Here is an 81,148-nt window from a genome sequence, read left to right on the forward strand (position 1 = left end):
AGCGGCACTTCCCGCAGACCGAGCACCACTGCGCCGACATTTTCGACGTGGACCCGCGCAGCGTCCTGCCGGGCGAGCCCATCGCCTTCGCCTGGTTCTCGCCGGACTGCACCGACTTCTCCAAGGCGAAGGGCGCGGCGCCGAAGTCGGAGCGGATCCGCGGCCTGCTCTGGTCGATCCTGCCGTGGGTGGCGACGCGCCGGCCCGACGTGATCATGATCGAGAACGTCGAGGAGTTCGAACAGGCCGGGCCGGTCTACCGCCGCCCGGACGACTGGCGCGCCGTCGGCGCGGACGGCGTGCTGGTTCCCGGCGAGGCCGGCCAGCCGATCCAGGCGCGGCGCGGCGAGACGTTCCGGAGCTTCGTCGCCAAGCTGCGCCGCGTCGGCGGCGTGGTGGAATGGCGGGTGATCAACGCCGCCGACTACGGCGCGCCCACGACGCGCAAGCGGCTCTACGTGATCGTCCGCTTCGACGGGCGGCCCATCGTGTGGCCCGAGCGGACGCACGCGCCGCGCAAGGACTGCGCGCGGCTGGGCCTGAAGCCGTGGGTCGGCGCGCACACCATCATCGACTGGGGGCAGGACTGCCCGTCCATCTTCCTCGACGAGGGCGAGGTCGACGATCTGGCGAAGCGGACGGGCAAGCGGGTGAAGCGCCCGCTCGTCGCCGCCACGCAGAAGCGCATCGCCCGCGGGATGGAGCGCTACGTCATCGGCTCGGCCGATCCGTTCCTCGTGAACATCTCGCAGCGGAATTGGGGCGGCGACCGCGCGCACGGCGTGCGCGACACGCCGGTTCCGACGCTGACGTCGAGCAAGGGCGGCGAATACGCCTTGGTCGATCCGGCCGTCGCGAACGTGGTGAAGTTCCAGGAAAACTCGACCTTCACCGACCCGCGCGATCCGATCCACACGATCATGGCGGGGGCGACCCGGCACGGGCTCGTCACGTCGCATCTCGCCAGCGTCGCCCACGGCGCCGAAGAGCGCGCGTGGCCGGTCGATGACCCGGCGCGGACCCAGACCGGGCATCACGACAAGGCGCTGGTCACAGCCAACCTGGTCGGCCTCGCCCACGGCGAGCACGGGGAGCGCCCGGGCTCGCGGACGCGGGACCTCCACGATCCCGCCGGCCATGTCCACGCGGGCGGCGGCGACGGCGCGCTGGTCGCGGGCTCGCTGGTGCGGACGAACTTCCACTCGGCCGCGGCGCGCAACGGCGTGCGCGATCCCGAGGAGCCGATGGCGACGAACACCGGCGACGGTGGCGTGGCGCTGACGGCGGCCACGCTGGTCCCGCGCTATGGCGAGCGGGAGCGGCAGGCGCCTCGGGCGCAGGACGTCGGCGATCCGCTGCCGACCATCGTGCCCGACGCCAACGGCGGACAGGTCGCGGCGGCCACGCTGTTGCGGCAGTTCGGCACGTCCAGCGCTCGCGACCTCAACGACCCGCACCCTACGGTCATGACTGAGGGCGACGGCGGCAAGTCGGGCCTGATCGCGGCCAGTCTCTCGCGCCAGTTCGGCGGAAGCCACGGGGCCGACGTCGGCGATCCAGCGCCGACGGTCATGCCGGGCGGTTCGGGGAAGACGCAGGTCGTCGCGGCGCACCTCGACGCCTACTACGGCTGCGAGGCTGAGCGCGGGAACGACATCGGCGAGCCTGCGCGGACCTCGACCGGCAAGGATCGGCTCAGCCTCGTCGCGACCTGGCTGGAGCAGGCGAACACCGGGGCGGTCGGGCACGACCAGCGCGAGCCGGTGTCGACCATCGTGGCCGGCGGCGGCGAGGGGAGCGGCTGGGGGCCGACGCAGCGGCTGATCGAGGCGCGGCTGGAGCTGGACGGCGGGCCGGTCGGGCGTCGCGGCGCCGTGCTGGACTTCCTCTGGCGCCACTTCGGCGTGCCGACCCAGGCGGAGTGGGACGACCCGGCGGCGACGCTGCAGGGCCGGCTGAAGTTCGGGCTGGTGCTGCTGCCCCGGCGGCCTTCGGCCGGGACCACGGAAGACACGGAAGGCGCGCATGGCGCGCGCCACACGGAAGGGCGCGGCGTTTCCGGGGATGGCCCGGCGGCGTCGGAGACCTCTGTCCGTGGAGCCGGCGAAGCCGGCGTTCCGTGTAGCCCGCAGAGCGGGCGTTCCGTGGTTGCCGATTTCGACGTCTGGATGATCGTCGACATCGGCCTGCGCATGCTGACGCCGCGCGAGCTGGCGGCGGCCATGGGCCTGCCCGCCGACTACGACCTGTCGCTCGACCATCTGGGCCGGCCGATCAGCAAGACCCACCAGACGCAGATGATCGGCAACATGGTGAGCCCGCCCCCGGCGGCGGCGCTCATCGCCGCCAACTGCCCCGACCTCATCCAGCCGGGCTGGAGGATGGCGGCGTGAGCGTGGCGTCCCAGGATCTCTTCGAACTGGCGAGCCGCGGGCCGGGCGGCGCGCAGGCCATCTGGCGCATCAGGTGCGCCAAATGCGCGGCGACGGTCGAGGTCGTGAACGGCGCCCGAGGCCTGCTGCCGCCTGACATGCTGGTGAAGAAGTTCGCTGGGGCGGGCTTCAAGGTCAGCCGGCGGAACCCGTCGCATCACCTGTGTGCCGCCTGCCAGGCCCGGCCGCCTCGGCTGCGCCTCGTCGCCTCGTCCGCCGAGGCCGCGCGCCCCGAACCCGTGAACCCCGAAGCCGCAGCCGTCGAGGACCCCATGCCGCAGACCGCGGACGCCCCGCGCCAGCCGACGCGCGAGGAGCGCCAGACCATCCACGCCGCCATCGACAAGCACTGGAGTGTCTCCGGGGGGGGTACGCCGGGAACCTGACGGACGCCAAGCTGGCGGCGACGCTGGATGTCCCCCGCGCCTGGGTCGCCGAGGTGCGCGACCTGTTCTTCGGGCCGGACACCAACGAGGCGCGCGAGGCCGGGCTGGCGGCGCTGGACGCGTTCGAGGCGCGGGCGGCGGAGATCGAGGGGCGGGCCATGCAACTCGCCGCTGACGCCGAGACGCTGAAGGCGGACATCGCGGCCTTCCGGAAGGCGGCCCGGTCGTGACCCGGCATCTTCCCGGCCTGGCCGAGCTGGAGGCGTCGGTCGCGCGCGTCATCCCGTGCCTGTCGCTCTGGGAGCCGTGGGCCAGCCTGATCGTCTGCGGCGCGAAGTGGCACGAGACGCGCCATTGGCCGACGAAGGTCCGCGGCCTCGTCGCCATCCATGCGGCGAAGAAGTGCGACCGCCCGGGCGCGCCGGACGAGGTGTGCGAGGTGTTCCTCGGTCCCGGCTGGGCGCGCACGAGGCCTGCGGGCTGTGTCGTGGCCGTGGCGCAGCTCACCGGCTGCTACCACGCGGCGCACCTGGTCGAGGGCCGCCCGCCGCTGCTGGCGGCGACCGACAACCTGGACCAGCGGTGCGGCAACTTCGATCCCGGCCGCTACGGCTTCCGGCTCGACCACGTGCGGCCGCTGCGCGAGCCGCTGCCGCTGATCGGCCGCCAGGGCTGGTTCGACTGGAGGCCGCCGGCGGACCTCGCCGAACGGCTGCTGCCCGAGGTCGACCGGGTCCAGGCGCTCGGCGGCTGGGAGGCGCGACATGCGTAGCTTCGGCCTCGGGCTGTTCGCGGGCCTCATCGGCGCGGCGTGCCTCGCCGGTCTGGCGGGGCTGATCTGGACGCTCGGCGCGGCCGTGCGGGGGGCGGTGCTGCCTTGAGTGGCTCGGCCCAATGCCCGCACACCGACGTGCATTTCGACCTGAACGTAGCGCGCTTCGGCGACACGAACGTCGGCTATCTGGAGATCGTGGGGCGCTGCAAGATCTGCGACGCGCCGATGCGTTTCCGCGGCGCGCCCCTGGGTGTGACGCCCGCCCATCCGACGATGGCGCTGGACGGCTCCGAGATCAGGCTGCCGTTCCTGTTCGGCGACGAGGAGTACGACGGCAAGTGTGTCGGGTTCGTCGTCGGGGTGGCGTCGTGACCCGGCGCGGCCTCACGCCCGACGAGGCGGACTACGACGACATGCACCACGCGCTCGGCCGCCCGCCCGGGCGCTGGGTCGAGCCGTTCCGCAACCACTTCTGCTGCCCGGCCGAGGGGCCGGAGGCCGAGCGCTTCGAGACGCTGGGGAGCTACTGGCGCAAGGTCGGGCTCATCAACGGCGGCGCGGACGCGATCTATCGGGTGACGCCGCACGGCGTGCGCCAGGTCATGGCGTGGCTGGCGCTGCGGGACCGCGCGGCCGGGAGGCGGGCGTGGCGCGTCTTCGGCGGCGGCGTCAGCGAGCGGGTCGTCGTCGCGAAGTCAGCGTCGCAGGCGAAATACTTCGTCTACCTGGACCTGAACGACGTCTGGAACTGCGGCTTCCGCGCGTTCTGCGGCCGGGGCGTGAAGGCGCGGCTCGCGCATGGCTGACGGCGAAGCCTTTGCCTGCGCCGCGGTCGCCGCCCCTTCGGGCTCGGCCGACCCGACGCGGCGCGTTGCGCCCGACGCCTATCGGGCCTTCCTCGAGGACAAGGTGGAGATCGCGCCGGCGGGCGGGATCGACGTGCCGATCGGCGACCTGAACCCGTGGCTGAAGCCGCATGCGAAGGTCGCGGTGCGGTGGATGCTGCTGGGCGGGCGGCGGGCGTGCTTCGCCTCGTTCGGGCTGGCGAAGACGTCGATCCAGCTCGAAGCGGTGTGGCAGGTGCTTCTGCACCTGGGGCGCCAGCCTTTGGGTGTCGTGGAGCTCGACCACGCTTCCCCCTCCGTCCCTTCGCCTGCGGCTCGGGCCACCTCCCCCATGAAGGGGGAGGAGGGGGTCGGGGCGGCGCGGGTCGGCGGACGGGGGCTGATCGTCATCCCGCTGGGGGTGAAGCATGATTTCGCGCGCGATGCCGCGGCGATGGGCGTGCCGGTGCGGTTCGTGCGCTCGACGTTCGAGTGCTGGGGGCCGGGGCTCTACATCACGCACTACGAGGCGTTCCGGGACGGGAAGGTCGACCTCTCGGGCTTCGACGTCGTGTCGCTGGACGAGGCGGCGTGCCTGCGCGGAATGGGTGGCACGAAGACCTTCCGGACGGCGGCCAACGAGCTGACGGGTGTGCCGTTCCGGTTCGTGGCCACGGCGACGCCCTCGCCGAACGACTTCATCGAGATGCTGGCCTACGCCGAGGTGCTGGGCATCATGGATATCGGGCAGGCCAAAACCCGGTTCTTCAAGCGCAACTCGGAGAAGGCCGACGAGCTGACCCTGCACCCGCACCGGGAGCGGGCGTTCTGGATGTGGGTGGCGTCGTGGGCGCTGTTCATCACGAGGCCGTCGGATGTCGGCTGCGACGACACCGGCTACGACCTGCCCGAGCTGGACGTGCGCTGGCATTGCGTGCCCACGCCGCCGCCCTTCGACGAGGACGACGCGCACGCCGTGCGCAGCGGACAACAGCTTGAGATGTTCCGGTCGGACAGGATCGGCGTGGTCGATCATGCCCGTGAGAAGCGGCGCAGCCTGTTCGCCCGGGTGGCGAAGATGGCGGAGATCGTGGCTTGCGATCCCGACGATCACTACGTGCTCTGGCACGACCTGAACGCCGAGCGCGACCTGATCGCCCATCCTCGGCGGCGGGCCGCAGCGTAGTGCAGATGACACTCCGATCTTGGCGGCGAAGAACCGACCGCATCAGCCGCTCCTCGTACTCCCGCCCGTACTTTTCGCCCCAGACGAAGGTCGCGACGATGTTGCGGCGACCGCTCACGGCGGGCTGTCCTGCGCGTCGGCCGGGCCGCCGCCGTCGCGCCAGAGCACGCCGATGCCGTTGTTCTTAAGGCTCGGGTCGTAGCGGAACTCCCGGTGCGGATACTGCGGGCGCAGGTTGTTCCAGAGCTGCGGCACGTCGATGCGCACGCCCTGCCAGGTCGCCGCGCGGAACCACGCCACGTCATGGAAGGCGACGATCCGCCCCATCTCGCGGTAGTTGTCCCAGTCCTTCACCAGACCGTCGAGCCGATGGTCGCCATCCAGCAGGATCGCGTCGTACGGCCCCCAAGCCTCGACCTGGTCGATCACCGCCTTCAGCGTCGAGTCTCCCCAGATCACGCGGGCGTCGTAGCCGCCTTCGGTCAGCGCCTGCAGGCAGGCCTTCAGGCTGACCTGGCTCTCGCTCCAAGCTCGTGTGCCGCCCGGCAGGTCTACCGACACGATCCGGGAGCCCTTCGGCAGCGCGGTCGCCACGCGCCACAGCGACCCTCCGAACTTCGACCCGATCTCCAGGTAGGACCGCACGCCCTCGGCGGCGAGCAACTCGCAGAAGGCCGAGATCTCGCGCTCGTCCTGCGCGGCGTCGGTGAGATACTGTTTGCTCATGCCGCGCCCCGGATGGGGAGCACCAGGCGAGGCTCCGCCACCACGGCGACAACGCGGCCTCGCGAAGAAAGGATGTCAGCCCAGACCCTCAGGGTCGGGTTCTCACGCCTGTGGCGCTCAACGCGAGCGCTAAGGTTTCGCATCGTGACGATGTTCCCAGTGAAGTAGACGCGGTCGAGCACCACTATCAGCGCCCCCAGATGGCGGCCGCGCCCAACTCGGCCGAGATGTAGCTCGTGTGGATGCGCGCCAGACCGGCGCGGCCCAGGTCGGCGTCCAGCGCCGCGATCTCCGCGTCGTTCTCCGCCGCCTTGTCCGACGTGCCGCGCCAGGCGAACCACCCGCGCGTCTGGCGGCCGAAGTGCGCCATCAGCTCCGAGAGCGCCGCCTCCGGCATCGCCCGCTTCAGCTTGTGGTAGGTCGCCAGGCACAGCGTGATGTCGTACTGCCGCCCGGCGAAGGGCTTCAGGGCCGCCGGGCCGCCGGTCAGGTCCACGACCTCGAACAGGCTTTTCACGTCGCGCAGGTCGGCGAAGAGTTCGCGCGCGGTCCGCACGCCCTCCTCATAGATGTCGCACCCGTCCACCTTCGCCGCGCCCGCCAGCGCCATGTCGTAGCTCACGGCGCCGCGGTTGCAGCCGATGTCGAAGACGCTCGCGCCTCGGGCCCGCCAGTAGAGGTCGGCCATCCCGTCCAGGCGGAACATGCCCGTGCCCCGGACGCGCACCTGTACCTCATAACCGCTGCCGTTCGGCCGCCGCATCTCCACCATCTAGACCGCCATTCCCAATTGGCGGCGCGCGGCCGCGTAGACTTCCTCGACGCTGATCGCGTCCAACGCCACGCGGCAGTGCGCGCAGGGCGTGTACGAGCCGCAGGCCTCGGCCCCACCGGTCAGGTTCGTGTGCGCCGCGTAGCCGGTGACCGAGGGCGGGATGAACCCGCCGAACAGCACCACGCCCTTCGTCCCCATCGCCGCGGCGCCGTGGTGCAGGCCGCCCTCCGGCCCGATGAACAGCGCCGCCTGCCCCAGGATCGCCAGCGCATCTCGGAAGCCCGCCGTGCGCACGCCGTGCGCGCCGCGCAGCGCCGGTCCGCCCTTGTCGTAGAGGAACTGCAACACGGTCAGCCCGTCCGCCGCCAGCCGGTCCACGACGGCCTGATACCGCTGCGCGCCCCAGTCCTTGTTCGGCGCCACCGACTTCCAGCTCGGCACGTAGGGCTCGATCACCACGAACCGCCGGCCGAACCGCCGGCCGGCGCGGATCTCGCCAGCGCTCAGGAACACCTCGCCGGGCTCGGCGCGGAAGTCGAGGTTCCAGACCCAGCGGCGGCGCGCCGCGTCGTTCGTGTTGTAGATCCGCTGGCCCTTGAAGTAGCCGATCCACTCCAGGTCGGGCCGGCGTTCCTCCCCCGGCCGCGCCAGGTTCGGGTTGTCCCTGAAGATCAGGTCCGAGTTCTGGTCCCAGCGGATGCGCCGCCCGTCCCCGAACGCCACCTTCCGTCGCCGCTGCGCCCAAGCCCCCCGCGCCATGCCGGTGGCCATGAGCTGGTCGCCGAGCCCCAAGGCGCTAGGCCGCCTGCCGCCGCCGTTCCGCCCGCCACTCTTCGGCGAAGGCGCAGTCCTCGTACCCGGGCATGTCGGGCAGGCCCTCGGTGAAGTGTACGACGAGTGGGTCAAGCGCCCCGTCGTTGTGGCCGACAAGGTGATTGTAGGCCGGCGACAACTCTCCGATCAGCTCGTCGGGCAGCCAGCAGAGCCGGTGCAGGTCGCGGCCCGGCGCAGTGTTGATCAGGTCGAGGCTCAGCGCCCGGTTGGCCGGGTGATCGCAGTTGATCGCCATGACGCTCGACCAGTTCTTCCGCGCATAGCGAGTCTGGACCTGGCCATCCATCTTGCCGACGGCCGGCGGGTCGTAACGGTGCTTCACGCAGTAGAGCGCCATCGCCGGGTCGAACTGGTCGAACAACGGCGCGAGATCGCCTCTCACCAGCACGTCGCCATCCATGAAAAGCACCCACCCGCCTTTGGCGAGATGCTTCACGAGGAACCGGGCGCAGGCGTGCTCGGTCGACATCGGCGCGTCGGAGATCACGTCCCAGAGACGCCCATCGCGCCGCTCGGTCGGGCGGCGGTAGAGCCCTCTGGCCTGCACGTCGTCCAGCACCAGTGCGTGGCTTGGGATGAACTCGGACAGGTGGCGCGACAGGCTCGACACGGCGACCGAATAGGCCGCCGCCTCCCGCGGGTCATACCCGATGTAGATCGTCCGCTTCACGTGATCAGAGGCCCCAGGCCTGGAGGGTTTCGGCGACGCCCGCCTTGCGGAAGCCGCGGATGTCGCTGTGCGGGGAGGCGTTCACGACCTCGTTCGGCTTGCGCAGGACCGGCGAGAACGCCGGGCTCTCGACCTCGCTCCAGATCGTCCCGTCCGGTGACTGCTGCATCAGCCGGCAGCGGAGCTTGGCGATGTCGCCCGAGATGAGCGAGATGCAGCGGAAGAGCACCGGGTTGGAGGCGGCCGTCGTGAGAGACACCGGCTCGACGTTGCGCTGCCACGCGCCGGCGAACGCCTCGCGGACCAAAGGCCACCATCCCCGGATAGGCCCGCTGGCCAAGCGCGTTCTCCATCATCGAGATCGCCAGGGCCTGCTGCTGGGTCATGATCCATGCGGCGTCGCCGAGCGACAGGTTCGAGTCGACGAAGCTGGCGAACAGCGTGAACACGTCGTCCTTCAGCGCCGCCAGGTCCGTCCCCGTCGGGTTGACCGGCGTGATGCCGTTGATGATCGAGGCCGGCGAGACGTCGTCGGCCGCCTTCGACGGATCGACGAACTGGCTGTCCATGAACTGCACGATGGCCGCCGCCAGGTCGTCGCGCGTCAGCAGTTCGGCCGCGGGCGTCGAGAAGCGGATGTTCCGCTGCTCACCGGACGAGATGAAATCCTGCAGCAGGCTGTCGGTCTGGCTGCCGGGGATCCAGTTCATCGGGCACGAGCCCTCGGTCCCGCGGATCAGGCCGGCGATCAGTTCCTCGCGACGTCCGCTCTGCATGTGGGTGGCGTCGACCTGGTCGACCTGGTCCGAAGCGAGGTCCTGGTCGCCGACCTCGCCGAGGGGGATGAAGGCGTTGGGCGAGCTGCCGTCCGCGAGTTCGACGAGCGTTCCGCTGCCGATCAGGGCTTGGGTGGTCATGGTAGGGCTCCATCAAGGGAATGGCGCGCCTCCCCCTTCTTGGTTTGGAGGGGCGGGCCGGTCCGCTTGCCCAAGGCGGGGTCAGGGCCACCGGCCTGCGAGGCCGGAATTGTTCCTCCCGCCGGGGGAGGTGTCGGCGCAGCCGACGGAGGGGGCTTCCGCCGCGCCTACCCCGCCAGGGTCTTCAACGCCGCGACGACGGCCTCGGCCGAGCCTTTCGTGCTGGCCCAGCTCTCGCCCCAGAGGTCGATCTGCACCAGCGTGTCGTTCAGGCCCGTGGCGCCCTGCATCGCGTAGTCGGGGCGCTCGCTGATCGTCGTCAGCACGCCCCGCGGGAAGGCCTGCGCCTGCGGCGCCGCGTCCCAGGACAGCCGGTCCGCCAGCATGCCGGCGACGCCCGCATCGGCGGCCAGGAAGGCCAGCAGGCTCTCCTCCAGAGCCTCCTCGTCGCCGTTCCAGACCCGGACCTCGATCAGCCGCCGGAAGTAGAGCGTCCCGGTCGCCTCATCGACGTCCCGCCCGCCCCGCGTCGTCTCGACGAAGGCCTTCACCGGATCACGCCCAGGCGACGCGCCTCTGCGAGGCACTCACTCAGTTCGGCCGGCAACGCGTAGGTGAAGATCCCCTCGCCCAGGTGATGGACCCCTGGTGGCGACACCGCGATCTCGCCGTCGATGATCCGGTGCAGCTTTCGCTCCAGGACCCGGAACGCATCGCCATGACGACCGCGAAGCGCCTCGAGGACGCGTCCGAGATCGGCGATGGCGTCATGGGCGTCTGCAGTCTCCAGCGTAAGGGTGATGGAGAGGCGGGCCATCAGCGCTTCGCCCGCGCCGCCGCCCGGCGCGCCGAGGCCGCGATCTCGCCGCCCAGCGTGTCGACCACGATCTGCAGCACCTGGTCCTTCGTCGCTTCCCAGGCCGGCCGGAAGTAGGGCTGCGGCGGATGGTTGATGTTGCCGAACTCCTGCTGGATCGCCTGCGGCAGCGGCCCCGGCCCGGCGAACACCTCCACGAAGCTCTCGCGCTCGTGGCTGCGCCGCTGCTCCCGCGTCAGGTTCGAGCCGACGCCGCCGCTCCGCTCCAGCGCGTGGGTATGCTCCGGCGCCCGCGCGCGCCACGCCTCGTCGAACGGCGCCAGCGCCTTGCGGCCGGTTCGCCGCAGCACGTTCTTCGCCGTGCTCAGCTTGAGCTGCCCCAGCGCCTCGTCGAGCTGCTTCAGCCCCAGCACCTCGACCTTGACGATGTCGGCCATGCCGGGCGCCCTGAAGGATTGGACCACGGAACGCCCGCTGGCGCGGGCTCCACGGAAGGACCGGCTTCGCCGGTCACACGGACGTCAGGAAGCCCAACCACAACACGCCGGATACGCCGCAGCCTTCCGTGTCAGCGCGCGCCGGCGCGCGTTCCGTGTTTTCCGTGGTTCCCTGTTCCTCTCAGGCGGCTTTGCCGCACGTGATTTCACGCCACTCAGGACCCAGCCGCTTCACGCCCACGATCTCGAACGTCTCGTCGAAGTCGTCGTCGCGGATCCTGTCCCGCTCATTGACGTCGCCGGCGTCCTCGGTCCGCAAGATGAACCGCGTGGTCAGCGTGGCGGCCACGCCGTCGCGGCCCAGCTTTTCACCGTCCCGGACGTCGGTCCGCTTCGCGAACAGCGACGGCGCCTGCGGCGGATAGGTCACCGTCGGGTGGCCGCCGGCGTCCTTCGCCCCCGGCGTGTGCTTCAGGATCGTCACCGCCCTGGTCAGGTCCCCGGCCGAGATCACGAGACGATCTCGTAGCAGGTGAAGGCGCCACCGACGTTCGGCGAACCGCCCGACCCGGCGCAGTAGAGGGTCACGTCCCCGTCTGGGCAGAGGTCCCCGTCCAGCGCGACCGGCCGGCCCGGCTCGAGCGGGATGCCCAGCACCGCCGTCGCGGGCTCGTCCCCGACCCGGTACATCATCGGCAGGTCGCCGGAGTTGTTGGCCAGCACGACCGCGCGCCGCGACACGTTCGCCGGCAGGGTGAACACCTGGTTCGCCAGCGAGCCCGCATACTCGATCCACCTCCGCTGCGGCATGAACCGTCCCCCCTCGCCTACCGCAGCAGCTTCCAGAGCGTCCCGTCGACCAGCTCGCGCTCGTTGAACTGCGCGTAGGCCAGCGCCCGCGCCCAGGCCTCGCGGTCCGGGTACGCGGGCGTCTCGATCTCGCGCAGGTCGGTCTTTCCGACCAGCGCCGCAGCACTGCCCGCGGCCGCGAACACCGGGCAACCGTAGATCGCCGCCTCGACCGCGGCGTTCGAGCCGTGGGTCACGAGGCAGTGGGCGCCGGCGAGGTCCTGCCGAAGGGTCCGCGTCCGCGACGCCTGCATCTCCTTGTCGCGCCGCACGATGGGGCGGTCGGTCAGCGCCGCCAGCGCGGCGACGGTCCGCTCGGTCCAGCCTTCGATCCCGTGGAACCGCGCGTACGTCGCCGACGGCTCCGCCACCACGATGTGGCGCCCCCCCTTCGACCACGGCCGCAGCGGCGTCGCGCAGGCCTTCCAGCGGTCCGCAGGCGCGTCGGCGACGGCCCGCATCTGGAACCCGTCCACATGCCAGCGGTAATATCCGCCGTCGCTCCCGACCGGCAGGTCGGTGGCGAACACACGCCGGAAGTAGCCCCGATCCCAGTAGACCCAGCGCCGCGCCGCGCCGCGCCAGCGCTCGATGTAGGGCCGCAGTTCCGGCGTGCAGCCCACGACCGGCACGCGCCCGCGCACGGCGTGCGCGTCCAGCGCCTCGAAATCCCCCCGCACCACCACGCCGCCGGCCCGCGCGATCGTCGCCCCGATCCGGTTGAACAGCTCCAGCTTGAACTTCTTCAGGTGCCCCGGAACGAAGAAGGCGACGTCGGCGGGAGAGACCATCACTTCGGGATCGGGGGCAGAAGCGCTGCGACCTCTCCATGCCGCTTCCGCGCCATGCGCAAGGTCTCGGCGATCACGCTGAGCACCACCAATACCACGCTACGCTCTGACGCTATGACTCTAGCCCTTTCCTCTTCGTACTTCTCCATGGTTTCAACGAGCGCCGCCGCCCGCTCAATAAGGCTCTCGTCGTACGCGATTAGCGCCTGGGTGCGATCTGGGGAGAGCACGGGGGTCATGATGGTCATGGTTTCGGTCTCATCAAGAAGGGCTTTCCAAGGCCCTGTCGCGCAGCAGCCGCGACAGCCGGGGGTTGGAAAACTCGCTGATGAACGAGCAGACGCTTTTTAGGGGATTGCTCCCCCTGGACAGCGGCGCCTCCCCCGGCCATAGAGGTCGGGTTGCGGCACGCTGCCAAGCGCGCACGCTGTGAGCGAAAGCTCACATTCGGTCGACACTAACCGCGCCAACGGGCGTCGACCTATCATCAGCCGGGCTTTCCAAGGCCCATTCCGGACTCTGCCCTCGTTCCGTCGCCGCATCAAGCGGCGGCGACGAACGGCGTTCGCGTCCCTATCGCCAGTGCGCCTTAATCCACTCCAAGTCGCCGAGCTCATCCAACTTCGGCCGACCATGCATGTAGACCACCCGCGCGTCGCCCAGGCCGTTCGGCCGCACGTCGCACTTGTAGGAGACGACCGCGGTCGCCGAGATCTTCTCGATCAGCATGTACGGCTGGCGCCGCAGCCACTCCATGTCGTTGGTGACGCCGTCCCAATCCTCGTAGACCGACCGGAACCCGGCTGGGACCAGCGCGATCCCGTTGCAGGGGTAGTCCTTGCCCGGCGACCTCGGCAGGGCGATGCGGTCGCCGACCGCGCACCACGCCGCCAGGTGGTCGATGTTGCCGCACACGACCGTGTCGAGCCCCGCCACGATCAGCGGCCCGTCGATCCGGAAAGGCTCGATCATCGACGCCCAGTCCGGCGTATCGGTCGAAAGCCGCTCCTGTGTCACCTCCGCGTCGAAGCCGTCATAGTGGCGATCCGTCAGGACCACGAAGCGGTGCGGGATCGTCAGGTTCCGCGCGAAGCCCCGCGCCAGCCGGTTCACCCACTCCGGCGTGTAGCACCGGGACGCGGCGGCCGAGTAACGGTTCGGCGCCCAGAAACACGTCGCGACGGTCAGCATCAGGCGACGACACGCATCCGCGGCGCGCGCGGCGCGTCGAAGTGCGGTCTGAACAGCCCGTCCCGCTGAAACAGGACACCCGCCGGAACATCGCGATCGACGACGGCGCCCGCCGCCACCGCGCAGCCCTCGCCCAGCCGCACACCCGGCAGGATGATCGCGCCCGCGCCGATCGCAACGCGATCGCGGCAGATCACCGAGAGCGCCCCGCCCGAGATCAGCGCCTCGAGGTCGAAGTCCTGCTCTCCCAGCCACGGCCACAGGTCGTTGCAGAGGATGGCGCCCGGCCCCACGAACAGGTCCGAGCCCGCCACGACACCGGGATGCACCTGGGCCCCGTGCCCGATCCGCGCCCGCGGGCCCAGGCGCGAGCCGTCGACCACGGCGCAGGCCGCGACGCTCGACATGACGCCCAGCCGCGCCCGGCGGATCACCGAGGCGAACGGCCAGACCTTCGACCCCGCGCCGACCTCGCAGTCGGCGTGTACGAGCGCCAGCGGGTGGATCACGCCGCGCCTCCCTTTAGGAGCTCCGGGTCAAACCGGTTTTTCTTCGACGCGTTGGCCCTCGGCAGGAGGTACTGCAGGTTGTTCAGGACATGCAGACCACAGACGTCGGCGCCCTGCAGCGGGATTATGTGATCCACTTCCCAGCCCGTGGGACATGCCTCATAGAAACGTCGGATCGCGGCAATGTCTGCCCAGCATGGAGTAGCCCGAAGCTTGCGCGCACGCCGCGCGGCCTCCCAGGCCCTTCGCTTCTTAGGCTCCTCGGCTCGCTGCCTGCGGGCCCTGACGCGTCCCTTCTCCAACTCGAGTTCCGCGTTTCGCGCCCTCCAGGCCTTCCGGTAGCCCGCGGACCGCTCCCTATTCTCGCTCTTCCATTGCTTCTCGTACACGCGACGATAACTCGCGTTTCGGGCGGCGCTCTTAGAAGCGCTTCGAAGGCACTGGGCCCGGCGCTCTGGCCGCTGGTGATCTTGAGCTACGCAGACTACGCACGTTCCGCTCGCCGTGTACCTCCGCGCGAGGTGACCTCGCTTACAGGTCCGACCGGTGAAGTAGTGCTTGTCGCCTGCGCGCTTCGCCTCTGAGCGACTGTCCTTCATGCCGCCACCTGCTCACCCAACCAATGAATTCTCACCCACGGCAGGTGCGTGAACCCGCTCGGGTCACGCCAGCCCGGGAACGCCACGATCCGCCCGCCCTTCGGCAGCGCCTCACCGCGCGGCCAGCCGGGCTTTTGGAAGGCGTAGACCCCGTCCGCCGGACCGAACGCGGCGGCGCCCGGCAGCTTGTGGGCGAACCACGCCTGGTCGTCGGGGAACTTGTCGTGCGCGACGGCCGCGGCGGCCTCCAGGCTGAAGTCGCTCCACACATCCGGCCGGTAGCCGATGTCCAGCCGCCACACCGAGCCGTTGTACGGGCAAGGGTTCGAGGCGTTGACGCCGGTCAGGATGCGGAACGGCTCGTCGCCCTCGAAGAGAGGCGTCAGGTCGTCGGTGACGATGAGGTCCAGGTCGAGCACCAGCACGCGATCGCCGGGCTCTAGACCTTGACGCTCGCACCAAGTCGGATCGAAGAGACGAAGGCGCGCGAAGCAGCCCTGAACGCTTGTGAGAGGGACAGACGCACGCCGTGCGCGTCGACGTCATCTACAGCGAGGGCGCGGCGCTTCCGGGGATCGCTCGGCGACGCTGGAGGACCCTGTCCGCGTGACCGGCGAAGCCGGTCTTCCGTGTAGCCCGCGCAGCGGGCGTTCCGTGGTTCAATCCCTTCCGGGCGACCAGGATCACCCCTGGTCGTGGAAGTTGGTGCTGAACGACTGCGTGCTGGAATGCCGGCGGATGGCGGCGAACAGCGTCGACCTGGTCGTCACCTCGATCCCGTTCGGGAACCAGTACGAGTACAGCCCCAGCATCAACGACTTCGGCCACACGCGCTCGGCCGCGCACTTCTTCGAGCAGATGGACTACCTGCTCCCCGAGCTGTTCCGGGTGGTGAAGCCGGGGCGCAACGTCTGCATCCACGTGAAGGACCGGGTGGTGCCCGGCGGCATCAACGGCCTGGGGTTCCAGACCGTCTACGCGTTCGGCGACGACGTGCGCGCGGCCATGAAGAAGCACGGCTTCGCCTATCTCGGCCGCCACGAGAACACGACCGACGTCGTGCGGGAGAACAACCAGACCTACCGGCTGGCCTATTCGGAGCAGCTCCGCGACGGCACGCGGATGGGCTGCGGCATCGGCGAGGAGGTGCTGGTCTTCCGCAAGCCCACGTCGGACCCGACGAATGGGTTCGCCGACGAGCCGGTCGTGAAGAAACGCAGCGCCTACGTCTGGGTGACCGAGGACCGCAAGGGCGAGCCCGCCGAGTATGACAAGCACCTCTACCGCGCGGGCAAGATCAAGCCCGTGCCCGGCGGCGCCGGCGACTTCAGCCGGGCGAAGTGGCAGATCGTGGCGTCGGGCTACTGGAAGGTCTCGGGCGACAGGCTGCTGACGCCCGAGGAGTGGATGGACTGGTCGAAGGAGAAGTTCTCGGCCGCCTACCACCTCTGGAAGAAGTTCGACCTCGACCACGTCTACGATTTCGAGCAGCACGTCCTGATCTGCGAGAAGTTCGACTACGCAGGCTTCCTGCCGGCGATCTACCAGCTTCTCCAGCCGCACTCGGCGCACGCCAACGTGTGGACCGACGTGGCGCAGATGCGCAGCCTGAACACGCTGGCGGCCCAGGCCGGGACCGAGAAGCATCTCTGCCCGCTGCCCTTCGACATCCCCATCCTCTTCGCGGATCGCTCCGTTGTCGCGCGGCGCGAGGGCGCGGCGCACCTCGACGTGGAGTTCTGCGAGGTCGAGAGTTGCAGGCGCACGACGTGGGCGGACCGGTACTGGCGGACGGGCGAAATCCCCGCGTCGGCCATGGTCGAACACGGCTGGCATTTCGAGTGTCAAGGCTGCGGCGTCCGGATCGATGACGACTGGCTGAGCGAGCAAGGCCGCACCTGCGCCAGCGTGGTCGGAACCCAGCATTCGGGCGTCTTCTGCGGCCCGGACTGCAAGGCGCGCGAGACGCGCCGCCGCGCCCTGCGGACGGCGTTCGAGCAGCGCTGGTTGCTCCGGCTCCAGCGCGTGGTGACGGCGCGCTTCCGCGACCACGTCAAGACGATCGTCGACCGGAACAACGGCGCGGAGCTGAAGATCAAGACCTTCGACATGAAGGTCACCACGGGCGCGAAGCCCGTGTTCGTGCTGCTGGACGAACTGCACCTGATGAGCGGGTTCAGCTACGCCAGCCGGGTGTTCGGTCAAATCCAGGGGAACATGCTGGCGAACCCGGAAAGCCTGTTCGTCATCATCACCACACAGTCGGACCAGCCGCCGGCCGGGATCTTCCGCTCCGAACTCCAGTACGCGCGCGGCGTGCGCGACGGCCGGATCACTGAGCGCGTGCGGACCCTGCCGGTGCTCTACGAGTTTCCAGAGGCGGTGCAGACGTCCAAGGCCAAGGCCGGCCAGCCGCGCAAGTGGGAAGACCCGGCGATCTGGCCGATGGTGCTGCCCAACTTGGGCCGTTCCCTCTCGCTCGATCGCCTGATCGACGAATTCCACGAGGCGAAGGACAAGGGCGAGGAAGAGCTGCGCCGCTGGGCGTCGCAGCATCTGAACATCGAGATCGGGCTGGGGCTGCATGCGGATCGGTGGCGCGGCGCCGATCACTGGGAGCAGGCGGTTCACGCGAAGGTCCGCCGCCTCGAGGACCTGCTGGCGGCCTGCGAGGTCGCCGTGGTCGGCATCGACGGCGGGGGCCTGGACGACCTTCTGGGCGTGACCGTCATCGGCCGGATCAAGGGCTCGCAGCGCTGGGTGAGCTGGTCGCGCGCCTGGGCCGAGGCCGACCTGCTGAAAAACCGGCCGGAGATCGCCGAGCGCCTTCGCGACTTCGAGGCTGACAAGGACCTGGTCATCTTCGAGCTGGAGGTGCGCGACCTCACTGAAGGCGACGATGACGTGCTGCCGCCCGATCTGGCCGAAGTCGCCGACGTCGTGCTCCAGGTCGAGGCCGCCGGTCTCTTGCCCGAAGAGAATGCGGTGGGGCTGGATACTGCCGGCGTCGCGATCCGGCTGCTCGTCGAGTACCTGAAGAAGCGCAAGATCGCCGAGAAGCAGATGACCGGCGTCGCGCAGGGCTTCCGGCTGATGGGCGCCATCCAGTGCGCCGAGCGGAAGCTCAAGGAACGCATGCTGGTCCATGCCGACCAGCGCCTGATGGATTGGTGCGTCGGCAACGCCAAGGCCGAGCAGAAGGGCAACAACGTCCTCATCACCAAGGAGACGGCGGGCAAGGCCAAGATCGACCCGCTGGCGGCGCTCTTCAACGCGGTCGAGCTGATGGCGCGGAACCCGCAGCCGAAACGCAAGGCCGACTTCTCGATGATGTTCGTCGGTGGTCGGTCCGCCGCGTGATCCGACCGCGCACGCCGTGCGCGCTCAACCTCCGGAGCTTTCACCCATGGACCTCGCGATCCGCGGCTACTCGCTGCAGCTCAACGTCGAGAAGGTCGCCGAGGAAGGCGGCAAGCGAATCGTCCGAGGCATGGCGACGACGCCGGCCGAGGATCGGATGGGCGACACCATCAACCCGCTCGGGGCCAAGTTCACCAACCCGGTCGCGTGGCTGTGGCAGCACAAGCACGACAAGCCGTGGGGCTGGGTCAAGTTCGGCAAGCCGACGAAGGCGGGGATCCCGTTCGAGGCCGAGGCGGCGCAGACCGACGAGCCGGGCGAGTTGAAGGACTTCCTCGACAACTGCTGGCAGCAGGTGAAGCTCGGCCTCGTCCGCTTCGTGTCGATCGGCTTCCGCGCGCTGAAGTGGGCCTGGATCGGCGACTACGACGGGATCGAGTTCCAGGAGATCGAGATCTACGAGCTGTCGGCCGTCACCATCCCGGCCAACCCGGAGGCGGTGATCACCGAGGTCTCCAACGCCAAGGCCGCCCAGGAGGCGGCGATGTTCTTCAAGCACTTCCAGGCGATCTCGGCCGACCGGCCGGCGCCGCCTGAAGACACGACGGACGAACCGGCCGCCCCGGAGGGCAAGCAGGCCGTCGAACCCGTCGACCCGGCGAAGCCGCTGGCCCACGTGGCCAAGCTGAACCGGCCCGCCCCCGCCGGGGCCCCCTTCGTCATCCGGAAAATCCATCACCGCGCAGCCTGACAGCGCGCGGCCAAGGGGTACAGACATGCAGACCTACGCCGAACAGCGTGCGGCCTACGAGGCCACGCGCGGTGTCAACGCGGCCGCCATGAAGAAGCTCATGGACGACGCCGCCGCCAAGGGCGAAACCCTCGACGCCGAGGGGCAGACCCAATTCGACGACTTCGCCAAGGACAACGAGGCGATCGACGGCCATATCGCCCGGCTGAAGAAGCTGGAGGCGCTCAACATCGAAGGCGCCCAGCCCGTGAAGGGCCTGAGCGAAGAAGACGGTTCGGCCTCGCGCCGCGGCCTCGCGCCGGTCACGGTGAAGGCGGCGCCCGGGAAGGTCATGCCCGGCATGGGCTTCACCCGCTACGTCAAGGCTCTGGCCATGGCGAAGGGCGACTGCGCCCAGGCGTTCGCCATCGCTCAGGGCAACGACCGCTGGGTGAAGGAGACGCCGGACGTGATCAGCGTCCTCGACCCGGCGGTGCAGCATCTGATCAAGGCGGCCGTCGCCGCGGGCACGACGACGGACACCACGAATGCGGCGCCGCTGGTGCAGTATGCGAACCTTGCGTCCGAGTTCATCGAGTTCCTTCGCCCGATGACGATCGTCGGCAAGCTCAACACCCGCGCCGTGCCGTTCAAGATCAAGATCCCGCGTCAGACCGGCGGAGCGTCGGTCAACTGGGTCGGTGAAAGCAAGGTGAAGCCTGTCAGCGCGCTGGCCTTCGACTCGATCACCCTCGATCACAACAAGATCGCCGGCATCATCGTGCTCACGGAAGAGCTCGTGCGGCTCACCTACCCGAACCTGGTCACCGAGACCTTCCTGTGCATCGGCACCGGCTACACCCGCCGCGCGCCGGTCGGCGACAAGATGTCGGGGACGCTGAGCTACAAGAAGACCGGCGACACGACCTTCGGCATCACCAGCTAGTCGAGCGGCCTCCGAGACGGGTGACAGCCTGCGCAACGCCAGCGTAGGTTGTCCCGATCACATTGGGGGTGATGGCGATGCTGCGCTGGGTCTCAGGGATTGCCGTCGCAGTCGCGGCGTGCGGCTTGGTCGCGGGAGGTGTGGCGCTCTGGCCGCTGCACCAGGCGAAGCGTGTGGTGGCAGCGCAACTGCGAGACCCTGATGCTGCGAAGTTCCGGAGCGTCCGGCGCGTCGGTGACCACGTGTGCGGGGAGTTCAACGGCAAAAACGCCTTCGGCGCCTACGCTGGGTTTAAGCGGTTCATTGTGGACGAGCGTGAGGGCGTCGTTTCTGAGCCGGAACTCTCACCAGTCGCGCGAGGCTTCAGAGAAGCAGTAAGGGGTGTCTCGCCGGGAGAGGTGAGAACGCTTGAAGATGCGCAGAAGGCAGCGCGCTCGACGAGCCTTCCGGCAGAGGTTGAGCAGGCTTCTATCGCGGATATCAGGGCGGCAGGCGAAGAGCTTAGCCGGCACTGGGACTTTGAGAACCTCTGGATCAGCAGGTGCTCTCAGTAAGGTCTCTGGAGGCGGCCCGCGAGCGGGCTGAGCCAGTTCGCCGCCTTCGGCGGCCCACTCATTTCGACAACTTCTTGAAAGCAACTGCGAATGAACCCTCGCTTGGGCGATGTGCCGTTCAAGGTCGGCAAGGCCAACTACATCCTGAACATGGGCGTCAACGCCATGTGCTGCCTGGAGCAGTGGATCGACGAGACGGGGTGGAAGGTTCCACCGAAGCCGCCCGAGCCTGGGTCGGAGCTGGAGCCTGATGCTGCGGAGGCCGATGCCCCGGTTGCCGCCGCCCCCGTCGAGGCGCTTGAGCCGAGCGCCTACGACTTCCTGGAGGCGGCGATGGCGAGCCGGCGGGTGTCACACATCCGGGTGATGCTCTGGGCGGGTCTGCAGCAGCATCACCAGGGCGTCGACCTCGCGGACGCCGGGGTGATCGTGCAGGGGCTCAGCATGACCGAGAAGGTGGCGATCCAGTACATTTCGGAGAGCCTGACGCTCTGCTCGCCGAAGCGCGACAAGGCGGCCGACCTCATCGCGGGGGCCGGCGCGGACGCCAGCGGGGACCCTCCGCAGGCGTAGGCCAGCGGCGCTGGGACTGGGACGAGCTCTTCATGAGCTGGTGCGGTCTCGGCGCCGACCCCGACGCGTTCTGGCGACAGACGCCGCGGACGCTGCTGCTGTTCTTCAAGGGCAAGATGCAGGCCGCCGACCGGGAGGGGCGCGAGAAGCGCTACCTCGCCTGGTACACGGCCATGCTGCCGAACCTGAAGAAACCTCCGAGCCTCGGAGACTTCGTCGAGCCGCAGACGGCCCGGGCGAAAGAGACCGTGCCGGGGGCGGCGACGTTCCTGGCCCTGCGCGGCTCGAACGGCGGCGACGTGCCCGACTGGGTGCTCGCCAAATTCGGCCTCCCCACGAAATCCTGAACTCCAACGGACGCCGCCATGGCCGCAGCGAACGCCACGATCGCGAACCTGAAGGTCGCGCTGGGTCTGGACAGCGCCCAGTTCCAGACCGGGCTGCGTGATGCGTCGGCGACGATGCAGCGCGAGGCGCGGCGTCAGGCCCAGGCCGCCGCCGAGCTGCAATCCCGCGTGGTGGCGCTGAAGGGGTCGCTGGACCCGGTCTACGCGGCGCAGAGACGCCTCGGCGACCAGATGAAGGAGGCGCAGGACCTCTACCGGAAGGGCGCCCTGGCCGGCGCCGAGTACGGCAGGATCATGGGGGACCTGGCGGCCCGGCTGAAGGCGGTCTCGTCGGCGCAGGCGGGAACCGCCGTGTCGTCCAAGGTGTTGGCCAACGCGGGCCTCAACCTGGGCCGGCAGGTCAGCGACCTGGGCGTGCAGTTCGCAGGCGCCGCGGCTTCGGGCAACCCGCTGAAGATGGTCATGATGGCCGTCGTCCAGCAGGGGCCGCAGATCGCCGACGCCTTCGCGGTCGCGAAGCAGCAGGGCGCGTCGTTCGATGTCGTGATGAAGGGCTTGGCCACATCGGTCGGCGCCTTCCTCAAGGCCTCGGCCCCGCTGCTGGCGGTCGGCGCGACGGCGGCGGCCGTGTTCCTGCTCTGGAAAAAGCAATCAGACGACCTAAAGGCAGCGATGAAGGGTGCGGCCGAGGTGGCCGCGAACTTCGCGGATGTGCAGGACGCGACTCGCGATGCCTTGGCCGGCGCGGCCTCATTCGCCGAAAAGTACCAAGTCGCCAACGTCGACCTGACCGCCGCGCTGGATGACCTCCTCATCAGCCAGAACAAGGCCTATGGGGGAGCGCTTGCCAGCATCGACGCGAACGATGAGGCCGGTAAGGCGGCGGCCCGGCGCGCTGAGAACGAACGCCTGCTTACCGTCCGTGTATTGAAGCGGGCCCAGGCCGAGGCTAGCGCGCGGATCAAGGAGGGTGAGGCCGAGATCAAGCAGGCGGAGAAGGCCGGTAGATCTGCAAGCTTCTTCGCGACGGTCACGCGCGCGCAGGGCGTCGGAGAGTTTCCCGGCGCCGTGGACCCGATGGCCTCTGGCGACGCCGCCGAGGCGGCGGCCCTGCGCAAGGCGAACGTCACCGCGACACGACAGGCGGTGAAGGAGGAAAAGGCCTACGAGGCGGCTCTGGCCGCCACGATCAAGGCCACGATGGAGGCCAACCTCGTCATTCCAAAGTCGGAAGAGGCGCGCAGGGCGGAGGCGGAGGCGATCCGCGCGGCGGCGAAAGAGCAGCGTGAAGCCGCTAACGCCGCAAAGGAGGCCGCTCGGGCCGAGGAAGAGTTCGACAGGGCGATCCAGGGCGTGCTGCAGAGTCTGGAGACCGGCGGCGAGCGCCAGTTGCGGGAGATGAACGAGAAGATCCTGGTCCTTCGCAAGGCGCTGGACGCAGGCAAGATCTCCACCGACCAGTTCCGCGACGCGGTGGAGCGGCTCCAGCCGACCGTGGTCGACCTGAAGGACGCGCAGAAGGCGCTCCGCGTCCAGTTCGAGGCGACCCCCGGCGATCTCGACAAGGCCATCGGCAAGATGGATCGCGCGGCCGACAAGGCCCGCGACCTGGCCGACGCGTTCGGCGAGGTGTCGTTCTCGCTGAAGGACATGCTCCGCTCGGTGAAAAGCGGCGACCTGGGGTCCCTGATCCTCAACATCCAGGGGCTCAGCAGCGGCCTCGGCACGCTGCTGGGCGGCGGGACGGCCGGTCAACTGCAAATCGCCGCGCTGGCCGCGAACACCATCGGCGGCAGCACGGGACGGACGATCGGCGCCAGCCTGGGCGTCGCGGCCAGCGGCGTCGGCCTCGGCGCCTTTGCGGCGACCGCGGCCGGGGAGACGGCGTTGGGCGCGGCCGGCCTGAGCTCGGGCGCGATCGCGGCGCTCGGCAGGGCGGCGCCGCCCCTGGCCGTGGCGGCGGCGGCGCTCTATGCGGCGGCGAAGCTGTTCAACATCGGCGGCAAGCCGACCAATGCGGGCGCGGGCTATGACCTGCGCAACGGGGCGATCAGCGGCGACAAGAGGACACCGGAGACCGAACAGGCGGCCCGCGCCGTCGGCGAGGCGACGCTTGGGATCATCGACGCGCTGAAGGCGGGCGGCATCCAGATCAAGGATGCGCTGGTCGGCGTGGTCCTCGGCACGCGCGACCAGTCCACCCTCTACTTCGAAAGCGGCAAAGTGCTGCGGTCGGCCGTAGGGGATACCGGCGCGGCGATCGACACAGCGCTCCGCGCCATGCTGGACGGCGCGACCTACGTGTCGGAGGCCCAGCAGAAGCTGGTAGAGTCGGCGCTGGCCGCGGGCAAGGGCTTCGACGCGATCGCCGAGACCCTGGCGACCTACGAACAGGCGCAGAAGATCGCCGGGACGCTGGCGGACCAGATCCGGCAACTGACCGACCCCAAGGCGTACGACCTCGAGGCGGTGAAGCGCGCGATCGAGGATCAGCGCAAGTCGTACGCGGGCCTGGCGGAGGAAGGCTACCTGACCGCCGAGCAGCTTGCCGGGCTGAACGCGCAACTGACCGAGCTGCAGGGCCTGCAACTGGCCGAGGTGCTGAAGCGCTACGCCGAGGCGGTCTCGGCGCCGGAGCCGGCGAACGACAACAGCCTGGACACGCTGGGCGCGGCGGCCGAGCGTGCGCGCGACGGGCTGCTGGCCAGCTACGAGGCGTTCCGCAGCGCCAAGGAGGCGGAGGTTGCGCAACTGCGGCAGGCCGCCGACGGCCTGCGCGGGTTCCTGCGCGAACTGACGATCGGCAACGCCGCGGGGCGCGGGCCGGTGGCGCAGCTCGGCGTGCTGCGGGGCGAGCTCGGGCGGCTGAGCGGCCTGGGCGCGGCCGATCCGGAGCGGCTGGCCAACTTCCAGGGCGTGGCGCAGGCGTTCATCGACGCCTCGCGGGCCGGGTCGCGGACATCGCTGGACCTGGCGCGGGACATCGCGGCGGTGCGGCGCTCGGGCGCTGCGTCGGTGAGCGCGGCCGAGGCGCAGGCGGCCACGGCGCAGTCGCAACTGGACCTGGCGTCGCAGCAGCTCACCGCGCTGGGCCTGCTGACCGGCGTGACGCAGGACATGGCCAACGCGCTGAAGGCCTACCTGGCGGCGAACGCCAACCTGACGGCGGCCGGCGGCGACCCGCGGGCGCTGGGGTTCGACGCGGCGGCCTATGCGGCGGCCAACCCGGACCTGGGGCGCAACTGGGTGGCGGGCGGCAGCCTGCGCGGCGTGGGCGCCACGTTCGAGCAGGCGCTGTTGGCGCACTACCTGGGGCAGGGGCTCGCCGAGATCGAGGCGGGGACGCGCATGCGGGGCTTCGCCAGCGGCGGGTCGTTCATGGTCGGCGGGTCCGGCGGCATCGACAGCCAGCTCATGAAGTTCTGGGCCTCGCCGGGCGAGATGGTGAGTGTGAGCCATGGCGACCCCATGGCCGGGGCGACAGACGAGATGCGCGGGTTGCGCCAGCAGGTGCAGACCCTCACGGCCGGCGTCGCGGCGCTGACCGGCTTCGCGCGGCGGGCGGAGAAGGTGCTCGCCAAGTGGGACGGCGACGGCATCCCCGGGCAGCGGGACCTGGCTTAGCCCATGGCGTTCGCGTTCATCGAGGAGGTCGACGCCGTCGCCACGCTCACTGCGAGCACGGCGACCGACGAGCCGCTGCCGGCGTGGGGCGACAGTCCGTCGGGCGACTACGACATCGGCCGCCAGGTCATCACGCCCTCGACCCACCAGGTCTGGGAAAGCGCGGTCGACAACAACGCGACCGATCCGCTCGCGCCGGGCCCGGGGCATGAGGAGGACTGGCTCCTGGTCGGCTACACGAACCGGTATCGGATGTACGACCAGTCGCCGCAGAGCCAGACGACGATGGCGGACAGCCTGGCGGTGACCCACCAGCCGGGCGCCTACATCAAGGCCCTGGCCCTGTTGGAGGTGGACGCCGCCACCGTGACCGTGCAGCAGCACACCGAGGTCACGAACGAGCTCTACAGCCGGACCTTCGACATGATCTCCGACGTGGGGATCTACGACTATGACGAATATTTCTTCGCGCCGGTCGGGCGGCGCACCGACCTCTACGTCAACGACCTGAAACCCTACGCCGAGGCGTCGCTGACGGTGATCTTCGAGAGCGCGGCCGGCGAGGACGTGAGCTGCGGCGTCCTGAAGTTCGGGCGCGAGATCGTGATCGGCAACACCCAGTACGGCGGGCGGGTCGGCATCGAGGACTACTCGGTCAAGCAGGTCGACGAGTTCGGGCAGGCGACGATCCTGGAGCGGGCCTTCAACCGCACCGGGGACTACACGCTGATCCTGACGCCCGCGCAGGTGGACCCCGCCTACACGAACCTGGGCGCCATCCGCGCGACGCCGGTCGTGTTCGTCGCCGACCCCGACTACGGCGCCTGCCTGCTCTACGGCTTCCTGAAGGACTTCGCCGTGGAGTTCGCCGGCCCGACCCACGCCTACGCCAACATCAGCATCAAGGGCCTCGCCTGATGACGGACATCGTCGCGCCGCCGCCGATCAACACCCTGCCGCCGGCGCCGGTTCGCGGCCAGCCAGGGTTCTCGAACGCCACGGGGACCTTCCTCGAGGCGCTGCCGGACTGGGGCGACGACGTCGACGCTTCGGGCGCGGCGTCGCACCAGAACGCGGTGGCTGCGCAGGAGCGCGCGGCGCTGGCGCAGGCGGCGGCGGTCGACGCGCAGGCGGCCCGCGACCTGGCGGTCAACACGACGGGGTTCCTGGCCTTCTCCAGCTCGTCGGTGGCGGTCGGAACAGGGTTGAAGACCTTCCATCTGGAGCTGATCGGCGGCGACCCGCCGGACTTCGGCGGGCAGGACTTCCTCTGCGCCTTCTCCCGCTCCACCCCCGACGCCCGCGTCTACGGCAACATCGACGCCTGGGACGGCGTCGACGACATCACCCTGGACGTCCCGGCGCGCGGCGTGAGTGGCTCGGGAACCTACGACGACTGGGTGATCGTCCTGGGCGGCTTCTTCGAGAGCGGCGCCACAGCGGAGGAGATCCGGGCCGGGACGTCCGACTTCGTGGCGGTGTCGCCGAAGGGCTTGGCCGACACCGTGGCGTTTGGGACGCTCGCCGATGCGTCCACCATCGCCTGGGACACGATTGCGGACGGCCCTCACGTTCGGGTCACGCTCACCGCCAACGGCCACGCCGTGGGCGCGCCGACCGGCCTCGGGGATGGCCTGACCTACGTCATCAACATCAACCCGGCGACCTACACCTGCAGTTGGAACGCCATCTGGGACTTCGGGCAGGTCGGGCCGCCGAGCTTCCCGGCTTCGGCCTGGAGCAAGGTCACGGCGCAGTACGACGCCGCCCTGAACAAGCTCCAGGCCGGCGTCTGGCGGGGCGCGTGATGTATCCGCACGCCACGCAACTCTTGGCCACCGGCGCGCTCGCCGTCGAATTCCTCGTCGCCGGGGGCGGCGGCGGCGGGGACGACGGGGCCTACGCCACCAACACCATGAACGGCGGCCTGGGCGGGCAGGTCGTTCCGGGCTCCGCCGTGCTGGCTGTCGGACAGACGGCCGCCGTTCAGGTGGGCGCCGGCGGCGCGGTGCGGACGGACGGCGGCGCGTCGTCCTTCAACGGGGTCGCGGCGAGCGGCGGGACGCACTCCGGCCAGTCCGGCTCGGGCGCGAACGGAACCACGAGCTCGATCAGCGGCGTCTCGACGGTCTACGGGTCGAGCGGCGGCGCGGGCAAATTCTACGACGGCGGCAGCGGCGACGGGACGGGCAACCCCGGGGGCGTCAATGCCGGCTCGGGGGGCGACGGCTTCTCGTATGCGACGTCGGCGGGCGCCGGCAACGCCACGCCGGGCGTGGCGAACCGTGGCGGCGGCGGCGGCGGAAAGTCGCAGTGCCGGTCGGCCGACTCCCTGGTCTTCGGGGCGTCGCACGGCGCGGCCGGGGGCTCGGGGATCGTCATCGTGCGCTACCTCGGCCCGCAGCGCGCGACCGGCGGCACGGTCACCTCGTCGGGCGGCTACACGATCCACAGCTTCACCGGCGTCGGCGCCGCCAGCTTCCTCGTCACAGGCTGATCACCATGCGCATATTCACCACCCTGGACGCCCAGGGCGAGACCCTGGCGATCGCGCCCGGCGCATCGTTCCGCACCTATTGGCGCCGCGTCGAGACGGACGCCGAGGCCGCGCAGAGCGGTCAGCCGGTGGGCGCGCTGATGGCCTGCGAGGTCGCCCATCCCTGGGATGCGCTCGACCGCTGGGACGAGGCCGTCCTGGCGCGGTTCGCGGTCGCCTTCGAGGACGTCGACGATCCGCCGGAGCCGCTGCCCGCTGAAGTGCCGATGTACAAGGTCAAGAAGTACATGGCGCTCCGGAAGGTCCAGACCGGGGGCGAACTCGACCTGCACGCCGACGTCATGGCCTACATCGACGCCCTGCCGGAGCCGAACCGGACCCTGGCTCGTATCGATTTCGGGCCCGACCCCGAGCAGATCGGCAGCCCGAACCTCGTCGTACACTCGCCGCTCGCGCTGGGCGCGAAGGCAGCGCTCGGCCTGTCGGACGAGGACTACGGCGAGATGATCCGCGAGGCGCACGCGCTCGCCTGAGCGGGCCGCTGGACGTCATCCGTGCGCGCACGGCGTGCGCGCGCCCCCGGTCGTGGAGACCGTCATGGTCTATCGTCTGAGTATTCGGCTCGGCATCGCACCCAAGGGCGTGGCCGGCGCCGCGCCGCCGTCGCCGCAGTACAAGAGCTGGCTCGGCAACGGGACGGCCGGTAGCCACTCGTCCTACGGCACGGCGGGGGGCATCACCGTCTACGGCCCCTGGGGCGGCCCGAACTACACCCGCTCCGGCGGGAGCCCCGGGCAGACGACCGAGGCGGCGGCCCAGACCGTCATGCGGATCGCTGGCGTCCTGGCCGACATGAGCCACTGGGTCAGCCAGAATTTCCGGCCGAACGGCAACGTGGTCTGGCGCACCCGCGTCAACGGGGCGGACGGCAACCAGATCGCCACCATGCCGCCGGGCTCGTTCAACGGCGGTCAGTCCTTCACGGACACCACCCATTCCGACGCGGTCGCAGAGGGCGATTACGTCGGCATGTCGATCACGTTCGCGCCTGAGGCCGGCGACGACCACATCGTGTCCCCGAGCGCCTCCCTGTCGCTGACCACCACGGACGTCCAGGCCCAGCAGATCGCGGCGTTTTCGATCCCGGGCATCACCAAAGGGAACACCAGCAACGGCTATTTCAGCCTGGGGTCCGGCCCGAGCAACACGACGTCGGGGACCGGTTACACCGCGCGCGGCATCTACAACCAGATCGCGGCGACGACCGCGAGCCTGCAGGTTTATTTCTCGGCCTCCGACTACACCGGCGGCACGGGCACGGTGAAATCGCACATCTGGACGGCGGCCGGCGTCGCGGCGGACGGCAACCAGGTGGTGATCTGGCCGACGAGCGGCCAGGCCCCGGCGTTCCGCGAGGACACGACCCACTCCGACACGCTGGCCCAGGGCGACCGTCACAGTTGCCACCACGCGGCGGCCGGCGGGTCGCTGAGCTCCATCGTCGTCAACACCGCCAGCATGCGGTTCGTCTACGACGCGCCCGGCTACTCGCAGATGGTGACCGCTGGCCAGACCAAGGCCGGCCAGGGCTCGGCGGTGTGGTGGCCGGCGGTCGGCACGACCGACACCGGCGTGGACGGGACCGGCAGCACCGGCGTCGAGAACACCACCATCCTCTCGTTCGGCGGCGTCTGGGACCGGCTCGCGGTCTCCTGCAACGCCAACACCCTGGCCGCCGACGGCCACATGTACGGCCACTACCGCCGTTCCGGGTCATTCACTCAGGGGAACCAGGCCGTGACGATCACCGCAGGCGGCGGGGCCGGGACCTACATCGACACCACCCACTCCGACACGCTGGTGGCGGGCGACGGCATCATCTGCCGGCAGGACGCCGACCTGACCAGCAGCGCCACCGTCATCGGCCTGACCAGCCGCTACGCCGCCGCGTGAGGACCCCCATGACCCCGACCCATTTCCGTCACGAAGGCCGGTCCTACCCGCTCTCGGCACGGTTCGTGGCCGAGCACTGCCGGCCCTGGCCGCATCTCGCCGAACTGACCGAGGCGGAGATCGACGCCGGGCGGCGCAAGATCGCCGCCATCGGGGACCGTCGCCAGCTCACCGACGAGGAATGCACGCTGAAGCAGGCCATGGACCTGCACCACGCCGCCCGCGTGGCCGTGCGGCTGCTCGCCGGGCGTCCGCTCTCGGATTTCGGCATGGAGGGCTATGACGAGGTCCACGGCAACCGCATCCGCTATCGCTGCGGCTGCGCGCTCGACTTCATCTTCAACCACTACGACGCGGCGGCCGGCGCAACGCCGGGCAATGGCCTGGCGCGCTGGTGGCACACCCCGTTCCACGTCTGCCGGCGCCACAGCCGCTTCCGCGCCGATCTCGACCACCTGGCCTGGGAAGTGGAAATCGACAACGGCGGCCGAGGCCGCCTTAGGAGTTCATCATGATCCGGACTTTCTGCGCGGCCCTGATGGGCCTGATCGCGCTCGCCTGCGCGCCGGCCTGGGGCGCGACCCTGACCGCGACGCCGGCTACGTTCGTCAAGGTGCTGAGCGCCGCGAAGCCGGGCGACAGGATCGTCCTGGCCGCCGGCGCCTACGGCCTCCAGCGGCCGCGGAAATTGGATTTCACCCCGGCCGTGACGGTCGACGCCACGCTCGCGAGCGACTTCGCCTTCTACGGGACGGACCTGGCTGGCCTCACCTTCGCGGGCGGGTCCTGGGCCTCGTTCCGGATCGACAGGGGTTGCCGGATCGTGGTCGAGGGCGGGACGTTCGTCAGCGCCGAGCCGGGCGAGGGGACGGGCATCCTGATCAACGGGGGCTGCGACGTCGCCATCAGGGGCAACCGCCTCGCGGGCTACAAGAACGGGATCTCGGCCGCGAGCATCAACGGCTACGTGATCGAGGGCAACGGCCTGTCGTGGATGCGCTCGGACGGGTTGCGCGCCGGCCTGAGCCGCAACGGCCGCATTGTCGGCAACATGGTCCAGGGCACCATGACGGTCGGCGACGAGCACCCCGACTGCATCCAGCTCTGGAGCCGGCCGGGCCAGATCGCCCGCGACGTCCTCATCGAGGGCAACACCTGCGTCAACGAGGACAGCCAGGGCATCGGCCTGTTCAACCACGTGCGCGACGGTGTCGACGACGGCGGGTACGACAACATCACCATCCGCAACAACCTGCTGATCGTCGGCCGGCCGAACGGGCTCACCGTGACGGGCGGCCGGAACACGGTCCTCGAGAACAACGTCGTGCGCACGTGGCCGGGGGCCAAGTGGCAGGCCAAGATCACCATTACGGGGGGCTCGGTCGCCCGCTGCGGCAACTCCGTGGGCGTCGGGGCCGGGCGCAAGGCGTCCGCCGATCCGGCCTGCTGATCCCCTTCCCACCGCGTTCGGAGCTCCAGCGATGAACCTGCACCGATGCGACGCCTAGCGATGGCGGGGGACGTGCCGGGCGTCGACATGGCGGCGGCGAAAGCCTTCCTGGGCTGGCTCGGCGGACTGGCCACGGCGACGGTCGGCGCGCTCGGCCTGTGGCTGGCGCAGCGCGTGCTGGGCAAGGCTGCGTTCCAGACTGCGATCAACGACGGCTTCGCCAAGCTGACGGCCGAGCTCCAGGAGGAGCGCGACCAGCTCAAGCGCGAGCTGGCCGCAGAGCATGACCGCATCCAGGCCGAGCGCGTGACGTGGGCGACCGACCGCGCCTCGATGTTGGGCGAAATCCGGAACCTGAAACAGCTCGTGCAGAGCCTCAAGGCGCTCCTGCGCAAGCACGGCGTGGCGATCCCGGGCGATCCCGAGGTCGAGACCGATCCGCTGGCGGGCGTGGTCACACTTCAAGGCGGGGAGCGAGGCGAATGACCCTGGACGAGTTCAAGATCTTCGTGGCCGACCTGGCCCGGCCGTTCTCGATCTACGCGGCGGCGCTCTCGGGCGGCTATGCGACGGCCGTCATCGCCCACAAGGTGACGACGGCCGAGGGCGGCGCGCTGGTGCTGGGCGTGCTGGCCGGGTGGGGGACGGCGCTCTACGCCGGCAAGGTCTATGAGAAGGCCGCCGAGTCCCGGAACGCCGCGGAGGTGGAGAAGGTCCGGGCCCAGGCCAGCCCGCCGCCGGCCGAGGCGCTGAAGCCCGCCGATCCAGCCGAGGAACGCAGCCTCGAGGACCCGGCATGAGCCGCGAGGCCCTGACGGCGATCCGCGCCGACGCCCTGGCGGCCCGCGAGGCGCTGGACTGGGTGCTTGCCCGCCTCGACGCCGAGCTTGCGCCGGCCGCCCCCGAGATCGACCCGCAGCTCATCGCCGATCTCAAGCGCGACGAGGGCCTGCGTCTCAGGGCCTATCCCGACCCGCTGTCGGGCGGCGCGCCGTGGACCATCGGCTACGGCCACACAGGCCCAGAAGTGCGGCAGGGGCTCGCCTGGACGGAGGCCCAGGCCGAGGCGGTGTTGATGGCGGACATCCGCCAGCACAACGCCGAACTGGCCGCCGCCTTGCCGTGGGTGGCCCGCCTCGACCCGTCGCGCCGACGCGTCCTGCAGAACATGGCGTTCAACCTGGGCGTTGGCGTACCGGGCGGGAAGAAGGGCCTCCTCGGGTTCCGGAACACGCTCGGGATGATCGAGCGCGGCGACTACGCGGCCGCCGCAGAGGCGATGGGCAAGTCGCTCTGGGCCAAGCAGGTGAAGGGGCGGGCCACCCGGCTCTCCAACACGATGAGGACCGGTCGATGACCCCGCTCGCCGCTCTCACCTTCGCCCGCACCTGGTGGAAGGCCATCCCCGGCGCCGTCGTGGGCGCGGCGCTCGCCTTCCCGGTCGGCCACTGCGCCGGCGAGCGAGACGCCAAGGCCGACTTCCGCGCCGCCCAGGCCGAGGCCGCGCTGAAGGCGGAGATCCGCAACGCCGCCGCCAACGAGGCCGCCGCCGTCCAGCGCGCGGCCGACACCGCCCGCGTCACCGCTTCAAAGAAAGGACGAACCGATGCGATCCGCGCCGGGGCCGACGAGGCTCCTTCTGGCCCTGAGTGCCGTCTTCAGCGTCGCCGCCTGCTCGACATCGGCTACGCCCCCGCCGACCTTCCCGTCTGCCGTTGACCTCGCCGTGCCCCCGAAGCCGAAGCCGTCGATCGAGACGCTGACGTCGGCCGCAGCCGCCGCGGAGTACAGCTCCAGCGTCGAGGCGTGGGGCGAGGGGCTGGCGGCCCAGGTCGGCCGGCTCTGTCGCTGGGCGGTGGCGAACGGCGGCAAGTTCGACTGCCCGAAGGCCGAGCCGCCGACGTGATCCCCGCCGCCTGACCGCGCCGCGCGCGGTCCCGAGCATTCATTCAGGACGCCCTCGGCCGAAAACGCCGGGGGCGTTTTTCTTTGCCGAAATGTACACCGATGATTGACATTGATAACCAATGGTGTACATTCAACCCATGACGATCCAGTCCTTCAGACACCGGGGCCTGCAACTGTTCTTCACCACGGGGAACACGCGCCGCCTTCCGGTCCAGCAGTTCGCGAACCGCGTCCGGCTCGTGCTGCTCGCCCTCGACGCCGCCACCGGCCGCGCCGACCTCGTCAACAACCCGGGCCTGCACTATCACGGGCTGGGCGAGATGGACCCGGGACGCTATTCTCTGCGCGTCACGGGCAACTGGCGCATCACCTTCGCCTGGCAGGACGAGCAGCCCGCCGAAGTCGACATTCAGGATTACCACTGATGGAAGATCGCACCCCCACGGCCGCGGCCCCGCTGAAGCGGGGCCTTCTGGCCATGCATCCCGGCGAGTTCCTGCGCGAGGTGACGCTGCCGGCGCTGAAGGCGGATCAGCGGATCGGTCAGGTCGACTTCGCCGAGCGGCTCGGGATCAGCCGCACGATGCTCGTGAAGCTCCTGAACGAGAAGTCCGCCGTCTCGGCCGAGATGGCGTTGCGGCTCGGCCGCGTGCTGAACACGACGCCCGAGTTCTGGCTCAACCTCCAGCAGGCGCATGACCTGGCCCGGGCGGCGGCGGCGATCGGCGACCAGGTGAGGACGCTGAAGCCCGTCCCGGTCGCCGCCTGACCGGGACGTCGGGCGGCGGCGGCGCGCCTACCGCTGAGGCGTGCTCGCCGCCATGGCCCCGAGTTCTGCAGCTAGGGCGCTTAGTGCGGTGGCCCTCGCTTGGGTGAGCCGCAGCAGGTCGGCGTAGACGCCAGGGCGGGGTGTGTCGTCGCCAGCGGCCCAGCGCCGCATCGTGCGGTCGGAGACGCCGAGATCGCGGGCAAGGTCGGACTGCCAGCGCGGGCCGTAGAGGGCTTCGCCGGTCGCGGTGAGCAGGTTGTCGGTCACGCCGCGATCTCGCGAAGGCGTTGGGCCTCGGCGTCCCAGATGGCGCCCTCGGCGATGGCGTCGCGCTCGGCCAAGGCTTTGGAGGCGAGGCAGGCGGTCCAGAGCATGTCCAGGGCAATGGCCAACTCGTCGCTCGTCAGCGCGCTGCGCAACACATCGGGCACATAGGACAGCATGTGCTCAGCGGAGCCCGGGAAGTGGCCGATCTCGGCCTGGCGCAGGGCGCGGTTGATCTTGATCGAGTGCATGATAACGTCTCCTGGTTGTCGCCCGGATACCCCAACCCAGGATCGGGCGTTGGATCGAAACAGAGTTTCTGAGATGGACACTTGCGTCCATATGGCCCCGCCGGTCCAAAAGCCGGCGGGGCTTTTGCATCAGTCGGCGCGGCCCGTTCGCGACAGGCGCTCGACGGCGCTGTACTCGCGCTGATAGTCGGCTTCGGCCTTCTCGGCGGCGACGCGGCGAGCCTCCCGCACACCGACGTATTCGCCAATAAGGGCCTCGACCTCGGCCAGGACGTCCGCCGGGACGGGGATGTAGGTGTCGCCGACCTTGATGCACCGGCCGACCGTCTCGTGATCCACCAGGCCCCACCAGCCGCCGGTCTGCCAGTTGCCGTTGATCACCACGCGCATTTCCCAGGCCGGGATCATCACGGTGTGGTCGGCGAGGCTGGGCGCCTCCGTCACCAGCGAGAGGTCGATGCGCGAGCCGCGGGCGGTAGTGAAGGAAATCGTCTTGGTCATCTCGGGTCTCCGTACCCAGGATCGGCGGGGCCATCCCCATCCGCTATGTCCTTAATATAGGACATGAGGGGAAGTCCGTCAAGCGGTCTGGCTCTCGCCTCTCCTACGGCTTGGCCGCCTTCTTCCGATCGATCTCCTCGTAGAAGGCCCGCATCACGTGGCCAACAGGGGCGTCAGACAGCCGGTCGGCGGGCGCCGCCTTGAGCTGCCGGAATTCGGTCATGCCCGGCGCCCGGAATTCGAACTCCACGAAGCCCTTGCAGCGGCCGGCGAACACGATGCGTCGGCAGCGGGTCTTTCGGTTCCACGGGATGAAGTCGGGACCGCGCATCGCGATCAGCACGCGGAAGTCCACCAGCATGAGCAGGTCGCAGGCGTTGCAGCGGCCGTGAAGGTCCCAGCCCTTCTCGTACATCTTGCCGACGGTCTCGCAGGTCTGCCGCCAGTGCCCGATGCCGATCTGATCCGGGTGCTTCGTGCCCATCACGCCGTCCGCCCTCGCATGAGGCCGGCGACGCTACGCTTCCCGCGTTTGTTCTGTCAATGTTCTCATCCGGGAGCGAGGCGCGCACGGCGTGCGCGACCGCTCAACAAGCGATCTGGATCACCGGGTCCCCCGTCTGTCCAACCTTGAAGTCGCCCCCAGCTACCAGCGCTGTCCCACCACGCGACGCCTTCGGCCCTGCGAAGGGCTTCAGGCTGCGTCCGGCTCGGCCGCATTCGGTTCGGGTGCGGCGTTGATGGTGACCATCGCCTCGTAGCCCTGCGCCTCGGCCTTGTCGGCGGCCGCGACGGCGGCGGCGACCGCCTTGTCCATGGTCGAGTAGGGGCCGAAACGCTTCTCGCCCAGGGCCACCGTCCAGACCCCGTCGACCTGGTCCACCGTGTATTCCACCGTCGGCATCGCCGCGCGCCCTTCGCCGCCAGAACGGCGGAGCTTCTCACGGATTCGCACGTTTTCGCGAGCACGGCGCGTCTGGCACGAGGTTTGTTGCGTAACGCGTTAGGCGGACCAAATCGGCACGCCGGCCAAGTGGAGACAAGCCGATGGCGTCTTCAGTGATCGTGGCGCGTACCAAGCCGGACGGGCTTGAATATCTTCTTCGCGCCGCCCCGGTGGCGTGGACCGATGCTTTTGATTCGGCTCAGCATTTCCAGACGGTCCGCGACGCCACCCGCGCCGCGCTCCGCCTGCCCAGCCGCTTCCGCGCGTTCGCCCTGCCGGTCAACGGCGAGGTCTAGTTCCCGCTGGCCTCGCCCCACTCGCTCCAGCCGGCGAAGCGGGGCGCGCGGGGCAGGTACATGGCGTCCGAGCGCTCGACGCGGAAGCCGGCCTGCTCGACCGCCCGCGTCACCGGCCGGGTGAGGTGGCAACCGCCGCAGAGGCGCTTCCACACCGGTTCGATCCGCCGCTGCCATTTCGCGACGTCCTCGTCGGGCGAGAGGCCGTGCTCGCAGTAGAGGAAGCGGCCGCCGGGCTTCAGCACCCGCCGCGCCTCGCTGAGCGCCTTGGCCGGCGTCTGCACCGAGCAGAGCGTGAAGGTGCAGACGATGCAGTCGAAGCTGGCGTCGTCGAACGGCAGGGCCTCGGCCGTGCCGTTCTCGACCCTGACCGCCAGCCGCGGATCGCGCGGCGCGGCCTCGGCGATCCGGCGCAACTCCGGCGCCGGGTCGACGCCGGTGACGCTCTCGACCTTGCCGACGTCATAGAGGGGCAGGTTCAGGCCCATGCCGATGCCGAGCTCGAGCACGCGGCCCTCCGCCTTCGGCACCACCTTCTCCCGCTGCTTCAGGATCGGCGGCGCCGAGCAGGCGCATTTCAGCAGTTTCGGCAGCAGGAAGCGTTCGTAGAGCGTGGCCATGGGGAGAGTGTGGCGGAACCCAACTCAACCTACAAACCTGAACGTCATCCCCCGGCTTGTCCGGGGGACCCATTGGGCTGTGAGCCTCATGTCGGGCGCGGCGGCGACGCTGCGGATCGTCGCCAACCTCACAGCCCAATGGGTGGCCCGGACAGGCCGGGCCATGACGTTCTTGGGGGAGGAGGAGCGAACCTACCGCCCCGTCTCGTAGACCTTCGGCGACTTGGCGATCGCGACGGGGCCCAGGGTCGTGCGGCCGGCCTGGAAGTAGAGGGTCATGCGGGCGAGGTCGCCGGTCTCGCGGGCGACGGCCACGGCGGCCGCGGCGTCGGCGGTCTCCTTGGGGATCGTGCCGGTGGTCCCCATCGCGCCCAGCGCGCGCGGCGCCTGGCGCAGGGACACGTCGAGGGCGCCCTCGACCCGGCCGCCGGAGTCCACGCCCAGCGAGCCCGCGTTGGCGCCGATCAGGGCGTCGCCGGCGGTGAGGCCCGCGCGCTTCACGCTCATCCGCCCGCCGGCCTCGGTCCAGTGGCGCACGGCGCTGCGCCAGTCCTCGCCGCGGAAGGCGCTCATCTTCGACAGGCGCCCGTCCCATTCGATGGAGATCGGCTTGTCGCCGGCGATGCGGCCCAGCAGGCCCGCGAGCTGCGCCTTGCCGTTCTTCACGCTCAGCCACACGCCGCCCTCGTCGAGGCTCCTGGGCGACTCGCGCAGGTGGAACTCGATGCGCTCGGCCGCCGAGAGGCCGAACGGGTTGGCGCCGGCCGCCGGCCGGAAGGTCAGGTCCACGCCCTCGAAGGAGAAGTTGGGCGGGGTGTTCTGCACGTGGCTGAGGCTGGCGCGGATCAGCTTGCCCTCGACGGTCACAGGGCCGCCCGCCGGGCGCACGAAGGTGAGGCCCGCGGGCGCGGCGACGATCCAGTGGGTCGGCGCGTGCAGGAACGCCTCGGCCTCCAGCCGCGGCGCCTCCAGCGCCCAGCCCGAGCGGTCGCGGATGCGCGGCTCGGTGAGGGTGACGTCGAGGCGGAAGGGATAGCCGCCGATCTTCTGCTCCTTCCAGGCGAGCTCGTAGCCGGCGTCCCTGATCGTCCGCGCGCCGTCCGCGAGCTCCTTCTCGACCTCGCCGCGCGCCCAGACCCAGGCGGCGCTCCAGGCGACGACCACCGCGAAGGCGATCCCGAAGGCGATGTAGAGCGGCCAGCGGCTCAGTTTGCGGGGCGCGGCGGGATCGGGCACAGACAACTCGGCTTGCATGGTGATGCGGGGCGGGATGGCGTCGGAACGTTGGGTCTTCGGCTACGGTTCGCTGATGTGGCGTCCGGGCTTTCCGTTCGCGGAGCGGCGAGGGGCCACCCTACACGGACGCCGGCGCAGCTTCTGCATCTATTCGGTGCATCATCGAGGGACCTACGAGCGGCCGGGCCTGGTGCTGGGCCTCGCCCCCGGCGGCGCGTGCCGGGGCGCGGCCTACCGCGTGGCCGAGGCCGACTGGGCGGAGGTCCACGCCTACCTGATGGAGCGCGAGCAGCCGACCGAGACCTACATCGAGGCGCGCCGGTTCGTCCGCCTGGACGACGGGCGGCGGGTGGAGACCCTGTGCTTCCTGAGTGACGTCCATCACGCCCAGTGGGCGGGCGCGCTCAGCCTGGAGCGCCAGACCGAGCTGATCGCCGGGGCGACCGGGCTCTCCGGCAAGAACGTCGACTACCTGCGCGACCTCGTGGAGCACCTGCGCGAGATGGGCGTCCGCGACGTGGGGATGGAGAAGCTGCTGGGGATGGTGGAGCATTCCCTCCCTTAATGGGGAGGGACAGGCCGCGCAGCGGCCAGGGTGGGGAAGCCCGACCCAAGCTCGGCGTGAGGGGAGTGGCTAGTCACGAGGCGCCGGCGTTCCGGCCGACACTGCCCCACCCTGGCGCCTCCGGCGCCTGTCCCTCCCCATTAAGGGAGGGAAATCAGAGCGCCAGCAGCTCGTTCGACCTGGTCTCGATGCGCTCTTCGAGGAGGCGCATGAACTCGGCGCGTTTCAGGCCCGGCGGGATGGGTTCGAGGTATTCGAAGACGATGAGCCCGGGGCGGCGGATGAAGCCGTGGGCGGGCCAGTGGACGCCGGCGTTGGTGGCGACCGGATACACCGGCACGTTCAGCTCGCGATAGAGCGCGGCGATGCCGGGCTTGTAGTCCGGCGGCGCGCCCGGCGGCTGGCGGTGGCCTTCCGGGAAGGTCACCACCTGCTGGCCGTTCCTGAAGCGCTGGGCCCCCTCGCGGATCACCTGGCGCATGGTCTTCGAGCCGCCTTCGCGGTCGATGACGATCGCCCCGGCCTTCATGCCGTACCAGGAGAACCAGGGGATCCAGGCCAGCTCCTTCTTCATGACGAAGCACGACCGGGGCAGCCAGGCGAACTGGGCGAAGACGTCCAGCATGCACTGGTGCTTGGGCGCGACGAGGGCGGCGCCGGTGGGGATGTGCTGCTGCCCGCGCACCTCCACGCGGATGCCGCAGATCGGCAGCATGGCGGTGACGCCGCGACCCCAGACGTTGAACATCGCGAATGTCCAGCGCTGCGGACCCAGCAGGAGCGGCGTGCAGCCGACCGCGACGACGGCCGTCCACAGGTAGAACAGCGCCACGTAGATGAGCGATCGGATGGCGGTCACGGGCGGCGTCTCAAGAGCTTCGGGCCTTCTGCTGCGCCGGCGGCGCGTCGCGGGGGCCGAGCCCCAGCACCGCCTCGCGGCCGAGGATCGCCAGATACTTGCAGTATTCCACCACCATCAAGCGCACGGCGCCGGGATTGCGCCACCAGTCGCGGGCCTTCAGCGCCCGTGTCGGCACGGCGTAGGCCTGGGCGGTTATGCCGGTGTCGTGCAGCACGGCGTTCAGCTCCAGCATCGCGCGCGGCATGTGGTAGTCGGCGGTGACCACGATCAGCTCGCGGTAGCGCATGGCCTGCGCCCACGCGAGGGTCTCGCGGGCGTTGCCCACCGTGTCGGCGGCCGTGAAGCCCAGGTCCACGCAGCAGTCGTAGAGGCGGCGCACGGCGCGGCTGACGTGGCGGATGTCCTCGCGGCTGGCCTTGCGGTCGACGCCCGAGACCAGCATGCGGCGGCCGTAGCCGTCCTCCAGCAGGCCCATGGCCGCCGAGAGCCGCTCGTTGGAGTTGGCGCCGGTGAGCGCCACGACGCCCTGCGCCGGCTGGGGCGCGCGCGGCGGCGTCGATTGCTGGACGCGGGCGGCATAGGCCAGGAGTCCCGAGAACCAGATCAGCGCCACGACCAGGAAGGCGGCGATGGACTTCATTACAGCCGTTGTATCAGCCGCCGCGCGGTGATGCGCGCGGCGACGGCGGCGACCAAGGCGGCCCCGACCGGGCAGGGCGTGACGGCGAGCAGGTCGACCCAGCCGACCGGCAGCGCCGGCGTGATCCCCTGCGCGCCGCCCATCAGCCGCAGGACCGCGCCCAGCCCGGCCGCCGCGACGGCCCCGGCGGCGCCCGAGATCGCGGCGATCCGGGCGAAACGCATCTCGAACAGGCTGGCGATCTGGGCGTCCTCGGCCCCGGTGAGGTGCAGCACCTCCACGACGTCGCGCCGCGCCGCGATGCCGGCGCGCGTGGCGAAGGCGACGACGGCGCCCGCGGCGCCGGCGATCAGCAGGAAGATGGCCGCGGCCGTCCATTTCACCACGCCGGCGGCGCGCTTGATGTCCTTGATCCAGACCGAGTGGTCGTCGACGACGGCGTCGATGCCCTGGGCCTTCAGCGCCTTGTCGAGGGTCTGCGCCGTGGCCGGCTTCCTGTCGTCGAGGCCCACGGCCACCAGGCGCGGCACGGGCAGGTCGTCGAGGTCGGAGACGTCGCCCAGCCACGGCTTGATGAGCGCGTAGGCCTTCTCCTTCTCCAGCGCGCGGGCCTCGGTCACGCCGGCCACGGAGGCCAGCGCCTCGGCGGCGCGGGCGGCGGCGGCGTCGGGCGTCTCGCCGCCGCGCGCGCGGACGATCACCGTGGCCTCGCCGGTGAGCTGGCTGGCCCAGCCCTGGGCCGCGCGGCTGCCCGCGATGACGCCCAGGCCCATCAGGCAGGCCAGGAAGCACAGCACGGCGATGACGAAGATCAGCGCCGGATCGCGCGCTTCGGCGTCGGGCAGGAACGACGCCGGCTTCCAGCGTTGCGGGTCGAAGGGCTCGCTCATCCTGCTTCGCTCCTGGCGGAGCTTCGCAGGACAAGTCCTGCTTCAGAGCGGGGGCGAAGCCCTGCGAAGCCTTGGCGAAGCAGGGTCATTCCACGGGCCCCTGCGGCTTCGCTCCTGGCGGAGCTTCGCAGGACAAGTCCTGCTTCAGAGCGGGGGCGAAGCCCTGCGAAGCCTTGGCGAAGCAGGGTCATTCCGCGGGCCCCTGCGGCTTCGCTCCTGGCGGAGCTTCGCAGGACAAGTCCTGCTTCAGAGCGGGGGCGAAGCCCTGCGAAGCCTTGGCGAAGCAGGGTCATTCCGCGGGCCCCTGCGGCGGCATGGGCTTCAGGCGGCCGCGGTCGAGGTGGAGGACGGGGCGGGCCGAGCGGGCGACGAGGTCCTGGTCGTGGGTGGCGATGATGACCGTCGTGCCCAGCCGGTTCAGCTCGACGAACAGGCGGTAGATCCTGAGCGCCATGTCGTGGTCGACGTTGCCCGTCGGCTCGTCGGCCAGCAGGATCTCGGGCCGGTTCACGACGGCGCGGGCGATGGCGAGCCGCTGCTTCTCGCCGCCGGCCAGCGTCGGCGGCAGCGCCTGCATGCGCTGGCCCAGGCCCACCCAGGTCAGCAGCTCGGCGACGTCGTTGCGGTATTCGGACGCCTTGTGGCCGGCGATGCGCAGCGGCAACGCGGTGTTGTCGAACGCCGACAGGTGGTCCAGCAGCAGGAGGTCCTGGAAGACGACGCCGATGCGGCGCCGCACCTTGGGCTGGTCCTTGGCGGCCATGGCGGTCACGTCCTCGCCGAACAGGCGCACGGACCCGGCCGAGGGCCGCGCGGCCAGGTAGATCAGCTTCAGCAGCGAGCTCTTGCCGGCGCCGGACGGCCCGGTGACGAAATGGAACGAGCCGCGCGGCAGCGACAGGGACACGTCGCTCAGCACCTCCGGCCCGCGGCCGTAGCGCATCGAGACGTTCGAGAAGCGGAGGATTTCGTCGGACGTCGGCGCGGCGGCGTCGCTGGCGTTTCTGGACATGTGGGCCGAAATCGGCGACCTCGGACTAGAGGGTGCTGGAGCCTCCGATTCGCCCGTCATGATACTGACCTGCCCAGAGTGCGCCACCAGCTATTTCGTCGATGAGCTGAACATCCCTCGGCTCGGGCGGATGGTGAAATGCACCAATTGCGCCGCGCGCTGGCGGGCCTTCCCGGAGGGCGCCGAGGCCGCGCCCGCGCCGCCCGAGGACGACCTCGTCGTAGAGGCTCCGCCCGCGCCTGCGCCGGTGGAGGACGACCTGGAGGTCGTCGCACCCCTGAAGCCCAGATCCCGCAAGCCCGGGCCGAAGGCGAAGAAGCCGGGTTCGAAGGCCGCGCTCATCGCCACGGCGGTCGTCGCGGGGCTGGTCGTCGTGGGCGGCGCGGCGGTGCTGCTGCGCGGCCAGATCGCCGGCATGGTCCCGGGCGCGGCGCCGCTGTTCGCCGCCATCGGCCTGCCGGTGAACATGCTCGGCCTCGGCATCGAGGGCGTGGTGGCCAAGGAGACGTTCGTGGGCGGCCGCCCGGTGCTGGCGGTGACGGGCGCGATCCGCTCCACCGCCGAGGCGCCCGCGATGGCGCCGCCGATCCGCATCAGCCTGCTGGACAAGGAGGGCAAGACGCTTTCCAGCCTCGTCGCCGAGCCGCTGAACGCGAAGATCCCGCCGGGCGCCAAGCGCTACTTCGCCGTCAACCTGCCCGACCCGCCGTCCGGCGCGCACGAACTGCAGATCGCCTTCGATCCCGGCGCGGGCCGCACGGTCCCGACCGGCGAGGCGCAATCGGCCCCGGTGGAGCATGCGGCTCCGGCCGCCGCCGCCCCGGTCGAGGCCCAGCCGCTGCCGGCCGGCAGCCCCGACGCGCTGCACACGCCAGCGAAGAAGCCTGACGGGCGCCATGAGTGACCGGCCCGCCGTCCTGATCTCCGAGGCCGAGGTGATGGCGCGGGTGGAGGCGCTGGCGCAGGAGATCGCGCCGCGGATCGACGACGAGACGGTGGTGGTCTGTCTGCTGACCGGCGGCCTCTGGTTCGCCTCCGACCTCACCCGCGCGCTGGCGCGTTGCGGGCGGATGGTGCGGTTCGATGCGCTGTGGCTCGCGTCCTACAAGGACGAGCGCCAGTCGTCGGGGCGCTGCGAGGTGCGCGCCGACCTGCAACGGCCGATCGCGGGCCGCAAGGCGCTGGTCGTGGACGACGTGTTCGACACCGGGCTGTCGCTCTCGGAAGCCGCCCGCCTGGTGCGCGACAGCGGGGCCAGCGAGGTGCTGACCGCCGTCTTCGCCCGCAAGCCCTGGCCCACCGAACGCGCCATCGCCCCCGACTTCGTGGCCTGGGAAGCGCCGGGGCGCTTCCTCGTCGGCTACGGCATGGACGTGGCCGGCCAGATGCGCGGCCTGCCCTACATCGGGGCGATGGACTAGGCGGCCACCGTCCGGCGGCGGCGCAGGACGCTGCCCGCGGCGCCGAAGCCCAGGATCATCATCGCCCAGGTCGCGGGCTCGGGCACGCCCGGCGGCTGGGCGATGCCGCCGATGCCGACCGTGAAGCCGTGCCAGCCCTCGCTGGTGTCGGTGAAGGTGATCGACGTGAACGTGCCCTGGAACTGCAGGACGCCGTGGACCTCGCCCGAGCCGGTGAAGCCGGTGCTCGTGCCGTTGACGCTGAACGAGCCGCAGCCCCAGTAGCCGCAGCCCTGGCTGACGACGGTGAAGGGCGCGCTGAAGTTGACGACGTTGCCGTTCCAGCTCGTGAAGGCGATGTAGGGGTCCACCACCGCCTGGCTGAAGGTGATGGTCTTCTGGCCGCCGGCGTTCAGGGCGACGATGTCGCTGCCGGTCGGGCGGTTGACGACGCCCTGGGTGTAGCCGTTGTCGGCCCAGTAGTCGGCGCCGCCGTTCGTCTGGGTGAACCAGATGGCGCCGTCGTAGGCGACGTCGACCACGTCGGAGCCGACGGTGATCGTCCCGTCCGCGTGCGTGGCGGCCGTGTTGATGGGCAGCGCGTCGCCGGTCCAGTCGGCCCAGCTCACCGTGGCGGCGTTGGCCGAACCGGCGGCGGCGAGGGTGGCGGCGGCGAAGGCGGCGGCGGCGAACTTCGTGGTCATGACAGGCTCCAGATTCGAACCCGCACTGTTTCGAACGGGGGCGTTGCGCGCAATCGAACTCGCCCGCCTGGGGAAAGCGTTCCCGCCGCCCGAGAATCGTCCGCCGGGCCGCGCCTCAGCCCTGCCAGGGCGCCGTCGCCTCGCGGGCCAGCATGTCGTCGTAGGTGGGGCGGGGGCGGACGACGGCGAACTCGGCGCCCTTCACCAGCACCTCGGGGACCAGCAGGCGCGAGTTGTACTCGCTGGCCATCGCCGCGCCGTAGGCCCCGGCGCTCATGAAGGCGACCAGGTCGCCGGCCTCCAGCGGCGGGAGCGCGCGGTCGCGGGTGAAGGTGTCGCCGGTCTCGCAGACGGGGCCGACCACGTCGTAGGCCACCGCCTCGCCCGCGCGCGGCCTGACCGGGCGGATATCGTGGAAGGCGTCGTACATGGCCGGGCGGATCAGGTCGTTCATGGCCGCGTCCAGCACCAGGAACTTCCGGCCCTCGGGGCGCTCGTGGACGTGGACGACGCGGGCGAGCAGGACGCCGGCGTTGGCGGCGATCACCCGTCCGGGCTCGAAGGCGAACTGCACGTCCAGCCCTTTCGTGGCGCGCGCGATCATGGCGGCGTAGTCGGCGGGGGAGGGCGGCTCGGGCTGGTTGAAGTAGGGCACGCCCAGGCCGCCGCCCAGGTCCAGGCGCTCCAGCGGCAGGCCCTCGGCGCGGAGGCGCTCGACGAGGCCGCGCATCTTGGCGAAGGCCGCCTCCATGGGGGCCAGGTCGGTGATCTGGCTGCCGATGTGGCAGGCGACGCCCACGGGCCGCACGCCCGCCATGTTGGCGGCGTTGGCGTAGAGCCGCTCGGCCTCGGAGAAGCTGACGCCGAACTTGTTGTCGGCCTTGCCGGTCGCGATCTTGGCGTGGCCGCCGGCCGCGACGTCGGGGTTCACGCGGATGGCGACGGGCTGGCGCTTGCCCAGCCGCTGGGCCACGCGGTCCACCAGGTGCAGTTCGGGCTCGGACTCGACGTTGATCTCGGCCACGCCGGTCCGGACGGCGAACTCCACCTCGGCCTCGGTCTTGCCGACGCCGGAGAAGACGATGCGCGCGGGCGGCACGCCGGCGGCGAGCGCGCGGCGCACCTCGCCCTCGGAGACCACGTCGGCCCCGGCGCCCAGCGCCGCCAGCGTCCGCAGCACCGCGACGTTCGAGTTGGCCTTCACCGCGAACGCGATCAGCGGGTCCTTCAGGCCCGCGCCGGCCAGGGCGTCGCGCAGCACCGTGTAGTGCCGCTCCAGCGTGGCCGACGAATAGACGTAGACCGGCGTGCCCACCGCCTCGGCGATGCGGCTGAGCGGAACGCCCTCACACGCGAGCTCGGCGCCCCCGTCTGCGCCCGCCAGAAGCTCGAAGTGATTCATCAGCGCGGATTGGAATAGGGGTCTGGCAGCGCCGAGGGCGGGGCCACGCCGCCGGGGCCGCTGCTGGTTCCGGGGATCGGCAGGGTGCGCGCCGGGGCCGTGTCGGTCGAGCGGTCGCGCGGATCGACGGTGTCCACCGTGCGCGACGAGTCCTGCTGGCGCTGGGCGTCGTCGGCGTCCCGGGCGGTGTTGCGCTCGGCGCCGAACAGCGGGCCGGGGCGTTCGAGCTGGCCCACCTTGCCGCAGCCCGCGAGACCGGCCGCCAGGGCCAGGGCGCTCGCCAGAACGAGATTGCGGGGGGTCATGCCAGGGTGTCCTTCCAACGCTTGATCTGCGCGCGGACCTGATCCGGCGCGGTCCCACCATAACTCTTCCGGCTGGCGGCGGATGCCCGCGGCGTCAGCACGTCGTAGACCTCCGGGCCGATGCCCTGCGACAGCGCCTGCAGCTCGCCGAGCGGCAGCTCGGAGAGGTCGCAGCCCAGCTCCTCGGCCTTCTTCACCGCCGCGCCCGTCACATGGTGGGCGTCGCGGAACGGCAGGTCCAGGGTGCGCACCAGCCAGTCGGCGAGGTCGGTGGCGGTGGAGAAGCCCGCGCCGGCCGCCTGCGCCATGCGCGGCGCCACCGGCTCCAGGTCGGCCACCATGCCGGCCATGGCGAGCAGGCTGAGCTCGAGCGCGTCGAACGCCTCGAAGGTGGGGACCTTGTCCTCCTGCATGTCCTTCGAATAGGCGAGCGGCAGGCCCTTCATGACGACGCCGAGCTGGGTGAACGAGCCCATCAGCCGCCCGACCTTGGCGCGCACCAGCTCGGCGGCGTCCGGGTTCTTCTTCTGCGGCATGATCGAGCTGCCGGTCGTGAAGGCGTCGCTCAGCCGGATGAAGCCGAACTGCGGCGTCGTCCAGATCACGATCTCCTCGGCCAGCCGCGAGAGGTGGACGCCGCAGAGCGTGGCCGCCGCCAGCGACTCCAGCGCGAAGTCGCGGTCCGAGACGCTGTCCAGCGAGTTGGCGGTCGGCCGGTCGAAGCCCAGCGCCTTCGCCGTCATCTCGCGGTGGATGGGGAAGGGCGACCCCGCCAGCGCCGCGGCGCCCAGCGGGCTCTCGTTCATGCGCCGGCGCGCGTCGGCGAAGCGGCCGGCGTCGCGGCCGAACATCTCGACATAGGCCATCAGGTGGTGGCCGAAGGTGACGGGCTGGGCCGGCTGGAGGTGGGTGAAGCCCGGCATCAGGGTGTCGGCGTGCGCCTCGGCCTGGGCGACCAGCGCCGTCTGCAGCGCCTTAAGCTGGCCGATCGTGCGGTCGCAGGCGTCGCGCACCCACATGCGGAAGTCGAGCGCCACCTGGTCGTTGCGCGAGCGCGCCGTGTGCAGCCGCCCGGCCGCCGGCCCGATCAGCTCGCGCAGGCGCGCCTCCACGTTCATGTGGATGTCCTCGAACTCCTCGCGGAACGGGAAGGTCCCGGCCGCGATCTCGGCCTCGATGGCGTCGAGCCCGCCCTGGATCGCGGCCTCGTCCTGGCTTGTAATCACGCCGGCCTTGCGCAACATCGCGGCGTGCGCGCGGGACCCGGCGAGGTCCTGCGCGGCCAGGCGTCTGTCGAACCCGATGGAGACGTTGATCGCCTGCATCAGCTCGGCGGGTTTGCCCGAGAACCTTCCGCCCCACATGGCCTGCCCCTCCTGGGTCGGGCGCTTGGGCGGGCCTGACGAAGACGAGGTCATATGAGCGAGAATCCGACGCCGGAGACGGGAAAGCCCAAGGGGGGGCTCCTCACCTGGGCCCTCGGGGTCGCCGCCCTCGTGGGCGTCGCGGCGGTTCTCTACATCATCGTTCAGGCTTCCAACAACACGGCGCCGACCGCGCCGACGGCGCCGGCGGGGAAGCCCGCCGTCCCGCAGCCCGCGAGCTTCGCCAGCAAGCTGTCGACGCCCGAGACGCCGACGCCCGCGCCGGACTACGCCTTCTACGACGAAGCCGGGAAGCCGGTGAAGGTCGCCGACCTCAAGGGCAAGGTCGTGGTGCTGAACGTCTGGGCCACCTGGTGCGGCCCCTGCAAGATCGAGATGCCGACGCTGGCGAAGCTCGCCAGGGACTACGAGGGCAGGGGCGTGGAGGTGGTGGTGGTGTCGATCGACAGCGCCGAGAAGGCCACCCAGGCGCGCCTGTTCATCAGCCAGAACGCGCCGCTGAAATTCTACCACGACCGCGACATGAAGCTGCCGTTCAAGATCAACGCGCCCGGCTTCCCGACGACGGTGATCTACGGCAAGGACGGCAATGAAGCCGCCCGCGTCGCCGGCGACGCCGACTGGTCCGCGGCCGAACCGCGGGCGGTGGTCGAGAAGGCGCTTTCCCTCCCTTGATGGGGAGGGCCATCGCATATGGCATGTGGGCGGCTTGTCCGCCCGAGTCATGAACCGCAGAGATCGCGGAGATGCGCAGAGAAGCTCTCCCACGATTGTCATCCCGGTTTCGCCGCAGGCGAAGATCGGGACCCAACCGTCCGGTGCTCTGAGGTTGTTATCTGGCCCCGCTCGCCAGGGGCCGGCCCCCAACCATCGACGCACCGGAGGGTTGGGTCCCGGTCTTGGGCTACGCCCAAACCGGGATGACAAACGGGGAAAGCCTCCGCGTATCTCCGCGATCTCTGCGGTTCGACTGACGGCCTTTCGGCCGCCCGCATCCATATGCGCTCTCCCTCCCTTGATGGGGAGGGAAGCTAGGCCAGGATCGACTGCTTGGCGGCCTCGGCCTGCTGGGCGGTGAGGGTCCGGACCAGGTTCACCAGCGAGCCGCGGACCTCGGGTTGCAGCTTCTCGAACGCGGTGAGCAGCTCGAGCGCGCCGGGCGTGCGCATGCGGGTGAGGAGGTCGAGGTCCTCGGCGGTCTCCTTGTCGGCGCCGTCGAAGACGTCCATCAGGTCGGTCACGCGGCAGCGGAGCGCACGCGCGATCTGCACCAGGCGCGAGAACGAGATCCGGTTCGCGCCGTTCTCGTACTTCTGGATCTGCTGGAAGCTGACGCCGCACTGCTCGGCCAGGGCCTCCTGCGACATCCCGATCGTCCGCCGACGGATACGCACCGCGGCCCCGAGCGCGATGTCCATCGGATCCGGCGCCTTGGTCGACACCTCCGTCATTCGATTTTCCTTCCCTTGAGCGGTGTCCCCGTCCGACACCGCAAGCCCAAGTTGCGACTAAAAGCTTTTGTCTTGGAACTGCAAAGCTTTTTCAGCCCTGAGGCGATCGCCGTTCAACCAGCGGGTCAAATGGGCCGACATTGCGACCGGCGGCGGTCAAGGTCTTGGTAACCGAAGCACTGCCGAACTGCGGGTCCGAAGAGTCGTGATTCCCAAGGGCCATGCGCGTCATCCAACTGCACCCTCCTTTCGACCATGGCGCGGCGCTCAGGGTTCCGCCGGCGCACGACCGGAAGAACTGGGCCGTGCTCTGGAGCTGGCTGGGCGACGAGGCGCGCTCGGTCGCCGAAGCGGCCGCGGTCCAGGTGCTGACGCCGGAGGGCCCGGTCGTCGCCCACACCGGCGACTGGATCGTGCTCTCGCACTCCGGCTCGTTCCACGTGGCCCACACGCTCCGGCCCCACGACGCCTGATCCGGCGCAGCCCGGAGCCGACAGGCAGGGCGTCTCCCTTGCGGGCGGGAACCCATATCGCGCTATAAATCCGGCGATCGCGGAGCGTGCGGACATGACGATAGGGACGACGGCGGCAGCGAACCCCGCGCTCGACGCGTGGCGCAACCTGGTCGACCTCGACCGCCTCGCCGCGTGGATGGACGCGCGTGGGCTGGAGGCCGGCCCCATCGAGGAGGCGGCGCGGCCGCCCGGCGGCACCCAGAACATCCTGCTGAAGTTCCGCCGCGGCGAGCGCTGGTTCATGCTGCGCCGCCCGCCGCTGGCCGCGCACATGAACGGCAGCGAGACCATGCGGCGCGAGGCCCGCGTGCTGGCGGCGCTGGCCGACACCGACGTGCCGCACCCGCGCCTGATCGCCGCCGAGCCGGGCGAGGACGTGCTGGGCGCGGCCTTCTACCTGATGGAGCCGGTCGACGGCTTCAACGCCGCCGTGGGCCTGCCGCCGCTGCACCTGGGCTCGCCGCAGGTGCGCCACGGGATGGGCCTGGCGCTCGCCGACGGCATCGCCGCCCTGGGCCGCGTGGACCATGTCGCCAAGGGCCTGGCCGACCTCGGCCGCGCCGACGGATTCCTGGAGCGCCAGGTCGGCCGCTGGAAGAAGCAGCTCGCCAGCTACGCGCAGTACGAGGGCTGGGCCGGCCCCGGCGAGATCGAGGGCGTCGAGGCGGTTGGCGACTGGCTGGACGCCCACCGGCCCGCGACCTTCAAGCCCGGGATCATCCACGGCGACTACCACCTGGCCAATGTGATGTACCGGTTCGACGGCCCCGAGCTGGCGGCCATCGTCGACTGGGAGCTGACCACCATCGGCGATCCCCTGCTCGACCTCGGCTGGCTTATGGCGACCTGGCCGCAGGCCGATGCGATCGCCTCGGGCGCGACGACCGTGAAGCCCTGGGACGGCTTCCCGGCCATCGAGGAACTGGTCGAGCGTTATGCCGGCCAGACCGAGCGGGACCTCTCCAACATGCGCTGGTACGGCGTGCTGGCCTGCTACAAGCTGGGAATCATCCTGGAGGGCACCCGCGCCCGGGCGGCGGCCGGCAAGGCCGAGACGGCCACCGGGGACGCCCTGCACAACCAGACGCTGGGCCTGTTCCAGCGCGCCCTGGGATGGATCGGGTAGGGCGGGAGACGTTCTGGCTGGGAACGAAGTCGCGGCTCAGCCGTAGTGAAGCTCATGGAAGACGAACTGAAGACGGCGGGCGCCGTGGCGCTGGTGGGCGCGGCGATCGGCGCGGGGCTGGCCATCGGCGTCGGCCTCAGGGCCTTCACGGCGCTGGCGGTGGCGGGCCTGACGGCCGGGGCGGCGATCGGGATCGCCTCGGGCCTCAAGTCGCGCGAGCGCATCGCGCAGCGGCGGCACGTCGCCGAGCTTAGTTAACGCGGGCTTAGGCGCCGATGGGGTATCCATGCCCCATGCCGAACCCTCCCGAGATCGAGATCGCCGGCCGCAGGATCGGAGCGGGGCATGAGCCCTACGTGATCTGCGAGCTCAGCGGGAACCACAACGGCAGCCTGGACCGGGCGCTGGCCATGGTCGACGCGGCGGCCGACACCGGCTGCGACGCCATCAAGATCCAGACCTACACCGCCGACACCATCACGATGGACGTCGACCGGCCGGAGTTCAAGATCCACGGCGGGCTCTGGGACGGGCGCAGCCTCTACGAGCTCTACCAGGAGGCGCACACGCCGTTCGAGTGGCACGCTGCCATCTTCGAGCGCGCCAGGACGCGCGGCGTCACGATCTTCTCCAGCCCCTTCGACGAGACGGCGGTGGACCTGCTCGCGGGCCTGGACGCGCCGGCCTACAAGATCGCCTCGTTCGAGGCGGTGGACCTGCCGCTGATCCGCTATGCGGCCTCCAAGGGCAAGCCGCTGATCATCTCCACCGGCATGGCCAACCTGGCCGAGATCGAGACCGCGCGCGACACGGCGCTGGCGGCCGGCGCGCCCGGCGTGGTGATGCTCCATTGCGTCTCCAGCTATCCGGCCACCTTCGCCGACGCCAACGTGCGCACCGTGACCGACATGGCCCAGCGGTTCGACTGCCCGATCGGGCTCTCCGACCACACGCCGGGGACGGCGGCTTCGGTGGCCGCCGTGGCGATGGGCGCCAGCGTCATCGAGAAGCACTTCACGCTGGCCCGCGCGGACGGCGGGCCGGACGCGGCGTTCAGCCTGGAGCCGGCCGAGTTCAAGGCGCTCTGCGACGACACCAAGGCCGCCTGGGCGGCCCTGGGCCGCGCGCACTACGACGTGCTGGGTTCGGAGCGCGGGTCGCTGCTGTTCCGCCGCTCGCTCTACGTGACCGCCGACGTGAGGGCCGGCGAGCCGCTGACGCGCGCCAACGTCCGCTCGATCCGGCCGGGCAACGGCCTGGCGCCCGCGCACTTCGACGAGGTGCTGGGCCGGAGGGCGAAGCGCGACCTCGCCCGGGGCGAGCCGCTGGCCTGGGACATGCTGGCGTCGCGGGACTGAGAACGTCGCGGACCCCGCTCAGGGCGTCGCGCCCTTCCGCGTCCAGGTCTTCAGGCTTTCGAGATAGGCCAGGAGCTCGTCATACGCCTTCCGGGAGCCGTAGGCGCAGCCGGTCGTGGTGACGCCCTTGGCGGCCCGCTGCATCAGGATGGCGGGGTGGGCGGGCGAGCCGGGGCGGGTGATCAGATAGGAGACCCGGCCGTCGGGGCTGGAATAGTAGCTGTAGGGCTCGGCGCCGACCACGCCGGCGGGCACGAGCCCCTCCTGGCCGGTGATGTCGACCACCTGGTCCTCGAAGGAAGCGTCGCAGTCGGGGCTCATGTAGACGACCGGCCGATCCGCATCGTTGGCGGACGGCTTCGAGCAGGCGGCGAGGGCCAGGGCGGCGGCCAGGACGGCCGGCGGCGCGACCCGCGGGCGCATCCTCAGGCCAGCTCCACCCGGTAGCTTTCGATCACGGTGTTGGCGAGGAGCTTCTCGCACATGGCCTTGACCTCGGCCTCGGCGGCCGCGGCGTCGGCGGCCTTCAGGTCGAACTCGATGGTGCGCCCGACGCGGACATGTTCGACGCCGCTCCAGCCGAGGCCGTGCAGCGCCTGTTCGACCGCCTTGCCCTGGACGTCGAGGACGCCGGGCTTCAGGAACACGTGGACTTTCGCGCGCACTAGTGGAGGCCCCCCTGAATCACGGTGGGCATCTCCTTCATGATCCCCAGGCGGCGCGCAACCTCGGTGTAGCTCTCGATGACGTTGCCGAGGTCGCGGCGGAAGCGGTCCTTGTCCAGCTTCTCGTTCGTCGCCGAATCCCAGAGGCGGCAGCTATCGGGGCTGATCTCGTCGGCCAGGATCACGCGGGCGAAGTCGTTCTCCCACACGCGGCCGAACTCGACCTTGAAGTCCACGAGCGTGATGCCGACGCCCCCGAAGAGGCCGGTCAGGAAGTCGTTCACCCGCAGGGTGAGCGCCATCATGTCGTCGATCTCCTGGGTCGAGGCCCAGTTGAAGGCGGTGATGTGCTCCTCCGAGACCATCGGGTCGTGGAGCTTGTCGTCCTTCAGGTAGAACTCGATGATCGAGCGCGGCAGCGGCTGGCCCTCGGGGATGCCGTAGCGCGTGGAGAGCGAGCCGGCCGCGACGTTGCGGCACACCACCTCCAGCGGGATGATCTCGACCTCCTTGATGAGCTGCTCGCGCAGGTTCAGGCGCTTGATGAAGTGGTTCTGAACCCCGATCGAGTTCAGCTTCGTCATGATGTATTCGCTGATCCGGTTGTTGATGACGCCCTTGCCCTCCAGGACGGCCTTCTTGGTCGCGTCGAAGGCGGTGGTGTCGTCCTTGAAGTACTGGATCAGAGTCCCGGGCTCGGGCCCCTCATAGAGGATCTTGGCCTTGCCCTCGTAGATCTTCTTGCGGCGGGTCATCTTCGGAGCCTTCTCCATGGGGCGAGGACTAATCCTGCGTCGGCAAAACGAAAATCGCGCGCGACTGATCCTCCGCGCGCGGGTCCGACTCGGCCTCTCGCCCCCATTCAGGCGCGGCAAAAATAGCGAAAGCGCCCCGGTTCCGCAAACCGCCGCACGGATGCCGCTTTCCATTGCTTGGCCCGCCTGCGCGCGATATGGGATCGCCCGCTCCCACGAGTTTTGCCCCCAGGACCCGATGACGACCTTCGACGAACGCGAACAGGGCTTCGAGAAGAAGTTCGCCCTCGACCAGGAGCAGGAGTTCAAGGCGCACGCCCGGCGCAACCGCGCGCTGGGGCAGTGGGCCGCCGGCCTGATGGGCCTGCAGGCGCCCCACGTGGACGAATACGCCAAGGCCGTCGTGAAGTCGGACTTCGAGCTGCCCGGCGACGACGACGTGTTCCGCAAGGTGTTCGAGGACCTGAAGGGCGCCGGCGTGGCCGTGTCCGAAGGCGAGGTCCGCATGAAGATGGCCGAGCTGCTGGCGCAGGCCCGCGAGAGCGTGAAGAGCGGGCAGTAGCCGCTTGCCCGCCCGTCAGGGGCGGGCGAGGTATGCCGTGCTGACCTTCTTCGGCACGATCTGGGTCCAGGCTTCCAGCACGAGGCTGGCGAGTTCCGCCTCGTCGAGGCGGGCGATCTCCACATAGCTCCAGTAGACGGTGGCGACCGGGCATTTGCTGAAGGTCTCGGGCCGGATCTCGAACAGGAGTTCCTGGTGGCCCTTGTCCAGCTTCATGATCACCCGGCCGTCGATGGCGAGCGCGAAGCTCTTCGTGCCGACGTTGAACCAGGGATCGCCCTTGTAGGCGACCTCGTGGGCGCCGGGCAGGGCCAGGGCGAGGCGGCGGAGGTCGTCGATCGTGGTCGCGATGACGGGCCTCCGTTCCGGCTCTACTCGGCCGCCGCCCTGGCGTGGGCGTCCTCGCCGAACACGCGGGCGAAGATGCGGTCGACGTTCTTGAAGTGGTAGTCGAGGTCGAACAGGTCCTCGAGTTCGGCGTCCGAGAGGGCGATCTCCGGGTCGGCCTTCAGGAAGTCGAGGAAGGCGCCTTCGCCGCGCCAGACCTTCATGGCGTTGCGCTGGACGGCGGCGTAGCTGGCTTCCCGGGAGAGGCCCTTCTGGGTCAGGCCCAGCAGCACGCGCTGCGAATGCACCAGGCCGCCCAGGCGGTCGAGGTTCTTCGCCATGTTCTGCGGATAGACCACGAGGCGCTCGATCAGGCCGGCGAGACGGCGGAGCGCGAAGTCCAGGTGGACCGTGGCGTCGGGGCAGATGCCGCGTTCGACCGACGAGTGGCTGATGTCGCGCTCGTGCCACAGCGCGACGTTCTCCAGCGCCGGCGTCACCGCCGAGCGGACCAGGCGGGCGAGGCCCGTCAGGTTCTCGGTGAGGATCGGGTTGCGCTTGTGCGGCATGGCCGACGAACCCTTCTGGCCCGGATCGAACGGCTCCTCGGCCTCCAGCACCTCGGTGCGCTGCAGGTGGCGGATCTCGATCGCGATGCGCTCGACGGAGCTGGCGACCACGGCCAGGGCGGCGAAGTAGGCCGCATGGCGGTCGCGGGGGATCACCTGCGTCGAGACGGGCTCGACCGCCAGGCCCAGCTTGTCGGCGACGTAGGCCTCCACCTCGGGCGAGACGTTGGCGAATGTGCCGACGGCGCCGGAGATGGCGCAGGTGGCGATCTCGAACTTCGCCATGGCCAGCCGCTCCTTGGCGCGCTGGAACTCGGCGTAGTGGCCGGCGAGCTTGAGGCCGAAGGTGGTGGGCTCGGCGTGGATGGCGTGGCTGCGCCCCACGGTGGGCGTGAAGCGGTGCTCGTAGGCGCGCGTCTTCAGCGCCGCCAGGACCATGTCGACGTCCTCGATCAGGAGGTCGGTGGCGCGGCTGAGCTGGACGGCGAGCGCCGTGTCGTTGACGTCGGACGAGGTCATGCCCTGGTGCAGGAAGCGCGCCTCGGGGCCGACGATCTCGGTGACGTGGGTGAGGAAAGCGATGACGTCGTGCTTCACCTCGCGCTCGATCTCGTCGATGCGCTCGGCGTTCCAGATGGCGCCCTTGCCCTTCTCCCAGATGACCCGCGCGGCCTCCTTCGGGATGACGCCGAGGTCGGCCATCGCGTCGGCCGCATGGGCCTCGATCTCGAACATGATCGAAAAGCGCGTCTGGGGGCTCCAGACGTCGGCGGCTTCCTTGCGGGTGTAGCGGGGGATCATGGGCGCGGTGTCTGACGACAGTCCGCCCATGTCAACCTTGCCAGAGGGGGCGGGGCGCCCTGCCGCGTCCCGCTCGGGTCAACCTCTTGCGAACGCGGCGCTCGTCGCCCTCAGGCGGCGAGGGCGCGGCGGCGGCGGAACATCGTCCCCGTCATGCCGAAACCGCCGATCATCAGCGCCCAGGTCGCGGGTTCGGGCACCACGGCGCTGAAGCCGGGGCCGAGGTCCGAGGGCTGTTGGTTCCGGTCGCCGCCGTCTTCCTGCGCGAAGCTCGGGCCTTCGTCGCCGTTCTGGCCGCTCGGGCCAGGGCCGTCCTCGGTGGGGCTGGACCGCGAGCTGGACGTCCGCCGGAAGCTGCCGCCGCCCGTGGTGTCGGGAACGTCGATCTGCAGCACCAGCATCAGGTCGCCGTCCTCCGGGTTCCAGGTGAAGTTCTCGCCCCAGAAGTTCAGCTCGTCACCGGCGATGCCGCCCATGGTGTAGCTGCCCCAGGTTCCGATCTCCTGGCCGTTGATCTGGAACGAGAGCCGGAAGGTCTGCCCGTCCAGGTCGCCGAGGATCGAGCGGGCCAGCGCGAGCTGGCTCACGGTGATCGGGCCGCCGGCGCCGTTCGCCGACCAGGTGTGGGTGAAGGAGCCCTGGCTGAAGCAGTTCGATGCGCCGCAGGCGTCGCTCCAGCCGGCGTTCACCGTCACTGCGCCCGCAGGCGCAGCCGCGGCCGCCAGGGCCAAAGCCCCGATGGCGGCCGGAATCGTCTTGTTGAGCCCGCTCATGTGTCCGCACCCATCTGTCGAGTCGATGACAAACAAGCGCGACCATAGGTGGCGCCGCAAGGGCTCACCCCGCACGGGCGAGCACTATTCTCCCGTTAAGGGAAAATTTCTCCTACTTTAAGTGGCGCTAGGCGCCGGGTGCGGCGCAAAGCGGCGCCGGCGCCCAGGAAGCCCGCGACCATGAGCGTCCAGGCGGCCGGTTCAGGCACCGCGATCACGGCCGGCCGGACGTCGGCGGGGGTCAGGATGGCGGGCATGACGGGCGCGACGAGGGCGCTGCCGCCCGCGACCTGCGGGCCGCTGTTCGTCCAGGCCCCGATACCGCCCGAGAGGCCGCCCCCGCCCCCGAAGAAGCCGCCGCCGGCGCCGGCCCTGTCGGGGATCATGAGCTCGAGGTTGAGCGTCAGCGCGCCCATCGAATCGTCCCAGTCGAACGACTTGCCGCCGAGGACGACCACATCGCCCGAGAGCACGGCCACGGTGAAGGCGCCCCAGCTCCCGACGGTGTCGCCCGCGGCGTTCCGGAAGCTCACCCTGACGGCGTAGTCCTGCAGGGTTCCCAGCAGGCTGCGGTCCAGCGCCAGCGCGCCGATCGAGGCGCCGCCCTGGAAGTCGGCCGCGGACCAGGTGCGCTGGTAGGTGCGCTGGGTGTCGCTGAAGCAGCCCGTCGTGGCGCAGAGGCTCGACGGATTGACGCGTAGCACGGTGGCCGCCTCAGCGGCCGAACCCGCGGAGATCGCGCACGCCGCAGCGGCGAAGAAGGCGAGCCCGAAGCTCCGATGCATATGTCAGCCCCACTCAAGTCCGGATGTGCGATCCCCCATATCGCCCACAACTCGCCAGGGTTGCGGTTGGTTGCAAGGACGAAGCGCGGCTGACGAAATATTTGCGCGGCGCCGCCCGCCTCAGCCCGCCTTGGCCGCCTGCGCGCGGGCGATGTCCCTGGGCAGGGTGATGGCCGCCAGGAGGTAATGCACGCCGGCCCAGGCGTAGATCAGCAGGTTGGAGACGATGCCCGAGCGCGTGCCCTCGTTCATCGCCGCCTTGCAGGCCGCCGCGAGCTCGGCCGGCGACCCGTCCGGCGCGTTGCCGCCCGGGCAGGCGGTCAGGAAGTCGCCCGCCATCCCCCTGGCCGTGAAGGCGGCCCGCGCGAACTGGTCGATGCACCAGCCGCAGAACGGAGGTCCGAAGCCGAGCGCGATCAGGTTCAGCACGAAGAACATCAGCGCCACGGCGGTCGCGCGCATGCGCGTGTCCATGGCGTTCTGCACCACCCCGAAGGTCGGGCCGAGGTAGGTGTAGTGCAGCACGCCGGGGACCAGCAGGATGGCGTAGGCCATCTGCCAGCTCTCGCGCGTGTAGGCGTAGATGTAGATCGGCGTGGCCAGGATCAGGCCGATCGCCGGCACCAGGGCGTACCAGCGCAGCGAGCGCTTCGAGGCCCAGTCGGTGAGGAACCCGCCCAGCAGCGTGCCGGCGCCGTTCGAGACGCCCGCCACCAGGCCGCCCACCAGGCCCACCACCGCCAGGCCCAGCCCGAACTCGCGCACGAAGTAGGCCGGCGCGTAGTTGCCGGTCCCGTAGCCGGCGAAGCTGGCCATGGTGATGCCGGCGATCATGTGGAACATGCCCCAGCTCCCGAACAGCCGCTTGCCGACGGCGAGGATCGAGGGCGGGGCTTCGGCCGGCGCCGCGCTGGGCGCCCCGGCCTCCGACGCCTCCTGGCCCAGCGCCGCCGGCGGCTCGTCCGCCAGCGCCAGTTGCCGGTCGGCCCAGCCGCGCGGCGGCTCCTTGACGAAGAGCTTGATGGAGATCGCCACCAGCAGGCCCGGCACGCCCACGGCCATGAAGGCCGCCTGCCACGACAGGTTCTCGGCGATCCACCCGCCGGCCATCGCCCCGAACATGGTGCCGAGCGGAATGCCGAACGCGTAGATCGACAGCGCCGAGGCGCGCTTCTTCGGCTCGAAGTAGTCGCTGATCAGCGAGTGCGCCGGCGGCGACAGGCCCGCCTCGCCCACGCCGACGCCCACCCGGAAGAGCAGGAGCTGCACGTAGCTCGTCGCCGTGCCGCAGAGCGCGGTGAACGCGCTCCAGATGACGATGGCGACGGCGATGATGTTCACCCGGCTCGTCCGCTCGGCCAGCCGCGCGATCGGGATGCCCAGCGTCGTGTAGAGCAGCGCGAACGACAGCCCGCCCAGCCAGCCGAGCTGCTGGTCGGTGAGCTTCAGGTCGACTTTGATCGCCTGGCCGATGGTGGAGATGATCGTCCGGTCGACGAAATTGAACGTGTAGGCCAGCACGAGCAGCCACAGCACCGCGTTGCGGTAGCCGGCGGAGTAGGCGGGGGTGCTGGAGGTGGTGGCCGCTGAACTCATCTGACACGCATTCCCCGTTTCGACTCACCCGCCCGGCGGGCCGCCCTTGTCGGCGCGGACGTTAGCGGGCGTTTCGAAGGGGCGGTAGGGGGGCTGCCGTGGGGGCGCCGCCGTCAGGGTTTGGCGCGGGCTGAGAGGAGGCGGGCGCGGAGGGTGGCGCGGTCGACCTTGCCCATGGCGTTGCGGGGGATCTCGTCGGTCCAGGCGAGGCGGAGCGGGGGGAGGTCCGGGACGGCGGCGAGGTGGCGGATGAGGCGGTCGCGGTCGAAGTCCGGGGCGGCGGTGACGGCGAGCCAGGCCTGGTCGAGGCCGTCGTCGCCGGGGGCGGCGAAGCCGGCGGCGTCGAGCACGCCTTCCACCTCCAGGGCGGGGGTCTCGAGCCGGTGGGGCATGAACTTGCGGCCGCCGAGGTTCATGCGCTCGTCGAGGCGGCCCTCGATGACGAGGCGGCCGTCGGGGAGCCGGCGGCCGAGGTCGCCGGTGCGGTAGGCGCCGGTCGTCGGGTCGAAGCGGGCGGCGGTGGCGGCGGGGTCGTCCAGGTAGCCCGGCGCGGTGCGGGTGGAGCGGACGACGATCTCGCCGGACCGCCCGTCGGGCAGCGGGCGGCCGTCGTCGCCCACGATCTCCACATGGGCCGAGGCCGGGACGTGGCCGACCGCGCCGGGGACGTCGGCCAGGGCGGCGGCGGGGCCGGCGGCGATGCGGTTGGACTCGGTCGCGCCGTAGCCGTGCCAGACGTCGGGGGTGAGGCGCAGCAGGGCCTCGCGGGCGAGGGCCGGCGGCAGGGCCGAGCCGCCGACCTGCAGACGCCAGCCGGGGCGCGGCCGGAAGCCGTCGGGGAGCCAGGTCAGCAGGTTGCGGAGCTGGATGGGGGTGAGGACGCAGACGCCCTGGCCGTGGGCCTCCATGAGGGCGGGCAGGGTCTCCAGCGTCATGCCGGCGGCGACCGTGGCGCCCACCGACCAGGCGGCGACGGCGAGGCCGAAGCCCATCAGGCTGTCGGGGCCGGTCAGCGGGACCCAGACGCCGAGCTTGCCGGGGCCGTAGATGCGCAGCGCGGTGAGGGTGGCGATCTCCAGCCGGCTCCAGGTGAAGCCGACGCGCTTGGGGGCGGCGGTGGTGCCGGAGGAGAGCTGGACGCGGACGAGGGCGTCCGGGTCGGGTGCAAGGCGCGGCAGCGGTTCGTGGGGGGCGGCGAGCGCGGCGGCGACCTGCTCGCGGGTCAGGACGATGGCGTCCGGGGGCGGCGGGGCGTCGGCGTCGAGGCCGTAGACGAGGCGGCGCGCGGCGGCGTGGTCGTCGTAGGGGGCCGAGGCGACGCCCAGGCGGGCCAGGGCGCAGAGGGCGACGCGGCCGACGTAGGCGTCGGCGACGGCGAGCGAGACGGCGCCCCGGCCCGGGGCGAGACCGAACTCGGTGGCCAGGAGGCGGCCGAGCCGGTCGATGTCGGCGTCGAAGCGGGCGTAGCTGACGGTGGCGAAAGCCTGCGGCGGCCGGCCGGGCAGGATCACGGCGGGCGCGCGCGGACGCCAGGCGGCGCCGTCGCGGATGTAGCCGTCGAACATGCGCTATCCGGGCCGGGCGGCGAGCGCGCCCAGGACCGCTTCGCGCAGCTTGCCCCGATCGACCTTGCCCATGGCGTTGCGCGGGATCTCCTCGGTCCAGGCGAAGCTGGGCGGGGGCAGGCCGGGGTAGCCGGCGAGGTGGGCCAGGAGGCCGTCGCGGTCGAAGTCCGGGACCGTGACGACGGCCAGCCAGGCGCGGTCCAGGCCCTCGGGGCCGGGGACGGCGAAGCCGGCGGCGTCGAGGACGCCCGGGCATTCGAGGGCCGGCTCCTCCAGGACGGCGGGCATGACCTTGCGCCCGCCCAGGTTCATGCGGTCGTCGGCGCGGCCCTCCAGGACGAGGCGGCCGTCGGCGAGCTTGCGGCCCACGTCGCCGGTCCGGAACCAGCCGCCCCGGAAGCGCTCGGCGGTGGCGGCGGGATCGCCGAGGTAGCCCCGGGCGACGCGCTCGCCCCGGATGCGGACGTGGCCGGACTCGCCGGCGGGCAGCGGGGCGTCGTCGTCGTCGACCACGTCGCAGACGGCGCCGGCCGGCGTGAACCCGACCATGCCGGGGTGGCGGTCGAGATCGGCGGCGATGCCGTGGGCGACGAAGCCGCTCTCGGTCGCGCCGTAGAGGATGCGCAGGTCCGGGGTGATGCGCACGCGCGCCTCGCGGGCGAGGGCGGGCGGCAGCAGCGAGCCGCCGCAGCAGATGCGCCAGCCGGGCTGCGGCTGGAAGCCCTCGGGCAGGCCGGCGAGCAGCGCGCGAAGCTGCGCCGGGGTGAGCGCGAGCACGCCGCCGTCGGGCAGCGTCTCCAGCCAGCGCGGGAGGTCCCGGGCCGGGATGCCGCCGGTCAGCGAGGCGCCGAGGGTCCAGGCGCCCATCAGGAGCGAGAGGCCCATCATGGCGTCGACCCCGACGAGCGGGAGCCAGGCGCCGGTGCGCCCGGCGCCGTAGGCGTGCAGGTTGGCGGCGTTGCGGGCCTCGAGGTTGCGCCAGGTGAGGCCGACGCGGCGCGGCGTGCGGGTGGTGCCCGACGAGAGCATGACGCGGCCGACCGCGTCCGGGTCGGGGTCGGGCGCCGGCAGCGGGACGGCCGCACGGGCGAACATGGCCGCCTGCCACTCGCGGGTGAGGAAGGTCGCGGGCGGGGCGGGTGCGGCGCCGCCGGCGTCGGTGAGGCGCAGGTCCGCGGCGTCGTCGTTGTGGGGCGAGGAGACGACGCCGAGCCGGGCCAGCGCCGCCAGCACCAGGAGCAGCAGGTAGGGGTCGTCGACCAGCACCGAGACGACGCCCGACGCCGGGGTGACGCCGAGCTCGGCGAGGGCCGCGCCGCAGCGGTCGATGTCGGCGTCGAACTCGGCGTAGCTGACGGTGCGCGCGGGCGTGACCACGGCGGGCGCGCGGGGGCTCCAGTGGGCATGGTCGCGGACGTGGGCGTCGAACATGGCCGAACCCTAGCGGCGCCGTAGGGCGGCGGCTACTCGGCGATGACGATGCGGCCGGGCTCCGCGGCTAGCTCACCATCTCGTCGCGGATCCTGGCGCGGGCGACCCAGAAGAGGACGGCGCTGACCAGGCCGAAGCAGGCCGAGACGAAGAGGGCCCAGCGGATGCCGTCGGCCTTGCCCAGGCCCCAGCCGTAGTTGAACCAGTCGCTGAGCGCGCCGACCACCAGGGCGCCGCCGCCCAGGCCCACCATGTTGATGATGAAGAGCACGATCGAGGCCGAGGTGGCGCGCATGTTGGCGGGCACGAGGCTCTGGGCCGAAGCGTAGACCGGGCCGTACCAGAGCGAGCCCAGGAGCGCGATCGGGATCAGGAAGCTGAGCGCCAGGACCGCGGACTCGGCGGTGTAGGCGACGTAGTAGCAGGGGATGACCAGCAGGCTGGCGATGGCCGGGACCGAGCCGTAGGCGCGCAGGTCGCGCGCGCCGTACTTGTCGGCGATGACGCCGCCCAGCCAGCTCGAGGCGGTGCCGAAGATGCCGGCGATCAGGCCCAGCGCCAGGCCCATGAAGCCGATCGGCTTCAGACCGAACTGGCCGGCGAGCTGGGCGATCTCGGGCCCGTGGTTGCGCAGGAAGAACGAGGCGGTGAAGGGCGAGTGGCCGTAGCCGATGAAGGCCTTGATGGCCGCGCCGAAGGCCAGCAGCCAGAAGGTGCGCTTGGCGGCGAGGTACTTGCAGGTGGCGGTGAAGCCCATCTGGCTGGAGGCGTGGGCCTGGCGGGCGGCGGCGGCCATGGCGTTGCGCGGCTCCTTCAGCGTGAAGAAGCAGACGGCGGCCAGGATGAGGCCGGGGAGGCCGGCCAGCAGGAAGGCGGTGCGCCAGCCGTAGGCGTCGGCGATCAGGCCGCCCATGGCGAGGCCCAGCAGCCCGCCCAGCGGCGTGCCCATGGAGAAGAAGGCGAGCGCCGAGGCGCGCTTCTCCTTGGGCACATAGTCGGCGATGAGCGCGTGGGAGGTGGGCGTGCAGCCGGCCTCGCCCAGGCCCACGCCCATGCGGGCGGCGACCAGGGTGCCGAAGCTGGTGGCGCGGCCGCACAGCACGGTGCAGGCGCTCCACACGGCCAGCGAGCCGGAGATGATCCAGACGCGGTTGAACCGGTCGGCGAGGCGCGCCAGCGGCAGGCCGAAGCCGCAGTAGATGATGCCGAACGCCAGGCCCGTGAGCAGGCCGAGCTGGGTGTCGGAGATCGAGAGCTCGTTCTTGATCGGCTCGGCCAGGATCGAGACGATCTGCCGGTCGAGGAAATTGACCGTGTAGACCAGCAGCAGGACCACGAGGGCGTAGCTGCGGAAGGCGGGGGAGACCAGCGGCGCCACGGGCGCCTCGCCGACCTGGGCTGCATTCGAGGTCGAGAACCCTTTTGGGGCGGGAGCGGCCTCGGACATCAGATGAGCTTTCCTCGATTTATCGTTGAGCAGAACTAGATGGCGCCGGGCGGGGGGCCGCAATAGTTGAAGTGTTTCAGCGTCGCGACATGCCTTTGGGGAATGGGTCGCGCAGGGTCGGGAGACGCCGATGGAGTTGGTGATCGGGACGAAGCGGTGGTCGACGTGGTCGCTCAGGCCCTGGCTGGTGCTGAAGCGCAGCGGTCTGCCGTTCACCGAGACGCTGGTGGAGCTCCGGCAGGAGAACAACGTCTCGGCCGACCGCATCCGCGCGCATTCGCCCAGCGGGCTGGTGCCGGTGCTGAAGGACGGGGACCTCACGGTCTGGGACTCCCTGGCGATCAGCGAATACCTGGCCGAGAAGGCGCCGGGGCTGTGGCCGGCCGATCCGGCCGCGCGGGCGATGGCGCGGGCGGCGGCGGCGGAGATGCACTCGGGGTTCCAGGCGCTGCGCGGGGAGGCGCCCATGGCGCTGGACGAGCCGGTGCGGACGGTCGAGCTGTCGGAGGCGACGCAGGCGAACGTGCGCCGGCTCGTGGCGCTGTGGGGCGGGATGCTGGAGCGGTTCGGTGGCCCGTTCCTGGCCGGCGGCTGGTCGATCGCCGACGCCTTCTACACCCCGGTGGCGACACGGGTGCGGACCTACGGGATCGACCTCGCGGCATATGGGGACGACGGGCGGTGCGCGGCGTACGTGGCGCGGCTCCTGGCCACGCCGGAGTTCCTGGAGTGGGAGCGGGCGGCGGTCGAGGGGTAGCTCCGCTCTTCTCTCCCTCGGCGCTGTCGCGCCCGGGAAAGGCGTGTGTAGAACATTTGGGGAACTTTTGGTAGTGCTGTGGGAGCAGCGGCGCTGAGGTGCGAGCGGGTTCAAGGGCGGTGCGGATCAAGGCGCGCCGCCGCCCTCTCCCGGCCTCTCCCACAGCGCTGCCGCGCTTGGGAGAGGAGATTCGGGTGAAACGCTATGCGGGGTTGCTCCGGGCCGTGAACGTGGGTGGCCGCAAGGTGGAGATGGCGCGGTTGCGGGCCGTGGCGGAGGCGGCGGGGTTCGCGGAGCCGAGGACGTTGCTGGCGAGCGGGAACATCGTGTTCGGGACGGGGCTTTCGACGGCGGAGGCGGCGCGGGCGCTGGAGGCGGCGATCGAGGCCGAGTTCGGGCTGTTCTCGGACGTGATGGTGCGCGACGTCGGCGAACTGAAGGCGGTGGTGGGGGCGAACCCGTTCCCGAAGGCGGCGGCGGAGGAGCCCAACCGGCTGATGGCGGTGTTCCTGAACGGCGAGCCGCAGGCGGGGCTGGAGACGCTGGAGAGCGCGTGCGTGTTCGGCGAGGAGGTGCGCGCCGGGCCGGGCTGCCTCTATATCCGGTTCCCGCAGGGGGCGGGGCAGTCGAAGCTGTCGAACGTGGTGATGGAGCGCCGGCTGAGGGTGCGCGGCACGGCCCGCAACTGGAACACGGTGGGCAAGCTGATCGCGGCGCTGGAGGCCTGAGGCGCCTCACGGCCTGAAAGGCAGGTGCGCCGGCGGGAATGCGAAGGTAAGCTCGCCCCCGTCGGGAAGAGTCAGGGGGCGATGATGGGCTGTCCGCCAGCCGTCGCACGGATGCCAGCGCGGTGAACGCTTCACCGCCGCTTCGACCTGCCGACCGACGCGCCGCGGCGACCACGCCCGTGGTGGACAGCGGCCGTGTGCTCTTCTGGCGGCTGATCTTCATCTATTCGCTCGCGACCGGCGTGGCCGTGTCGGTGACCCTGCTTCTGGGCCTGCTGGGCCTGGAGTTCACGGCCTACCAGTGGCTGATCTTCTGGTCGGGCGTGCCGTTCGGGACGGCCTTCTTCACCTCGCTCGACTTCATGCTGATCAACCGGCACCTGAAGCCGCTGGCGCCGGTGCTGAGCGCGCTGGACCGCGGGGAGAAGCCCAGCGAGGCGGTGCTGGGGGCGGCGCTGGTGCGCGCGCTGAACCTGCCGCAGATCTCGGCGGTGCGGGTGACGACGGTACACGGCCCGGCGGCGACGTTCGCGCTGATCGGGGTGATCTGGACGGCGAACACGGTGTTCCACGCGGGCATCGCCGGCTGGCAGCTCATCGCGCTGGGGACGATGATCTTCGTCTTCGCCTCGCCGGCGCACGCGATCTTCGAGTTCTTCGCGGTCTCCAAGACGATCGAGCCGATCGCCATCCGGCTGTCGCGGGAGCTGGATGGGCCGATCCCGGCCGAGCAGGCGAAGGACCTGATCTCGGTGCCGCTCCGGAACAAGGTGCTGTTCCTGGCCATCTTCGTGTCGTCGCTGCCGCTGGTGTTCAGCGCGGTGTCGTTCCTGTTCAAGTTCGACCGGGTGCTGAACGCGCACGGCTTCGTCGTGCCGCCCCGCGAGATGACCTCGATGTACGTCTGGGCCGGCGGCGTGGTCCTGGTCTGCATCGTGGGCGCGATCTCGATGGCGATCCTGACGGCGCGGGAGGTGTCGAACTCGGCGGCGCGGCTGGTGGACGCCATGCGCCACGTCGAGCGGGGCGACCTGGACGACGCCAAGGTCGAGGTGCTGACGACCGACGAGTACGCCGACATCAACCGCGGCTTCGGCCTGATGCTGGACAGCCTGCGCGAGGAGCAGCGGCTGCTGGAGGTGACGCAGGACCTGGCGGGCGAACTGCTGCTGGAGGCGCTGATCGGCCGGATCATGACGGCCACGACCGACCTGCTGAACGCCGAGCGGGCCTCGCTGTTCGTCTACGACGACAAGACCGACGAGCTGTTCAGCCTCTACGCCGACGGGCTGGAGAAGGTGCAGATCCGGGTTCCGACCGGCGCGGGGATCGCCGGTGCGGTCTTCACGTCGGGCAAGACCGAGAACATCACCGACCCCTACGCCGATCCGCGCTTCAACCAGGACGTCGACCGGCGCACCGGCTTCAAGACCCGCTCCATCCTCTGCGTGCCGATCACCAACAAGGCGGGCGCGCGGATCGGGGTGGCGCAGGCGCTGAACAAGAAGGGCGGCGTGTTCAGCAACAAGGACGAATCGCGCCTGAAGGCGTTCGCGGCGCAGATCGCCGTGAGCCTGGAGAACGCCAAGCTGTTCGACGACGTGCTCTCCATCAAGAACTACAACGAGAGCATCCTGCAGAGCACGTCGAACGGCATCGTCACGGTGGACGCCGAGGCGAAGATCGTCACGGCCAACGAGTCGGCCCTGGCGCTGCTGGGGCTGGCGAAGGAGACGGTGCTGGAGCGCCCGTCGTGGGAGCTGTTCCAGGGCGACAACCACTGGATCTCGGAGAGCCTGGCCAAGACCCTGGCGACCGGAGAGACCCACCTGGCGGTGGACGCGGAGCTCACCCAGGGCGACGGGGCCAAGGCGTCGGTGAACCTGACGACGCTGCCGCTGCTGGATTCCAACCAGGAGCAGATCGGCTCGATGATCGTCCTGGAGGACATCACCGAGGAGAAGCGCGTCCGCTCGACCATGAGCCGGTACATGAGCAAGGAGGTGGCCGACCAGCTCCTGTCGGCCGGCGAACTGGAGCTGGGCGGCACCGAGCAGAAGGTGACGGTGATGTTCTCGGACATCCGCCGGTTCACCACGATCGCCGAGCAGCTCGGGCCGCGCGACACGGTGAGCCTGCTGAACGACTATTTCACCGAGATGGTCGACGTGATCTTCCAGCACGGCGGCATCCTCGACAAATACATGGGCGACGGCATCATGGCCCTGTTCGGCGCCCCCCTCGTGGGGCCGAACGACGCCGACAACGCGCTCGCCGCCGCCAACGACATGATGGCCAGGCTGGCGGTGCTGAACGCGCGGCGCGCGCAGGTCGGTGGCGAGGCGCTGGACATCGGCATCGGGTTCTCGACCGGCCCGACGGTGGTGGGGAACATCGGCTCGACGCGGCGCCTGGACTACACGGTGATCGGCGACACGGTGAACCTGGCTTCGCGGCTGGAGGGCACGACCAAGCAGTACGGCGCGCGGATCGTGCTGTCGGAGTTCACGGTGCGCGAGCTGACGAAGCCCGCGCTGCTGCGCGAGCTGGACCTGATCCGGGTGAAGGGCAAGGACCGGCCGGTGGCGGTCTACGAGTCGCTGGGCTACCGGGCGGGCGAGCCGCTGCTGGGCGACCTCATGGAACTGCACACGGTGGGCATCCGGGCCTATCGGGCGCGCGACTGGAAGGCGGCGGGCAAGGCGTTCGCCGAGGCGCTGAAGCTCTACCCCGACGACGGCCCGGCCCAGGTCTACGTGGAGCGCTGCCGCGTGCTGGCCAAGACCCCGCCGCCCGCCGACTGGGACGGCGTCTGGAACCTCACCGAGAAGTAGGCGGGCGAGATCGGTGGCGCGTCAGCGCCGCTTTGATTCGAACCGCGGAATACGCGGAATAGCGCGGAAGAAGAGGGCGCTGTTTCCGCGTCATTCCGCGTATTCCGCGGTTCCAAGAATGACGGCGCCTGCGGCGCGCCTGAGGTTCCGTGGCTACTTGAAGGCGACGCGGAGTTTGGCGCCGATGAAGCGGCCGGTCTCGTCGTAGCCGCGGGCGGCGGCGACGCCGTATTTCTCGGCGCCGGGCTTGAGGCCGCACATGAAGCCGAGCGAGCCGGTGGCGTCGTCGCCGAGCGGCGCGTCGACGCTGGTCTGGGCGACGCCGCGGAGGCGGACGGGCTTTTCGCCGTCGTAGCGGGGGGCGAAGGCGGCGTGGGTCTGCTGCGCCCGGGCCGGGGCGGCGCGGGTGGCCGCGATCAGGGCCGCGGCCTCGGGAGAGAGCGTCTGCGCATCGGCGTCCTCGGTCGCCGCCGCGATGGCGACGGCCGCGAGGGCGGCGAGGGCGAGGACGAGCAGTTTCATCGGTCTGGTCTCAGCCGGGGCCATGAACGACCCTCGCCTATAGGTACGCGCGCTGCAACGGGGAGATGCGCTGCAAAAAGCGCGGAGCACCTCTTGAAAGCCCTCCTTCTCGACGGAGGAGGGTTGGGTGGAGGTGTGGCCGCGGCGTGCTTGCCATCTGGCACGAGAGGCGTCGAAGCCTCACGGGCTCAGGCGTTGAAGCCCTGCGCACACCACCATCCCCGGCCCTTCCTCCGTCGAGGAGGAAGGGAGAGGCGGGAGGATCACTCCGCCGCCATGGGCAGGATCACCGCTTCGCGGCCGCCGCGGACGAGGCCGCCGGGGAGGGCGCCGGTGTGTTCGCCGTTCTCGAAGGTCACCTGGCCGGACTTGACCGTGTAGCGGTAGCCGTGGGCCTTCTGGACGAGCCGGCGGCCGCCGGCGGGCAGGTCGTGGATGGCGACCGGGCGCTCCAGGTTCAGGTTCTCGAAGTCGATGACGTTGAGGTCGGCGAGCAGGCCGGGCTTCAACTGGCCGCGGTCGTTCAGGCCGTAGGCGCGGGCGGTGTCGCTGGTCAGCTTGCGCACGAGGAACTCCAGCGGGAAGCGGTCGCCCTTCACGCGGTCGCGGGCCCAGTAGCTGAGGATGAAGGTGGGCATGCCGGCGTCGGCGATGACGCCGCAATGGGCGCCGCCGTCCGAGAGGCCGAACAGCACGTTGGGGTGCTGCATGTTCTTGCGGAAGAAGTCGAAGTTGTAGGTCAGGTAGCCGCCGAGCGGCTGGTAGAAGAGCTCGCGCCCGCCGTCGCGGACGAGCAGGTCGTACATCATGTGGAGCGGCGGGACGCCCGCGGCCTCGGCGAGGCCCGCCACCGACTGCTCGCGGTCGGGCTCGTAGTTGGGCCGCTCGCCCAGCGGGAAGATGCGCCAGAGCAGGCTGCCGCCGAAGGCCACGGCGAGGTCGCCGGCCCGGCCCTCGCCGACGGCGGCCTTGATGAGCGGGCTGTCCTCGGAGAGCAGCGCCTCGCGGATCTCCGGCGTCTGCATGAGCGCGAGGCGCTCCCCCAGGGAGGCGTCGGCCAGCTTCGCCTTCCAGGTGGGGCTCGCCATGAAGACGTGGAAGCTGGAGGTGAGGCCGTGGAGGATGCCGGTGGGCCGCCCGGCGATCTGCGGGCGGATGTCCATGCCGTGCTTCCGGCTCTCCTCGGCGATGTTGTACATCTTGTCGCCTTCGTAGGCGCCGGCCGAGGTGGCCACCAGGGTGACGGGCAGCTTCGTCTCGGCCGCGAAGCCCTTGACCCACATCCACTCGTCGTCGTCGCCCAGGTGGTCGGAGACCATCTCGAACATGCCGTGCTTCAGGCCCTTCATGGACATGCCCAGCGCCAGCATCTCGTCGGAGCCCGCGAAGGTCCCGGGCATGTGGACGCCCTTCAGGTCCTTGTGCAGCAGGGTGCGGCTGGTGGAGAAGCCGAGCGCGCCGGCCTCGACGCCCTCCCGCACCAGGCGCGCCATCTCGGCGATCTCCTCGGCGTTGGGCTCGTAGTCGGTGTTGCAGCGCTCGCCCAGCACATAGGCCCGGATCGGCGCATGGGGCACATGCGTCCCCACGTCGATCGCCCGCGGCTTGGCTTCCAGCGCGTCGAGGTATTCGGGGAAGCTCTCCCACTTCCAGTCGATGCCTTCACTGAGCGCGATGCCGGGGATGTCCTCGACCCCCTCCATCAGCTCGATCAGGAACTCGCGCTGATCGGGCTTCACGGGCGCGAAGCCGACGCCGCAGTTGCCCATGATGGCGGTGGTGACGCCGTGCCAGGACGAGGGGGCCATCACCGGGTCCCAGGTGGCCTGGCCGTCGTAGTGGGTGTGGATGTCGACCCAGCCGGGGGTGACGGTGAGGCCCGTGGCGTCGATCTCGCGCCTGGCCGCGCCGGTCACCTCGCCGACCTCGACGATGCGGTCGCCCTGGATGGCGATGTCGCCGGTGAAGGCGGGCGCGCCCGTGCCGTCGACGATCGTGCCGTTCCGGATGATCAGGTCGCGCATGGGGTCCTCCGCATGTGTTTTGCCGGAGGATACCGCGGCGCCGTGGGGTAAGTGAAACGGGTTTTAGGAACCGCGGAATGCGCGGAATGACGCGGAAAAAGACACCCCCAAATCCGCTCATCCCCGCGCATGCGGGGACCCAGACTTCCTCTTATGGGACGCCAAATAGGACGCCACGACCCCAAGTGCGGACGCGGCACGCAGAACAAGAAAGTCTGGGTCCCCGCATGCGCGGGGATGAGCGGGGTGAGGGGCTAGCGGACGGCGACGATCTCGACTTCGGCGCCGGCGACGGTGACGACGTCGCCGACCTGCCTGGTGAGGAGGGCGCGGGCGAGGGGGGAGACGTAGGAGACGCTGCCGGCGGCGGGGTCGGCCTCGTCCTCGCCGACGATGCGCCAGGCCTGGCGGCGGCCGTCCTCGCGCTCGATCTCGACGGTGCGGCCGAAGGCGGCGACGCCCTCCGGGGCGTCGGGCTCGGTGAGCTGGGCCGAGGCGCGGCGGGCGCCCCAGTAGCGCAGGTCGCGGGTGGCGCGGGCCATGGCGGTGCGGTCGGCGGCGACGCCGCCGTCGGCCTGGGCCGCGGCATAGGCGGCGCGCGCGGCGGCGAGCTCGGCCTCGATGGCGGCGAGCCCTTCGGGTGTGACGAGGTTCGGGTGCGGCGAGACCGGCCGGTCGGGCAGGTCGGCCGCCTGGGCCTCGTAGTCTTCCTCGCGGGTGAAGGCGACAGCCATGGCCCAGAGTAGGCCGGACGCTCGCCGAACGCGAGACTTGCGAAATTACTGGACACGCGCGCCAAAAGAGCGCCGCCATGCCGCGGGGGGCTCAAGTACGGGGCGAGTGCGTCATGGCGCAGGGACCGGCGAACGACGACCGGGCGGCGGCCCGCAGGCTGAGCATCGGCGACGAGGACCTGGCGGCCTACATCGCCGGCGGCCTGGGCGAGGCGCGGCGCAGCGAGGTCGAGGGGTTCCTGGCCTGCAACCCGGACGTGGCCGCCCGGGTGATGGGCGAACTGCACCGGCGCCGGCGCGCCGGCGGGCCTGCGGCGCGGCCGCGGCGGTGGAGCCAGGCGGCCGCGGCGCTGGCCGCGTGCGTGCTGTCCGGCCTCGGCGGCTGGCAGGTGGCCAGGTCGACCATCGCCGACGGCTGGCGCGAGAACGACGGCGATGCGGCCCCCGGCTACGTCGAGGATGCGCTGGAGTCGCACGCGGCCACGGAGGCGCGCCGGGTGATGGTCTCGCAGATCGACACGCCGGTGCTGGACCGGGCGGAGATCGCGCGCACGCTCAAGCTGCGCGCGCCGGTGCTGCCCGCCGGCTGGCGGGTCGTCGACGCGCAGGTCTATCCGTCGGACGACGGGCCGGCGCTGAACGTGGTGGCCCTGGCGCCGGACGGGCGGCGGCTGAACCTGTTCGCGGTGCGCGCCAACACGGCGGTGACCGACGCGCCGGTCGTGGCGCGGCGGGGGCGCCGGGCGGTGGTCTACTGGGAAAAGGGGTCGCAGGCCTTCGTGCTGACCGGCGATGATTCCCGCGACCGGCTGTTGCGCGAAGCGCGCGCCATCGCGCAATCGACCTGACCCGGCGCAACCCCGCTTGGCCTTGCGCCGTATCGCCCCTAGCTAGGGGCCCGGCATGCATCTCGATCTTCACACCGCCGAGTCGGACGTCACCCTGACGACGGAGGTCTGCGTCGTCGGCTGCGGCGTGGCCGGGATCACGACGGCGCGCAGGCTCCTGGAGCTGGGCCGCTCGGTGGTGCTGCTGGAGAGCGGCGGGCTGGACTACGAGCCGGCGACCGCGGCGCTGAACGCGGGCGACAACATCGGCGAGGACTACTACGCCCTGGAGGACGCGCGGCTGCGGTTCTTCGGCGGCACCACGGCGATCTGGGGCGGGCGGCTGGCCGAACTGGACCCCATCGACCTGGAGGCGCGGCCGTGGGTGCCGCACTCGGGCTGGCCGATGGCCTGGGCGGAGCTCTCGGCCTGGTATGCGCCGGCGCGGGCGCGGTTCGGGATGCCCGGGACGGCGGCCGAGGCGGCGGACCTGATCGCCGCGGGCGTGCGGCCGCCGGCGTTCGATCCGGCGGCGTTGTCGCTGGGCGTCTGGACGTTCGACCGCAAGTTCAACCGCTTCGTCTTCGCCGAGTGCCACGACCTGATCGGCCATCCGCGCTGCCGGATCGTGACCCACGCCACCGTGACCGAGATCGGGCTGGACCCGGACGGCCGGCGCGTCTCGCGCCTTTCGGTGCGGGCGCTGAACGGCCGCGCGCTGGACGTGCAGGCGCGGACGGTGGTGCTGGCCGCGGGCGGGCTGGAGAACCCGCGCCTGCTGCTGGCGTCGCGCTCGGTGATGGCCGACGGCGTGGGCAACGGCCGCGACCAGGTGGGCCGCTACTTCATGGAGCATCCGCACGCCCGCGGCGGACGCGTGACCGGGCCGGCGGCCTTCCTGCTGCTGGATGCGTTCGGGCGCGGGCGCCGGCTGGGCGAGCTGGAGCTGGCGGGCCTGATCAAGCCGTCGGCGCAACTCCAGGCCGAGCGCGGGATCCTGAACACCTCGCTGACCATCGCGGCGCGCCAGCCGGCGCAGGCGGCGCAGAACTGGGGCATGGCCGCCTATTCGAGCGTCAAGCACACCCTCGCCCCGACGAAGCAGGGCCGGGCGCTGTGGATGGCGACCAAGAGCGCGGCGAAGTGGGCGCAGCGGCGGACCGACCCCGCGCGGCCGTGGCTGCTGCACAAGCTGGGCCTGCGGGACATCGCGCTGCTGATCCGCGCCGAGCAGGCGCCGAACCCGGAGAGCCGGGTGCTGCTGACCGACCGCACCGATCCGCTGGGCGTGCCGCGGCTGGCGCTGGACTGGCGGATGACCGACCTCGACGTGACGAGCGCCGCGGTGCTGGTGGAGACGCTGGGCGCCGAGCTGCGGCGGCTGGGCCTGGGCCGGGTGGAGCCCGCCGAGTGGCTGACCGAGGCCGGGGGCGGCTGGCGGACCGACCCGCTGATCAGCGCCCACCCGATCGGCGGCTACCACCACATGGGCACGACGCGGATGTCGGCCGATCCGCGCTCGGGCGTGGTCGATGCGACCGGGCGCATCCACGGCCTGGAGAACCTCTACGTGGTGGGCAGCTCCGTCTTCCCGACGTCGAGCTGGGCCAACCCGACGCTGACGATCGCGGCCCTGGCGCTGCGGACGGCGGAGTACGCCGCCGAGACCGCGCAGGCGGCGAGAGCGGCGTAGCGCCTGATCGCCGCAAGGTCGGGGTCCCGCGGGAAGCGCAGGAACGTGCGTCAACCCGCCGCGGGACGGGGTGGTTCGCCGACGCGGGCGGTCGGGGGCCGTTCATCCCGTTGAAAGGGCTTCCCTTTAGCGTCTCCCGGCAATCGCGGCGGAAGCCCGCGGCTCTGGGAGTCGATCTGGTGAGTATGGGTCCGGGCGGGACGGACGACGCGTTCGCCTTCATCGCCGAGCACACGAGCGACGTGATCGTGCGCGCCGACGCGGACGGGCGGGTCCGCTTCGTCTCGCGGGCGGTGGAGCGCTATGGCCATAGGCCCGCCGACCTCGTCGGCACGTCGATCCTGCGGCTGGCGCATCCGGCCGACGCCGAGGCCCTGAGGCAGGGCACGCAGGCCCTGCTGCGGGGCGAACTGAACACCGGCGCGCGCCGCCAGCACCGCTTCCGCGCGGCGGACGGCACATGGGTGTGGATGGAGGGCAACCCCCACATCGTGCGCGGGCCGGACGGCGAAGTCGTCGAGATCGTCAACATCTTCCGCGACATAACCCGGCGGCGCGAGCTGGAGGACGCCGCCCGGGCGCAGGCCGAGCTGTTCGAGGCCGCGTTCCGCAGCGCCGGCGGCGGCATCGCGATCATTTCGCCGGACGGCTTCGTCCGCCGCGCCAATCCGGCGTGGCGTCGCATCACCGGCCTGGGCGAGGCCCAGGTCGCCGGCCTGCGCATGGCCGGCCTCGTCCATCCGGACGACATGGACCGGGTGCGCGACCAGGCGCTGGCCCTGCTGCGCGGCGACATCGAGAGCTACGAGTCCGACGAGCGCTACGTGCGGCCGGACGGGTCGTTCGTCTGGGTGCGGGTCACGGCCTCATGCGTCCGCGACGCCGATGGCCGCCCCCGGCACATCGTCAGCCAGGTGCAGGACCTGACCGACCGGCGCGCGGCCGACGAGGCGGTGCGCGAGGGCGAGGCGCGCCTGCGCGAGCAGGCCGAGCTGTTCGAGAGCGCGTTCGACAATGCGCCGATCGGCATGGCGCTGGTGGGAATGGACGGCGCGTTCCTGCGCATCAACGACGCCTTCTGCCGGATCACGGACTATCCGCGCGCCCGCATGCTGGCGCTGGACTTCCAGACCATCACCCATCCCGAAGACCTGAACGCCGACCTGGAGCAGTTGAAGCAACTGACCGCAGGGGTGATCGACGGCTACCGGATGGACAAGCGCTATGTCCGCGCCGACGGCGAGATCGTCTGGGCGCACCTGTCGGTCTCGATGGTGCGCAGCGCCGACGGGGCGCCCAAGCATTTCGTGGCCCAGGTGCAGGACCTGACCGAGCGGCGGGCCGCGGAATTCGCCCTGCGCAAGAGCGAGGCCCGCTACCGGCTGATCGCCGACAAGATGACGGACGTGGTCGTCCAGATGGATGCGGAGGGGCGGCTCACCTACATCTCGCCTTCGGTCCGCGCCTACGGCTACGAACCCGACGACCTGCTGGGCCTGACGACGGACCAGATCGTCCATCCCGACGACTTTCAGCGGATCATGGCCAACCGTGCGCCGGGCTCGGATTACCGCGGCGACCAGCAGGCGCGCTATCGCGCGGCCGACGGCGGCTGGGTCTGGATGGAGGGCAACCCGCAGGAGATCCGCGACGAGGGCGGCGCCGTCACCGGCGCGATCAACGTGCTGCGCAACGTCACCGAGCGCCGCGCGCAGGCCGACCTGTTCGAGACCGCGTTCCAGCAGGCGGCGATCGGCAAATGCCTGGTCGAGCTGGACAATTCGATCTTCAAGGTGAACCGCACCCTGTGCAACATGCTGGGCTTCTCCGAGGCCGAACTGCTGGGGTTCAACGGCGACGACCTGATCCACCCGGAGGAACTGGGCCAGGGCAACGACGAGATCGGGCGGCTGACGTCGGGCGAGATCGACAGCTACACGCGCGAGCGGCGCTTCCGGAAGGCCGACGGCGGCTACCTGTGGTGCGGCATGACCATCGCGATGGTTCGCAACCCCGACGGCTCGCCCAAGCACTATGTGTGCGAACTGCGCGACCTGACCGAGCAGCGGGCCGCGGAGATGGCCCTGCGCGACAGCGAGGCGCGCTATCGGATGATCACCGAGAACACCTCGGACATGATCATCATGTCGGACCTGCAGGGGAAGGCGATCTATGTCAGCCCCAACGTCCGCGCGAGCGGCACGCGGCCCGAGGAGATCGAGGGCAGCTCGTTCGTCGACAACATGCACCCGGACGACGCCGGCCTGGTCGAGCGGGCGTTCATGAAGCTGGTGAAGGACGGCGGGTCCACCCGGGTGCGCTGGCGGGCGAAGAACCGCGGCGCCGGCGGCTATACCTGGCTGGAGTCGAACCCGACGCTGATGCGCGATCCCGAGACGGGCGCGCCGACCGGCTTCCTCGACGTGATCCGCGACATCGACCTTCAGGTGGCGCAGGAAGCCGAGATCGCCGAGGCGACGGCGGCGGCCGAGGCCGCGGCGGCGGCGAAGAGCCAGTTCCTGGCCAACATGAGCCACGAGATCCGCACGCCGCTGACGGCGGTGCTGGGCTTCACCAGCTTGCTGAACGAGATGGACCTGCCCGGGACGGCCGGGGGCTACGTGGGCCGGATCTCGGGGGCGGGCAACGCCCTGCTGGCCATCGTCAACGACATCCTCGACTTCTCGAAGCTGGAGGCCGGCAAGTTCGAGATCCGGGCCAAGCCCGTCGACGTGGCGCTGGTCTGCGAGGAGACGCTGCAACTCTTCTCGACCCAGGCGCAGGACAAGGGCCTGTCGCTGGCGTTCGAGCCGCGGAGCGGCCTGCCGAAGGCGGCGATGGTCGACGGCGACCGGCTGCGGCAGATGCTGATCAACCTGGTCGGCAACGCCGTGAAGTTCAGTGACCAGGGCGGGGTGACGCTGGGCGTCGCGCCCGCCGCCCAGGCCGATTGGGTTCGCATCGAGGTGGCCGATACGGGGCCGGGCCTCGACGACGAGGCGCAGGCGATACTGTTCCAGCGCTTCACCCAGATCGACGGCTCGATGACGCGCCGCCACGGCGGCACGGGCCTGGGCCTGGCCATCAGCCGCGGCATCGCCGAGGCCATGGGCGGCGAGATCGGCGTGACGAGCACGCCCGGCGAAGGCGCGACCTTCTTCGTCGAGATCCCGGCTCCGGCCGCGGAGCTGCCGGCCGAACTGGCGGGCGAGGAGGCGGTGGTCGTCCCGATCGCCGGCACGCGCGTCTTCGTGGTCGACGACAACCCGGTGAACCGCGAGCTGTCGCGCCGGATCCTCGAAGCGGCCGGCGCCGAGGTCCACGAGGCGGGCGACGGCGGCGAAGCCGTGGAGCGCCTGCGCCTGCTGCCCGTGGACGTGGTGCTCATGGACCTGCGCATGCCCGGCGTCGACGGGCGCGCGGCCCTGAAGATGGTGCGCGAGCAGCCGGGACCGAACCAGGGCGTTCCGGTGCTGGCGTTCACCGCCGACGCCGACCTGGCGGGCGAGAACGACCTCGCCGGATTCGACGGGCTGGTCAGGAAGCCCATCCAGCCGCTGGACATGTATGCGGCGATCGCCGGCGCCGCGCCGTGGGCGGCGCAGGGCGAGCAGGACGGGATCGAGGGGCAGGCCAATGTCGCTGGGTGAGCCGCGGCGCCGGCGCATCCTGGTGGTGGACGACGAGCCCTATGTCGTCGAACTGATCGTGACCCGGCTGGAGCTCGCGGGGTTCGAGACGCGCGCCTCCCGCAACGGCCAGGACGCCCTGAACCGGCTGGGCGACTTCAAGCCCGAGGCCATGGTGCTCGACATCAACATGCCGGTGCTCGACGGCTTCGGCGTGCTGGCGCACATGAAGGCGCAGGGCCTGTCCGACAGGATCCCGACCATGGTGCTGATGGCGCGGAACTCGGGCGACGACGTGGCCAGGGCGATCGGCCTGGGCGCCAAGGACTACCTGGCCAAGCCCTTCAGGGACGAGGCGCTGATCGCCCGCGTCGGCCGCCTGCTGGCCCGCTCGCGGCCGGTGGCGCGCGCCTAGACCATTCGTCGCCGGGGCCGGGCCGGTCTCGGCACGACGAAGGCTCCGGGGCGAGGGGATCACCGTCGGCCGGACGTTCGCGAAGGTCGGGTTCCGTCGTGACGGCAGCGTCAGCTTTGGCTTAGATCGCGGTCCAGACCGTGGGAGCTCCCTGATCTTGCGGAAGACGCCGTCACCGCCGCCCGGCCCGGAGGACCGCCTGAGCGCGGTGCTCGACGGGATCAGCGACGTCTACTACGCGATCGACCGCGACTGGCGCTTCTGGGTGTTCAACCGCGCCGCCGAGGAGTTCTTCGGCTTCAAGCGCGGCGAGATGCTGGGCAAGAGCTTCCACGAGATCTACCCGCAGGGCGCGGGCACGCCGTTCGTGGTGATGCTGGAACAGGCCATGGACAAGGGCGAGCCGGGGCGGCTGACCGCGCCCTCGGCGCTGCGCCAGGGGCGGACGGTGGACATCCGCGTCTCGGCCCTGGGCGAACTGGGCGTGGGCGTCGCCATCGACGACGTGACCGAGCGGGCGGCGGCCGAGCGGGCGGTGCGCGAAAGCGAGCGGCGGCTGGACCTGGCGGTCGGCGCGCACAAGGTCGGCATCTCCGACTGGCACGTGGCGTCGGGGAAGGCGGTGTGGAACGCCGAGATGGAGGACATCTTCGGCATCCCGCGCGGTTCGTTCGAGGGCCACACCGAGCATTTCCGCCGGCGCGTCGTGCCAGAGGACCTGGAGCGCATGGAGAGCGAGACGGCGGCGGCGCTGGCGGCGGGCAAGGACGTCGTCGCCTACGAGTTCCGGCTGGTCCGGCCCGACGGCGAGATCCGCTGGATCGAGGGTGCGGCGCGCTTCGTCTTCGACGCCGACGGGCAGCCGCGGCGGATGGTCGGCGCCAACGTCGACATCACCGAGCGCAGGAAGGCCGAGACGCACCAGCGCCTGCTGATCAACGAGCTGAACCATCGCGTGAAGAACACGCTCGCCATCGTGCAGGGGATCGCCTGGCAGTCGTTCCGGGCGGCCGGCGCGCCGAAGTCGGCGACCGAGGCGTTCGAGGGGCGGCTGCGGGCGCTGGCCTCGGCGCACGACGTGCTGACGCGGCAGAACTGGGAGGCCGGCCCCATCGGCCAGATCATCGCCGAGGCGGTGGCGCCGCACCACGACGGACGCATAGTGGCCGCCGGTCCGGCGGTGGACCTCGATCCCAAGGCCGCGGTGGCGGTGGGGCTGGCGATGCACGAGCTGGCGACGAACGCGGTGAAGTACGGGGCGCTGTCGAGCCCGGCGGGCCGGGTGGACGTGAGCTGGACCGTCGAGGCCGGCAAGCTGCGCCTGACCTGGCGAGAGAGCGGCGGGCCGCCGGTGAAGAAGCCCGCGCAGCGCGGCTTCGGCGCGCGGCTGCTGGAGCAGGGGCTGGCGGAGGAGCTGCGAGGCTCGGTGCGCCTGAGCTTCCCGCCCGAGGGCCTGGTCTGCGAGGTCGAGGCGAGGCTGGGCTGAAAATCCCTCCCCTTCAGGGGAGGGACAGGCGGCGGAGCCGCCAGGGTGGGGAGACCGTAGTCATCCCCGGCCTCTGAGTTCTCGCACCCGACTTCCCCACCCTGACCGCTGCGCGGTCTGTCCCTCCCCTGAAGGGGAGGGATGATCTTAAGCCGCCTTGGGGTGTTCGTGGTCGTCGGCGCCGAGGCTGGCTTCGAAGTCCTGCAGGGTGTCCATGAGCTGGAGCACGTTGGCGGCCAGCGGCTTGCCGCGCTGGAACTGGTAGCGCCAGTAGGTGGCGATGTGGCTGACGAGGCCGCAGCCGTCGCCCAGCGACAGGAACATCTCGGGCGACTTCAGCAGGAAGTCGCGGAACGCCAGCGCGTTGCCCTCGACGGTGAGCTGCTGGAAGACCTCGTCGTAGACGCCCAGGTGGTTCATCACCATCTTCACCTGCCGCTCCATCTTCTGGCGCAGGCGCTGCTTGAGGTCTTCGAGTTCGCGGCGGGTCTCGGAATCGAGCGGGCCGATCACCTTCACGCGGCCGAGTTCCGAGAACACCTCGCGCAGGTTCCCCCAGAGGGTGTTCAGCACCCACTTGTAGTAGAGGAAGCCCTTCCAGGCGAAGATGCCCTCCTTGTAGTTCTCCTTCTCCAGGCGGAGCGTCAGGCGGAGGGGCTCGAGCCGCTCGTCGGTGCGCGCCGAGAGCAGGGCCTCGACGAGGCGGGTGATGTTGCCCTCCTGGCCGTCGGTGTCGCGGTAGGCGAGCTCGATCAGCTTGGCGATCTCGGAACCCACGAAGCGCTGCATGCGCGCCAGGTCGGGAGCGGAGATCTCGAAGTGGCTGGGGCTGATGTCGAAGCCGCGCCGCTTCATGTGCTCGCGCAGCAGGAAGGGGTCGAGCGAGGGCAGCTCGTCGATGGCTTCGAGGACGGCGATGTCGCGCGGCAGGTCGGGGAAGTCGCCGCGCAGCTCCTCGAACACGTCGAGCCAGCCGCGCTCGGTGACGAACAGCGAGCGGCCGCCCAGGCCCAGGTCCGAGCGCTCGAACGGGATGATCAGCTTGGTGGCGGTGTAGCGGATGCGGTCGAACGACTCGCGCTCCTGGTCGCGCAGCCGGTGGCGCACGATCACGGCGCCGTTCAGCGTCTGGGCGGTGAAGAAGGGGTTCTTCTCGTGCTCGGGATTGCCGGCGTTGCGGGCCGACAGCGCGGCGAGATTCAGGACACGGCTGGTCGATGCGGTCTTTTCGAGACCGCGCAGGCTTCGATACGTCCGGTCAGACGCTTTTCCCAAGTCTGTACACTCCCCGGCCCGGCGGCCTTTGGGGGAGGGGCCTGCGAGCGCACGACGTCAGAGTGCAATACAAACTGTTACCGAGAATCAGCCAATTCGAGACCCCTCCGCAGAATGCGCCGGCAACCTTGCCAAGAACCTACCCATTTTGGGTGTTCTGCGATCCCGCGCAGGGGCAAGGCGTGAGTTCGCGGAACGTCGGTATCTTGGAGCTTCCGCAGCGACGCGACGCTTGCGTCGGCGGGCTTTGGCGAACAGTTTCCCGGGGAATCGAGTGCTGCGAGGGTGGATGATGATGCGGGCGAGCGCCGGCCTGGCGGCTGCGATCGGGCTCATGGCGGCGGCGGGGTCGGCGGCGCAGGATCAGCCCAGCTTTCCGAGCTCGCTGGAGCGTGGCGCGCTGCTCGCCTGGCTGCAGCGCGAGACCGACATCCTGCCCGATCGGGTGGTGGCGGTGACGCCGCAGTCGATCACCTCGGTGGTCTCGACCTTTCCGGCCGGCGGCGGCCAGGGGCCGCGGGTGGTGATCCGCGCCGAGGCGCTGTCGGCCGACACCTTCGCGCGCACCGGGTCGCTGTCGTGGCACGTCTCGCTGAACGCCGACTGCGCCGGCCGCCGCCTGCGGTTGGGCGAGACGACCGGCTATCCGCAACGCAACCTGCTGGGCGAACGGCGGATCCTGCGCGACGCCGACACCGAGTGGCGGGTCCCGGAGGCCGGGACGGCGCTGGATTTCGCCTGGCGGGCCGCATGCGACCCCAACTTCGAGGGGCCGTTCCAGACCCGGTCGCTGAAGGTGGCGCAGGCGGAAACCCCCGCCGCGCCCGCGCCGCCCGTCGCCAGGCCCGCCGCGGAGCCGCCCTCCGGTGGGCCGCCCGCCAAGGCGCCCGCGCCGGCGGTCCCGAAGCCGGTGGTCGCCCCCGCGCCCCGGCCCGCGCCGGCGGCGGCGCCCCCGCGCACGGGCGGGATGGTGGCCCAGGTGGGATCGTCCACCTCGGAAGCCGACGCCAAGGGCATCCTGGCCAAGCTCGGATCGCGGACCGAGGGACGCGCGACCTGGGTCGAGAAGGCCGAGGTGGACGGCAAGACCCGGTACCGCGCCGTCGTCGGCGGCTTCGGCGGCGCCGCGGACGCCAACCGGTTCTGCGCCGACCTCAAGGCGGCCGGCCGCGCCTGCCTCGTGCGCGCCGGCAAGGCGGGCTGACACCCTTCCGCTCAACCGGGAGGTGAGTCGGCTGGCCAAGGAGGTCCAGGCGCCCCAGGTCGTGAAATGGCCACAGCGACGCTGTTTTAAGCCGTCCTCAAGCCCTTCAGGCTAGGGAGAAGCGATGCTCGCAGGACTGAGACAGGCGTTGATGAGCCCGGTGACCGGACCGATCGCGACCGCGATCGCGTTTGCGCTGGCCGTCGGCTACGGTGTCTCGGCCTCGAACTGGCAGGCGGCGAAGGCCGGATACGAGCGCCGCATCGCAGACCTGACCCAAGCCTCCGACAGGGCGCAGGGCGACCTGCGCAACGAACTGGCCGCCTGCCACGCCGCCGGCGCGGCGCGGCAGCAGGCGGTCGCGGCCGACGACGTGGCGGCCGCGACGCCCGACGGCGCGCGCCGTCTCCTGGAACAGCGGCCCGAGGGGATCGACGCCTGCGCGCGGATGGAGAGCGCCGACCGGGCGGTGCTGTCGAACCTGAAGAAGAAATGAGCCGGAACCTGCGGATCCTCCTGGCCGTAGCCGGCGCGGCGCTGGCGCTGAGCGCCTGCGGGACGACGCGCGGCAGGCCCAAGGTGCTGG

General features: G+C 70.8%; 94 protein-coding genes (1 of these 94 running past the window's edge). 48 read left to right on the forward strand and 46 right to left on the reverse strand.

Annotated features, from left to right (window positions below):
* The 7 genes from KF737_RS03300 to KF737_RS03330 all read left to right on the forward strand — a co-directional run.
* Positions 1–2,393, forward strand: the 3' portion of a protein-coding gene (locus KF737_RS03300) for a DNA cytosine methyltransferase (protein ID WP_296450347.1). The gene continues 217 nt to the left of window position 1, outside the view; 2,393 of the gene's 2,610 nt are visible here — the last part of the coding sequence; the start codon falls outside the window, past its left edge; its stop codon occupies positions 2,391–2,393.
* Complete coding sequence (locus tag KF737_RS03305) at positions 2,390–2,818, forward strand: hypothetical protein (protein ID WP_296450350.1); 429 nt, start codon at positions 2,390–2,392, stop codon at positions 2,816–2,818. The genes KF737_RS03300 and KF737_RS03305 overlap by 4 nt, the downstream gene beginning before the upstream one ends.
* Positions 2,819–2,871: 53 nt before the next feature.
* Positions 2,872–3,048: a hypothetical protein gene (locus KF737_RS03310; protein ID WP_296450352.1), complete on the forward strand. Its 177-nt coding sequence runs from the start codon at positions 2,872–2,874 to the stop codon at positions 3,046–3,048.
* The gene (locus tag KF737_RS03315; RefSeq protein WP_296450354.1) at positions 3,045–3,590 is read left to right on the forward strand and encodes an ASCH domain-containing protein; all 546 of its coding nucleotides are present in this window, start codon (positions 3,045–3,047) and stop codon (positions 3,588–3,590) included. Before KF737_RS03310 ends, KF737_RS03315 begins: the two co-directional genes overlap by 4 nt.
* A gap of 105 nt (positions 3,591–3,695) precedes the next feature.
* Positions 3,696–3,965 carry a hypothetical protein gene (locus tag KF737_RS03320; protein WP_296450356.1) on the forward strand — a complete coding sequence of 90 codons (270 nt, stop codon included), beginning with the start codon at positions 3,696–3,698 and terminating at the stop codon, positions 3,963–3,965.
* The gene (locus KF737_RS03325) at positions 3,962–4,399 is read left to right on the forward strand and encodes a hypothetical protein (RefSeq protein ID WP_296450358.1); all 438 of its coding nucleotides are present in this window, start codon (positions 3,962–3,964) and stop codon (positions 4,397–4,399) included. The genes KF737_RS03320 and KF737_RS03325 overlap by 4 nt, the downstream gene beginning before the upstream one ends.
* Positions 4,392–5,603 (forward strand): hypothetical protein, encoded by a 1,212-nt coding sequence (locus KF737_RS03330; protein WP_296450360.1) that lies wholly within the window; start codon positions 4,392–4,394, stop codon positions 5,601–5,603. Before KF737_RS03325 ends, KF737_RS03330 begins: the two co-directional genes overlap by 8 nt.
* A gap of 114 nt (positions 5,604–5,717) precedes the next feature.
* Here KF737_RS03330 and KF737_RS03335 read toward each other — a convergent pair whose 3' ends face one another.
* The 15 genes from KF737_RS03335 to KF737_RS03405 all read right to left on the reverse strand — a co-directional run bounded on the left by KF737_RS03335 (position 5,718) and on the right by KF737_RS03405 (position 15,137).
* Positions 5,718–6,329, reverse strand: a complete 612-nt coding sequence (locus tag KF737_RS03335) for a class I SAM-dependent methyltransferase (protein ID WP_296450363.1) — start codon at positions 6,327–6,329, stop codon at positions 5,718–5,720.
* A gap of 187 nt (positions 6,330–6,516) precedes the next feature.
* Entirely contained in the window at positions 6,517–7,056 is a 540-nt protein-coding gene (locus KF737_RS03340) for a bifunctional 2-polyprenyl-6-hydroxyphenol methylase/3-demethylubiquinol 3-O-methyltransferase UbiG (protein WP_296450365.1), read from the reverse strand.
* Between the two features lie 45 nt (positions 7,057–7,101).
* Positions 7,102–7,827: a glycosyltransferase family 9 protein gene (locus tag KF737_RS03345; protein ID WP_296450367.1), complete on the reverse strand. Its 726-nt coding sequence runs from the start codon at positions 7,825–7,827 to the stop codon at positions 7,102–7,104.
* 73 nt (positions 7,828–7,900) lie between these two features.
* Positions 7,901–8,608 carry a hypothetical protein gene (locus KF737_RS03350; RefSeq protein ID WP_296450369.1) on the reverse strand — a complete coding sequence of 236 codons (708 nt, stop codon included), beginning with the start codon at positions 8,606–8,608 and terminating at the stop codon, positions 7,901–7,903.
* A complete protein-coding gene (locus KF737_RS03355) occupies positions 8,605–9,525 on the reverse strand; it encodes a phage tail tube protein (RefSeq protein WP_296450371.1) in 921 nt (306 codons plus the stop codon). The genes KF737_RS03350 and KF737_RS03355 overlap by 4 nt, the downstream gene beginning before the upstream one ends.
* Positions 9,526–9,692: 167 nt before the next feature.
* On the reverse strand, positions 9,693–10,076 hold the full coding sequence (locus KF737_RS03360; protein WP_296450373.1) for a DUF3168 domain-containing protein: 384 nt from the start codon (positions 10,074–10,076) through the stop codon (positions 9,693–9,695).
* Positions 10,073–10,342 (reverse strand): hypothetical protein, encoded by a 270-nt coding sequence (locus tag KF737_RS03365; RefSeq protein ID WP_296450375.1) that lies wholly within the window; start codon positions 10,340–10,342, stop codon positions 10,073–10,075. Before KF737_RS03365 ends, KF737_RS03360 begins: the two co-directional genes overlap by 4 nt.
* On the reverse strand, positions 10,342–10,779 hold the full coding sequence (locus tag KF737_RS03370) for an HK97-gp10 family putative phage morphogenesis protein (protein ID WP_296450377.1): 438 nt from the start codon (positions 10,777–10,779) through the stop codon (positions 10,342–10,344). Before KF737_RS03370 ends, KF737_RS03365 begins: the two co-directional genes overlap by 1 nt.
* Positions 10,780–10,960: 181 nt before the next feature.
* Positions 10,961–11,293: a head-tail adaptor protein gene (locus tag KF737_RS03375; protein ID WP_296450379.1), complete on the reverse strand. Its 333-nt coding sequence runs from the start codon at positions 11,291–11,293 to the stop codon at positions 10,961–10,963.
* The gene (locus tag KF737_RS03380) at positions 11,290–11,589 is read right to left on the reverse strand and encodes a hypothetical protein (protein ID WP_296450381.1); all 300 of its coding nucleotides are present in this window, start codon (positions 11,587–11,589) and stop codon (positions 11,290–11,292) included. The genes KF737_RS03375 and KF737_RS03380 overlap by 4 nt, the downstream gene beginning before the upstream one ends.
* Before the next feature lie 17 nt (positions 11,590–11,606).
* Positions 11,607–12,419 (reverse strand): hypothetical protein, encoded by an 813-nt coding sequence (locus KF737_RS03385; protein WP_296450382.1) that lies wholly within the window; start codon positions 12,417–12,419, stop codon positions 11,607–11,609.
* Positions 12,419–12,667: a hypothetical protein gene (locus KF737_RS03390; RefSeq protein WP_296450383.1), complete on the reverse strand. Its 249-nt coding sequence runs from the start codon at positions 12,665–12,667 to the stop codon at positions 12,419–12,421. Before KF737_RS03390 ends, KF737_RS03385 begins: the two co-directional genes overlap by 1 nt.
* A 325-nt stretch (positions 12,668–12,992) precedes the next feature.
* Positions 12,993–13,610 carry a hypothetical protein gene (locus KF737_RS03395; RefSeq protein WP_296450385.1) on the reverse strand — a complete coding sequence of 206 codons (618 nt, stop codon included), beginning with the start codon at positions 13,608–13,610 and terminating at the stop codon, positions 12,993–12,995.
* Positions 13,610–14,119, reverse strand: coding sequence for a DapH/DapD/GlmU-related protein (locus tag KF737_RS03400; RefSeq protein WP_296450387.1), 510 nt, complete (start codon positions 14,117–14,119; stop codon positions 13,610–13,612). Before KF737_RS03400 ends, KF737_RS03395 begins: the two co-directional genes overlap by 1 nt.
* 595 nt (positions 14,120–14,714) lie before the next feature.
* Positions 14,715–15,137 carry a hypothetical protein gene (locus tag KF737_RS03405; protein ID WP_296450389.1) on the reverse strand — a complete coding sequence of 141 codons (423 nt, stop codon included), beginning with the start codon at positions 15,135–15,137 and terminating at the stop codon, positions 14,715–14,717.
* Between the two features lie 235 nt (positions 15,138–15,372).
* On the opposite strand from KF737_RS03405, the gene KF737_RS03410 reads away from it, so the two are divergent.
* The 21 genes from KF737_RS03410 (at position 15,373) to KF737_RS03510 (ending at position 33,429) form a co-directional block, all read left to right on the forward strand.
* Positions 15,373–18,078 (forward strand): hypothetical protein, encoded by a 2,706-nt coding sequence (locus tag KF737_RS03410; RefSeq protein WP_296450390.1) that lies wholly within the window; start codon positions 15,373–15,375, stop codon positions 18,076–18,078.
* Positions 18,079–18,124: 46 nt separating this feature from the next.
* Complete coding sequence (locus KF737_RS03415; RefSeq protein WP_296450392.1) at positions 18,125–18,829, forward strand: HK97 family phage prohead protease; 705 nt, start codon at positions 18,125–18,127, stop codon at positions 18,827–18,829.
* A gap of 25 nt (positions 18,830–18,854) precedes the next feature.
* Positions 18,855–19,754 carry a phage major capsid protein gene (locus tag KF737_RS03420; RefSeq protein ID WP_296450394.1) on the forward strand — a complete coding sequence of 300 codons (900 nt, stop codon included), beginning with the start codon at positions 18,855–18,857 and terminating at the stop codon, positions 19,752–19,754.
* Between the two features lie 71 nt (positions 19,755–19,825).
* Complete coding sequence (locus KF737_RS03425) at positions 19,826–20,308, forward strand: hypothetical protein (RefSeq protein WP_296450396.1); 483 nt, start codon at positions 19,826–19,828, stop codon at positions 20,306–20,308.
* Between the two features lie 90 nt (positions 20,309–20,398).
* Entirely contained in the window at positions 20,399–20,881 is a 483-nt protein-coding gene (locus KF737_RS03430; RefSeq protein ID WP_296450398.1) for a hypothetical protein, read from the forward strand.
* 32 nt (positions 20,882–20,913) lie between these two features.
* On the forward strand, positions 20,914–21,228 hold the full coding sequence (locus KF737_RS03435) for a hypothetical protein (protein WP_296450400.1): 315 nt from the start codon (positions 20,914–20,916) through the stop codon (positions 21,226–21,228).
* Between the two features lie 18 nt (positions 21,229–21,246).
* Positions 21,247–24,852 carry a hypothetical protein gene (locus KF737_RS03440; RefSeq protein WP_296450402.1) on the forward strand — a complete coding sequence of 1,202 codons (3,606 nt, stop codon included), beginning with the start codon at positions 21,247–21,249 and terminating at the stop codon, positions 24,850–24,852.
* A 3-nt stretch (positions 24,853–24,855) separates the two neighbouring features.
* Positions 24,856–25,770 (forward strand): hypothetical protein, encoded by a 915-nt coding sequence (locus tag KF737_RS03445; RefSeq protein ID WP_296450404.1) that lies wholly within the window; start codon positions 24,856–24,858, stop codon positions 25,768–25,770.
* The gene (locus KF737_RS03450; protein WP_296450406.1) at positions 25,770–26,660 is read left to right on the forward strand and encodes a hypothetical protein; all 891 of its coding nucleotides are present in this window, start codon (positions 25,770–25,772) and stop codon (positions 26,658–26,660) included. Before KF737_RS03445 ends, KF737_RS03450 begins: the two co-directional genes overlap by 1 nt.
* Positions 26,660–27,349, forward strand: coding sequence for a hypothetical protein (locus KF737_RS03455; RefSeq protein WP_296450408.1), 690 nt, complete (start codon positions 26,660–26,662; stop codon positions 27,347–27,349). Before KF737_RS03450 ends, KF737_RS03455 begins: the two co-directional genes overlap by 1 nt.
* A 5-nt stretch (positions 27,350–27,354) precedes the next feature.
* Positions 27,355–27,882 (forward strand): hypothetical protein, encoded by a 528-nt coding sequence (locus tag KF737_RS03460; protein WP_296450409.1) that lies wholly within the window; start codon positions 27,355–27,357, stop codon positions 27,880–27,882.
* Positions 27,883–27,946: 64 nt separating this feature from the next.
* Entirely contained in the window at positions 27,947–29,302 is a 1,356-nt protein-coding gene (locus KF737_RS03465) for a hypothetical protein (RefSeq protein ID WP_296450410.1), read from the forward strand.
* 8 nt (positions 29,303–29,310) lie between these two features.
* Complete coding sequence (locus KF737_RS03470; RefSeq protein WP_296450411.1) at positions 29,311–29,817, forward strand: hypothetical protein; 507 nt, start codon at positions 29,311–29,313, stop codon at positions 29,815–29,817.
* Positions 29,814–30,752, forward strand: coding sequence for a right-handed parallel beta-helix repeat-containing protein (locus tag KF737_RS03475; RefSeq protein WP_296450413.1), 939 nt, complete (start codon positions 29,814–29,816; stop codon positions 30,750–30,752). The genes KF737_RS03470 and KF737_RS03475 overlap by 4 nt, the downstream gene beginning before the upstream one ends.
* Before the next feature lie 45 nt (positions 30,753–30,797).
* Positions 30,798–31,238 carry a hypothetical protein gene (locus KF737_RS03480; protein WP_296450414.1) on the forward strand — a complete coding sequence of 147 codons (441 nt, stop codon included), beginning with the start codon at positions 30,798–30,800 and terminating at the stop codon, positions 31,236–31,238.
* Positions 31,235–31,552 carry a hypothetical protein gene (locus KF737_RS03485; protein ID WP_296450417.1) on the forward strand — a complete coding sequence of 106 codons (318 nt, stop codon included), beginning with the start codon at positions 31,235–31,237 and terminating at the stop codon, positions 31,550–31,552. Before KF737_RS03480 ends, KF737_RS03485 begins: the two co-directional genes overlap by 4 nt.
* Entirely contained in the window at positions 31,549–32,109 is a 561-nt protein-coding gene (locus KF737_RS03490) for a glycoside hydrolase family protein (RefSeq protein ID WP_296450419.1), read from the forward strand. Before KF737_RS03485 ends, KF737_RS03490 begins: the two co-directional genes overlap by 4 nt.
* Positions 32,106–32,471 (forward strand): hypothetical protein, encoded by a 366-nt coding sequence (locus KF737_RS03495; RefSeq protein ID WP_296450420.1) that lies wholly within the window; start codon positions 32,106–32,108, stop codon positions 32,469–32,471. The genes KF737_RS03490 and KF737_RS03495 overlap by 4 nt, the downstream gene beginning before the upstream one ends.
* Before the next feature lie 7 nt (positions 32,472–32,478).
* Positions 32,479–32,658, forward strand: a complete 180-nt coding sequence (locus KF737_RS03500; protein WP_296450422.1) for a hypothetical protein — start codon at positions 32,479–32,481, stop codon at positions 32,656–32,658.
* Positions 32,659–32,797: 139 nt separating this feature from the next.
* Entirely contained in the window at positions 32,798–33,085 is a 288-nt protein-coding gene (locus tag KF737_RS03505; RefSeq protein WP_296450424.1) for a type II toxin-antitoxin system RelE/ParE family toxin, read from the forward strand.
* The gene (locus tag KF737_RS03510; RefSeq protein ID WP_296450426.1) at positions 33,085–33,429 is read left to right on the forward strand and encodes a HigA family addiction module antitoxin; all 345 of its coding nucleotides are present in this window, start codon (positions 33,085–33,087) and stop codon (positions 33,427–33,429) included. Before KF737_RS03505 ends, KF737_RS03510 begins: the two co-directional genes overlap by 1 nt.
* 27 nt (positions 33,430–33,456) lie before the next feature.
* On the opposite strand, the gene KF737_RS03515 is transcribed toward KF737_RS03510, so the two are convergent.
* The 5 genes from KF737_RS03515 to KF737_RS03535 form a co-directional block, all read right to left on the reverse strand.
* Entirely contained in the window at positions 33,457–33,696 is a 240-nt protein-coding gene (locus tag KF737_RS03515) for a hypothetical protein (RefSeq protein ID WP_296450428.1), read from the reverse strand.
* Entirely contained in the window at positions 33,693–33,944 is a 252-nt protein-coding gene (locus tag KF737_RS03520; RefSeq protein WP_296450430.1) for a hypothetical protein, read from the reverse strand. Before KF737_RS03520 ends, KF737_RS03515 begins: the two co-directional genes overlap by 4 nt.
* 129 nt (positions 33,945–34,073) lie before the next feature.
* Positions 34,074–34,445 (reverse strand): hypothetical protein, encoded by a 372-nt coding sequence (locus KF737_RS03525; RefSeq protein ID WP_296450432.1) that lies wholly within the window; start codon positions 34,443–34,445, stop codon positions 34,074–34,076.
* Positions 34,446–34,548: 103 nt separating this feature from the next.
* Positions 34,549–34,929 carry a hypothetical protein gene (locus tag KF737_RS03530; RefSeq protein ID WP_296450434.1) on the reverse strand — a complete coding sequence of 127 codons (381 nt, stop codon included), beginning with the start codon at positions 34,927–34,929 and terminating at the stop codon, positions 34,549–34,551.
* Positions 34,930–35,139: 210 nt separating this feature from the next.
* The gene (locus tag KF737_RS03535) at positions 35,140–35,349 is read right to left on the reverse strand and encodes a hypothetical protein (protein ID WP_296450436.1); all 210 of its coding nucleotides are present in this window, start codon (positions 35,347–35,349) and stop codon (positions 35,140–35,142) included.
* A 143-nt stretch (positions 35,350–35,492) separates the two neighbouring features.
* Between KF737_RS03535 and KF737_RS03540 the strand changes: the two genes are divergently transcribed.
* Positions 35,493–35,687, forward strand: a complete 195-nt coding sequence (locus tag KF737_RS03540; protein ID WP_296450438.1) for a hypothetical protein — start codon at positions 35,493–35,495, stop codon at positions 35,685–35,687.
* Here the strand turns inward: KF737_RS03540 and KF737_RS03545 are convergent.
* The gene (locus KF737_RS03545; RefSeq protein WP_296450439.1) at positions 35,684–36,307 is read right to left on the reverse strand and encodes a class I SAM-dependent methyltransferase; all 624 of its coding nucleotides are present in this window, start codon (positions 36,305–36,307) and stop codon (positions 35,684–35,686) included. The two genes, KF737_RS03540 and KF737_RS03545, sit on opposite strands and share 4 nt — an antisense overlap.
* 192 nt (positions 36,308–36,499) lie before the next feature.
* The gene (locus tag KF737_RS03550) at positions 36,500–37,561 is read right to left on the reverse strand and encodes a DUF2125 domain-containing protein (protein ID WP_296450441.1); all 1,062 of its coding nucleotides are present in this window, start codon (positions 37,559–37,561) and stop codon (positions 36,500–36,502) included.
* Positions 37,562–37,577: 16 nt separating this feature from the next.
* On the opposite strand from KF737_RS03550, the gene KF737_RS03555 reads away from it, so the two are divergent.
* Positions 37,578–38,108: a gamma-glutamylcyclotransferase gene (locus tag KF737_RS03555; protein WP_296450443.1), complete on the forward strand. Its 531-nt coding sequence runs from the start codon at positions 37,578–37,580 to the stop codon at positions 38,106–38,108.
* Between the two features lie 154 nt (positions 38,109–38,262).
* Here the strand turns inward: KF737_RS03555 and KF737_RS03560 are convergent, their stop codons facing one another.
* The 4 genes from KF737_RS03560 to ftsE all read right to left on the reverse strand — a co-directional run bounded on the left by KF737_RS03560 (position 38,263) and on the right by ftsE (position 41,512).
* On the reverse strand, positions 38,263–38,967 hold the full coding sequence (locus KF737_RS03560; protein ID WP_296450444.1) for a 1-acyl-sn-glycerol-3-phosphate acyltransferase: 705 nt from the start codon (positions 38,965–38,967) through the stop codon (positions 38,263–38,265).
* A 10-nt stretch (positions 38,968–38,977) separates the two neighbouring features.
* Entirely contained in the window at positions 38,978–39,610 is a 633-nt protein-coding gene (locus KF737_RS03565) for a YdcF family protein (RefSeq protein WP_296450446.1), read from the reverse strand.
* The gene (locus KF737_RS03570) at positions 39,610–40,500 is read right to left on the reverse strand and encodes an FtsX-like permease family protein (protein ID WP_296450448.1); all 891 of its coding nucleotides are present in this window, start codon (positions 40,498–40,500) and stop codon (positions 39,610–39,612) included. Before KF737_RS03570 ends, KF737_RS03565 begins: the two co-directional genes overlap by 1 nt.
* 289 nt (positions 40,501–40,789) lie before the next feature.
* Entirely contained in the window at positions 40,790–41,512 is a 723-nt protein-coding gene (gene ftsE, locus KF737_RS03575) for a cell division ATP-binding protein FtsE (protein ID WP_296450450.1), read from the reverse strand.
* 58 nt (positions 41,513–41,570) lie between these two features.
* Here ftsE and KF737_RS03580 point away from each other — a divergent pair, with 58 nt between their 5' ends.
* Positions 41,571–42,416, forward strand: a complete 846-nt coding sequence (locus KF737_RS03580) for a DUF3426 domain-containing protein (RefSeq protein WP_296450452.1) — start codon at positions 41,571–41,573, stop codon at positions 42,414–42,416.
* The gene (locus tag KF737_RS03585) at positions 42,409–42,933 is read left to right on the forward strand and encodes a phosphoribosyltransferase (RefSeq protein WP_296450455.1); all 525 of its coding nucleotides are present in this window, start codon (positions 42,409–42,411) and stop codon (positions 42,931–42,933) included. Before KF737_RS03580 ends, KF737_RS03585 begins: the two co-directional genes overlap by 8 nt.
* On the opposite strand, the gene KF737_RS03590 is transcribed toward KF737_RS03585, so the two are convergent.
* The 4 genes from KF737_RS03590 to argH form a co-directional block, all read right to left on the reverse strand.
* A complete protein-coding gene (locus KF737_RS03590) occupies positions 42,930–43,616 on the reverse strand; it encodes a PEPxxWA-CTERM sorting domain-containing protein (RefSeq protein ID WP_296450457.1) in 687 nt (228 codons plus the stop codon). The genes KF737_RS03585 and KF737_RS03590 overlap by 4 nt on opposite strands.
* 115 nt (positions 43,617–43,731) lie before the next feature.
* A complete protein-coding gene (gene lysA / locus KF737_RS03595; protein WP_296450459.1) occupies positions 43,732–45,018 on the reverse strand; it encodes a diaminopimelate decarboxylase in 1,287 nt (428 codons plus the stop codon).
* Entirely contained in the window at positions 45,018–45,323 is a 306-nt protein-coding gene (locus tag KF737_RS03600) for a hypothetical protein (protein WP_296450461.1), read from the reverse strand. The genes lysA and KF737_RS03600 overlap by 1 nt, the downstream gene beginning before the upstream one ends.
* A complete protein-coding gene (gene argH / locus KF737_RS03605; protein WP_296450462.1) occupies positions 45,320–46,741 on the reverse strand; it encodes an argininosuccinate lyase in 1,422 nt (473 codons plus the stop codon). Before argH ends, KF737_RS03600 begins: the two co-directional genes overlap by 4 nt.
* Between argH and KF737_RS03610 the strand changes: the two genes are divergently transcribed.
* A complete protein-coding gene (locus KF737_RS03610; protein ID WP_296450464.1) occupies positions 46,742–47,383 on the forward strand; it encodes a TlpA disulfide reductase family protein in 642 nt (213 codons plus the stop codon).
* Positions 47,384–47,739: 356 nt separating this feature from the next.
* Here the strand turns inward: KF737_RS03610 and KF737_RS03615 are convergent, their stop codons facing one another.
* On the reverse strand, positions 47,740–48,159 hold the full coding sequence (locus KF737_RS03615) for a helix-turn-helix transcriptional regulator (protein WP_296450466.1): 420 nt from the start codon (positions 48,157–48,159) through the stop codon (positions 47,740–47,742).
* 221 nt (positions 48,160–48,380) lie between these two features.
* Between KF737_RS03615 and KF737_RS03620 the strand changes: the two genes are divergently transcribed.
* The 4 genes from KF737_RS03620 (at position 48,381) to pseI (ending at position 51,158) form a co-directional block, all read left to right on the forward strand.
* Positions 48,381–48,632, forward strand: a complete 252-nt coding sequence (locus KF737_RS03620) for a hypothetical protein (RefSeq protein WP_296450468.1) — start codon at positions 48,381–48,383, stop codon at positions 48,630–48,632.
* A gap of 94 nt (positions 48,633–48,726) precedes the next feature.
* Positions 48,727–49,800 carry a phosphotransferase family protein gene (locus KF737_RS03625; RefSeq protein WP_296450469.1) on the forward strand — a complete coding sequence of 358 codons (1,074 nt, stop codon included), beginning with the start codon at positions 48,727–48,729 and terminating at the stop codon, positions 49,798–49,800.
* 54 nt (positions 49,801–49,854) lie between these two features.
* Positions 49,855–50,058 (forward strand): hypothetical protein, encoded by a 204-nt coding sequence (locus KF737_RS03630; RefSeq protein ID WP_296450471.1) that lies wholly within the window; start codon positions 49,855–49,857, stop codon positions 50,056–50,058.
* Between the two features lie 35 nt (positions 50,059–50,093).
* Complete coding sequence (gene pseI, locus KF737_RS03635; RefSeq protein ID WP_296450473.1) at positions 50,094–51,158, forward strand: pseudaminic acid synthase; 1,065 nt, start codon at positions 50,094–50,096, stop codon at positions 51,156–51,158.
* 18 nt (positions 51,159–51,176) lie between these two features.
* On the opposite strand, the gene KF737_RS03640 is transcribed toward pseI, so the two are convergent.
* Genes KF737_RS03640 through purC form a run of 3 tightly spaced genes read right to left on the reverse strand, consistent with a single transcriptional unit; the run spans position 51,177 to position 52,578 of the window.
* Positions 51,177–51,581: a hypothetical protein gene (locus tag KF737_RS03640; protein WP_296450475.1), complete on the reverse strand. Its 405-nt coding sequence runs from the start codon at positions 51,579–51,581 to the stop codon at positions 51,177–51,179.
* A 2-nt stretch (positions 51,582–51,583) separates the two neighbouring features.
* Entirely contained in the window at positions 51,584–51,823 is a 240-nt protein-coding gene (gene purS, locus KF737_RS03645) for a phosphoribosylformylglycinamidine synthase subunit PurS (RefSeq protein WP_296450476.1), read from the reverse strand.
* Positions 51,823–52,578 carry a phosphoribosylaminoimidazolesuccinocarboxamide synthase gene (purC, locus tag KF737_RS03650; protein WP_296450478.1) on the reverse strand — a complete coding sequence of 252 codons (756 nt, stop codon included), beginning with the start codon at positions 52,576–52,578 and terminating at the stop codon, positions 51,823–51,825. Before purC ends, purS begins: the two co-directional genes overlap by 1 nt.
* Before the next feature lie 238 nt (positions 52,579–52,816).
* Here purC and KF737_RS03655 point away from each other — a divergent pair, with 238 nt between their 5' ends.
* Positions 52,817–53,140 (forward strand): DUF1476 domain-containing protein, encoded by a 324-nt coding sequence (locus KF737_RS03655; protein ID WP_296450479.1) that lies wholly within the window; start codon positions 52,817–52,819, stop codon positions 53,138–53,140.
* Between the two features lie 15 nt (positions 53,141–53,155).
* Here KF737_RS03655 and KF737_RS03660 read toward each other — a convergent pair whose 3' ends face one another.
* From KF737_RS03660 to KF737_RS03695, 8 genes are all read right to left on the reverse strand, one after another.
* On the reverse strand, positions 53,156–53,356 hold the full coding sequence (locus KF737_RS03660; RefSeq protein WP_296450481.1) for a hypothetical protein: 201 nt from the start codon (positions 53,354–53,356) through the stop codon (positions 53,156–53,158).
* Positions 53,357–53,511: 155 nt separating this feature from the next.
* Entirely contained in the window at positions 53,512–54,837 is a 1,326-nt protein-coding gene (purB, locus tag KF737_RS03665; RefSeq protein ID WP_296450483.1) for an adenylosuccinate lyase, read from the reverse strand.
* 110 nt (positions 54,838–54,947) lie between these two features.
* Entirely contained in the window at positions 54,948–55,610 is a 663-nt protein-coding gene (locus KF737_RS03670; protein ID WP_296450485.1) for a PEPxxWA-CTERM sorting domain-containing protein, read from the reverse strand.
* 95 nt (positions 55,611–55,705) lie between these two features.
* Positions 55,706–56,395 carry a hypothetical protein gene (locus tag KF737_RS03675; protein ID WP_296450487.1) on the reverse strand — a complete coding sequence of 230 codons (690 nt, stop codon included), beginning with the start codon at positions 56,393–56,395 and terminating at the stop codon, positions 55,706–55,708.
* A 120-nt stretch (positions 56,396–56,515) separates the two neighbouring features.
* A complete protein-coding gene (locus KF737_RS03680) occupies positions 56,516–57,991 on the reverse strand; it encodes an MFS transporter (RefSeq protein ID WP_296450489.1) in 1,476 nt (491 codons plus the stop codon).
* A gap of 113 nt (positions 57,992–58,104) precedes the next feature.
* On the reverse strand, positions 58,105–59,556 hold the full coding sequence (locus tag KF737_RS03685; RefSeq protein ID WP_296450491.1) for a class I adenylate-forming enzyme family protein: 1,452 nt from the start codon (positions 59,554–59,556) through the stop codon (positions 58,105–58,107).
* A 3-nt stretch (positions 59,557–59,559) separates the two neighbouring features.
* A complete protein-coding gene (locus KF737_RS03690) occupies positions 59,560–60,987 on the reverse strand; it encodes a class I adenylate-forming enzyme family protein (RefSeq protein ID WP_296450493.1) in 1,428 nt (475 codons plus the stop codon).
* Between the two features lie 67 nt (positions 60,988–61,054).
* On the reverse strand, positions 61,055–62,434 hold the full coding sequence (locus tag KF737_RS03695) for an MFS transporter (RefSeq protein ID WP_296450496.1): 1,380 nt from the start codon (positions 62,432–62,434) through the stop codon (positions 61,055–61,057).
* Positions 62,435–62,564: 130 nt separating this feature from the next.
* Between KF737_RS03695 and KF737_RS03700 the strand changes: the two genes are divergently transcribed.
* The 3 genes from KF737_RS03700 to KF737_RS03710 all read left to right on the forward strand — a co-directional run bounded on the left by KF737_RS03700 (position 62,565) and on the right by KF737_RS03710 (position 66,753).
* Positions 62,565–63,191 carry a glutathione S-transferase family protein gene (locus tag KF737_RS03700; RefSeq protein ID WP_296450498.1) on the forward strand — a complete coding sequence of 209 codons (627 nt, stop codon included), beginning with the start codon at positions 62,565–62,567 and terminating at the stop codon, positions 63,189–63,191.
* A gap of 194 nt (positions 63,192–63,385) precedes the next feature.
* Positions 63,386–63,919, forward strand: coding sequence for a DUF1697 domain-containing protein (locus KF737_RS03705; RefSeq protein ID WP_296450499.1), 534 nt, complete (start codon positions 63,386–63,388; stop codon positions 63,917–63,919).
* A 182-nt stretch (positions 63,920–64,101) separates the two neighbouring features.
* Entirely contained in the window at positions 64,102–66,753 is a 2,652-nt protein-coding gene (locus tag KF737_RS03710) for an adenylate/guanylate cyclase domain-containing protein (protein WP_296450500.1), read from the forward strand.
* 153 nt (positions 66,754–66,906) lie between these two features.
* Here the strand turns inward: KF737_RS03710 and KF737_RS03715 are convergent, their stop codons facing one another.
* From KF737_RS03715 to greA, 3 genes are all read right to left on the reverse strand, one after another.
* Positions 66,907–67,275, reverse strand: a complete 369-nt coding sequence (locus KF737_RS03715; protein ID WP_296450502.1) for a hypothetical protein — start codon at positions 67,273–67,275, stop codon at positions 66,907–66,909.
* A gap of 263 nt (positions 67,276–67,538) precedes the next feature.
* Positions 67,539–69,299 (reverse strand): amidohydrolase family protein, encoded by a 1,761-nt coding sequence (locus tag KF737_RS03720; RefSeq protein ID WP_296450504.1) that lies wholly within the window; start codon positions 69,297–69,299, stop codon positions 67,539–67,541.
* 254 nt (positions 69,300–69,553) lie between these two features.
* Entirely contained in the window at positions 69,554–70,033 is a 480-nt protein-coding gene (greA, locus tag KF737_RS03725) for a transcription elongation factor GreA (protein ID WP_296450506.1), read from the reverse strand.
* Between the two features lie 113 nt (positions 70,034–70,146).
* Here greA and KF737_RS03730 point away from each other — a divergent pair, with 113 nt between their 5' ends.
* The 5 genes from KF737_RS03730 to KF737_RS03750 all read left to right on the forward strand — a co-directional run bounded on the left by KF737_RS03730 (position 70,147) and on the right by KF737_RS03750 (position 78,083).
* A complete protein-coding gene (locus KF737_RS03730; protein ID WP_296450508.1) occupies positions 70,147–70,881 on the forward strand; it encodes a hypothetical protein in 735 nt (244 codons plus the stop codon).
* A gap of 55 nt (positions 70,882–70,936) precedes the next feature.
* Positions 70,937–72,553, forward strand: coding sequence for an FAD-dependent oxidoreductase (locus tag KF737_RS03735; protein WP_296450510.1), 1,617 nt, complete (start codon positions 70,937–70,939; stop codon positions 72,551–72,553).
* 185 nt (positions 72,554–72,738) lie between these two features.
* Positions 72,739–76,203: a PAS domain S-box protein gene (locus tag KF737_RS03740; protein ID WP_296450518.1), complete on the forward strand. Its 3,465-nt coding sequence runs from the start codon at positions 72,739–72,741 to the stop codon at positions 76,201–76,203.
* Positions 76,190–76,597, forward strand: a complete 408-nt coding sequence (locus KF737_RS03745) for a response regulator transcription factor (protein WP_296450511.1) — start codon at positions 76,190–76,192, stop codon at positions 76,595–76,597. The genes KF737_RS03740 and KF737_RS03745 overlap by 14 nt, the downstream gene beginning before the upstream one ends.
* A 157-nt stretch (positions 76,598–76,754) precedes the next feature.
* Positions 76,755–78,083 (forward strand): HWE histidine kinase domain-containing protein, encoded by a 1,329-nt coding sequence (locus KF737_RS03750; RefSeq protein ID WP_296450513.1) that lies wholly within the window; start codon positions 76,755–76,757, stop codon positions 78,081–78,083.
* Between the two features lie 147 nt (positions 78,084–78,230).
* On the opposite strand, the gene KF737_RS03755 is transcribed toward KF737_RS03750, so the two are convergent.
* Positions 78,231–79,358, reverse strand: a complete 1,128-nt coding sequence (locus KF737_RS03755) for a hypothetical protein (protein WP_296450514.1) — start codon at positions 79,356–79,358, stop codon at positions 78,231–78,233.
* A gap of 289 nt (positions 79,359–79,647) precedes the next feature.
* Here KF737_RS03755 and KF737_RS03760 point away from each other — a divergent pair, with 289 nt between their 5' ends.
* Positions 79,648–80,562 (forward strand): SPOR domain-containing protein, encoded by a 915-nt coding sequence (locus tag KF737_RS03760; RefSeq protein ID WP_296450515.1) that lies wholly within the window; start codon positions 79,648–79,650, stop codon positions 80,560–80,562.
* 151 nt (positions 80,563–80,713) lie between these two features.
* The gene (locus KF737_RS03765; protein ID WP_296450516.1) at positions 80,714–81,058 is read left to right on the forward strand and encodes a hypothetical protein; all 345 of its coding nucleotides are present in this window, start codon (positions 80,714–80,716) and stop codon (positions 81,056–81,058) included.
* Positions 81,059–81,148: the final 90 nt, after the last annotated feature.

Origin of the sequence: Phenylobacterium sp. (genome assembly GCF_019636135.1) — a bacterium.
Classification (GTDB): Bacteria; Pseudomonadota; Alphaproteobacteria; order Caulobacterales; family Caulobacteraceae; genus Phenylobacterium.

Excerpts from the sequence above, each read along its gene's own strand:
- KF737_RS03415 (WP_296450392.1), top strand. The coding sequence starts at position 18,125 with ATGGACCTCGCGATCCGCGGCTACTCGCTGCAGCTCAACGTCGAGAAG.
- KF737_RS03615 (WP_296450466.1), bottom strand. The coding sequence starts at position 48,159 with ATGACGGAGGTGTCGACCAAGGCGCCGGATCCGATGGACATCGCGCTC.
- purC (WP_296450478.1), bottom strand. The coding sequence starts at position 52,578 with ATGACCCGCCGCAAGAAGATCTACGAGGGCAAGGCCAAGATCCTCTAT.
- KF737_RS03565 (WP_296450446.1), bottom strand. The coding sequence starts at position 39,610 with ATGAAGTCCATCGCCGCCTTCCTGGTCGTGGCGCTGATCTGGTTCTCG.
- KF737_RS03760 (WP_296450515.1), top strand. The coding sequence starts at position 79,648 with ATGATGATGCGGGCGAGCGCCGGCCTGGCGGCTGCGATCGGGCTCATG.
- KF737_RS03590 (WP_296450457.1), bottom strand. The coding sequence starts at position 43,616 with ATGACCACGAAGTTCGCCGCCGCCGCCTTCGCCGCCGCCACCCTCGCC.
- KF737_RS03530 (WP_296450434.1), bottom strand. The coding sequence starts at position 34,929 with ATGGGCACGAAGCACCCGGATCAGATCGGCATCGGGCACTGGCGGCAG.
- KF737_RS03640 (WP_296450475.1), bottom strand. The coding sequence starts at position 51,581 with ATGCGCCCGCGGGTCGCGCCGCCGGCCGTCCTGGCCGCCGCCCTGGCC.
- KF737_RS03520 (WP_296450430.1), bottom strand. The coding sequence starts at position 33,944 with ATGCACTCGATCAAGATCAACCGCGCCCTGCGCCAGGCCGAGATCGGC.
- KF737_RS03370 (WP_296450377.1), bottom strand. The coding sequence starts at position 10,779 with ATGGCCGACATCGTCAAGGTCGAGGTGCTGGGGCTGAAGCAGCTCGAC.
- KF737_RS03580 (WP_296450452.1), top strand. The coding sequence starts at position 41,571 with ATGATACTGACCTGCCCAGAGTGCGCCACCAGCTATTTCGTCGATGAG.
- KF737_RS03535 (WP_296450436.1), bottom strand. The coding sequence starts at position 35,349 with ATGCCGACGGTGGAATACACGGTGGACCAGGTCGACGGGGTCTGGACG.
- KF737_RS03435 (WP_296450400.1), top strand. The coding sequence starts at position 20,914 with ATGAGCTGGTGCGGTCTCGGCGCCGACCCCGACGCGTTCTGGCGACAG.
- KF737_RS03510 (WP_296450426.1), top strand. The coding sequence starts at position 33,085 with ATGGAAGATCGCACCCCCACGGCCGCGGCCCCGCTGAAGCGGGGCCTT.
- KF737_RS03550 (WP_296450441.1), bottom strand. The coding sequence starts at position 37,561 with ATGCAAGCCGAGTTGTCTGTGCCCGATCCCGCCGCGCCCCGCAAACTG.
- KF737_RS03600 (WP_296450461.1), bottom strand. The coding sequence starts at position 45,323 with ATGACCCCCCGCAATCTCGTTCTGGCGAGCGCCCTGGCCCTGGCGGCC.
- KF737_RS03465 (WP_296450410.1), top strand. The coding sequence starts at position 27,947 with ATGGTCTATCGTCTGAGTATTCGGCTCGGCATCGCACCCAAGGGCGTG.
- KF737_RS03715 (WP_296450502.1), bottom strand. The coding sequence starts at position 67,275 with ATGAAACTGCTCGTCCTCGCCCTCGCCGCCCTCGCGGCCGTCGCCATC.
- KF737_RS03395 (WP_296450385.1), bottom strand. The coding sequence starts at position 13,610 with ATGCTGACCGTCGCGACGTGTTTCTGGGCGCCGAACCGTTACTCGGCC.
- KF737_RS03585 (WP_296450455.1), top strand. The coding sequence starts at position 42,409 with ATGAGTGACCGGCCCGCCGTCCTGATCTCCGAGGCCGAGGTGATGGCG.
- KF737_RS03660 (WP_296450481.1), bottom strand. The coding sequence starts at position 53,356 with ATGAAGCTGGACAAGGGCCACCAGGAACTCCTGTTCGAGATCCGGCCC.
- KF737_RS03470 (WP_296450411.1), top strand. The coding sequence starts at position 29,311 with ATGACCCCGACCCATTTCCGTCACGAAGGCCGGTCCTACCCGCTCTCG.
- argH (WP_296450462.1), bottom strand. The coding sequence starts at position 46,741 with ATGACCTCGTCTTCGTCAGGCCCGCCCAAGCGCCCGACCCAGGAGGGG.
- KF737_RS03355 (WP_296450371.1), bottom strand. The coding sequence starts at position 9,525 with ATGACCACCCAAGCCCTGATCGGCAGCGGAACGCTCGTCGAACTCGCG.
- KF737_RS03730 (WP_296450508.1), top strand. The coding sequence starts at position 70,147 with ATGGCGCAGGGACCGGCGAACGACGACCGGGCGGCGGCCCGCAGGCTG.
- KF737_RS03610 (WP_296450464.1), top strand. The coding sequence starts at position 46,742 with ATGAGCGAGAATCCGACGCCGGAGACGGGAAAGCCCAAGGGGGGGCTC.
- KF737_RS03675 (WP_296450487.1), bottom strand. The coding sequence starts at position 56,395 with ATGCATCGGAGCTTCGGGCTCGCCTTCTTCGCCGCTGCGGCGTGCGCG.
- KF737_RS03655 (WP_296450479.1), top strand. The coding sequence starts at position 52,817 with ATGACGACCTTCGACGAACGCGAACAGGGCTTCGAGAAGAAGTTCGCC.
- KF737_RS03365 (WP_296450375.1), bottom strand. The coding sequence starts at position 10,342 with ATGGCCCGCCTCTCCATCACCCTTACGCTGGAGACTGCAGACGCCCAT.
- KF737_RS03695 (WP_296450496.1), bottom strand. The coding sequence starts at position 62,434 with ATGTCCGAGGCCGCTCCCGCCCCAAAAGGGTTCTCGACCTCGAATGCA.
- KF737_RS03540 (WP_296450438.1), top strand. The coding sequence starts at position 35,493 with ATGGCGTCTTCAGTGATCGTGGCGCGTACCAAGCCGGACGGGCTTGAA.
- KF737_RS03625 (WP_296450469.1), top strand. The coding sequence starts at position 48,727 with ATGACGATAGGGACGACGGCGGCAGCGAACCCCGCGCTCGACGCGTGG.
- KF737_RS03545 (WP_296450439.1), bottom strand. The coding sequence starts at position 36,307 with ATGGCCACGCTCTACGAACGCTTCCTGCTGCCGAAACTGCTGAAATGC.
- greA (WP_296450506.1), bottom strand. The coding sequence starts at position 70,033 with ATGGCTGTCGCCTTCACCCGCGAGGAAGACTACGAGGCCCAGGCGGCC.
- KF737_RS03485 (WP_296450417.1), top strand. The coding sequence starts at position 31,235 with ATGACCCTGGACGAGTTCAAGATCTTCGTGGCCGACCTGGCCCGGCCG.
- KF737_RS03330 (WP_296450360.1), top strand. The coding sequence starts at position 4,392 with ATGGCTGACGGCGAAGCCTTTGCCTGCGCCGCGGTCGCCGCCCCTTCG.
- KF737_RS03670 (WP_296450485.1), bottom strand. The coding sequence starts at position 55,610 with ATGAGCGGGCTCAACAAGACGATTCCGGCCGCCATCGGGGCTTTGGCC.
- KF737_RS03475 (WP_296450413.1), top strand. The coding sequence starts at position 29,814 with ATGATCCGGACTTTCTGCGCGGCCCTGATGGGCCTGATCGCGCTCGCC.
- pseI (WP_296450473.1), top strand. The coding sequence starts at position 50,094 with ATGCCGAACCCTCCCGAGATCGAGATCGCCGGCCGCAGGATCGGAGCG.
- KF737_RS03385 (WP_296450382.1), bottom strand. The coding sequence starts at position 12,419 with ATGGTCTCTCCCGCCGACGTCGCCTTCTTCGTTCCGGGGCACCTGAAG.
- KF737_RS03490 (WP_296450419.1), top strand. The coding sequence starts at position 31,549 with ATGAGCCGCGAGGCCCTGACGGCGATCCGCGCCGACGCCCTGGCGGCC.
- KF737_RS03455 (WP_296450408.1), top strand. The coding sequence starts at position 26,660 with ATGTATCCGCACGCCACGCAACTCTTGGCCACCGGCGCGCTCGCCGTC.
- KF737_RS03765 (WP_296450516.1), top strand. The coding sequence starts at position 80,714 with ATGAGCCCGGTGACCGGACCGATCGCGACCGCGATCGCGTTTGCGCTG.
- KF737_RS03380 (WP_296450381.1), bottom strand. The coding sequence starts at position 11,589 with ATGCCGCAGCGGAGGTGGATCGAGTATGCGGGCTCGCTGGCGAACCAG.
- KF737_RS03460 (WP_296450409.1), top strand. The coding sequence starts at position 27,355 with ATGCGCATATTCACCACCCTGGACGCCCAGGGCGAGACCCTGGCGATC.
- KF737_RS03740 (WP_296450518.1), top strand. The coding sequence starts at position 72,739 with ATGGGTCCGGGCGGGACGGACGACGCGTTCGCCTTCATCGCCGAGCAC.
- KF737_RS03745 (WP_296450511.1), top strand. The coding sequence starts at position 76,190 with ATGTCGCTGGGTGAGCCGCGGCGCCGGCGCATCCTGGTGGTGGACGAC.
- KF737_RS03440 (WP_296450402.1), top strand. The coding sequence starts at position 21,247 with ATGGCCGCAGCGAACGCCACGATCGCGAACCTGAAGGTCGCGCTGGGT.
- KF737_RS03680 (WP_296450489.1), bottom strand. The coding sequence starts at position 57,991 with ATGAGTTCAGCGGCCACCACCTCCAGCACCCCCGCCTACTCCGCCGGC.
- KF737_RS03685 (WP_296450491.1), bottom strand. The coding sequence starts at position 59,556 with ATGTTCGACGGCTACATCCGCGACGGCGCCGCCTGGCGTCCGCGCGCG.
- KF737_RS03335 (WP_296450363.1), bottom strand. The coding sequence starts at position 6,329 with ATGAGCAAACAGTATCTCACCGACGCCGCGCAGGACGAGCGCGAGATC.
- KF737_RS03480 (WP_296450414.1), top strand. The coding sequence starts at position 30,798 with ATGCGACGCCTAGCGATGGCGGGGGACGTGCCGGGCGTCGACATGGCG.
- ftsE (WP_296450450.1), bottom strand. The coding sequence starts at position 41,512 with ATGTCCAGAAACGCCAGCGACGCCGCCGCGCCGACGTCCGACGAAATC.
- KF737_RS03630 (WP_296450471.1), top strand. The coding sequence starts at position 49,855 with ATGGAAGACGAACTGAAGACGGCGGGCGCCGTGGCGCTGGTGGGCGCG.
- KF737_RS03390 (WP_296450383.1), bottom strand. The coding sequence starts at position 12,667 with ATGACCATCATGACCCCCGTGCTCTCCCCAGATCGCACCCAGGCGCTA.
- KF737_RS03420 (WP_296450394.1), top strand. The coding sequence starts at position 18,855 with ATGCAGACCTACGCCGAACAGCGTGCGGCCTACGAGGCCACGCGCGGT.
- KF737_RS03720 (WP_296450504.1), bottom strand. The coding sequence starts at position 69,299 with ATGCGCGACCTGATCATCCGGAACGGCACGATCGTCGACGGCACGGGC.
- KF737_RS03690 (WP_296450493.1), bottom strand. The coding sequence starts at position 60,987 with ATGTTCGACGCCCACGTCCGCGACCATGCCCACTGGAGCCCCCGCGCG.
- KF737_RS03505 (WP_296450424.1), top strand. The coding sequence starts at position 32,798 with ATGACGATCCAGTCCTTCAGACACCGGGGCCTGCAACTGTTCTTCACC.
- KF737_RS03735 (WP_296450510.1), top strand. The coding sequence starts at position 70,937 with ATGCATCTCGATCTTCACACCGCCGAGTCGGACGTCACCCTGACGACG.
- lysA (WP_296450459.1), bottom strand. The coding sequence starts at position 45,018 with ATGAATCACTTCGAGCTTCTGGCGGGCGCAGACGGGGGCGCCGAGCTC.
- KF737_RS03495 (WP_296450420.1), top strand. The coding sequence starts at position 32,106 with ATGACCCCGCTCGCCGCTCTCACCTTCGCCCGCACCTGGTGGAAGGCC.
- KF737_RS03525 (WP_296450432.1), bottom strand. The coding sequence starts at position 34,445 with ATGACCAAGACGATTTCCTTCACTACCGCCCGCGGCTCGCGCATCGAC.
- KF737_RS03620 (WP_296450468.1), top strand. The coding sequence starts at position 48,381 with ATGCGCGTCATCCAACTGCACCCTCCTTTCGACCATGGCGCGGCGCTC.
- KF737_RS03555 (WP_296450443.1), top strand. The coding sequence starts at position 37,578 with ATGGCGTCGGAACGTTGGGTCTTCGGCTACGGTTCGCTGATGTGGCGT.
- purB (WP_296450483.1), bottom strand. The coding sequence starts at position 54,837 with ATGATCCCCCGCTACACCCGCAAGGAAGCCGCCGACGTCTGGAGCCCC.
- KF737_RS03430 (WP_296450398.1), top strand. The coding sequence starts at position 20,399 with ATGAACCCTCGCTTGGGCGATGTGCCGTTCAAGGTCGGCAAGGCCAAC.
- KF737_RS03425 (WP_296450396.1), top strand. The coding sequence starts at position 19,826 with ATGGCGATGCTGCGCTGGGTCTCAGGGATTGCCGTCGCAGTCGCGGCG.
- KF737_RS03445 (WP_296450404.1), top strand. The coding sequence starts at position 24,856 with ATGGCGTTCGCGTTCATCGAGGAGGTCGACGCCGTCGCCACGCTCACT.
- KF737_RS03700 (WP_296450498.1), top strand. The coding sequence starts at position 62,565 with ATGGAGTTGGTGATCGGGACGAAGCGGTGGTCGACGTGGTCGCTCAGG.
- KF737_RS03570 (WP_296450448.1), bottom strand. The coding sequence starts at position 40,500 with ATGAGCGAGCCCTTCGACCCGCAACGCTGGAAGCCGGCGTCGTTCCTG.
- KF737_RS03450 (WP_296450406.1), top strand. The coding sequence starts at position 25,770 with ATGACGGACATCGTCGCGCCGCCGCCGATCAACACCCTGCCGCCGGCG.